The sequence below is a fragment of the Gluconobacter sp. DsW_056 genome, from assembly GCF_002153595.1.
GTDB lineage: Bacteria > Pseudomonadota > Alphaproteobacteria > Acetobacterales > Acetobacteraceae > Gluconobacter > Gluconobacter albidus.
Genome location: NZ_JOPF01000010.1, coordinates 229,189 through 344,148 on the forward strand (window position 1 = coordinate 229,189; position 114,960 = coordinate 344,148).

111 protein-coding genes (2 of these 111 cut by a window edge) are annotated in these 114,960 nt (G+C 57.5%); 41 read left to right on the top strand and 70 right to left on the bottom strand.

What is annotated here, in order from left to right:
• Positions 1-979, bottom strand: the 5' portion of a protein-coding gene (gene hemH, locus HK22_RS10785) for a ferrochelatase (RefSeq protein WP_086649346.1). It extends 53 nt beyond the left edge of the window; the window shows 979 of its 1,032 coding nt (coding positions 1-979); its start codon is at positions 977-979; its stop codon lies beyond the left edge, outside the window.
• Between the two features lie 457 nt (positions 980-1,436).
• Here hemH and HK22_RS10790 point away from each other — a divergent pair, with 457 nt between their 5' ends.
• On the top strand, positions 1,437-1,859 hold the full coding sequence (locus tag HK22_RS10790; protein ID WP_077803485.1) for a host attachment protein: 423 nt from the start codon (positions 1,437-1,439) through the stop codon (positions 1,857-1,859).
• A gap of 78 nt (positions 1,860-1,937) precedes the next feature.
• Here HK22_RS10790 and HK22_RS10795 read toward each other — a convergent pair whose 3' ends face one another.
• The 4 genes from HK22_RS10795 to HK22_RS10810 form a co-directional block, all read right to left on the bottom strand.
• The gene (locus tag HK22_RS10795; RefSeq protein WP_086649238.1) at positions 1,938-2,825 is read right to left on the bottom strand and encodes an N-acetylmuramic acid 6-phosphate etherase; all 888 of its coding nucleotides are present in this window, start codon (positions 2,823-2,825) and stop codon (positions 1,938-1,940) included.
• A complete protein-coding gene (locus tag HK22_RS10800; protein ID WP_062031092.1) occupies positions 2,822-3,889 on the bottom strand; it encodes an aspartate-semialdehyde dehydrogenase in 1,068 nt (355 codons plus the stop codon). Before HK22_RS10800 ends, HK22_RS10795 begins: the two co-directional genes overlap by 4 nt.
• Before the next feature lie 23 nt (positions 3,890-3,912).
• Positions 3,913-4,551, bottom strand: coding sequence for a 2OG-Fe(II) oxygenase (locus tag HK22_RS10805; RefSeq protein WP_086649239.1), 639 nt, complete (start codon positions 4,549-4,551; stop codon positions 3,913-3,915).
• A gap of 80 nt (positions 4,552-4,631) precedes the next feature.
• The gene (locus HK22_RS10810; protein WP_062106711.1) at positions 4,632-4,955 is read right to left on the bottom strand and encodes a hypothetical protein; all 324 of its coding nucleotides are present in this window, start codon (positions 4,953-4,955) and stop codon (positions 4,632-4,634) included.
• A 175-nt stretch (positions 4,956-5,130) separates the two neighbouring features.
• Between HK22_RS10810 and HK22_RS10815 the strand changes: the two genes are divergently transcribed.
• Together HK22_RS10815 and HK22_RS10820 are read left to right on the top strand one after the other, a co-directional pair.
• On the top strand, positions 5,131-6,093 hold the full coding sequence (locus HK22_RS10815; protein WP_086649347.1) for an alpha/beta hydrolase: 963 nt from the start codon (positions 5,131-5,133) through the stop codon (positions 6,091-6,093).
• A gap of 128 nt (positions 6,094-6,221) precedes the next feature.
• Positions 6,222-8,876 carry a 2-oxoglutarate dehydrogenase E1 component gene (locus tag HK22_RS10820; protein WP_086649240.1) on the top strand — a complete coding sequence of 885 codons (2,655 nt, stop codon included), beginning with the start codon at positions 6,222-6,224 and terminating at the stop codon, positions 8,874-8,876.
• 22 nt (positions 8,877-8,898) lie between these two features.
• On the opposite strand, the gene HK22_RS15215 is transcribed toward HK22_RS10820, so the two are convergent.
• The 3 genes from HK22_RS15215 to HK22_RS15115 form a co-directional block, all read right to left on the bottom strand.
• Complete coding sequence (locus tag HK22_RS15215; RefSeq protein WP_167369322.1) at positions 8,899-9,060, bottom strand: hypothetical protein; 162 nt, start codon at positions 9,058-9,060, stop codon at positions 8,899-8,901.
• Between the two features lie 920 nt (positions 9,061-9,980).
• Positions 9,981-10,352 (bottom strand): DUF6876 family protein, encoded by a 372-nt coding sequence (locus HK22_RS10825; RefSeq protein WP_086649241.1) that lies wholly within the window; start codon positions 10,350-10,352, stop codon positions 9,981-9,983.
• Positions 10,349-10,501: a hypothetical protein gene (locus tag HK22_RS15115; RefSeq protein WP_158093558.1), complete on the bottom strand. Its 153-nt coding sequence runs from the start codon at positions 10,499-10,501 to the stop codon at positions 10,349-10,351. The genes HK22_RS10825 and HK22_RS15115 overlap by 4 nt, the downstream gene beginning before the upstream one ends.
• A gap of 407 nt (positions 10,502-10,908) precedes the next feature.
• Between HK22_RS15115 and HK22_RS10830 the strand changes: the two genes are divergently transcribed.
• Complete coding sequence (locus HK22_RS10830) at positions 10,909-11,499, top strand: hypothetical protein (protein WP_086649242.1); 591 nt, start codon at positions 10,909-10,911, stop codon at positions 11,497-11,499.
• Positions 11,500-11,548: 49 nt separating this feature from the next.
• Here HK22_RS10830 and HK22_RS10835 read toward each other — a convergent pair whose 3' ends face one another.
• The 13 genes from HK22_RS10835 to HK22_RS10890 form a co-directional block, all read right to left on the bottom strand.
• Entirely contained in the window at positions 11,549-11,842 is a 294-nt protein-coding gene (locus HK22_RS10835; RefSeq protein WP_233142576.1) for an addiction module antidote protein, read from the bottom strand.
• Positions 11,839-12,132 (bottom strand): type II toxin-antitoxin system RelE/ParE family toxin, encoded by a 294-nt coding sequence (locus tag HK22_RS10840; protein WP_086649243.1) that lies wholly within the window; start codon positions 12,130-12,132, stop codon positions 11,839-11,841. The genes HK22_RS10835 and HK22_RS10840 overlap by 4 nt, the downstream gene beginning before the upstream one ends.
• Positions 12,133-12,195: 63 nt before the next feature.
• Positions 12,196-12,426, bottom strand: a complete 231-nt coding sequence (locus tag HK22_RS10845; protein WP_143412403.1) for a hypothetical protein — start codon at positions 12,424-12,426, stop codon at positions 12,196-12,198.
• A gap of 44 nt (positions 12,427-12,470) precedes the next feature.
• The gene (locus HK22_RS10850) at positions 12,471-12,968 is read right to left on the bottom strand and encodes a hypothetical protein (RefSeq protein ID WP_086649245.1); all 498 of its coding nucleotides are present in this window, start codon (positions 12,966-12,968) and stop codon (positions 12,471-12,473) included.
• A 382-nt stretch (positions 12,969-13,350) separates the two neighbouring features.
• A complete protein-coding gene (locus tag HK22_RS10855; protein WP_086649246.1) occupies positions 13,351-13,779 on the bottom strand; it encodes a hypothetical protein in 429 nt (142 codons plus the stop codon).
• Positions 13,780-13,813: 34 nt separating this feature from the next.
• Positions 13,814-15,832 (bottom strand): hypothetical protein, encoded by a 2,019-nt coding sequence (locus HK22_RS14960; protein ID WP_143412404.1) that lies wholly within the window; start codon positions 15,830-15,832, stop codon positions 13,814-13,816.
• Positions 15,833-15,858: 26 nt separating this feature from the next.
• Positions 15,859-16,416 (bottom strand): putative phage tail protein, encoded by a 558-nt coding sequence (locus HK22_RS10860; RefSeq protein WP_086649247.1) that lies wholly within the window; start codon positions 16,414-16,416, stop codon positions 15,859-15,861.
• 10 nt (positions 16,417-16,426) lie between these two features.
• Positions 16,427-17,521 (bottom strand): baseplate J/gp47 family protein, encoded by a 1,095-nt coding sequence (locus HK22_RS10865; protein ID WP_086649248.1) that lies wholly within the window; start codon positions 17,519-17,521, stop codon positions 16,427-16,429.
• Between the two features lie 8 nt (positions 17,522-17,529).
• Positions 17,530-18,309, bottom strand: a complete 780-nt coding sequence (locus tag HK22_RS10870) for an HK97 family phage prohead protease (protein WP_086649249.1) — start codon at positions 18,307-18,309, stop codon at positions 17,530-17,532.
• The gene (locus HK22_RS10875; protein ID WP_086649250.1) at positions 18,290-19,717 is read right to left on the bottom strand and encodes a phage portal protein; all 1,428 of its coding nucleotides are present in this window, start codon (positions 19,715-19,717) and stop codon (positions 18,290-18,292) included. The genes HK22_RS10870 and HK22_RS10875 overlap by 20 nt, the downstream gene beginning before the upstream one ends.
• Before the next feature lie 215 nt (positions 19,718-19,932).
• A complete protein-coding gene (locus tag HK22_RS10880; RefSeq protein WP_086649251.1) occupies positions 19,933-22,263 on the bottom strand; it encodes a hypothetical protein in 2,331 nt (776 codons plus the stop codon).
• Between the two features lie 101 nt (positions 22,264-22,364).
• Positions 22,365-24,203 carry a terminase large subunit gene (locus HK22_RS10885; RefSeq protein ID WP_086649252.1) on the bottom strand — a complete coding sequence of 613 codons (1,839 nt, stop codon included), beginning with the start codon at positions 24,201-24,203 and terminating at the stop codon, positions 22,365-22,367.
• A complete protein-coding gene (locus HK22_RS10890) occupies positions 24,184-24,543 on the bottom strand; it encodes a hypothetical protein (RefSeq protein WP_086649253.1) in 360 nt (119 codons plus the stop codon). Before HK22_RS10890 ends, HK22_RS10885 begins: the two co-directional genes overlap by 20 nt.
• Before the next feature lie 406 nt (positions 24,544-24,949).
• Here HK22_RS10890 and HK22_RS10895 point away from each other — a divergent pair, with 406 nt between their 5' ends.
• Positions 24,950-25,309: a hypothetical protein gene (locus HK22_RS10895; protein ID WP_086649254.1), complete on the top strand. Its 360-nt coding sequence runs from the start codon at positions 24,950-24,952 to the stop codon at positions 25,307-25,309.
• Between the two features lie 123 nt (positions 25,310-25,432).
• On the opposite strand, the gene HK22_RS10900 is transcribed toward HK22_RS10895, so the two are convergent.
• Together HK22_RS10900 and HK22_RS10905 are read right to left on the bottom strand one after the other, a co-directional pair.
• Positions 25,433-26,275 carry a hypothetical protein gene (locus HK22_RS10900; protein ID WP_086649255.1) on the bottom strand — a complete coding sequence of 281 codons (843 nt, stop codon included), beginning with the start codon at positions 26,273-26,275 and terminating at the stop codon, positions 25,433-25,435.
• Positions 26,272-26,757 (bottom strand): phage GP46 family protein, encoded by a 486-nt coding sequence (locus HK22_RS10905; protein WP_086649256.1) that lies wholly within the window; start codon positions 26,755-26,757, stop codon positions 26,272-26,274. Before HK22_RS10905 ends, HK22_RS10900 begins: the two co-directional genes overlap by 4 nt.
• 270 nt (positions 26,758-27,027) lie before the next feature.
• Between HK22_RS10905 and HK22_RS10910 the strand changes: the two genes are divergently transcribed.
• Entirely contained in the window at positions 27,028-27,462 is a 435-nt protein-coding gene (locus tag HK22_RS10910) for a hypothetical protein (RefSeq protein ID WP_086649257.1), read from the top strand.
• Positions 27,463-27,512: 50 nt separating this feature from the next.
• Here the strand turns inward: HK22_RS10910 and HK22_RS10915 are convergent, their stop codons facing one another.
• The 13 genes from HK22_RS10915 to HK22_RS10975 form a co-directional block, all read right to left on the bottom strand.
• Positions 27,513-27,710 carry a hypothetical protein gene (locus tag HK22_RS10915; protein ID WP_086649258.1) on the bottom strand — a complete coding sequence of 66 codons (198 nt, stop codon included), beginning with the start codon at positions 27,708-27,710 and terminating at the stop codon, positions 27,513-27,515.
• 9 nt (positions 27,711-27,719) lie between these two features.
• Positions 27,720-28,154 (bottom strand): hypothetical protein, encoded by a 435-nt coding sequence (locus HK22_RS10920; protein WP_086649259.1) that lies wholly within the window; start codon positions 28,152-28,154, stop codon positions 27,720-27,722.
• A 240-nt stretch (positions 28,155-28,394) separates the two neighbouring features.
• Positions 28,395-28,982, bottom strand: a complete 588-nt coding sequence (locus HK22_RS10925; RefSeq protein ID WP_086649260.1) for a phage baseplate assembly protein — start codon at positions 28,980-28,982, stop codon at positions 28,395-28,397.
• Between the two features lie 10 nt (positions 28,983-28,992).
• Positions 28,993-30,120 carry a phage baseplate assembly protein gene (locus HK22_RS10930; RefSeq protein WP_086649261.1) on the bottom strand — a complete coding sequence of 376 codons (1,128 nt, stop codon included), beginning with the start codon at positions 30,118-30,120 and terminating at the stop codon, positions 28,993-28,995.
• A 2-nt stretch (positions 30,121-30,122) separates the two neighbouring features.
• Positions 30,123-30,668 (bottom strand): hypothetical protein, encoded by a 546-nt coding sequence (locus HK22_RS10935; RefSeq protein ID WP_086649262.1) that lies wholly within the window; start codon positions 30,666-30,668, stop codon positions 30,123-30,125.
• Complete coding sequence (locus HK22_RS10940) at positions 30,665-31,054, bottom strand: hypothetical protein (protein ID WP_369827255.1); 390 nt, start codon at positions 31,052-31,054, stop codon at positions 30,665-30,667. Before HK22_RS10940 ends, HK22_RS10935 begins: the two co-directional genes overlap by 4 nt.
• Positions 31,055-31,110: 56 nt before the next feature.
• Complete coding sequence (locus HK22_RS10945; protein ID WP_143412405.1) at positions 31,111-32,574, bottom strand: hypothetical protein; 1,464 nt, start codon at positions 32,572-32,574, stop codon at positions 31,111-31,113.
• 102 nt (positions 32,575-32,676) lie between these two features.
• A complete protein-coding gene (locus HK22_RS10950; RefSeq protein WP_143412406.1) occupies positions 32,677-33,042 on the bottom strand; it encodes a phage tail tube protein in 366 nt (121 codons plus the stop codon).
• Between the two features lie 13 nt (positions 33,043-33,055).
• Positions 33,056-34,213, bottom strand: coding sequence for a hypothetical protein (locus HK22_RS10955; RefSeq protein WP_086649265.1), 1,158 nt, complete (start codon positions 34,211-34,213; stop codon positions 33,056-33,058).
• Between the two features lie 62 nt (positions 34,214-34,275).
• Positions 34,276-34,842 (bottom strand): hypothetical protein, encoded by a 567-nt coding sequence (locus HK22_RS10960; RefSeq protein ID WP_086649266.1) that lies wholly within the window; start codon positions 34,840-34,842, stop codon positions 34,276-34,278.
• Complete coding sequence (locus tag HK22_RS10965) at positions 34,839-35,243, bottom strand: hypothetical protein (RefSeq protein WP_086649267.1); 405 nt, start codon at positions 35,241-35,243, stop codon at positions 34,839-34,841. Before HK22_RS10965 ends, HK22_RS10960 begins: the two co-directional genes overlap by 4 nt.
• Positions 35,240-35,623 carry a hypothetical protein gene (locus HK22_RS14965; protein WP_143412407.1) on the bottom strand — a complete coding sequence of 128 codons (384 nt, stop codon included), beginning with the start codon at positions 35,621-35,623 and terminating at the stop codon, positions 35,240-35,242. Before HK22_RS14965 ends, HK22_RS10965 begins: the two co-directional genes overlap by 4 nt.
• A 2-nt stretch (positions 35,624-35,625) precedes the next feature.
• Positions 35,626-36,186 carry a hypothetical protein gene (locus HK22_RS10975; RefSeq protein WP_086649269.1) on the bottom strand — a complete coding sequence of 187 codons (561 nt, stop codon included), beginning with the start codon at positions 36,184-36,186 and terminating at the stop codon, positions 35,626-35,628.
• Between the two features lie 295 nt (positions 36,187-36,481).
• Here HK22_RS10975 and HK22_RS15520 point away from each other — a divergent pair, with 295 nt between their 5' ends.
• Positions 36,482-36,847, top strand: coding sequence for an HNH endonuclease signature motif containing protein (locus tag HK22_RS15520; RefSeq protein ID WP_086649270.1), 366 nt, complete (start codon positions 36,482-36,484; stop codon positions 36,845-36,847).
• Here the strand turns inward: HK22_RS15520 and HK22_RS10985 are convergent.
• The 5 genes from HK22_RS10985 to HK22_RS11000 all read right to left on the bottom strand — a co-directional run bounded on the left by HK22_RS10985 (position 36,833) and on the right by HK22_RS11000 (position 40,224).
• Positions 36,833-37,141, bottom strand: coding sequence for a hypothetical protein (locus tag HK22_RS10985; protein ID WP_143412408.1), 309 nt, complete (start codon positions 37,139-37,141; stop codon positions 36,833-36,835). The two genes, HK22_RS15520 and HK22_RS10985, sit on opposite strands and share 15 nt — an antisense overlap.
• On the bottom strand, positions 37,138-37,665 hold the full coding sequence (locus HK22_RS14970; RefSeq protein WP_143412409.1) for a hypothetical protein: 528 nt from the start codon (positions 37,663-37,665) through the stop codon (positions 37,138-37,140). Before HK22_RS14970 ends, HK22_RS10985 begins: the two co-directional genes overlap by 4 nt.
• Positions 37,666-37,748: 83 nt before the next feature.
• The gene (locus HK22_RS10990; RefSeq protein ID WP_086649272.1) at positions 37,749-38,261 is read right to left on the bottom strand and encodes a lysozyme; all 513 of its coding nucleotides are present in this window, start codon (positions 38,259-38,261) and stop codon (positions 37,749-37,751) included.
• Between the two features lie 212 nt (positions 38,262-38,473).
• A complete protein-coding gene (locus HK22_RS10995) occupies positions 38,474-38,794 on the bottom strand; it encodes a hypothetical protein (RefSeq protein ID WP_086649273.1) in 321 nt (106 codons plus the stop codon).
• Between the two features lie 404 nt (positions 38,795-39,198).
• The gene (locus tag HK22_RS11000; RefSeq protein WP_086649274.1) at positions 39,199-40,224 is read right to left on the bottom strand and encodes a DUF2806 domain-containing protein; all 1,026 of its coding nucleotides are present in this window, start codon (positions 40,222-40,224) and stop codon (positions 39,199-39,201) included.
• Between the two features lie 215 nt (positions 40,225-40,439).
• On the opposite strand from HK22_RS11000, the gene HK22_RS14975 reads away from it, so the two are divergent.
• Positions 40,440-40,892: a hypothetical protein gene (locus tag HK22_RS14975; RefSeq protein WP_143412410.1), complete on the top strand. Its 453-nt coding sequence runs from the start codon at positions 40,440-40,442 to the stop codon at positions 40,890-40,892.
• A gap of 590 nt (positions 40,893-41,482) precedes the next feature.
• Positions 41,483-41,920, top strand: coding sequence for a hypothetical protein (locus HK22_RS11005; RefSeq protein ID WP_143412411.1), 438 nt, complete (start codon positions 41,483-41,485; stop codon positions 41,918-41,920).
• Positions 41,921-41,990: 70 nt separating this feature from the next.
• Here HK22_RS11005 and HK22_RS11010 read toward each other — a convergent pair whose 3' ends face one another.
• From HK22_RS11010 to HK22_RS11025, 4 genes are all read right to left on the bottom strand, one after another.
• Complete coding sequence (locus HK22_RS11010; protein ID WP_086649276.1) at positions 41,991-42,437, bottom strand: hypothetical protein; 447 nt, start codon at positions 42,435-42,437, stop codon at positions 41,991-41,993.
• 581 nt (positions 42,438-43,018) lie between these two features.
• A complete protein-coding gene (locus HK22_RS11015; RefSeq protein WP_086649277.1) occupies positions 43,019-43,699 on the bottom strand; it encodes a hypothetical protein in 681 nt (226 codons plus the stop codon).
• Positions 43,699-44,583, bottom strand: a complete 885-nt coding sequence (locus HK22_RS11020; protein WP_086649278.1) for a hypothetical protein — start codon at positions 44,581-44,583, stop codon at positions 43,699-43,701. The genes HK22_RS11015 and HK22_RS11020 overlap by 1 nt, the downstream gene beginning before the upstream one ends.
• Before the next feature lie 363 nt (positions 44,584-44,946).
• Positions 44,947-46,248, bottom strand: a complete 1,302-nt coding sequence (locus HK22_RS11025) for a tyrosine-type recombinase/integrase (RefSeq protein WP_086649279.1) — start codon at positions 46,246-46,248, stop codon at positions 44,947-44,949.
• Between the two features lie 365 nt (positions 46,249-46,613).
• On the opposite strand from HK22_RS11025, the gene arfB reads away from it, so the two are divergent.
• The gene (gene arfB, locus HK22_RS11030; RefSeq protein WP_062031087.1) at positions 46,614-47,036 is read left to right on the top strand and encodes an alternative ribosome rescue aminoacyl-tRNA hydrolase ArfB; all 423 of its coding nucleotides are present in this window, start codon (positions 46,614-46,616) and stop codon (positions 47,034-47,036) included.
• A 343-nt stretch (positions 47,037-47,379) separates the two neighbouring features.
• On the top strand, positions 47,380-50,022 hold the full coding sequence (locus tag HK22_RS11035; RefSeq protein ID WP_086649280.1) for a TonB-dependent siderophore receptor: 2,643 nt from the start codon (positions 47,380-47,382) through the stop codon (positions 50,020-50,022).
• A gap of 150 nt (positions 50,023-50,172) precedes the next feature.
• Here the strand turns inward: HK22_RS11035 and HK22_RS11040 are convergent, their stop codons facing one another.
• From HK22_RS11040 to gyrA, 3 genes are read right to left on the bottom strand one after another with little or no spacing between them, the layout of a single operon-like run.
• The gene (locus HK22_RS11040; RefSeq protein ID WP_086649281.1) at positions 50,173-50,658 is read right to left on the bottom strand and encodes a peptidylprolyl isomerase; all 486 of its coding nucleotides are present in this window, start codon (positions 50,656-50,658) and stop codon (positions 50,173-50,175) included.
• Between the two features lie 31 nt (positions 50,659-50,689).
• Positions 50,690-51,220, bottom strand: a complete 531-nt coding sequence (coaD, locus tag HK22_RS11045) for a pantetheine-phosphate adenylyltransferase (RefSeq protein ID WP_062031083.1) — start codon at positions 51,218-51,220, stop codon at positions 50,690-50,692.
• Positions 51,201-53,999, bottom strand: a complete 2,799-nt coding sequence (gyrA, locus tag HK22_RS11050) for a DNA gyrase subunit A (protein ID WP_198945535.1) — start codon at positions 53,997-53,999, stop codon at positions 51,201-51,203. Before gyrA ends, coaD begins: the two co-directional genes overlap by 20 nt.
• A gap of 286 nt (positions 54,000-54,285) precedes the next feature.
• Between gyrA and HK22_RS11055 the strand changes: the two genes are divergently transcribed.
• On the top strand, positions 54,286-57,333 hold the full coding sequence (locus HK22_RS11055) for a Hint domain-containing protein (RefSeq protein ID WP_233142578.1): 3,048 nt from the start codon (positions 54,286-54,288) through the stop codon (positions 57,331-57,333).
• Between the two features lie 140 nt (positions 57,334-57,473).
• Here HK22_RS11055 and ssb read toward each other — a convergent pair whose 3' ends face one another.
• Entirely contained in the window at positions 57,474-58,061 is a 588-nt protein-coding gene (gene ssb / locus HK22_RS11060; protein ID WP_086649283.1) for a single-stranded DNA-binding protein, read from the bottom strand.
• Between the two features lie 132 nt (positions 58,062-58,193).
• On the opposite strand from ssb, the gene uvrA reads away from it, so the two are divergent.
• Positions 58,194-61,244 (top strand): excinuclease ABC subunit UvrA, encoded by a 3,051-nt coding sequence (gene uvrA, locus HK22_RS11065; RefSeq protein ID WP_086649284.1) that lies wholly within the window; start codon positions 58,194-58,196, stop codon positions 61,242-61,244.
• 30 nt (positions 61,245-61,274) lie between these two features.
• On the opposite strand, the gene HK22_RS11070 is transcribed toward uvrA, so the two are convergent.
• Positions 61,275-61,715 (bottom strand): hypothetical protein, encoded by a 441-nt coding sequence (locus HK22_RS11070; protein WP_086649285.1) that lies wholly within the window; start codon positions 61,713-61,715, stop codon positions 61,275-61,277.
• 241 nt (positions 61,716-61,956) lie between these two features.
• Between HK22_RS11070 and HK22_RS11075 the strand changes: the two genes are divergently transcribed.
• On the top strand, positions 61,957-62,598 hold the full coding sequence (locus tag HK22_RS11075) for an RNA methyltransferase (protein WP_233142580.1): 642 nt from the start codon (positions 61,957-61,959) through the stop codon (positions 62,596-62,598).
• 45 nt (positions 62,599-62,643) lie between these two features.
• On the opposite strand, the gene HK22_RS11080 is transcribed toward HK22_RS11075, so the two are convergent.
• Entirely contained in the window at positions 62,644-63,585 is a 942-nt protein-coding gene (locus HK22_RS11080; RefSeq protein ID WP_086649286.1) for a rhodanese-related sulfurtransferase, read from the bottom strand.
• A 167-nt stretch (positions 63,586-63,752) separates the two neighbouring features.
• Here HK22_RS11080 and HK22_RS11085 point away from each other — a divergent pair, with 167 nt between their 5' ends.
• From HK22_RS11085 to HK22_RS11100, 4 genes are all read left to right on the top strand, one after another.
• Positions 63,753-64,238 carry a hypothetical protein gene (locus tag HK22_RS11085; protein WP_143412412.1) on the top strand — a complete coding sequence of 162 codons (486 nt, stop codon included), beginning with the start codon at positions 63,753-63,755 and terminating at the stop codon, positions 64,236-64,238.
• Complete coding sequence (locus HK22_RS11090; RefSeq protein ID WP_086649288.1) at positions 64,222-65,463, top strand: hypothetical protein; 1,242 nt, start codon at positions 64,222-64,224, stop codon at positions 65,461-65,463. Before HK22_RS11085 ends, HK22_RS11090 begins: the two co-directional genes overlap by 17 nt.
• A gap of 10 nt (positions 65,464-65,473) precedes the next feature.
• Positions 65,474-66,826, top strand: a complete 1,353-nt coding sequence (gene guaD, locus HK22_RS11095) for a guanine deaminase (RefSeq protein ID WP_198945537.1) — start codon at positions 65,474-65,476, stop codon at positions 66,824-66,826.
• 178 nt (positions 66,827-67,004) lie between these two features.
• On the top strand, positions 67,005-67,982 hold the full coding sequence (locus tag HK22_RS11100; RefSeq protein ID WP_086649289.1) for a DUF3034 family protein: 978 nt from the start codon (positions 67,005-67,007) through the stop codon (positions 67,980-67,982).
• Positions 67,983-68,101: 119 nt separating this feature from the next.
• Here the strand turns inward: HK22_RS11100 and HK22_RS11105 are convergent, their stop codons facing one another.
• From HK22_RS11105 to HK22_RS11125, 5 genes are read right to left on the bottom strand one after another with little or no spacing between them, the layout of a single operon-like run.
• The gene (locus HK22_RS11105; RefSeq protein ID WP_077803499.1) at positions 68,102-69,505 is read right to left on the bottom strand and encodes a nucleobase:cation symporter-2 family protein; all 1,404 of its coding nucleotides are present in this window, start codon (positions 69,503-69,505) and stop codon (positions 68,102-68,104) included.
• 9 nt (positions 69,506-69,514) lie between these two features.
• Positions 69,515-69,847, bottom strand: coding sequence for a hydroxyisourate hydrolase (gene uraH, locus HK22_RS11110; protein WP_086649290.1), 333 nt, complete (start codon positions 69,845-69,847; stop codon positions 69,515-69,517).
• Complete coding sequence (gene uraD, locus HK22_RS11115; RefSeq protein ID WP_086649291.1) at positions 69,844-70,368, bottom strand: 2-oxo-4-hydroxy-4-carboxy-5-ureidoimidazoline decarboxylase; 525 nt, start codon at positions 70,366-70,368, stop codon at positions 69,844-69,846. Before uraD ends, uraH begins: the two co-directional genes overlap by 4 nt.
• Positions 70,365-71,264 (bottom strand): allantoinase PuuE, encoded by a 900-nt coding sequence (gene puuE / locus HK22_RS11120; RefSeq protein WP_086649292.1) that lies wholly within the window; start codon positions 71,262-71,264, stop codon positions 70,365-70,367. Before puuE ends, uraD begins: the two co-directional genes overlap by 4 nt.
• Positions 71,265-71,278: 14 nt before the next feature.
• Positions 71,279-72,739, bottom strand: a complete 1,461-nt coding sequence (locus tag HK22_RS11125) for a SidA/IucD/PvdA family monooxygenase (RefSeq protein WP_198945538.1) — start codon at positions 72,737-72,739, stop codon at positions 71,279-71,281.
• A 174-nt stretch (positions 72,740-72,913) separates the two neighbouring features.
• On the opposite strand from HK22_RS11125, the gene HK22_RS11130 reads away from it, so the two are divergent.
• From HK22_RS11130 to HK22_RS11140, 3 genes are all read left to right on the top strand, one after another.
• Positions 72,914-73,837, top strand: a complete 924-nt coding sequence (locus HK22_RS11130; protein WP_062107798.1) for a LysR family transcriptional regulator — start codon at positions 72,914-72,916, stop codon at positions 73,835-73,837.
• 192 nt (positions 73,838-74,029) lie between these two features.
• A complete protein-coding gene (locus HK22_RS11135; protein WP_062029199.1) occupies positions 74,030-76,384 on the top strand; it encodes a TonB-dependent receptor in 2,355 nt (784 codons plus the stop codon).
• 100 nt (positions 76,385-76,484) lie between these two features.
• On the top strand, positions 76,485-77,015 hold the full coding sequence (locus HK22_RS11140; protein ID WP_086649293.1) for a cupin domain-containing protein: 531 nt from the start codon (positions 76,485-76,487) through the stop codon (positions 77,013-77,015).
• Between the two features lie 3 nt (positions 77,016-77,018).
• On the opposite strand, the gene HK22_RS11145 is transcribed toward HK22_RS11140, so the two are convergent.
• The 3 genes from HK22_RS11145 to HK22_RS11155 form a co-directional block, all read right to left on the bottom strand.
• The gene (locus HK22_RS11145) at positions 77,019-77,405 is read right to left on the bottom strand and encodes a hypothetical protein (protein WP_086649294.1); all 387 of its coding nucleotides are present in this window, start codon (positions 77,403-77,405) and stop codon (positions 77,019-77,021) included.
• A 36-nt stretch (positions 77,406-77,441) separates the two neighbouring features.
• Entirely contained in the window at positions 77,442-79,553 is a 2,112-nt protein-coding gene (locus HK22_RS11150) for a protein-disulfide reductase DsbD (protein WP_086649354.1), read from the bottom strand.
• Between the two features lie 126 nt (positions 79,554-79,679).
• Positions 79,680-80,744 carry an SDR family oxidoreductase gene (locus HK22_RS11155; RefSeq protein WP_086649355.1) on the bottom strand — a complete coding sequence of 355 codons (1,065 nt, stop codon included), beginning with the start codon at positions 80,742-80,744 and terminating at the stop codon, positions 79,680-79,682.
• Positions 80,745-80,895: 151 nt separating this feature from the next.
• On the opposite strand from HK22_RS11155, the gene HK22_RS11160 reads away from it, so the two are divergent.
• The 5 genes from HK22_RS11160 to HK22_RS11180 all read left to right on the top strand — a co-directional run bounded on the left by HK22_RS11160 (position 80,896) and on the right by HK22_RS11180 (position 85,362).
• Entirely contained in the window at positions 80,896-81,285 is a 390-nt protein-coding gene (locus tag HK22_RS11160; protein WP_086649295.1) for a helix-turn-helix domain-containing protein, read from the top strand.
• A 163-nt stretch (positions 81,286-81,448) separates the two neighbouring features.
• Positions 81,449-83,848 carry a mechanosensitive ion channel family protein gene (locus tag HK22_RS11165; protein ID WP_086649296.1) on the top strand — a complete coding sequence of 800 codons (2,400 nt, stop codon included), beginning with the start codon at positions 81,449-81,451 and terminating at the stop codon, positions 83,846-83,848.
• A gap of 222 nt (positions 83,849-84,070) precedes the next feature.
• On the top strand, positions 84,071-84,379 hold the full coding sequence (locus tag HK22_RS11170; protein ID WP_062029207.1) for a hypothetical protein: 309 nt from the start codon (positions 84,071-84,073) through the stop codon (positions 84,377-84,379).
• Positions 84,380-84,394: 15 nt separating this feature from the next.
• Positions 84,395-84,619 (top strand): hypothetical protein, encoded by a 225-nt coding sequence (locus HK22_RS11175; protein ID WP_062029209.1) that lies wholly within the window; start codon positions 84,395-84,397, stop codon positions 84,617-84,619.
• Between the two features lie 2 nt (positions 84,620-84,621).
• Complete coding sequence (locus HK22_RS11180; RefSeq protein WP_086649297.1) at positions 84,622-85,362, top strand: RNase A-like domain-containing protein; 741 nt, start codon at positions 84,622-84,624, stop codon at positions 85,360-85,362.
• Between the two features lie 39 nt (positions 85,363-85,401).
• Here HK22_RS11180 and HK22_RS11185 read toward each other — a convergent pair whose 3' ends face one another.
• Both HK22_RS11185 and HK22_RS11190 read right to left on the bottom strand, forming a co-directional pair.
• Positions 85,402-86,628 (bottom strand): YncE family protein, encoded by a 1,227-nt coding sequence (locus HK22_RS11185; RefSeq protein ID WP_062107781.1) that lies wholly within the window; start codon positions 86,626-86,628, stop codon positions 85,402-85,404.
• The gene (locus tag HK22_RS11190; RefSeq protein ID WP_077803521.1) at positions 86,625-87,482 is read right to left on the bottom strand and encodes a creatininase family protein; all 858 of its coding nucleotides are present in this window, start codon (positions 87,480-87,482) and stop codon (positions 86,625-86,627) included. The genes HK22_RS11185 and HK22_RS11190 overlap by 4 nt, the downstream gene beginning before the upstream one ends.
• A 138-nt stretch (positions 87,483-87,620) precedes the next feature.
• Between HK22_RS11190 and HK22_RS11195 the strand changes: the two genes are divergently transcribed.
• Entirely contained in the window at positions 87,621-88,118 is a 498-nt protein-coding gene (locus HK22_RS11195) for a DUF2721 domain-containing protein (RefSeq protein WP_062029217.1), read from the top strand.
• Between the two features lie 283 nt (positions 88,119-88,401).
• Positions 88,402-88,539, top strand: coding sequence for a hypothetical protein (locus HK22_RS15120; protein ID WP_156474507.1), 138 nt, complete (start codon positions 88,402-88,404; stop codon positions 88,537-88,539).
• Between the two features lie 54 nt (positions 88,540-88,593).
• On the opposite strand, the gene HK22_RS11200 is transcribed toward HK22_RS15120, so the two are convergent.
• Both HK22_RS11200 and pstS read right to left on the bottom strand, forming a co-directional pair.
• A complete protein-coding gene (locus HK22_RS11200; RefSeq protein ID WP_062029219.1) occupies positions 88,594-89,841 on the bottom strand; it encodes a multidrug effflux MFS transporter in 1,248 nt (415 codons plus the stop codon).
• Positions 89,842-89,989: 148 nt separating this feature from the next.
• Complete coding sequence (pstS, locus tag HK22_RS11205; protein ID WP_062029221.1) at positions 89,990-91,018, bottom strand: phosphate ABC transporter substrate-binding protein PstS; 1,029 nt, start codon at positions 91,016-91,018, stop codon at positions 89,990-89,992.
• 331 nt (positions 91,019-91,349) lie between these two features.
• On the opposite strand from pstS, the gene HK22_RS11210 reads away from it, so the two are divergent.
• The 4 genes from HK22_RS11210 (at position 91,350) to HK22_RS11225 (ending at position 97,248) form a co-directional block, all read left to right on the top strand.
• Positions 91,350-93,077, top strand: coding sequence for an OprO/OprP family phosphate-selective porin (locus tag HK22_RS11210; protein WP_086649298.1), 1,728 nt, complete (start codon positions 91,350-91,352; stop codon positions 93,075-93,077).
• Positions 93,078-93,231: 154 nt separating this feature from the next.
• Positions 93,232-93,765 (top strand): heme-binding protein, encoded by a 534-nt coding sequence (locus HK22_RS11215; RefSeq protein ID WP_062029224.1) that lies wholly within the window; start codon positions 93,232-93,234, stop codon positions 93,763-93,765.
• Between the two features lie 161 nt (positions 93,766-93,926).
• Positions 93,927-95,846, top strand: coding sequence for an AsmA-like C-terminal region-containing protein (locus tag HK22_RS11220; RefSeq protein ID WP_086649299.1), 1,920 nt, complete (start codon positions 93,927-93,929; stop codon positions 95,844-95,846).
• A 76-nt stretch (positions 95,847-95,922) separates the two neighbouring features.
• The gene (locus HK22_RS11225) at positions 95,923-97,248 is read left to right on the top strand and encodes a UDP-glucose/GDP-mannose dehydrogenase family protein (protein ID WP_198945539.1); all 1,326 of its coding nucleotides are present in this window, start codon (positions 95,923-95,925) and stop codon (positions 97,246-97,248) included.
• 23 nt (positions 97,249-97,271) lie between these two features.
• Here HK22_RS11225 and HK22_RS11230 read toward each other — a convergent pair whose 3' ends face one another.
• The 5 genes from HK22_RS11230 to pspF all read right to left on the bottom strand — a co-directional run bounded on the left by HK22_RS11230 (position 97,272) and on the right by pspF (position 103,696).
• Complete coding sequence (locus HK22_RS11230) at positions 97,272-98,657, bottom strand: sugar porter family MFS transporter (protein ID WP_167369386.1); 1,386 nt, start codon at positions 98,655-98,657, stop codon at positions 97,272-97,274.
• 233 nt (positions 98,658-98,890) lie between these two features.
• A complete protein-coding gene (gene cysC, locus HK22_RS11235) occupies positions 98,891-100,771 on the bottom strand; it encodes an adenylyl-sulfate kinase (protein ID WP_077803526.1) in 1,881 nt (626 codons plus the stop codon).
• A gap of 2 nt (positions 100,772-100,773) precedes the next feature.
• Entirely contained in the window at positions 100,774-101,568 is a 795-nt protein-coding gene (gene cysD, locus HK22_RS11240; RefSeq protein WP_062029272.1) for a sulfate adenylyltransferase subunit CysD, read from the bottom strand.
• Positions 101,569-101,684: 116 nt separating this feature from the next.
• Positions 101,685-102,365: a phosphoadenylyl-sulfate reductase gene (locus tag HK22_RS11245; protein WP_086649300.1), complete on the bottom strand. Its 681-nt coding sequence runs from the start codon at positions 102,363-102,365 to the stop codon at positions 101,685-101,687.
• Positions 102,366-102,634: 269 nt separating this feature from the next.
• Positions 102,635-103,696 (bottom strand): phage shock protein operon transcriptional activator, encoded by a 1,062-nt coding sequence (gene pspF, locus HK22_RS11250; protein WP_086649301.1) that lies wholly within the window; start codon positions 103,694-103,696, stop codon positions 102,635-102,637.
• 140 nt (positions 103,697-103,836) lie between these two features.
• Between pspF and pspA the strand changes: the two genes are divergently transcribed.
• From pspA to radA, 8 genes are all read left to right on the top strand, one after another.
• On the top strand, positions 103,837-104,520 hold the full coding sequence (gene pspA / locus HK22_RS11255; RefSeq protein WP_062107761.1) for a phage shock protein PspA: 684 nt from the start codon (positions 103,837-103,839) through the stop codon (positions 104,518-104,520).
• A 27-nt stretch (positions 104,521-104,547) separates the two neighbouring features.
• On the top strand, positions 104,548-104,787 hold the full coding sequence (gene pspB / locus HK22_RS11260) for an envelope stress response membrane protein PspB (RefSeq protein ID WP_062029244.1): 240 nt from the start codon (positions 104,548-104,550) through the stop codon (positions 104,785-104,787).
• Entirely contained in the window at positions 104,784-106,094 is a 1,311-nt protein-coding gene (locus HK22_RS11265; RefSeq protein WP_086649302.1) for a hypothetical protein, read from the top strand. The genes pspB and HK22_RS11265 overlap by 4 nt, the downstream gene beginning before the upstream one ends.
• Before the next feature lie 2 nt (positions 106,095-106,096).
• Positions 106,097-107,446: a GIN domain-containing protein gene (locus HK22_RS11270; RefSeq protein WP_086649303.1), complete on the top strand. Its 1,350-nt coding sequence runs from the start codon at positions 106,097-106,099 to the stop codon at positions 107,444-107,446.
• 51 nt (positions 107,447-107,497) lie between these two features.
• On the top strand, positions 107,498-108,283 hold the full coding sequence (locus HK22_RS11275; protein ID WP_062029251.1) for an ABC transporter permease: 786 nt from the start codon (positions 107,498-107,500) through the stop codon (positions 108,281-108,283).
• Positions 108,280-109,107 (top strand): ABC transporter ATP-binding protein, encoded by an 828-nt coding sequence (locus HK22_RS11280; RefSeq protein WP_062029253.1) that lies wholly within the window; start codon positions 108,280-108,282, stop codon positions 109,105-109,107. The genes HK22_RS11275 and HK22_RS11280 overlap by 4 nt, the downstream gene beginning before the upstream one ends.
• Complete coding sequence (locus HK22_RS11285) at positions 109,104-109,310, top strand: hypothetical protein (RefSeq protein WP_062029257.1); 207 nt, start codon at positions 109,104-109,106, stop codon at positions 109,308-109,310. Before HK22_RS11280 ends, HK22_RS11285 begins: the two co-directional genes overlap by 4 nt.
• A 172-nt stretch (positions 109,311-109,482) precedes the next feature.
• Complete coding sequence (radA, locus tag HK22_RS11290; protein ID WP_086649304.1) at positions 109,483-110,883, top strand: DNA repair protein RadA; 1,401 nt, start codon at positions 109,483-109,485, stop codon at positions 110,881-110,883.
• A 9-nt stretch (positions 110,884-110,892) separates the two neighbouring features.
• Here radA and HK22_RS11295 read toward each other — a convergent pair whose 3' ends face one another.
• Entirely contained in the window at positions 110,893-112,563 is a 1,671-nt protein-coding gene (locus HK22_RS11295; RefSeq protein WP_086649305.1) for an alginate export family protein, read from the bottom strand.
• Between the two features lie 99 nt (positions 112,564-112,662).
• Complete coding sequence (locus HK22_RS11300) at positions 112,663-113,250, bottom strand: YigZ family protein (protein WP_086649306.1); 588 nt, start codon at positions 113,248-113,250, stop codon at positions 112,663-112,665.
• An 80-nt stretch (positions 113,251-113,330) separates the two neighbouring features.
• On the opposite strand from HK22_RS11300, the gene HK22_RS11305 reads away from it, so the two are divergent.
• Positions 113,331-114,960, top strand: the 5' portion of a protein-coding gene (locus HK22_RS11305) for an MMPL family transporter (RefSeq protein ID WP_086649307.1). It continues 959 nt past the right edge of the window; 1,630 of the gene's 2,589 nt are visible here — the first part of the coding sequence; it begins with the start codon at positions 113,331-113,333; its stop codon lies off the right edge, out of view.

A 114,960-nucleotide genomic window follows, 5' to 3' on the forward strand; every position in this document is an offset into this window, starting at 1 on the left:
CAATCGCGCCTTTCGAGTCGTTCAGACAGGGCACGAGCGCAAACTCCTCTCCCCCTGCTTCCATGAATTCTTCCCGAAGCTCGTTCCCGATTTCATCCAGCGTTTCGATGCAGTCCGTCATGAAACCAGGCATGATAACGGCAATCTTCGTAATTCCCTGTGACGGAAGGGCTTTGACGAAAGGCGCCGTATAGGGCTGGATCCATTCAAGCGGCCCGAAGCGGGACTGGAACGTCAGGGGCATCTGCGCCTCACTCAGTCCCAGAGCCGTCCGCAGTCCGGCGATCGTCCGCTCACATTCGTCCCGATACGTATCGCCCTTTTCGATGCAGGTTTTGGGAAGACCATGAAACGACGCAACGATCTGCTGCGGCTTGAAGGTCAGTCCCGCCAGCGTATCCTGAACGGACGTTTCAAGCGCGCGGATGAAAGCAGGATGATCCGGAAAAGACGGAACCGTCAGAACGGCGGGCTGGCGTCGCAGACGCATGAGCGCACGGAAAAGCTGGTCGTTGGCCGTGGCGGTCGTGGTTGCGGAATACTGCGGATAAAGCGCAATGCTAACGATCCGGTCGCAGCCCTGATCCATCAGGCTTTCCAGCGCTTTTGCAACGGAAGGGCGGCCATAACGCATTCCCCATTCCACTGGCACGCCATCGGCTTTAAGGCGCGCAGCAAGCCCTTCAGCCTGCCGACGGGTATAGACCCGCAAGGGGGATGCATTCTCGTCCCGATCCCAGATCCGCGCATAATTGGCGCCGCTGGCGAAAGGGCGTTTTGTCAGGATGATGCCCTGTAGAATGGGCTGCCAGATCAGGGGAGGACTCTCGATGACGCGACGGTCAGAGAGAAACTCGCTCAGATATCTTCTGACTGAGAAATAGCCTGTATCGTCAGGCGTACCCAGATTGATCAGAAGAACACCCGTCCTGCCTTCCGGCGGAGGAGTAGTGCGGGGGGTTTTATGTAAGAAAGCCATGGTGCCCTCACTGTGGAACCGGGCACGCATTCAGGTAAAGAGGGAAAACGTCCGGGGATACGCGTCCCTTGCGGGACGCTATCGTCGGTGCCTTACTTTCGCATAGGAAACATCCGGTTTCCGGGTCCCTTGCAGCAAAGTATAGGCGAACACCGCAACAACGGCAGCCATCGGACCAACATACGGCAGAAGAGTATTCGTCAGAGCCATACTTGCCTCCTTTGAGCCTTTGGAAAAGATTTTCCGGTAAGCTCAATTCAGAGATTGGGCACATCTCTTCCGCATTTCAAGAAAAAAATCGGAATTCTTCAAAAAACATTCAAAAAAATGAAATATTCTCCTTTTTTCAATGACTTGATCGAATACGACTCTGCACCACCTTGGCAGACACAGGCAACCATCCCACCTCAGAACTGTTACAGACGCATCGTCCGATTTTGATTAAGGATTTCCAGAGATGGCTACACAGGACCCCGTCATTTACGTTGTCGCTGACGGCGAAAAAGCCCGTTTTCTGCGGCTTGAAGGGTCGCAGCTCCGCACCATCGAAACCTTTGACCTGCACAAGGGGTCCAGCGCGGAAAAAGACGTCTCCTCCATCAAGGCACCGCACGAAAACCCGCACGAACAGCTCAAGGTGCACTTCACCCGCGATCTGGCCGGCCATATCAACAAGGCCGCACAGAGCCGCGACGTCGAAGGCATCCTGCTTGTCGCTCCGGCGCAGGCTTCGCATGAAATCCGCGAGCATCTCGACAAGCCGACCACCAAGAAGCTCTTCAAAACGCTGGTCAAGGATCTGGTCAATACGCCGGATCACGACCTGCTGAAGCATCTCGACCGCCCGGAAACAGGCTGGGCCGAACTCGCTTCCGTCTGATTCCGATCAGATCACGTGAGAGGCCCTCGAATGGCCTCTCACGTGATACGGGGCCTTCTCATCCCGATTGCGCCGCCTTTAAAGTCCGGCGAGCGCCAGATGCAGATGCCCCTGACACCGCTCCAGAAGCGGTTCAATTTCCGCCAGAGCCACACCGTGCCGCAGCAGAACGGCCCGTTTCGTATTTCCCTGCACAAGCCTCAGGGCGTCCCGTGCCTCTTCGGCCGTTCCTCCGGCCAGTTCCATGACCATCCGTTCCGCGCGCGCCTGAAGCTTCTCGTTGCTGATGCGCATGTCCACCATGCGCCCACGATAGACATGCCCCAGACGCGTCATCAGCGCGGTGGAAAACAGGTTCAGCGTGACTTTCTGCGCCGTCCCGGCGGCCATACGCGTCGAGCCCGCCAGAACCTCGGCTCCCGTCGGAATACAGATCCCAAATTCCGCTTCCCGCAGCAGGCGCGACTCCGGATTACCACTCACACCGATCGTCAGGGCTCCGACTTCCCGTCCAAGCTGAACGACCGCACACGTGTAAGGCGTATTGCCGCTCGCCGCGACGCCGATCACCACGTCCTGCGCAGTCGGGTAATAGTCCATCAGATCAAGCCGTGCCTGATCTTCCCGGTCTTCCGCACCTTCCGCCGCCTGTGTCGTCGCCCCTGCCCCACCAGCGAGCAGCAGGACCAGCTTCTCCGGCGCCACACCAAAGGTCGGCGTCAGTTCCACGCCATCCTGCAATCCGATCCGCCCCGACGTCCCGGCCCCCGCATAGACCAGCCGCCCCCCGGCCTGAAGCCTGGGGACAGCCGCCTCAACAGCGCGCTCGATGGACGGCAAGGCTTCACCCACCCGATCCAGAGCCGCCTTCTGCGACGTCAGAAGCCGACCCAGCAGAGCATCGAGCGGCAGGCGCTCGATATCTTCATTGGCCGCGAGAACCGTCTCCGTGCGCGACGCCGTCATTCGGACTCGTCTTCATCCGGAATTTCATTGCGACGGAAAAGCTGGCCGTCCTTCAGAAGTCCCTGCGCGACAATGCTTTCCGCAATCTGGACCGCATTGAGGGCCGCACCCTTGCGCAGATTGTCGGACACACACCACAGCGCCAGACCATTCTCGACAGACGGATCAATCCGCAGGCGGGACACATAAGTCGCATCCTCGCCCACACATTCGATCGGCGTGACGTAACCACCATCCTCGCGCTCGTCCCGCAGAATCACACCCGGCGCCTTGCGCAGCGCCTCGCGTGCCTTCTTCAGATCAACCGGCTTCTCGCATTCAATGCTGATGGCCTCGGAGTGACCGATGAACACCGGGACACGCACACAGGTCGCCAGAACCTTGATGTCCGGGTCCATGATCTTGCGGGTTTCGACAGCCATCTTCCATTCTTCCTTGGTCGCACCGTCGTCCATGAAACGGTCGATATGGGGAATGACGTTGAAGGCAATCTGCTTGGTGAACTGCGCGACCGTCGGCGGATCGTTGACGAAGGTGCCCTTGGTCTGGGCGAACAGCTCGTCCATCCCGTCCTTGCCCGCGCCTGAAACGGCCTGATAGGTCGAGACCACGATGCGCTTGATGCGGAACAGGTCATGCAGCGGCTTGAGCGCCACGAGCATCTGTGCGGTTGAGCAGTTCGGGTTGGCGATGATGCCCCGGCTCGCCTTGCCAATCGCCGCCGCGTTCACTTCCGGCACGATCAGGGGCACGCCCGGCTCCATGCGGAAATGGGACGTGTTGTCGATCACGACGCATCCGGCAGCCGCAGCCTTGGGCGCATAAACGGCCGAAACCGCCCCACCCGGCGAGAACAGCGCAATATCCCAGCCCTTGAAGTCGAACGTCTCGAGATTCTGAACCTTCAGGACCGTCTTGTCCCCAAAGGAAATCTCGCGCCCTGCCGAACGCGGCGAGGCCAGCGCCACAACCTCATCGACCGGAAATTCCCGCTCCGCCAGAATTCGCAGCAGTTCACGCCCCACCGCACCCGTGGCGCCAACAACCGCAACCCGATAACCCATGATCTTTTCCCGTTCCCTGAAAATCAGCCCGAAAAGGGCAGACGCTTTAAAAGCGCCGACAGACGGTGCCGCCGCAGTTCGTAGCGGGCCTTGCGCCCCGTCGCCATATAGTTGAGCTGGATCGCATAGCGCGTTCCGACAAACTGCCGGTGTCCGTGCCAGGTGGCCGGCCCGTTCGGAAACACCAGAAGCGTTCCTTCGGCGGGCGTCACCTCAACATCGAAATCCTCGACATCATCCGGCCCGTTCAGCAGCCGCAGACAGCCATCGCGCGAGGCCCAGTCCTCCCCGCGCGGATTGAGATACAGCAGGATCGTGACGAGCTTGGCCTCGGAATCCCGATGGATCCGCCCGTCTTTTTCCCGCGTGCGGCCGCGGACCGTCAGCATGGTCGGCGCATCCGCCAGATCCAGCCCGAATTTCTCCGCCACCAGGGCCTTGAGCTTCGGCCCCTGCAATTCCGCAATCATGCCCGCAACACGCGGCGTCAGCTTCAGCGCTTCCGGCGGGAAAGAGCCGCCGGATTTCATCTCCGGCAGGTCCGAGACAACCGCCTTCAGATCGTCATTGCCGATGAAATGCGGCACCACCAGATGCGGAAACGGTTTTTCCGCAACCGGCGCGCTCTCGAACGCATCATAATCAAGAGAAATCCTGCTCATGGCGCGGAAGGCTAGACGCGGCCCACGCCGGCGACAAGGCCTATTCCACACATGTGAGACCTGCCTTTTACGAAAGAATATTACCCCCGCAGCGGCTTATGCGCCCTCACCATCCGGCTCGTCGCCAGATAACGGACATATCCTGCCCCCAGACGGTTCGCACCCCCCATACAGACATGAGGCCCCGGCAGGGACGAGATCCGTCCGTCCCACACGGTATGAAGCAGGCGCGGATCCGTCCGGCATTCCAGCGTCCGGTGATCCACTCCCGACTGCCCCGCATCCTCCGCCAGAACGGAATGCGCGGACAGGTTGTCCCGACGCGGCTCCTGCGCTCCCGCCGACAGACCTGTCAACGCAAGACCACTTCCCGTCAGAACTGCAAGAAACAGCAGAGCACGCATCAGCGAAACTCCCATCCAACAAGGCCGGCTCAGGACCGGTCGGTTAACAAGACGACTCTCGGGTATTAAAAGTTGCGGCAACTTTGTGGCGGGACGAACAGATTTTTGCCTTCAAGCCGTCCGACCACTGGGCGTACAGATGGTTTTCCTGCCTCCCCAGTGCAAGGTGACACTCATGAACACCCGGCCCCTCGTCCTCCCTGAACTCCTCCCGCTCCTTGAAGAGATCCCCACCGTCGATCTCTCGCCCGACTCCCTCCCCGCCTTCCGCGACGGGCTGGAACAGGCCGCCGGACAGTCTTTCCTTCAGGCCGAAGACTATCCCGTCATCCTTGAACGGCTGACCATTCCCGCCACGGACACCGCGCCCGCCATCTGCCTCCTGAGCGTCCGCCCTCGCAAGGACGCCGCTGCCCCACGCCCGGTCCTCCTGCACCTGCATGGCGGCGGTTATTTCGCTGGCCAGCCCGAGCTCACCGCCACCCAGCTCTGCCAGTTCGCTCAGGATCTGGACTGCGTGGTCCTCTCCCCGGATTACCGCCTCACCCCCGAACATCCCTTTCCGGCGGCCATCGAGGATGCCTACACGACGCTCTGCTGGATCACGCGCAACGCCGATACACTGGGGATTGATGCCGCCCGCATCGGCCTCACCGGCGAAAGCGCAGGCGGCGGCCTTGCCGCTGGGCTGGCTCTCCTGACCCGGGACCGCGAAGGCCCGACCCTCTTGTTCCAGAATCTCGTCTACCCCGTGCTCGACGACCGCACGACGACAGGTCAGCCCGACGCCTCCCCGGTCGGGGGCGAGTTCCTGTGGACCCGCACCAGCAACACCTTCATGTGGGCGGCCCTCCTCAATCCCGTAGCGCCCGGCGCGGCGGACGTCTCGCCCTACGCCGCACCCGCCCGCGCCACGGACCTGTCCGGTCTTCCCCCCGTCTATCTGTCCGTCGGCGCCCTGGACCTGTTTCTGGACGAAGACCTCGCCTACGCGCAGCGCCTGATCCATCAGGGCGTTTCGGTAGAACTGGAAATCGTGCCCGGCGCCTGCCATATCTTCGACCAGACAGACACCCCGGTCGCCACCCGCTCCATCGCACGCCGTATCGACGCCATGAAACGCGGCTTCGGTCTCTGAACAGGCAGAACGCGAAACAAACGGAAATTGGCCCTGTTCGGCCAATCCGTTAGAGTGCACGACCAAAAGACACGCCCCCTGCTCCCTGGTACAGGTCACAGGAGCCGGGGACACAGGAGAACGAGTTCATGGGCGACCATCGCGATGACCGGGACGCCATCAACGGCGAAAACACCGTCTATCTGGCGGAGCTGCACGCACGCTGGCAGCATGACCCGGCCTCCGTGGACACGGCCTTCGCCTCCCTGTTCGAAACCCTTGGCTCTGACCGCCTGCCCGCGGAAACAACAGAGCAGACCGACGCCAGCGCCGAGAGCCTGAAATTCGCCTATCGCCTGCGCGGACATGCCATCGCAAAGCTGGACCCGCTCGGCCTGGCACCCGTTCCCGACATTGCCGAACTGAACCCGCCCGGAGCCGACCGGGACCTGATCGCCCGCCTGCGCCGTGCCTATTGCGGCACCACGGCCGCCGAGTTCATGCATCTTCAAGGCCCCGCCCAGCGCCAGTGGTGGATCGACCGTCTGGAGACGCCGGTTCCCGGCCCGTCGCTGGACCAGAAGCGTCTCCTCCTCGCCCTGACCCGCGCCGAAGCTTTCGAGCAGTTCTGCCAGAAGCGCTTCATGGGCATGCGCCGCTTTGGCCTTGAAGGCGGTGAGAGCGTCATCGTCGCCCTGCGTACCCTGATCGATGCTGCCGCACAGGACGACGTGCGTTCCGTCTCACTCGGCATGCCCCATCGCGGACGCCTGAACGTGATGGCTAACATCCTGCGCAAGCCGTTTGCCGCTATTTTCAGCGAATTCGCGGGGGCATCCTTCAAGCCTGACACCATTCAGGGCTCGGGCGATGTGAAATACCATCTCGGCACCGCCACAACGCTCGAACATGCGGGCCACACTGTCCGTATCTCGCTCCTGCCCAACCCCTCTCATCTGGAAGCGGTGGACCCCGTCGTGCTCGGCCGCGTCCGCGCCGACCAGGATCGCGAAAAGGACCACGACCGCCAGCACCATCTGGGCATTCTCGTCCACGGCGACGCCGCCTTTGCCGGTCAGGGCGTCGTGTACGAAACCCTCAGCCTCTCGAAGCTGGAAGGCTACCGGACGGGCGGCACGGTCCACGTCATCATCAACAACCAGATCGGCTTCACCACCGTCCAGTCCGACGCCCATTCCGGCATCCACAACACCGACATCGCCAAATCCGTTCAGGCCCCGATCCTGCACGTCAATGGCGACGATCCCGAAGCCGTCTCCCGCTGTGCTTTTCTGGCGCATGAATGGCGCCGCACCTTCCAGTCCGACATCGTGCTGGACGTGGTCTGCTATCGCCGTCACGGCCATAATGAAGCCGACGAACCCGCCTTCACGCAGCCCGCGATGGTCCACGCCATCCAGTCCCGTCCCACGACGCGCAGTCTTTACGCCCGGCATCTGGTTCGCACTGGCGTCATGTCCGAAGCCGAGGTCGAGGAGATGTGGAACCACTTCCAGAGCCGCCTGGAAGAGCAGTTCGAAACCTCCAAGACCTATCGCCCCAACAGCACGGACTGGCTCGACGGCCCCGAAGACCCGACACGCCTGCAGGACGAGCAGGACCGCATCCAGCCCATGACCGGCGTACCGCTCCGGCGTCTACGCGACGTCGGGGACGCCATCGGCACGATTCCGGAAGGCTTGGCCGTTCATCCGCGTCTGGCCCGCCAGATCACGGCGCGCGGCAAGGCGGTGGCCGATGGCGGCCCGCTCGACTGGGCGACCGCCGAGGCTCTCGCTTTCGGCACCCTGTCCATGGACGGCCATCCCGTCCGCCTGTCCGGACAGGACAGCCGCCGCGGCACGTTCAGCCAGCGTCACGCCGTGCTGTTCGATCAGAACACAGGCCGCGAAGACACGCCCCTGACCCATATTGCCCCCCATCAGGCCCCGCTGAACATCTGGAACTCACCACTCTCGGAATATGCCGTTCTCGGCTTCGAATACGGTTATTCCCTTGGAAATCCCGAAGCTCTGGTTCTATGGGAAGCGCAGTTCGGCGATTTCACCAACGGCGCACAGATTATCCTCGACCAGTTCATCGCCTCGGGCGAAACCAAATGGCTGCGGACGTCCGGCCTGACCCTGCTTCTGCCGCACGGCTATGAAGGTGGTGGCCCGGAACATTCTTCCGCCCGCCCCGAGCGCATTCTTCAGCTCTGCGCCGAAAACAACATGCGCGTGTGCAACATCACGACACCCGCAAACTACTTCCACGCCCTGCGCCGCCAGATCGCGCGCCGCTGCCGCAAGCCGCTGGTCGTTTTCACGCCCAAATCCCTGCTCCGGAACAAGGATGCGGTGTCCATGCTGGACGAGATGGGGCCACACACCCGTTTCCAGCCCGCCATCGCAGACCCGGCCAAGGAAGAGGGCGCACGCCGCATTATCCTATGCACCGGCAAGGTCTATTACGATCTGATCGCCGAACGCGCGCGCCAGAACCGTGACGACGTCGCCATCATCCGCCTGGAACAGCTCTATCCGTTCCCGCATCATGCACTCATGGAGCAGCTCGCCCGCCATCCGGACGCAGAACAGGTCCTGTGGTGTCAGGAAGAGCCGCTCAATAACGGGGCGTGGATTTTCGTGGACCGTCGCATCGAACGCGCCCTGCGCGCCTGCGGACATCGGGTCCAGCGCCCGGACTATGCAGGCCGCGACAGTGCCGCTTCCCCCGCAACCGGACTACCGGGCGTCCATGCCGCCCAGCAGGAAAAACTGGTTCAGGACGCCCTGTCCTGAACCGCCCCGAAAAGGGGAAAACTCAGGTCGGGCCGCCCTGATAGCCATAGCTGCTGCGGCCCGCGCCTACATTGCCATAACCGTCACCACGGAACTGCCGCGACCCCTGCCCGCCATAATCCGGCCCACACGCCGCCAGCGCCGCCAGAAGTCCAAGCGCTATCCCAATCCGAACCCGCGTCATCAGCATTTTCCTTGCATGTCAGCCTGTTACGACATCATAAGCCGCAAAATCCCGACAGACCACCAGTGGATCGCCACCGGTCGCAACTACATCTGCTCTTTTCAGGGGAAATGGTGAACCGGCTGGGACTCGAACCCAGGACCATTCGATTAAAAGTTAAATAAAGCACAGGATTTATCGCAGTTTTGTGCGGCTCTTTGGATATGCTTTGTTAGCAGTTTGCTCCGACCGAAAAGTGTAATGGTCGGAGCAAGTACGCTTTACGGATTCACGACAGCACCACAGTTGTCGCAAATAATATCACCGTCAACATTCGTGAAAGGCCCAGATAGATCCAATGTCACTCGATCAAGTCTGCCCTTATTGAATATAGGATTCTCGTTTTCTTCAAAACGTCCTCTGCCTTCTGCTCCACATTTGCACTGCAATGGAGAAGTATATGTCTCACGTCTGCCCATGGATCTTCTCCACTGAGGATCTAAAATACGATCTCGTCATTTTATATGAAAATATTGGTGAACCGGCTGGGACTCGAACCCAGGACCATTCGATTACATACCACTTCGGTTTTCACCGCCCCCGCTTGGGGTTCGTGGTCTGGACTTTATCTTCACCATAGGCCGGAGCCGTTAGGTGGACCCTGTCAAGTCTCTACACCTTCCATCTCGCGATGGCTTGGCTCGGTATTGGCACGATCTAGAAGATCAGAGCGTTCACCGAGTTTAAGGTCTTTTCAACAGCCAGTTTCCCGACTGAGCTCCCATTGAAAGTCGAATGCTCTACCAACTGAGCTACCGGTTCCAACCAATGCCGCCCCTATACACAGGGTCAGACTCCTGTGCAACCCCTCGTATCGTTCACATCATAGGCTTTTTGCCTATGGAAAAGCCCCGAGTTTAAGGTCTCGAGGCCTCTGCCGGTCAGTATTCCGTATTGAGCATCAACACAATATGCTCGCCATCATTGACCCGATAGAGCCTAATCTCCTTCACGGCCAGATCAGTGTAGAGGATCTTCTGGCTTGTAAGTGCGACGGGCTCTCCACCGTCTTTGCCTCCTTCCGTGCATGTCGCTGTTGCCGTGTTGTCGTCATGCTTTCGGATTGTCCAAAACTGCATTTCCTCGGCTTTGACCTTCGGGTTGAGCTGGTGGCTTTCGATCAGGTCAATGATCCACGCGCCTCCGTTATCTGCGACGTACTTTGCTCCATCTGTCAGGAGTAACCCGGTTGGTAAGCGCCACCATGTCGCTGTGCCGGTGAACTGCTGGAGATCGGATTGTGTGAAGCTCATGCAATGTTGTCCTCAAGGATAATGATCTCTTGAAGGTCGGACAGTTCGCGCTTGCGTTCCTCGTACTCCCACGGAGTGAGGAATAGTTCCTCGCTATGAACGATGGAATCATCTGCGGGGGAAAGTGTTTCGAGGACTGCGTAAAGCATAAACTGGGCTCCTTCCCTTAGTTTATGCGTTCTTTTTGGTGTAGTTCCTATCGAAGACTTTGGTATTTCTGGTTAATGATCGGTTGACTGTAGGTAAAAACGAAGTTCACATTTCCCTCTAATCCGCATGGATGCGCCGGAAACAAGTGTAAAAATACTGGATTATTTAACTATTATTATTTTTAGATTATCTAAACTCAATCAGTATAAAATAATCATATAAAACTGAGTGGTCTCCCGGATATCCAATAATCAAGATTTTTTACACTGAAATCTGACGAACATTCGCAACCAATGGCTAGAATATGAATCCGTGGCCCAAAAATAACCAGAAGTGTAAGAAATCGTACCTGTTTAATGACATGCCGGATATTCGAAGTGTAATATATTGGAATAAGGAGAAATATATGTCTTACATTATAACGAATCTCGTAGACGGATCATTATTCTTTGGGGTCGATGATACTTCATTGGAGCGCCATTCTTGCATCCACGACAAGCTGGGAACGGATATCCGAACCTATGGTATTGAAAACTTCGATTATCAGTTGTTGGGTGAACCGATGGCGTTGATCGAGATGAAGCATCTCTTTCAAGGTGGGGCTTTCGGTGATGTCTCGAACTACATGGGATGGACCGCAAAACCATACTTTCAGAGTGTCACCGCCATGAGGTCAGGGAACAAGATCAACATTCATATCACTACCGCAGGGGTCGAATATGCTGATCTAAGCGGAACTCTTCTGAGTGATAAGGTCCGTTGGTTCAAAGAATATAATCGAGCAAGCAGAAGAGGCTCATCAACAAGAGACTTCCGCACCATGCTTCGTGATAGTGCGTCCGAAGAGATTGCGCTTGTGGTTAACGGTCGGTGGCATAAGAAGGCAATCGACTTACCTGATAATGTTGGGGCCGCTGTTAATGGCGACGATCTTACATTTCATTACGGTGACGAGGTCTTCTACCTGAATCGCACTGATGACGGCCTGTGGGTTTAAGTCACAAAAAAAGCGCCGAAGCGCCTTTGTCTACTTGCTCTTTTGGAGGTCAGGCAGTCGTGTGAAACGTGGCCTGTATCCCAAGTGCTCTCATGATGCCCATGAGGCTAGACAGACTCGGGTTCCCCTTATCGGAGAGAGCCTTGTAGAGCGCCGGTCGGCTGATACCTGCCTTATTGGCTGTCTCGGACATTCCTCGTGCTTTAGCGATGACGGAGAGCGCATGAGTGATTGCCGGGATATCCCCGTCTTCCCATGCCATGTTGAGCAGTTCCTCTTGAACGAGAGGGTCCTGTGCCGCTTCCACACTGTTAAAGGTCTGTAGCTCTGAAACCTTCATCATTCCTCTAACTCCTGCGCCATCTGCTTCGCTGTTTCGATGTCCTTGCTTTGTGTCTTCTTAGTGCCTCCGCCGAGAACCACGACAAGGACCGCACCGCGCTGCACAAAGTATATCCTGTAACCCGGCCCATAATGTATGCGGCTTTCGGAAACACCCATTCCGCAAGCCTTAACATCGCCAAATGAGCCGCCTTCCATCTGGATCAATCGGGCTCTGATTTTAGCAGCCCCGCGGCTGTCCTTCAGTCCGTTAAGCCACCGTACAAAAAGAGGGCTTAGTTTGATTTCCATGTGTAAACTTTAGTAGACAGTTGGGGTTGCGTCAACCGAAAAGGAGGGAGGCGGATGGGAAGGCTAGTCGCCTTCCTCGACCTCAAACACCACCACGTCATCTTCGATCCGGTGCTCAACTTCTCCGCTGAGTAACTTGTGCGCTGCATCCTCGGGAATGCCGTAAGCCTTCGCGAGTACCTGTCGCATACCGGCACGGTCTTCCTCGAACGCGTATCCGTTCTTCGCCCAGGCGATTATCCCCGGCGTGTAGGCTGCTGCACTCGATCCGAGGCTGTAGGTCTTCTTTGCCATGTCCCACCTCACAAAAAAGGGGAGCAGTGCTCCCCGGTTGTTCCTCAGTGACCGCGACCAGTGCGGGCCTGTGCGCCTGTGCGGGGTGTTTCCGGCTTTGCAGCTACGACCTCTTCCTCTTTGCGCTTGCGTTCGCTTGTCGCCAGTAGGGGCTTATCAAGTTCCCCGGCCTTCGCTGCCACGATCAGCAGTTCAAGCACGGCTTTGACATCATCCAACTTGGGACCGGTTTTGATCACGCTGCCTGCGTCGGAAAGCTGGATCTTCTTGCTGCCGTAACGCGGTTCAACGCTGTAGCCCTTCGGACCCTTTGTCCACCACGTCGCAAACCGAACGGCCTTCTCAAACTTGCTCGTCTCGCCTGTTGCCTCATCCTTCTCACGACGCTCGCGCATCAGCTTGAAGGGCTTGTTCTCGACCTCTGCCTGTAGTGCCTGCAACTGCACTTCGACGCCTTCAACGAACCGCTTGCGGACGTGCGGCGCTCTGTCATGTTCTGCGTCTACTGTTGCAACAAAGGTCAGCTTGCTAAGTGCGGTCATTGTAAGTGTTCTCTGCTTTTTGGCTTTGCGTTATTGCTTGCCTACATCAATAACTTACGTTCGATACCTTTAAGCGTCTTCCGAAAAGACAGCCTTTTCTTCCGCTCTTTGGCATTGACGCAGAAAAGAAAAGACAAACCGAAAAGATATTCTTGTTAGGTGTTGTCCTGCTCTTGCAAGAGTGTAGTGTGCTACTTGAGGGAAGCCAGAGGTATTGGATTAGCCGCCCCGATCCTCTGAACAAGCGATAACGAGCCCCTGAGAGCCCCGTAGAGGCCGGTCTAGGTCTTCTCACTACACATTGTAGCCCAACTGCGGTCAGGCGCTGTACGGGGCTCTATCGCGGGAACCATGAAAATAGGGGCCGGAGCCCCTATTTGTCTTATGCAGTTGGTGCGCTTGGTAGCGTCGTTGACGTTGTATCTGTTCCGTTTGCGATTGCTATCAGCGCCTTTTGATAATCAATCCAAGGCTGCGTTGGTGCTTCTCCGAGGTAGACGAAGTTATTCTGCACATATGTTCTCGCACTCGCCAGGGCGATAGTGGCTTGATCAGCAAGGGGAGGGACATAAGCGGGTGCCGTATAATCCACGATAACACCCTTGTTGACACCTTTTCCGATTGGACTGCGGAATGTTGGATCATTCCACTGTTCTTCTGTCACCGGTATCATGTCCGCTGCATCGGGTACGTTATCTAATGAAGACATATCCGCCGTATCGTACCATCCCGTTATAATAGTAGGTTGTGTAGCGGTTGTGTCATAAGACGCATAATATTGCGCTGGATAATCAGCTGTTGTTTTTGTCATATCGTATTCCTTAATTGTTTTGCATGTTTAATTATTATTTTCCGCCAAATGCGATTACCGATATGTCGCATGAACCACCACCATTGATATGTAGATAAAAACCATTGTTTTGAAGTGAATAAGGGTGGACGTTGGTATCTTGGTCATCAATGCACTGAACAATTACGGCCTGAATGCTTCCAAACGTCTGCGGAAATGTAACAAAAGCCCTTTCGCCTACGCCGCCAACATTAAATGCCTGTATTTTCGTGTTCCAAGCTGCATTAAAAACGCGGGAATCACTTGTAGCAAAATCACTATTATAAGTATTTTCACCTACAAAATTAGAACTTGTCCAATTAGTAGTTGCTAAACCAAGTGAATTAACCCAGTTAGTTGTTGCGAAACCTTGCGAATTTTTCCAGTTTTCTGTTGCTACGTTTTGTCCTTGTTGCTGTAATGTTGCTACAACATTTGTAGTTCCGTTATAAGAACCAATGGTATTGGTATATAATGTATTTCCTGTACCAACACGTATATCACTATTGCTTACAACTGCATTACAATTAAAATCACCACCAGAAAGAAATGATACTGATCCATCAGCATTGAATACATTATAATGGTCTGAACCATTGTTTGTATGGATTACAACGTCACCATTATTTGAATCTTGATAGATTGAAGAAGTCCCGCCATTGTTAAAACCTATTCCATTTTTAACATTTACCGCAGCAAATGTAGGTGAAGAACTTGATCTAACATCTTGGTTTATATTGTTGTCCCAAGTTCCATTAGCAACAAAATTGTTTGTAACCCATGATGTTGTGGAAACCATGTTAGAATTTTCACCGGAAGATGGATTGTTTGATCTAATGTAAGAGTTAACAATCAGCGGAATACTTGAATAGACAGCAGGTTGGTTTCCATCACTTTGTGACCAGTACCAGTTACAGTTATTTGAATTATCCCATATCGATATATGTCCGCCATTTTCAAATGTAATTTTACTTCCGCTGCTATTCTGACCAATTGACTGACCATTTATCGCTATATCACCAGTCATTGTTCCGCCGGATTTAGCTAGATAGTTATTGTTGGTCCATGATTGTGTTGCGCCAATAGCAAAACCGTTTGATGTGGCAAATCCGATATTATCAGATGCGTGATTATATCCGATTTCACTTATTGGATATGTATTTCCATCTGAATATGTTGTTATATAAGACTTTTCATTAACCCAATCTTGTGTTGCTATTCCCTTTGTTGTTCCATCAGCAAGGTTTAGCTGAACGGTCTGTGAACTTGGGGTATAGTGAATTCCAGTTGCAGCCGTATCACCACCACCCATTGAACTGGTTCCAGATACATATCCTTTATTATTAACCCAATCAGTGGTTGCTGAATAAGCTACTTGACCATCATTATATGTGATTTGTGGAAAGCTGGATGATGTGTTCCAGACAATTCCAGTGATGCGTGAACTAGATGAATCTGGTGTTGATTGAATAAATTGTTTTGCATCAATATCAGCAACACTATAATAAAATGCCCAAATTCCGTCATACGCAGCACCAAGCTGGTTTATTTGTGTATTAAATCCTATTTGTGAAATACCTTTTGTTTCGTCGTTTTCTTCTTGGAAAACGATTTTTCCCATAGGTGAAGCATCGATCTGAATCAGTACGCCTGAAGCATCAGAAGCCCATCCCATGAAGACCTTGTTAGCACCCATCGCGGCACCACCGCCCTGCTGAACAGGTGTGAAACCTACTGCTGCCTTCATGGCCTTCTGGTCGACATAGTCTACTGTCGCAATCTGGTTAGCCACTGTGCCGTCAGGGTTAACGGTAAGCGGAACACCGGATAGATTCGGACTGTTGATCGGCGCAAAATGGCCGACGAGTGAGTCATAGACTTGTGTAGTCTGTGCTGGATCGTTCGCTAATGTATTGCCGAAGCCGGTAACTAGCTTGCCCATTTCTCCGACAATGGTGTTCATATCATCTTTGGTGATGAGAGATCCGTCTTGTCCTATTTCTGGCTTGGGCTCGATATAAGTCTTACTAAACATAATTGATAACCTCTAATTTTCTATTATTAGTCATTATTTAGAGGTTGGTAGACAAAGTAGCATTTCACCCATGCGGGTAGAATATCAGACATCGACTGCTCTAATGGTGCTAAGTCTTCTTGGTTTTCAGATATGAAGGTTACTGCGAACATTTCCGAGATATCGTTCATCGTCGCGCAAGCATCGCCGCAACGATATATCCCGGTGATGATTGGCCCATATTCTTTAACTCGGATGCTATACCCGCTGCCGTTCGCATAATTGATATAGAAGTTCGGGTTTGTGCTGCCCGTCATCGTTAGCTGCGCGATGATGTTCGCTCTGTCCTGAGCGTCATTGCCAGTGCTCTTAAGCTCAAGGGCAGATAGCCATTCCGGTATAGTATATTTCATTGTGGTCGGGACGAAGTCGTCAGCCACGTCGCAGATATCATTATCGAAGTCGGCAAAAGAGTTCGCCATGAACTTGAGATAGCTGTCGATGAGTGATCCCGGTTCATGGGTCCATGCAAGGCCCTGCGGCTGCATTGCTGAAAATGTCAGGTAGTAGTCGTCTTGGGTGTTTGGTTTTCTTATGACGCCCATTCATGTCTCCTTATTGGTAGGTTACCGTTCCTAGTGTTGGAATCTGACCCGTGGTCAGTGTGATGGATTCAGTCGGTGACGTGAGAACAAACCCGGATGTGTTTGGTACTGCTTCAATGACCTGCACCAGTTGTGTCGTGGTGATCGTCGTTCCTAATGGCGAGCCGTATAGGTTGAAGAACAATGTCAGCGCGTCATTGACGGCTTGCTGTGTTGCTGCGGTAGCTGCGGTCATGCCCGAGATTGTTAGATCAATCGGTGAAGCTATCGGGCTACAGAGAACCATGATCTCGGTGACAGGTCTGTTCGGCCACATACCGTCGGCAGCGGTCAGGAGATCACCAGTCGCATGAGGCCAACGAGTTTCCTTTGACGCTGTTCCGTTCGAACCCTGCGGGAAGCCTTTGAACTCGTTGCTTCTGTCACCCATGATGTAGACAACAACCACTCCGCCTTGCAGCGGGATTTCGGAACACCACGCTTGAACCACGCCATTGACCGACAGAGCCCAGTTGACGTGATCGTTGGCAGAGCCGCCAACAAACCTGTTCGACAGTGCGCTAAGGACACGCGGGCGGTAAGTTTCGTCATCTTCTGCGGCAGAACCACTGGTAATCGCTGAAACTGCTACGACTGCTCGATCGACACCGATGAGAGAGCCTATCTGCACGGCAAGCGAAGTTCCTGCTGCCGTGTTGCCGCTCGCACCAAGTGACGTGCAGGTGATAGACTGCACCTGGCCAATCGTAGTCGCGATGTCAGTCGTGTATGTCGTTCCGTCACCGCGCATCAGGATCGTGCCAGCGGGTACGCTTGCGCCCGGAGTGCCTGTGAGGGTTACAGTTCCAGTCGCATAAGAAGGGGTCTTTCTCGTGACACCTGCGACCTGCCCCCATCCGTCAAGGTAAGGGCCTGTCGCTGTAGATGGGCATGACTGCTTCTCGATGTTCGCCAAGTAGCCGTAGCCGTATGATAGCCCCTTGGCGCTCATCTTGATAAGGGAACGAAAACCAGAAACCGGAGATAGCTGCGTGCCAGTGTCGTTGACGAACTGCTGAGTGCCCTTATCTCGTAGAGACGTGTAGGTAGGTACTGCAAAAGCCATACATCACCTTACGAATAACGAGAGAGAACAATGCGACGCTCGCGAGACTTGCGACGGGATTCACATGCCTTCTGCTTCAACTCCTCGTCTTCTGTCTCTGCGCTCTTTTCATCTTCGATGATCTCTTCGATGGCATCGACTATAGCTTCGGACTCACCTGCATTCTCGATTTCTTCGTCGATATCCTTTTCGATATCCTCGCACTTTTCTTCAACGCTCTTGCTCATATTCACTCCTTCAATAGATTTTTCGTATGTGGGTCTTTCGATAATCAATGCTGTTTGGTTTGCCGGGACAGCGACGACACTGAACTCATACAGTTCGGACTTGATGACCGTTGCTCCGCCGAAGTCGTTATGATCGAACTCGGTCGGTCTTACCGTTAGAGACACGGCCCCAAGGGTTCCGTTTGCTAACTGCTTGCGGACACAAGCTGCTAGATCCCCGATATACGGCGTGTCGGCATCTTCGAACTTCACCTTACCTAGAAGCCCGTTTGGAATGCGGATCAGTTCAATGCACTTCCCAATCGGGGGGAGGGACATATCGTGGTTCCAGAGGACAACCGGAACTCGCAAGAAGCCCTCGATATCAATGCCCTCTGGCAAGATGATGTCCTGCTGTCTGTCACGGACATTGCTCGTGATGTTGAATGTTGCTGTTCCATCATCACTTATCGAAATCGCGGTATCGAACGCCGCCGATACGAAGGGCTCATTAATCTCGCTAAGGTCTTTAGAGATAATGCTCTTGGAAAATGTCTTTATATCAATCAGTTTGCGCGTCATCGGCTTTCTTCCTAACTTTCTTGGTTGCTGGGCTCTCCTTTGTCTGTTGTGTCATCGGAAGCTGAGAAACTTCGCTGTTATCCCCCAGAGTCCCGGTATTAAGTGGTCGAGTGAATATGTCGCCTTCTGGGCCTGCGCCCGGCATACCAAGTTCCTCGCGTGCTTCGTTCGGGTTGAATATTGACGAGTTAATACCTGTCTGGAACATATCTACCATGTCCTTGCGACTTGGCGTGAACATGCTGTCGAAATTGAACTCGATTCTGTAATTTTCCCGCTCGCTCTCCAATAAGAGCTTGTTGTTGAACTGTTCAGCGAGTGGGGCGGTGTAAGCCTTCAGGGTTTCGTTGACGTATCTGAGGTTCTGCTCTTCAGTCGTCGCAGAAGCATCCTTGTCTTCGAAGCCACCTTTGCCCGGTGGGATACGGAGTATTCTGTACACCTGACGGCAGAGCAGTTCCGTGATCGCCGTATAATCCATGTCGATTGGCTTGGAGTTCTGAAACTCGTGAATATCGAACTCGCCTGCAATGAACCCGAAACCACCGGTGTTCTGAACGCCAGTTAGGGTATTAGTCAGGTGAGCCCCCATCTCGTCCCACTTGTCTGGCGTCATAGCCTTCTTCGAAATGACGAGACCCTGTGCGGAGATGCTGTTGCGGAACATCAAGCCCTGAGAATACTGCACGGCAGCGCATAGAGAGATCAGTTCGGTATTAGCGGTAAGCGGACTAAGGAAATCCTCGCTGTCTACCGATAGCTTGATACCAGTGAGCTTGATGATATCCGTTTCGCCTACGCGACGTGATCTGTTTCCCGATGATCTCTGCGGACCAAAACCGATATCCAGCGATCCAAAATATGGACTGTAGACATCGTAGAACAGGCCCATTTTCGAGGGGTCAGAAGGTATGCGCGGTCTTGCTTGTCTTGATAGGCCGATCAACTGGCATGGCCTACCATTATGGCGAGCAATGACGGCATACGATGAGCCCTGCATAAGGTAATTCGTGATGAAGTTTTTTATGAATGGGTTTTTTGTCTCGCGAGGGTTTGGATTTCTCAGTACCGAGTTAGCTGGATGGCTTGTGTCGATTTCCCATCCGCCCTTTGAACTTCTCTTCTTTACGACGATGTCCAAGCCAGCAATGTCTTCAGAGATGATACTTACCCCGTTCTGAACCGGAGGAACCTGAATCATCGTGGTAGGATCTACCAGAACCCCAGATGAAGCAGTCGTACCGGAGCCGGGAACGAGTGACGTTATCGAAGGGCCCAATAAGGTACCGGCGTTCGAATCGGAGCCTTTGCTTAGGGATTTCAATTCCTTACGTCGTTGTTCCGTGTAATGGCGTCCAGATGTGTCTATCCCTTCCGAGCCTCCCTTCCTAAATAGTCTCTCAAACATTATGTGACCTCAAATAATTTCAATGTATTATTACTTATGCGCTCCATATTATCTTGAATATTACTGCTGAAACCGTAATCAAAGTTACCAATATCAAGGCTAAATTTACGGAAATGCCCTTAATACGCAGATAGAAGTAGGATCGGGAGAAAGAGAAAGCATGGTCTCTCACAATCCCGATCAAGCTATGGAGCAGGTGTTCACTAAGCCCCATCTTAGGCAAGCTGCCCGGTAGTAGCTGGCACCACTCTTGCTAGAACTCTTAGGCCATCGTTGCTCGATGTATTCACCTTCATTCCTGTCGGTGCATTCTCGAACGTGACGACTATCTGCGCTCCTGAATCTCCGTTGCTGGTATTCTTTGCCAACATGGTGTTCGTCGTCTGTGGGTTTACCGGTCGAACTGGTGAGACTGCCTGTGGAGCAGTTGTGCCGTTATAGGCGTACCTGTCACCGTTCTGGTTGGCCTGAATACGGCTTGCATATTCAGTACCCGCAGTACCGAAGGCATCATGTCCGACCCTTCCTGTGCTGATCCATCTTGCTGCTGCGCCCGCGCCCTGATTGTGAGCGTATCCCAAAGCCTCGATTTTCTGTTCTGACGACATTCCTCTGTAGCCCGCAGATATGCGGCTCAACGTCTGGTCATTGAGCTTCATGTACTGGGTCATGTAACGCTCCTGCATTGCAGGATTCTTCTGAAAGGCTGTCAGGTCAGGCATGTCTTCGTGAAGTGAGCGAGCGACATCAGATATGGCCTCTTTACCCATCTGGTACTTGCCGATGAACCTGTTACTCGAACCGCCTCGGATATCGTATCGACCCTGAGACTCAATCGAAGCAATCGCATCTTTGGCGTGCTGAATCTGTACGTTGGAGAATGAGGTTATCGAACTGTTAGAAGCCGCCGCATTGGCATCCTGTGTCCCGGAGACAGAAGCGGTGTTCTCGCTTGCGGTCAGATTATTCGAAGCCACCGCAGATGTAGCTTGTTTAGATGCCGCGCTGTCAGCGAACCTTTGCTTCTCTTTCGATAGGTTCGAGTTGAAGTCGTTCGTAACAGGTGCGACAGCCTTCTTGGCTACCGATATCTCGGTCTTAACGAAATCGACTTCCTTTGTCGCAACCCATCCGAGTGCCTTGCCAATCTTGCTTCCGGCGACCCAGTTATATGCCGCTTTGACCTTATCCATGACGGGAGAGACGTAACTCCATCCGCTATCGAACGCAGACTTAATCCCATCCCACATATTCGTCATGATCTCGGACAGAGTATTGGCTAGGGGTTCAATCACTTTCTTCGCAGACGAGAAGCCGTCTTTGATCGTGTCCCATGTGGCATCAAAGTAGGGGCCGACTTTGTCCCAGTGCTCATAGAGTTCGTAAGCCGCTGCTCCCAAGGCTGCGACTGCTGCGACAGCGATACCAACTGGGCCAGCTATCGCGACGAGGGCAGGACCAAGAGTTGTCGCAGACGAGACAAGGCCGACGATTGCAGTTCCGGCGGTCATGAAACTCGACACAATACCAGCGGTGAAGCTGGCAATCTTGATAGCTACGAGCCCTTCAAGAACGAGCTTTACCGTGTTGAGGCTTGGAATCCATTCTCTGACCCTGTCGCCTACCTCACTCCAGTTGACGCTCCTGATCCAATTCGAGAACTTTTCGCCCTGGGCCTTTACCTCTGCGAGTGCCTGATTGACCGCATCACTGCTCGATAACCACGAGGCAAAGTCTTGAAGTAGTGGCTGGATAGCAGGTGCGAGTGCGCTGGCGATTGCGTCAGTCACGCCCTTTGTGGCCAGCTTAACGTCTGTGAAAGAACCATAGAGCTTGGTAGCATTTTCGATTGATTGTTGACCAAGCGCATTCGTTCTTAGAAGGGCCGCTGCTCGATCTTGTTCGGCGTCTACGGCCTCATGTGTCTTGCCAATCAAGCTATCCTGAATACCCAGTGCTTGGGCCAGAACTCTCAACTGGGCTGCACTGGCTCCGCTGGCTTTCTTGTTGGCTAGGAAATCTAGGGATTTGTCCTGTCGTGTCTTCGCGCTGTCATTCGCGTTGATTCCTGCCATCACACTGGCGTTCATCTCTTCCGGCGACAACATACCGGCGCGCATCTTTAACTGTAGGTCTTGGGCGGCCTGTCTGGTCTTCGTCAGGCCATCAGGTCCAATGCCAAGCAGGTCGCCGGCGCCTTGAAGGTTTCTTATTTGCGTTCCCGCTAGACCGAGAGAGTTGGACATCTGCGTGATATGAATACCCATATCGGCAAAGCTCTTGGACAATGCCATGACCCCACCGACGCTAGCGATACCGGTAATTGCACTGAGGCCGGGTAATACGCTGGCGACTGAAATCTTAACTCTGCCGATTGACTTCGATACGTCATCGAAACCTGATAGCTTTTTGAAATCCCTGAACTGCTTCTGTAACGCTCGTGTAGGCGCTTGTGCTGCCCGGATCTGAGAGTTGATCTGTTTTAATACCTTCGTCGCGTTATCAACTACGCCGACCGAGATTTGATATGAACCATTTTGCGCCATCTAATATCATCCGCCCTAAATCAATAATGCAGTTATTTAGAGGGGTGGGCTTGGGCGTACCGTCTCATGACCCGAGTAAGGCATGAGACGATAAGAGGTGATTAACTGTCGGCTTTAGGCTTAGGGCTGAAAAACATCGGCTCGTCATCTTCGTTATTTTTCACGGAGAACAGGCAATTCAATACGGCATCGACACCGTCGATTTTGTTGTCTGGTGCCTTCTTTTCTTTCTCCAGTGAGAGCAATCCCTTCTTACCTTCAAACATGACGCAGTTTCGTATGTTCCACGACATGATTGGATTGTTGTGGAAGAACTTAGCCGTCACGAGCTTCTCTTCTAGCTTGATGATCGGTTCCGTAAGATAGATCGAAACCTGCTTGATGAAGAATACGCTTCGGCCTTCATTCGAGAGGACTTCACCAGTTTCACGACCCAGTGCTTCGTCAAAGTTGATGCTCTCGCAGTTATGCTGCTCGTCTAGGCTACGAATATGATCCTTGATCATATCGTATGAAATAGCTTCTTCACCGCACTCGATAAGATGTCCATCATCACGCCATTGCTGGTAAAGATTCCTACTGTCATTCTCGATGGTGTTCTTCGGCAGGAAGTAATAGGGGAACGCATAGATATTCCCCGAAATCTCACGGTCGCACTTCACGAGAACGACAGCGGTCATGTCACCGACGCGAGCCATATCGACGCCGATTGTTGCGATACCGGGGACATCATCTGGGCGCAGATCGGGCTTGTATGTGGACTGAACCTTAGAGGGGTCCATCCATTGCGTAGCCGCATTGAGCCAAAGGTTCAGGCGCTTCGGCATATATTCGATATATGAGGTCTTCAGAACCCTTGCTTCTTTGGCTTCATCTAAGACCTTCTCCCGGTTGATAGCTGAGTGCCATGCGGGATTGGCTTTCTCTAACGTGGCTTCTTCGAAGGGCGCGTCGTCGATATCGGCTGACCATACCACACAGAAGAAAGAGCGCATGGTGACTTCGCCGTTCAGGACACATTCGCAGAACTTGCGTCGTGAATAACCGAATGAGTCGAGGTTTAACCCGGCTGTCGTGATGGCGATCATCAGCGTATTAGCCGACTTGGCTGCACCCGAATTGAGGACGTTCCACACCTTCTCATCAACGGCATGAAGCTCGTCAACAATGCCAAGATAGACGTTCTTACCATCGAAGGCTTTCGTATCCCTCGATAGCGATTTGAACTCCCCGAGACCAAACTTATTACGGCACTGAATGCTGTACGCTTTGCGCTTGATGCCTAGAGCATCCATAAGCCGCTTATTGCCCAGAACATGCTCTTCGACTGCCTTATAGACCGCCTGTGCCTGTTCTCTCGTCGTAGCTGCACAATAGACCTTCGGGCCATAACGGCCATCGCATGACAGCATGTAGAGCACGAGGATCGAAACCATGAACGACTTGCCGTTTCCACGCGGTACGTCGATGTGAGCCGTTCGGACTATTCGATGCCCAGTAGCCTTATTTTTCCACCCGAATATCTGGGCCAATAGCCATAGCTGCCACGGCTCCAGGACGAATGGCTTGCCGCCGAACGTATCGTCGCCTTCGAGGTGTTTGAACTTGAGAGCAAAGCGCCTGATCTTCTCGGTAGCGAAGGGATCGAAATACTCTTCGGAGAAGGGGTCTCGTGCTGCCTTGAGGTATTCGAGAGAGCGCCAGCAAGCCAAATAGGCCAGACGCCCGACCTTGATTTTACCAAAGACGACATCCCGAGCGTATTGGAACTGCTCTTGTTGGAATGCCAGTAGCTTGGATTCATCAATGATCTCCTCTTCGGCATCCGCAAGAAGGACCGCCTCAAGGGCCTCAAGGAACTGTTCAGCTTGTTCCTTGGAGCCCGTGATGTGAAATGCGAAATCCTTTAGCTCGTCTTCATTAAATGCTGTTGAGGTCATCAAGTAGGCCCTCGTCAGCTTCTGGTTCTTCTCCCTTTGTGAGCGTCTTGTAATCGAGTGAGGTCAGGCCGAACTTTGCGAGGCCAGCGGCGATGCTTCGCTCTACGTTCCTCAAAAGATTGAATGCCGGGTTGCTGAACATGCGACCCGTTGAAGGGTTAGTCGATACGAGCGGACTTCCATCAAGTATTGAGACGAGCTCATCGGACTGGGCTATCTGCACAGCAAGCTGCGCGACGGCTATCGCGTAACTGTCGCGGTAGTCAGGGATGTTGGCAATCAAGTTATTAAATATATCTTCTCTCTCGGCGTTGCCTCTGATTGATATTGGGTAAGACATTATCAGTCTCCTTTAATTTTTTCGGATACCGATATTTAATGAAACAGAATACCTGCTCTGAATTTTTGAGTTTAGAGTTTGCAGAAACTGGTTTTGCACGCGGAAAGGGGAAGGTGCGCTTGTCATTCGACCATCCAAAAACATTTAGGCACGCTATATAGTGCTGTGACCGTGCTCGTCGTCGTGACCAGTCAAAGGAAAACCCCTGAGAGCCCCTGAGAGCGTCAGCGAGGGGGTTCTAGGTGTTCTCGTGTGCAAGTGTGCCGGGAAGGGTTTATTCGCATGTACGGGCTTCTATGACGCTCTCAGATGAGCATGAGTCGAGACATTCGCGTTGAATGTAACAGGAGCGGCTGTTATCAAGGATGCAGTAGAGTCGACAAGGAATAGAATAGTGCAAAGAAATATGATGCGTTTCAATAGACTGGTACGCGAAGTAGATGGCGAGTTAATCGTTCGGGCGCTCAAGAAGGTTCTGGTGTTGAAAACAGACGGTCCTTGGGAATTGAATGCTGACCTAGATGGACAGGCGGCTAAGGATCTCAAAAGTTTTTTGAATGTCGCTTTCTCTCAAAGAATGATTGAGGGGAACGAGATGGAGAGCTTGATGGAGCGCTCTATTGCTGAGTTGCTCAACGAAAGGCTCGATGAAGAGACCAAAGGATGTGATAGGTACGAAACCTTCATCATCGATCGCGATAGCCAGCCAGCTTATGATAAGGCTGCGGGGCTGGCTCAAGTCATATTCAATGACTTTTTTCGTTAAGTCGCCAAGTTATCGCTGATCCTTCCAACCATTGCGGTTGTCACTTTGTTGGTGATCGCTTTGGTTGAATGGCGACGTTCGTGTGCTGCCTTAGCAATCCTCATTGTGGTCATGTGTTCTCCTTTATATCTGTGTCAGTTTGGTCTCTAGGGTCGCTAGGTTCTCCTGCTGATTAGTTATTTGTTTATCCGCTACTGCGTTGATGATGCCGGTGGTGGATAGGTTTGTTGTGTCGATTGTGCCCTTCACGATATCACTGACGCTGTTGTCCTGTAGGTATCTGCCGAGGGTCCAGCCACTACCCAGCATGTCGTCGATACCCGAGAGACTTGCGATCTTGATTGCACCGCCAGTAACCAATGAGGGCAAAGTGCTTTTGATGCCGCTCGTGAATGATGATGCGACGCCTGCAATGCTGGATATCTTTTGTCCCAAACTTGCAGAGGTCAGGGACATGGACTGTGTGTAGGCATCTGCAACAACACCGAAGCCAGTTCCGCTCATTGTCTGGGATACGACGCTGCTGACGAGAGAGAGCCCGATACCCGAAACGGCGGTCCCGGACTTGTTGCCGATGAATGTTCCGCGAATATAGATGTTCTCTCGGTCCTCGACGCTGTTCGTGACTTCGAGGTTCTTCAAGACACCATCGAAGTTCCCTCTGTCTGGGTGCTTGAGCGTAATCAGGCTCGGCTTAGCGAGCAGTTTCTCGATATGGTCTCGCATCGAAAAGGGAGAGTCAGAGAGCAGTAGGTCGATTGCCAGGCCAATCATTCCGCCGGTCGAAACCGGGATAATGCCTTCAAAATTGCAGACGAAGGGGTTGTTGCCCACGGCCTGAAAGATCGTCGGCGCGTCAGTGACAAAGTTCTGGATTACCCAGTTGGTGGAAGCGGGCTGTTCGACAAGGCGTAAGGTGTCGACGTTTATTCCACCGAGATAAAATCTGCCGGTTACTGCGGTCATTGTGGACCTCCTATGCTACCAGACTGTTGCTCTGATATCGGGCTAGGCGACCACATATATTTGTATTGTTCAGTCTGGTTTGGTTGTGTGACCGTTATGGTAATGCGGCAATCCGAACTCGTGATCATCGAGACAGTGATATCTATGTCCTCTGCGATCTTTTCTTCTATGAGCCATTGCAGAGCATCCTTGCAGATACCGGATACTAAGTTGGTATAATCATCTGTTGTTTGGGTTGGGATATACCAAAGGGTCCATAACAAGCTGCCCATTTCATAGACGCTGGAATCATCATTGCCCCACCAGCCTCGTTTGTCGTCTGTGCGGGTCCATGTGTCCGGGGCTCGTTTGTCGGTGAATAGTGATATGATAACTGCGCTTTCGAGCGAGCCCGTAGTCGCGATGCTGTTTGTCGTTGGATCGACAAACCAGTCCAGCCTGTCGTTATCTGTGTCAATTTTCCATGCTAGATCGCCTGTCATGAGAACTCCAATATCGTTGCTTTATGTTGGATATTTAGCGCGGTTGATATTGAGTTCTATATTTTATATCTTTAGGGTGGACTTAATCATAGTGAACCGGAATAGTACAACATGAATGGAAATACCCCGCCCGGTAGTACTCTACCCGTTAGTACCCCGCCCGCTAGTACTCTACCCGCTATTACTCTACCCGCTAGTACCCCATCGAGTAGCGTTATAGATGGAGTATTTAAATCCATAAAGTTCGCAATTCTATTGGTATGCGGTAGTATGGTTCTCTATGCTCTTATTGTATGTTCTATTCCAGATAAACTAAAAGCCCTGATGGCCGCTCTATCGGGGTATTTGGCTTGGCGTAAGGTTATGGAGATATCCGGTAAGGGCCGCAATAATACAGCGGCATCTATAGAAGTTGGTTTTGTTGTTCTCATTTTTATTGCCTATGCTCTATTCTCGCATGATAATTGGCGAGGCCTATGGTTGGCTTCCGTTATTATTGGCGGTGTATTTTTGATCTCGATGGTGGCGACAATTTATATTGCATCTCGTGCGGGAGTAGCTGAGTCAGGTAAGAGCGATTACAAATTAATAGATTTCGCAGCATTAATGGTTTCGTTCAATAGTTTCATGACTTTATCCACCACCGTGTTCGGGCCTATGCTTTTGAAATTGCTTCCAATGCTTTTAGGATTTTTTGGGCATTAGAGGAAGAAAATGGCATGGCTCATTCCGCCATGCCATTTTGATCGTCTTTCTTAGTTGGTTGCTTTGTCTGCTGCCTGATCGACGTTAGCAGATGCCTGATCAGCGAGTGTGTCTGCCGAAGACATCTGAGAGTCAGTCGGACCGGTCGAACTCTTGTTGGCGTCAACAAGCTGCTCAACAAGCGTGATGAGTGTCGGGATATTGGCTCCGAGGACACCGAGGATTTTTAGAATGGTAGCTACGTTCATGGTCTCACCTTAGTTTGAGTTAGCATCGACTGCGGCAGTCGTGTTTGTTGCTGTTGCGGAAAGTGTTGGGTCGCTAGATGTGACAGTGATGTTCTTCGCATTCAGATATGCGACGAATGAATCAATGGCTGTGGTCGCAAGGGTCAAAGAGGTATCTGTAATACTCTGACCAGCTTCGACCTTTGTTCTTACTGCGACGATAGCTGTATGTGCCTGATCGTTGTAGAACTTGATCTGCTTCACGACCTCTGGATCGGGGGTTCCGAATGAGCCGCTTTCGTACTGGACGGCTATGTTGGCTGCCTCGGTATAAAGTGATTCAACGGTGAAATAGGTTTTCTTCTGTGTTACGACTGTGTTTGTGCAACCGGCGAGGAATGAAGCACTCAATGCGAGTGATAGAACCATTGTCACGCCAAAAAGTCTGTTTTTAAGTGAAGACATTTTGCCTCCTTTTTAAATGGGTTAATAACTGTACTATTTAGAGGCATGAAGATGATTTAGTGCCTTAACTCTTATAAGTAACTTGTGATGGCGAGGTTTTTCTGTTCTCCTTTTCCTCGTCATCATCTCCATAGTGTTCTCCTTAAGGTAAACCCCGGAAGTTTTAACTTCCGGGGTTTCGTTGTCTCGGCCATTTCTGCAATGTCTTTGGCTATTATTCCGAATAGGCAATCACCTGAATTATTGCGGACCAGCAGTCATCGAGCCCTTACCGTTTTCAAGGTGTTCATGGCTCTCTAGTGAGATGGAACCGGCTTTGACATCGCCAGTGGCCGTGATTGTTCCGCTAACCTTTACGTCAGCCGATATATCAATTTCGTTGCCCGTGATGGTCATGATCGTCTTGTCACCGACTTGCAGGAGTATCTTTTCCTTGCAGTCGACGATGACCGCTCCGTTGCTCAGATATACCTTCTGGCCGATGTTGTCGTAGATCTGTGTCTCGCCCGGTTTCATGTTCTTCGGGTGGAACCGGACATCAAAAATATGGCTGATGAACTTGTTCTGGTTGTTGCCATACGGGCTGTTCGTCATTGCCGTAGCACCAGCTAGATGTGCGGATGAGAAGCCGTACATACCTGCAACGGTAATGTCGTTGTGAACCTCTCCGACTGTCCCATAACTGTTGACCTGTGTGGTGTGCTGATTGCCAGCCGTCTTCGCATCAGTTGTCAGAACTGCTCCCTTCGATGCGTTAAGGAACCTGCTGCTCAACTGGTTTAACTGGTCTTCTAACTGGCAAATTCGTTTGTGTAGGCGCTGATCCATCGCTTCTCCCTTAGTTGTCCGTGTTGCTTGTGCTGATGTTTTGTTCCGCCGAGGCGCCAGCAATAACGATTGGCTCCGGGGTGAAACCGAGAGGGTGCATGAGGCTCAAAAGTGTGGTCTCGCCCTCTGACCGGCTGTACCGATACGTCACGTCCGATATTAGCCAAGTGTCTTTGATCGACAGTTTCGGGAGGTCAATCTGAACCATTTGCTCGACATCCCATATCTGTCCCGCTGCGTAGGCATGACCAGAAACCGTGACCTCTAATGTCCGTGAGCGAGCCCATGTCCTATTGCGGGTCCAGTCGGCTAGTCTCTGAGAATAATCACCGGAGGCGTTCATCGTAGCGTTGATGATCAGCCTCTCTCGGGATGGGTCTTTCTTGAGTATCTCGTCATCTTGGGCGAGGCCGAATGTCATGGATGAGAAATTGTCATTCCCCAGGGCGACAGGCTGCAAGACGACGCGATAGGTGGCGAAGCGTTCACTGTCGTCTTCAACAAGGCTCATATCCAAAATTGGGGCGTTGTTGTCTAATCTGGCTACCGGTCTGGCACTGGGATCGACCTTGCTTATGATGAGATCGCCTTGTGGGCTGTCATAAACTAAGACGCCTTCGTAACTGGCGGCTCTTGATATGACAGGCCAGACGTTTTCGCCGGGATTAAGATTGAAGCCGACCAGTGACTGTTCCGAAGTGTCGCCTCTCTTGTCGATGATATCGCCTTGAATGTTTAGCGGGCTGATCATCTGGCTTATAAGGTCAATAAGGCTGTTCGCCGTTACGTTGTAGCCATTGTTCTTCGCATTGCAGTCGAAGATATTTCTGATGATCGAACGCCCCGAAATCACAACCTCAAGCGAGTTCGAGTTGAGGCGACGTGGCTTTCTTTCGACAACCCCACGATGGATAATCTGCTTGTGCGACCAGATCGTTACCGTATCGAGTGTCTGGATCAGATCGACGGCTGATGTCTTTCCGTCTGGGAGTTTCAGGATGAGGGCAATCGAATAATTGCTCGGGATGGTTTCGATTGAACGTGTGACCTGAACCCCTTCGATGTTCTCAATTCTGTATGAGCCGATGAGAACATGGATGCCGTCATCTTGCGGTGTGTAGTTTGCTGATGCCGCCATGATTATCTGCTCAAGATTTCTATGTCAGTGGCTTCGATGAAGAACGGGTTCACTGGATCATTGCGAATGATGATCTCTTCGTCCCTCGAACCATCGCCATAAAGTTTCTGGGCAAGGGCGCAGGGGCATGTGGCCTTTTTGAGCTCCAATGTCAGCAGTTCGGGTAAGCCGGTGCACCTCTGACGGACATCGTTCTCGATGCTGGACAGAAGGTTATCGAAATACATGAATACGTCGATTTCGTTGCTGGAACTGGAATACTCTATCTCTGCGTCGAACAAGGGAGACATCGAAGCCAGAAAGGACAGACCGTCTTGTCTTGATGTGAACGCAACCTGTGTGGAGACAACACCGATCCGAACCAGTGCCAGTCTTCGGACTACGGCAGCGGATACGGCGTCACTGGTTGCGTCGATGGACTGCGTGGTTGCGTTGTATCCTCCCAGACCCACAATATCTTTGAGTATTCTCACTTGAGTTTTTGCATCGGTTACAAGGTTATCGATTGTATCCAGAATGCTCGAAAAATTATCGGGCGTAATAGTCATCTTAATCCTTTCTCTAGTTCGGCCACGGTCAATACCCGAAGGCCGTTCTTTAATGCCCAGTCTCGGTATGTGGTCTTCGACGATTTAGAGATTGTCTTGGTCTCATCGTAGAACACCATTACGATATCGAGTTCCGGGTTCTGCTTCTTGACTGCCCTGATCTTCGACCGATCTTGTGACCTGAAATAGCCTTTGGTTTCGATTATCGTCTTCGATCCATCTGCGTTGTAATGGACCCAATCAGGCGTGTAAGTTGATGTGGTAACATAAGGAATCTTGATTGCTTCATATTGGTATGAAGTTCCTAGAATCTTATCGACTTTATCTTCGAACTTGTTTCGTGTCTTGCTCATGTCATTATTTAGAGAGCGCGACATTTCAGACATAAAGAAACCCGATCTTGTGACCGGGCTCCTCTATCGTTGTAGTTATTTGTTTGTTCTTAGGAAGTTTTCTTACCAAGGCCAGGAACACTAGCAACAACACCTGATGGTGTCTGCTCTGTGAACGTCGAAGAGTTATCAACCACATCACATGCACCGTTGAACTCAATACGGGTTAGGCAAACGTCGCGTGTCAGAGCAGTTTCGAAGGAGTCATAAAGTCTCCATGCTCTGCTGTTCTGCTGGATTAGGTTGGTGGTTGTACCGCCGTTCGTGATCGTACCAGCATCGAAGGTATCGAATGCGTAGAAGTTACCGTTAGCAACCCAGTACTCGTTCTCGGAGAACATATAAGCCGGAGCGACTGTGTTGGTTGTCACTGCGCTACCTGTCTTATCCGATGTCTCGTTGGTGGATAGGTTCGAACTGGAAAGGAACTTCACGCCGAATAGACCATTAGCGATGATGTTCGCATAAACGAAGTTACCTGTGATCGAAGCGCGTGCCTCGATAACACCGCGTAGAATCTCTGGTATTACGCAATACTGCTGAGAATAGTCACCAGCGTTTCTCTTCTTAGCTGCTGCATTCGAGATTGCAGAAGCGAACTTCTGAATCCAAACGACGGATGTTGCTTCGTCTTCTGCGGTCAGTGCCGAGAAGTCAACTTCGATAATGTTCTGCGTCTGCTTCGCGTAGCCCTTCGCACCAGTAGGAACTGTTGGGTCAGAACCGTCACTGTTGAGGATAATTGATTCCTTAACCAGCTTGTAACGTGACTGCATTTCATTAACGATCATGTCTTCAAGAACATCACCAGAGAATGCCAGCGCCTGACGGGTGGAAGTGATGATGGAACCATAATACTTACCGACCTTAGCGATAACGTCGGTGCCGATATCACTGACGGAGATCAAGCCGTTTTCACTGTTGAATGAACCAGTCGAACCTGTGACCATACGCGGAGCGATGAAGTTGTTGTTCACCATCTCGACGTTACGGGTAAAGGCGTCTGTGACAATGTTCTTGTTCAATAGCGAAATCAAGAGGCTCTTGTCGTAGTTAGGAGCCTGAAGTGTTAGACCATCTGTCGTGAGGGTAGATGCCTTACTGATCGTCTCAAAGTCTCTTGAACCGAATGACTTCTGATAGATTGCCTGTGCCTGACGTGCAGTTTCAGGACGTGTCTTGAGTTCCTGTAAGTAGATTGCACGAGCCATCATCTTGAGTGGGTTAGAGTCGGCGCGGTTGTTAATGCCCTTGGAAATACCAAATGACTTAGATACGCTTGCAGATACTTCTTCGTCGTCACTGTCGGCTTCATCAGCATCCTTGGACTTTTCTGCTTCAATATCCTCGGCAGCCTTTGATCTCTTTGCCTTAGTCATTTCGGACTTAATGGCATCTTCGGTCTCGTCGAACTCTTTCTCCAGTTCGTCGGTCGACTCGCCGTCGCTCTCTGCCTTCTGAATGCTCTTGTGCAATACTGTTAGGCGAGTTTTTAGCTCTTCGGCTTTCGCCAAATGTTCATATGATCTCATATTTTCCCTTCAATGGAAGTTATTAAAATGTACTTCTGTATTTAATAAAGTTGGCGACGAGGTCTTAAGCCGCCGCCAAAATAATTAGGACTCAATCATCTGGCTGAACGAAAGTTCTAGTTCAGACTGTACTTCATCGACCGACAAGTCGTATGGCTTGTCGAATGTGCATTCTAGGAATGTGAAAGTACGACCATCCATTGTCGTTAGCTCAACGGTGAAGTCGTCTTCGTCGAGAAGATCGGTTGCACTTGTTCCCGCTACCCACTGAACAGTGAGGGACAGCTTACCGAAGGTGTAAGTGACCTTCGCGTATGGGCTTAGACCCTGCATTGTCGGGATACGCTCGCGGTTCTTACCGGAAGGCGTGATCTTGATTGTGCCAGGCATTACGTTCTGCTGGATACCTGCAATACTGCTAGATGCCAGACCTGCGTCAAATATACTCATGCGTCACCTCAAATTAAGAAGTTGTTAAAGTTGCGCCGATATCAATAGCGCGAAGTGTTTTGGTGAGGCGTAGCGGTAGATATACGGATACCTTTCCGTCACCTTCATAAACTACTACCATTTCTTTAGAGAATGTCTTGATATTCTGAACAACTAGCTCGTTTTGTAGCTGGTTGTAGATTGCAATACATGCGCTGTCGATGGTGCTCAATGTGACCGCAGTAGAACCAGCCGGAATTGCCGTGGACGTATCGGTGATGATTTTCTTTGCTACTGCGAAGAAATCGTTATTGAGGATCTGCGTGAAGGTCTGTCCCGCGTATGCGAGCTTATTCAGCGTTTCGATATCTCTGTACGAAGTGTCTGCTGTTCCTGTTGCGTTCGTCTGATATGTCGTGCGACCACGCTCAATCGTTGACTCACCGCCATTATCCTGACGAACAATCGCGAAGCCATTGTTGAACAGGGTATTTCTGTCAGTTCTCGAAAACATCTGTGAATTGCTGACAGGTGCGAGACCAACGGCTAGAGCCTGAATACCAGCAGTTGGATCACTAGCCGACTGAACGATAACTTCGTTAGCTAGGAGACCGGAACGGGTAGCGATGGACTGAACCAATGGCTCCGAAAGGTCATACTTCGGAAGAGCAAACACCACGTTATAGGCGGAGTTAAGCGACTTACCGAGGGTAACAAGGTTCTCAACGGTGTCTTCGACAGCCGAAATCGCGTAGTTGTAATCTTCCTGTAGGTACTTCCATGAAGGCGCGACTACTGCGTCGATGGCCTGAACCACGCCAGCCTGACTGGCGTAAGAATGAACGAGCCAATAATCAAGGTCGATTACGGAGTTCAGTGCCTTAGTGACATCGGCTGCGCTATTGGATTCAGCGGCTACGAAATAGACCGTGATGCCGTTGTTAGCGACGCCCTGATACATCTCGTAGATGTCAGAACTTACACCTGCGAGGGTCTTTAGCGCGTCATCGGATACGACGAGGGTTAGCTTGTTGATCGAACCGGACGGGTTCTCCGAGCCGTTCGTTGATAGCGTCCCGAGCAACAGGATAACCTTATCGACAGTTACGTCGTTGTTTCCGGCACTGTAGAAGTTCAGTTTCGCACCCGGAATGTTATCTGTTGAAGGAACACCAATAGTAATGGTTGCCATTATAATTCCCTTCTTAAATGGTTATTTTCCTTCTGTTATTTAATGAGAGATGACCGTCAGATTTAGGTTGTCTGGTCAACATCAGTGGTAATTTTGATATCAAATGTTGGTTCGATAGCTTTTAGGTCTTCTAGCGTGCCGGAATAGTGGTCCTGATCACTCAAGAGTACGTCGATATAGTATTCTAGCTTGTAGCTATATCGGGCATTGTCGATGATATATGGCTCGCCGTTACTGTAGAGTATCGGAAAGCCGTTCAATCGACCTTCACCCGTTCTTGCCCCCAAGACGGCCCAGTGTGCCGCTGCAATGTAATTCTTCTCCGCGTCATCTGTCTGGTTAAGCCCTGTGAGTTCAGCGGACATCGGCAGGACAATGACGACGAAATACGAGATACGAACCGGCTGGCTGACAGCGTTCATAATCTTGGTCGGGCTAGCCGTCTGGGTGCCAGGTGTCACATAGATCGCGGGTAGCTGCTTCTGATCCACGATCTCTTGAGTGAGTATCCGCTGCAATGACCCGGTTCCGCCCACCGTCTTGAATACAGGTGTTTCACCGTTTGGGCCGACTAGCTGGTGTATGCGCTTAATGAGGTCGGTAATCTGTGGGTATTGAAGTTGGTTCATGGGTTCACCTTGATTGTTATGCCTATTGCGTCTGCGATCCTCTTCTCGATTTCAGGGGCCATCTCTTCCAGCACTCGTGAGAGATAGGGTCTGGCCTCGACCCTTGCCCCGTTCCAAAGGTTTGCTCCGGCTTCCAGCGCAAGTGCTTGCCTTGCCGTGTCGACGATCTTCACGGAGTTTTTCGTCACCTTAACCCTGATCTGTTTCGCCAATGTGCCGGTGAGGCTGTTAGGTACGTCTCCGGGTTTTGAGGGCTTATGAGGCGTGTTGGCACCGGAAAGGATTAGCTGCTGAGTACGGCGCTGGATCTCGCGGCCTATTATGCTCAATTCACTTTTCAGGCGGCTTTCGTTGAGGACCAAGACGCCCGGATTGTCGACGATCAGTTGAATGCTGCTCATGATTGAGCCTCGCGCAGTTCAGAAAGTTGAACAGTCATGAAGGCGTTCTGACCTTCATCGAATATCACTTCGTTGATCTGGAAAGACTGGGTGAGAGTTTTGTCGTCATCAATGGGATCGAACAGCGTTCTTGTTCCGATAAGGCTGTAATCGAGATCTCTTCGCGCCCATGTTTTGAATGTGTGGGTGAAGCCTCGATCTGCTACCTGTACTCCCGCTATCGTGACGTAAGGAGTGACATTGGCAAGAGCGCCATCTGCTACGAACACGACAGTCTCTACATTGGTGTCGCGGCCGGTATCTGGATCGTTGACGACCTCTCGTTTTGAGAAGGTTATTTCGACATTCGACTGTTGCAGGTCTTTTCTCGTTACGGCCATGCTTACCACCTGCTACCGAACGAGACTCTCTGATGATTTCTGATGATCGACTGGACCATCGGAGAATCAATGTCCATCGTCATTGATCCGCCAGAATACATCATGTTTTTGACTATCTCGATGATGCCCATCTGGATATCCATCGGAACCGTCTCTGGGCTGTCAGCGATACCACCAGTGAAGTTGACCGTTATCGAAGAGAATAGGGCCATCTCGTCGTAGATATCTTGGTTCCAAGAGAGCTGGAAACGTGCCGGTTTGGAGTTGAGATCAGTGAAATAATCGACGTTCTCTACCAATGTCTGATCGGCTTGTGCGGGCCTCGACATCACCATGCTATCAAGACTGGTTGCTCTTCCGGGTAGGTTGATCCATTGCCCAGTGAGGAATGAGTTACCGCCGAAGGACATCGTCGGCATCATCAAGGCTTTGAAGTAGTGGTTAAAGTTTTCATTCGGTGTTCTGGCGATTGTCCATTTCACTGGTGCGCTGACGAGGAGTTCACCGATAACGCCTTCGATATACTGGGTGGCCATCTCTGCATAACTCTGCATGAGAGCCATTCGTGATGGGTCTTGTAGTGAGCAAGCCTTTCGCATCAATAGCGGATCGACCGGGCACTTCGTCGGGGTGACTTGGCGATAGGTATACATGAATCACCTCACTTCGACAGAAGGTCAGAATCATCACGTTCGCTGGCTACGAACTCCGCATCTCCGTCCTCGATGAGTTTCTCACCGATGAACTTGCGAACACTCTTTGTCTGGCCTTCAATGAGCTTTGGATTCAGAGTCTTTAGTATCTTAACAATCATGATTTCACCTTAAATAGTAATAATCATACTTATTAAGGTTCATAATGAAGAAAGTCAGACAGCTAAAACGAGTGTCAGTCCCAACATTGAAGAAGAAGGTAGAGACTGCTCCTGTTTACGATAATAGATGGCGGAAGGTTTCTCGCGAATACCGAGACCGACATACCTATTGTGTGAAATGTTGGGAGAAGGGGGTACTCACTACAGAGGCTACCTCGGTCCTTCACGTCGATCATATCATACCTGTTAAGGACCGACCGGACCTCCAGTATGACGAGAGCAATTTTATGTGTCTGTGCATCAACTGCCATACCGAAAAGACACTAGCCGAGAACCCACAATGCCTTGGTGGCCAAAAAGAAAGCCGATGGTTTTTTGATCCACCGGCTTCTGGTTCACGCAAAGGCTAACTTGAAGGCTATCGCATCACTGGGATGATGGAACCAAAGAGTTTCACCGAACTCTGCTCTTGCTGATAGCCAGACGATATCCCGGTCAGGTGACAGTCTGTCGTAGGTCAGATCAGACATATATCTGATCCTGAGGCCTTTGATCTTACACCACGAGACTGCCTGTTCCATCGTCTCTAGGCTTGCCAGTTTGGGTTTCGGGAATATGACGTGATAGAGACCATCCAATAGGTCGATGTTCTGCTGCTCGATATCTAGGGCATCGAAGCCATCCGGTAACTGCTGGTGTATCATGCTGATGCCTTTGGCTTGCGGCCCTGTTTGCTGCGACCTGTCAGGCCCATCGCTTCTTCGAAAGTGAGGCCGAGGTTCTTCTTCTCGCATGTCGTCTTCCACGAGTAGATCGCGAACAGATCTGACCATTCCTTCCAAGTCTTTGTGCAGCCCTGATAGGTGTAAGGTGTTTTGCTAATCTGTGTGCCGGATCGTCGGCTAGGTCTCTTATTCGCGGATTGCTCTTTGCTGGTAGCCCAACGGCAGTTATCAGGACGGTAGCCTGCCCCGTTATCTATGCGATCCAGCGAGTAATGACGTGACGGCTTGCAGCCCATATCGCAGAGGAAATGCGAGAAGCCATATTGCGGGTCTAGCCATTCCTTACAGACGGTGATCCCTCTTGCGCCGTAATCCTGATATCGGACCATCTTCGGATTTGTGCAGCGATGTTTCATGGCGTGCCATGTATTGTATTCAGTCTTATGCTGAGTAATTAATGAAGTTCCCTTGAATATATCTCTTTTATTCATATTATATGACATTACCAGTCTCCTAAAATATAATTGCTCTGGTTTTATGTTGCGCTATTTTACTTATTGGAGGCGGCTATTCATTATATGCGTACTTAAATAGGCTTGACTATTCCTGTGAGAAATAGCTTGCGCTCTGCCTGTCTTCTTCGGGTTAACCCCAGAACTGATTTTCCATTGGATTTATTCCACGCCAGTATTTCATCGGCGGCTTGCTTGGGTAGGCCGAAGTTGACCAGCTTCAATAACGTGGAGTGTTCGCCATTCTTGAGCCACACGAAGCCGTCTCGAACCCCCGGACGACCGGGACCAATGTTGAACACGAATGACGTGAGGGCATCGAATTCGCCCTGGCTCAGTTCTCTGGTGACGTTCGCCCTAACGATAGCAGAGGCAAAGCTCGCATCTCGGGCCAGTAGTTCGTGTGCCTGTTGTGGGCTAATCACCATGCCGGGTTTCACATCCGAGCCGGTGTGGCCGTATCCAATCGTGAGTATACCGGCGATATCTTTATAGGCTTTGAGGCTTAGACCTTCGAAGCGTTGAATGAGCGTCAAGCCATCGTTCGAGATTGTCTTATCTGCGTTCGGGAGAGGGGCTGATTCCATCTATTCCTTTCAGATGAGGCCATAGACGGTCGAGCAGCCCATACTTGTTGAAGGGAATGTCTATGGCCTCATTTCTACTTATTCGTTCTTTCGGTCCTGCTCCGCCACGAACTCATTCCATTCAAGGAGTTCTCTGACCGGCATGTTCCAGATACCGAGGGGATCGTTGGGATGAACCCGCGTCCAGTTGAGCCTCATTGCGAGGCTGCGTGTCACTCGTTCCCGGTTTCGTCTGATGTCCCGGTTGCTTCTTCCCCAGATTGCTCTGGTGCTACCGTCAAAAAACGAAAGGCATCCACAAGAACCCAGCGCCATAGGCTCTTAACTGCAAGTGCGGTCTCGCCGCTGCACTGGACCACAAGATCAACCATGAACTCGGTTGATTTGCCGGGTAGTAGTTCCCCGTCTGATCCGGTCTTACCCTTGATAGCCGCTTCCCACTGAACTGTGCTTGGGAGTTCGACAGTGATGCTATCGAGTGTTCTCTTGTTCACCGTGACGGGCTTAAAATTGATGGTCTTTTCGTAATCCATGCTTTGTCTCCTTGGACATTGGTTTCTTCTGCTCTTACTTATTGTTTTGAATATTTTTTAAGACGCAGATTGGACTACAGTCGAAGTGACAATTCAGACGCTACTGCACGGCGCTCTGAGAGCGCCGTGCAGTAGCGTCGAGGTTCTGTGGGGTATCCAACATAGCTAAGGAGGGTATGAGGCGTTGTAGCGCGAAATATGATGCCCACACGAAAGCTGGAAAATCCGAATGGGGCTTTTTAGAGCACAATATTGTATGAATAACGATGTCTTCATGTATCGGCTGTTCATATAATCCTTAACGGATCTATAAACGGAGGCTTTGGTGCTTTATTTTTTGACTACTATTGAGATTCATCTGACCTTTGTTTCCCAAACTAGGAGGTTATGATGAGATTTGGTGTTTATTTTCTATCCCAAGAGGACATTGGATTATTCTCGTATTGTACGTTGTTTCCGAGTTTGTGTAGTATCTTATGGATAGAGTATCCTGAGATAGAAATATTTTCTTTCAGTACCGCTTCTAACTTAGAGATTTTGTTAGGATTGCTTTGTGGTTTATCAATGATTTTTATAAGTTCTAAACCTGTATCAGTAAGGGGTATTGCGGCTATCTCTACATTTTCCTTTATTTTATTCTCGTTTGTTTTTATTATTACAATAAAATCGTCAACTATTAAATGTGCCGGGGCATCAGATTTTTGTTGTATTACTGCTGTAAGGCGGGAGCTAATGCCGTTGATTAGTCCCGCATTTTCTAGTCGTAAGAGATCTGAGAAGTGTTCAGACTTATATTCATTTGGAAAATAAATCGCATTCCCTATGGCAAATGACGAGATTTCAACAAAACTCGCCGCAGTTTTCTGATCAATCTCAGACAAAAGTCGTAAGGTTGGTAAAGAAAAGCGGCCCGGGTGTCTCACTTCGCCGGAAAGAATACGGCCCCAAAGCTGTCGGGTGCGTTCTGAGGTGGCTTTTTCTGCGTATGATGAGAAGAAGTTGAGCCAGTCTTCATCCAAGGCCTCACTTGTATCGGAGCTATCTGTATGTTTTTCTCCAATATCTTTGAGAGCTTCTTCCGCTACAGCTTCTTTGTTTTCCTGCTTGCGGTAAGCATCGCCCATCGTTTCAACGATGGCGCGCTCCATCAAATCGGGATCACCAGATATTGTCTTCGCCATATCTGGAGCAAGCAGCTCAAGAACGTGCTTTTGAACTTCTGACTTATTGCTTTCTCTCTTGATGTCGTCATCGACATCTGCGTTTTCTTTTTTGTCTTCTTGATCCCATTTGCGGGTAAGTCTACCCGTTAAGCGGTCAACGCCTTGCCCACACCGACTTTTCACTCCATCTGGTATCATGCGCCAGATTGCTGGAAGGTTTTGCCCGCTAATGGCACCCAATAAGAAAGCACCAAGATCAGTCGCCATATCTAACTCTCCGAGAAAACATTGTTTTCAAGCGGAGAGCGAAGTTCTAACTAGGGCGCTACTCCGTGATTGAAGATAGGTTTACTCGAATAATGAACCCTAGCCAAGTTTGCGGATGCGATAATAACCCGAGACCCTGTGTTATATGGCGTGTGTCAGGTTTTTGGGCGGGGGGTTCTCGCGCGTTAACCGCTTGTCTCGGGTGAGGATAGCCGATGAAGTGTAATCAGAGAGACTTCAAAAATCATATCACGAACTTTGTTGGCACGAGCATCTTATGCGGAGCAACATTCGCCTATGGGGCTGGCGTTAAGGTACCCACGAATGTTTATGTTTTTGGACCGGTAATCCGATGTGCGCAGGTTATCGAGGTCGATAGAAAGCCTGATGAAAATGATGGTCGGCGGCTTCAGATTGATAGTTACGTTGGAGGATTGCTCACTGGCTTAAACTATGGGCAAGTCAGTTGGGCGATGGTTACGCGAAAATCCGATGCTCCTATCAACGTTACTATCGGTGAGAAGTCGTCCTACGAATGGCGTAAGAGTTGGATTCATACCTATTGCATAGAGCATCCAGACGAGCATCTCGCTGATGCTGCTGTTCAACTCTGGCAGTTCATGCGCGATCATCATGTAGGAGAAGTGGGAGTAGATTCTAGTCAGTGAGCGTCATAGAATGCCGTCTCTCTGGGGTAGCATACATGGGCTGGAGGTCTTGCGCCGCACTGTACGGGGCTCTTAAATAATAGAAAACCCGGCTCGTTGGCCGGGTTTTCTATGTCCATCTTACTCTGCGACTAAGATGGGCCACGCACGCAAGCCATACGCTTTCGCGTAGAGCTTATCGCCGGTGATAGGGCATGTACGCCAAGGGCGAAACACATACCGATAACCGGTTGGTGCGGGCGGAAAGGATTTTTTAGACATCCTCGTGCTCCCACTGGGGTGGTGTGAGGCATTGAGCAATACATAGGAATGTCGTAACGTAGCGGCGTTCAAACACACTGCGCTGGATTATCCGGTGCATCTGGCAGCCATGCCTAACATAGTGGCTGCCCCGCAAAACGAGATAGGCCTGCTTTCGACTGGTACTCGAGGGCAGGCCTGTTTCGTTTTTAAGGCCGAGATCAGATGTCTCATACTCCCGGATTGATTGCAAGCCTTCATATTCGCGGATTAAGATTTTTATTTGTTCCCGTATTTGTAGGTGCTATTGCTTTTTGTGGAGTGCGTTTGGCGCTTCAAAGGGGGTAAGTATGGCTGAAAATCCGCTTGTGATAGCGATGGAGAATATTGCAAATCGAAGAAGAAAGCTTCAAGCTGAAATGGCTGAGTTGGATAAGATGCTATACGATTTATCTAAGTATAGTGAAGTTTCCATAGAAACTATTTTCAAATATCTTGATGATATATATAATAACGAAGTCGATGACACGCCATCTGATGGATTACAAAGGATTAGTGAAAAAGAACTAGAATCTTTTGTTATACATTTTATTCAAATGAATGGCCCTATGGATGTTGATAGCATACTGCATTTACTAAGGGTGCATGGTTATGATGCTGGTGGGGCTGACAAAAGAAAAAATCTAAATACTAGATTGTGGAGGATAACTAAAGAAAATAATCCTATAAACAAAAGAGAGGATGGATTCTACATAGTAAACATGCCTAATGGAAGTGGGATGATGTGATATATAAAATATCATTTAGAACAAAAAACAAGTAAGTCGATAGTTTATGGGGTATCCTATTTCATGTTTATTATTTGATTTTGTAGGAACCCCTTTTACGTCCCTTCATCGCTGCTGCACGATTAGCCTTGCGTTCTTCACTCCAAGGGGCCTTAGGTCTGCGAAGTTTCGCCTTAGCTTTTTCGGTCTTCTTCTCACCTTGCTTCAAGCGGCAATCCCTCTTGGATTCTTCTGCTGATCTGATCCATGCCGTTTGCATGTTCATAGGCGCGCCTGTTCTCACGTAAAGAGGTTTCCATGTGAGGCAGTAATCCAGTTTGATTGTCTGGTTAGTTCCGTGTGCGACGGCATGAAGAACTGCGTTGTTGAGATGAATGAGGGCATCAACGTTCTTGACCCAGAGCTTCTTGTAATCTTCGAAGGTAAGATCGAAATGAATGTTCATTTTGCGCTGGTATGCTTGTGCGAATTGAAACTTTTTCTTCAAAAGCTTAACTGTGTTTTCATGTAAAATCATTGGTTAGTCCTCTCTAAATGCGCAGAACCCCTGATGAGGGGACCAACCACGGGCTCATCAGGGGTTCATTTAGAAAGAAGGTTTTGTGAACTACGTCTGATGAGAACCAATGCGCGATGGCATTGGTTGGTCCCATCAGCTTTTGTTCTTATATCTATTTATACTTTGGGGCTTCTTTAGGTGTCATTATTCAGGGGCGTCCCGGTTTACCTGCGCTCAGCGCGAGCAAATTCTTAGCCTTACGGAGCGCAGAGCGTAGCGAGCGCCCGGAGGGCTAAGACAACAAGTACAGGACTGGCGAGCTAGAGCGAGCAATGACGCCGTAGGCATCCGGTGACTCAGGTCGTAAGACCGAAAACCCGGATGACGCGACGCGTCTTTGAGCAAAGCGAAAAGACGCGGGCGTCAAGCCCGGTTTAGATTTTTCGTTATTCATCTGGGGGTGTTTACTGGACTCTGTTACTACTTACAGTAGTAATAGTGTCTATTAAATATCTCTAGATGAGTACCGACGGCTCTCCTTATATAAGTTGTTGTGCAACATATGAATAAGATCGTGACAAGTGGTCACGAGCTCTCATTCAGTCGTTTGATCTCAGCTTGGCTAACCACCCTCTAAGGTCGAGCAGTAGACCTAGATCCTGCGTTGGAGGTTTCTCATATACATTAAGGTAATCCTCCACGATTCCGATGAAAGTCCTGTTCAGGATCTCTTTTTCAGATTCTCCTGAACCAGTAAGCTCATAATCGCTTTTTCTGACCATCACGGGAACATGAAGAGTTGCCTCTATCTCGCCTTCCCTAGGTTCTCGGAAGAATAACTGCTCCTGCGCTGTCATTTCTTCCCAGATACCTTGAGCATCTTCGAGGACCGTCTCGTGCTTGCGAACAAGATCCTTTTCATCGCTCACGCGCTTTAGGTGACTGGCAGAGGTCCTGGCTACCGTGCTCCCTCGGCTGCGGCCCCTCGACCTCTTCTTCTTGGCGAAAAACGCCACTGTATCTGACACCTTCCGAAAGTACGTCTCAGCTTCGCCAGAAAGATCAGGATACAACGTTCGGGCGTGATGCCGATCTCTTCTATCCTGCTCATATCTGTCCCGCTCGGCAGTCATCTTCTGCTCATCGAGGACACCCAGTTTGACGAACGTTTCCCACTTAACTGTGTGTTCTTCGGTATAACGAAGCGCATGTAGGCAGTTATAGACAGGAACAAGGGCAGCAATGCTGCCCTCCTCCTTCGTTACATACGGATTGCCCATTACGCGGCTCCTTTCAGAGTTACCTCCGCTGGAGTGGGTTCCCCCTCTACTATTGTTAGTGGAGGCTGCTTTTCCTCTTCCGGGGGACAAGTATTCGTGGCCTCAACGGCTTTGAGAGCCATAGACATTGCAGCAGACAACTCTCCGAGAATGCGAAACTTGCCCCCGACATTCAAGCCGTAAACCACCACGAGCGTATCTGAGGTCAGAGACCCAATCGGCTTTTCAGGCAAGGTTTTGGCCTTACGTTTGAGGTCGTCGGCTCGTTTGATTTTCCGCATCTCGACGGACGGGTTATTGATATCCCTCTCCGCCTTTCTGATCCCCACAAGACCTTTCGGATAAGCCTTGTCGTTACTATCGGTCTCGTTGAAGTCACGGATGAAATCAGCCGCCTTATCAGCCTCGACGTCGTACCGATCAAGATATGCGAGCACCGACGCATTCTTGTCGTGGCTCGGGTTTCGAATAAACTTAGGATATTTCCCAATTACCGGATAGTTGATCAGTTTATCCGCATCGAAACGACCGAAATACATTCGGATGACCGGGAGCCACTTGTTTTGGTTTTCGGCCGGCGCAGCAAGCCCATGTGTCGCGTAAAGCATATTACGCTCTGCGCTCGACATCTCGAACAGTTTGCATCCGAGTGCATAAGCATTCGCAATCTGGCTAATCAACCGATCACGCGCCCGCTCTTCTTCTGCGTAGCAGCGAGCCGCAAACTCTTTACCTTTGAGATAAAGAGATTTGGTCTCTTCATCGAGTGTGAGCTTTGCCATCGACAGAATGCTATTGAGGCTACCGAGTGCCATTTCCGTCTCAACTTCGAGGGATTTTGCAGACACAACAATGGTATCCGCACGCAGATTTACTTTAGCCATTACGGCCTCCTTGCTTATATGTGAAAAATACTTGGCTTAGAACCAAGATCAGACGTTGTTCCGTGCTGATATCATTGTAGATGACACAATAAAGGTGGCCATAAAAGGACTTTTTACTTCCTTTCCACTGGTCTATAGAAATGCTCAATCGAATGAAAACGGCCAAAATCCGGGACAAACCGAACCAAAACTTTTTTGCTTTGCTATCCTGTTTAGCAAAGGAAAGCAGGGGCTATGGCGCGGTAATGCCCTCAGATCATCACTCGCTGGAGATCGGTGACCGCGAGTAGCAGGGAAGCCGGACATAGAAAAAGCCCAGTGAGTGACGTTCGCTGGGCTTGGATAACGCTACTGCTCTGGTGCTTAATCTTTGAGGGTAAACTCGATCTTCGGCTCTCTGCTCGAATGCTCGGTAAAATCTATGTTCGTTGAAGCAGGCCGGAGTTTGTCGGCGTGCTGTTCGACTGCTCGATGTGCGTACCATTCCTCGATCATCTTCACGCTTGTCCCGGCATTGCGCGCGATGAGATGAATGTCGGCACCCTCATTGAGCATCCGAGTGATGTAGTAGTGACGGAATGAATACGAGGTGCGTCGATGACCTCTGTAATCGGTTCGCAAACCACATTCAGTGAGAGCTTCAACGATCTGGTCATTGAATGTCTTCACACGACTGCCATCGACGTGCCGCCACACATACGACGTCTTTTCCATCGGAAGACCGCGAGCAACTTGTAGGAGATAAAGCGTGTTGAGAAAGAACCCGACGTTGTGCCAAGGCACTAATGTTCGACCTTCTTTCCCTTTGCCATAAACCTGTATGCCAAACTTGTCGGCAGAATGCTCCTTGGGCTCAAGGAAGTTTATGCCTTTGAAATCGCACCAGCGTAATCGCTGGCATTCCGTTGGACGCATTCCTGAACCACGCATTGTCTCGACATATACGGCGAGCATATAAGCTTCGTAGTATTTCTTCTCATCGCCGTTCGATCTCGTGACACCATTGAGCAGGTGATTGATCAATGCCGTCATCTCATCTTCGGTGAAACTTGGACGGGCGTTGATTGATACCTTTGTCTTCTCGAACTCGGGAATGCGATTGATGTAGCCCTCATTGAGACAAAACTTAAGAAACTTGCGGAGAACGATCTCTTCTGCATGTCGGGTCGATTCAGATGGTATCTTACGAGTCGGCGGTCTTCTTACACTTTTGCCGTCCCGCTCATACTCGACATATTTGACATCGCGTCCTGGGCCATCAATCCAATAGGTCTCGCGCCATCTTTGAAACTTCGCAATAGTCCGGCTCGTGATAGATTCGGGCTTATCTTCTCCCCAGAAACCAACGATGTAACGTGTTAGGGCTGTCTTCTCTGGATTCGTTAGCTTTCCGACGGCTAACCAATCCGCAGCAATCCCACGGACGCTTTTCGTCTTTACCGCCAGCCCCTGCTCTGCCCGTATCAAGCACTCGTGATAAAAACGCGAGGCAAGTGCATAGGCATGATTGTGATCGTCGGTACCGAGGCTCTTACGCTGCTGGCCTTTGCCTTTGATGGAGAATCGAACGAGCCAGTTTTTGGTATTTGACTGCTGATACAGTGTGAAGGGTTGCTTAGGCTGACGTGCTAATGGTCGGCTGTCTTTGCTGCTACTTTGCTTCATCGCGCTTAACCCCTTGAGTTTGCTTAACCCAGAAAGCGTTAAAGAATGCTTTGCTAGGGCTTTGCTAAGCGTGCTGTCAGTTCCCAAAAAGGACAACCACAAGCAAAATCAAGCACTTATAGGATTTGATATTTTCTAGGAGAGAGGGAGAACCTATTAAAAGTCGAATGCTCTACCAACTGAGCTACCGGTTCATCCGCACGCTGGCTACCCCACAACCCATAAGGGCGTCAACCTCACAGCCGCGAAAAACAGGTCCAACATTTCTCCAGACATGGCTTCTCCCCGCAAAAGAGGCTATGGGCGCCCCACGTTCTACCTCCACATCCCAGACGCCGCTTTTCAGCCCGGAAAGGAAGAAACAGATGCCAATCCAGATTCTTCCCGGTCTCGCACTCGAAGACGACGAACTGAAGGTGACCTATATTCTGGCGTCAGGTCCCGGCGGGCAGAACGTCAACAAGGTGGCGACGGCCGCCCAGCTCCGCTTCGACGCCGCACGATCTCCCGCCCTGCCAGACCGGATCAGAACCCGCCTGATCGAACTGGCTGGCAGCCGGGCCACGCAGAATGGTGAAATCATCATCACCGCCCGTCGCTTCCGGACACAGCAGCGTAACCGCGAAGACGCCATCGAACGTCTGGCAGAACTGATCCGGAAAGCCGCCCATCGTCCGGCGTTCCGCGTCGCCACACGCCCCGGAAAGGCCGCCAGACAGCGACGTCTGGATGGGAAGTCCCACCGGGCAGGCATCAAACGCAACCGGACAGTGCGTCTGGACGACTGATCTGAATGATCGACAGCGCCCATTACCGAACAGGAACGGCCGCAGCTTTCTTATGCCCGCCAACCATATCCGATACGATCAAATAACATAAAACAGAGCTGGCAAACCGCCTTTCTCACACACAGTGAAACAAACAAAACTATATTTCTCCGAAAAGTACCTACCAGAAATTTCATTCCCCTAATCCGGACCGTAAAACCTCTTTGTTGCCAACCTGCAACAGGAAGAAAAACTGTTTCAGAAATCGTTTTTGCTACTTTCATGTAACGAGTTTTTATCATTACTCTCCTGAACCCCCCTCTGAACCCAAGGGCGGTGTCTTATGGAGGTACAAAGAGTAATAATGAAATCCCGGCACCGCATCTCCCTGCTTGTAACAACAGCCGTTTCCGTCATCCCGTGTATGTCCGCTCTTGCCGCGACAACAACCACTCACCCTGTCCGTCATCACACTGCCCGGACCGGCAGCAGCACTCACGCAACCGCACACCCCGCCAGCGCTCCAGTCGCGAAGACGGCGACTGCCGCACCGCGCAAGAAAAAGACCGAAGTCAACTTCGCGGGTGAAGCCGAGACGATCAACGTCACCACAGGCACCCACGCGACGAACCGCAAGGCCCGCGAAAGCACGTCCCCCGTCACCGTGGTCTCTGCCGCGACGCTCCGCCGCTCCGGCATGCTGAACCTCTCGGACGCCCTGACCCGGACCTATGCTTCCATCAACGTGGTGGCGATGGGCGCGGATTCTGCGGCCCTGACATCTTCCATCCAGATGCGCGGTCTCGGCCCGAACGAAGTGCTGGTTCTGGTGGACGGCAAGCGCCGCCACAACACCGCAAACATCACAGCCGACGCGGGTCCGCAGTTCGGCTCCACCGGCGCCGATCTGAACACGATCCCCGCAAATGCCATCGACCACATCGAAGTGCTGGAAGACGGCGCGGCCGCGATGTACGGCTCGGACGCGATTGCCGGTGTGGTGAACATCATCACCAAAAAGCAGGCCCACGGCATGCAGACCACCGTGCAGACCGGCGCAAACGCCTATAACGGCGACGGCTGGCAGTACAAGGTCGGCGCTGATGGCGGTGTGAAATGGGGCAGTGACGGCTACCTGCACCTCAGCGGCGAAGTCTATCACACGGATCACATGGTCGTCGGCGCAAAGGATCACCGCCTGATCGGAAGCTGGCCCACCAACGCCACCACAACGGGCTACTATAACGGTATTGTTCCGAATGCGATGAACGTGCCGACCAATTCCAACAAGATCATGAGCACGCCGGAAGAAACCCGCGAAAGCCTCGCCATCGACTTTGGCAAGACCATCACCGAAGGCGTGAATTTCTACGGCCTCATCACCTATATGCACCGCCACGGCGAAGCATATGAAAACTACCGCACGCCCGTCATCGCGCCCAGCATGTATCCGGCGGGCTTCTCCCCGCTCGAAACGTCGGAAGAAAACGACTACGCCGCCACGCTGGGCCTCAAGGGAGACAACTTCCTGGGCTTCGACTGGGATCTGAGCACCACATACGGCGCCGATGGCAACAAGATTGGCAACAAGAACACCGCCAATACCGGCATGCTCGCCAGCACGTGCTCAACCGACCCGAGCTCGTCCTATTATTCGACCGATGGCTGCGGCTGGTCCCCCAATACAACGCGTGCCGAAACCTATCGCATGGCACAGTGGACCAACAATCTGGACTTCCGCCGTCACTTCAATATCGCCAACGTCGTTCCCATGACGCTGGCCTTCGGTGGCGAACACCGCCTCGAAACCTATGAAATCAAGGCAGGCACCCCGCCCTCCTATGAACTGGGCGGCACGCAGGGCTATGCCGGCCTCGGCCCCAACAGCGCCGGCAACTGGAGCCGTGACATCTGGGCCGCCTATGTCGATGGCGACTTCCACCCGCTCCCGCACTGGGATCTCGATTTCGCAGGACGATTCGAGCACTACACGGATGTCGGCAACACGGAAAACGGCAAGGTCTCGACCCGCTATGACGTGAGCAAGCGCATTGCGATCCGTGGCACGATCAGCACCGGCTTCCGCGCACCGACGCTGGCCGAACAGCACTACAGCGCCATGAACGTGGACCCGACCGGCGCCTCCGGTCTGCTGCCCGTCAACTCAACGGCCGCCCGCATTCTCGGCGCCAGCGCCCTGAAGCCGGAACGCTCCGTCAGCGCCAGCGGTGGCATCGTCCTGGAGCCCGTGAAGAACTTCCACGTCGAAGCAGACGTGTATCAGATCAATCTGCGTGACCGGATCGTAGGCGGTGGTACCGTCAATGGTCAGCCCGCCGTCGATGCCATCGAAGCCATGGGATACTCCCTGCCTCTGAACAGCATCACGCTCGACAACGTCTCCGCCTATTACATGACCAACGGCGCCAGCACCCGCACGCAGGGTCTCGACATCAAGGCGGACTACATGTTCCGCTTCCACAATGCTGGCAACCTCAACCTCAGCATGGCGCTGGACCTGAACCGGACGCGTCTGCACCACAACGGAACGGACACCAACGGCAATCCACTGCTGAACGCGCAGAACATCGGCTACATCACGACCGCCTATCCGCGCAGCAAGATCATCCTGAACGCGTTTTATACGATCGGGAAATGGGACCTCAACGTGCGTCAGACCCGCTACGGCGAGACCACGGACATGCTGACCTACTCTGACTGGACGGACAAGACGCTCACCTGCCCGAGCGGCGGCAAGCTGGCCTATTCCAACAGCTGTTTTGCGCAGTTCAAGAATACGCCGCGCTGGCTGACTGATATCGAAGTCGGCTACCGCTTCAACAGCCACTGGCATCTGGCGCTCGGTGCGAACAACGTCTTCAACGTCCGCCCCCGTCGCGTTCCGCAGATCAACAACTCCCGCGGCGCCCAGATCTACGACCAGTTCTCGCTGCAGGTCCCCATCACCGGCGGTTACTATTACGGCCGGATCAACGCCAGCTTCTGACACCCTCCCTCAGATCCCTCCACAGGAAAGGCGCCCCGTTACAGGGCGCCTTTTTCTTTATGAAACGGAGCTGACGCTGTCAGGAAAACCCAACAAAAAAGCCGGCGCATCACTGCACCGGCTTTTCTGAAATCCGCTTTTCGGCAAGATTCAGGCTTCGACATATGCCTTGACGATGATGTCGGGGTCCTTGACCACGCCACCCGCGCCGGAACCGCGCTTGAGCTGGTCCACATATTCCATGCCTTCAGTCACCTGACCGACGATCGTGTACTGACCGTTCAGATGCGGGCTGGCAGCGAACATGATGAAGAACTGGCTGTTGGCGGAGTTCGGGGCCATCGTGCGGGCCATGCCAACCGTGCCACGCTCGAACTTGGCGGCATTCGTGAACTCGGCCTTGAGATCCGGATAGGAGCTGCCGCTCGTGCCGGTTCCCGTCGGATCGCCGCCCTGCGCCATGAAGCCTTCGATCACACGATGGAACTTCACGCCATCATAAAACCCCTCGCTGGCCAGCAGCTTGAGGCGCTCGGCAGCCAGAGGCGCCAGATCGGGGCGCAGCTCGATGACCACCTTGCCAGTCTTGAGCTCGAAAACCAGCTTGTTGCCGTCGGGCACTGCAGTATCGGACATCTTGGAACCTTCCAGAAATCGTTGAAGGTTCCTATGTCGGCCCTCGGCCCAGTTTCGACAAGACGATATGTGCAACATCTTCGCTGACGAAGGGTGAAATATCTCCCCCCAACCGCGCGATTTCCTTCACGATACGGCTGGCCGTGCTGCGATGTTCTTCGGAAGAGAGCAGGAAAACCGTCTCGATTTCCGGGGCCAGACGACGCAATGCGCCAGAAAGCTGACTCTCATAATCGAAGTCGCCCCCGGACCGAAGGCCGCGCACAACCGTGCCCGCGCCCGCCTGACGCACAGCATCCACCAGAAGCGTATCGAAGCCAACAACCTCGATCCGCTCCCCATGCGGCAGTTTGTCCACCTCATGCCGTAGAGCCGAGAGTCGCGCCTCCAGATCCAGAAGCGGCTGCTTGCCTTCATTGACCGCCACCCCGACCAGCAGCCGGTCGAACAGCGCAGAGGCCCGATGGATGATGTCCAGATGCCCGAACGTGACCGGATCGAACGTGCCGGGATAAAACCCGACACGCGGATCCGTCCGCGCCTCAGGCGTCAGGTGCAGCATCATCACCTGCGGCGGGAGCTTCAGAGACCACAGTCTCGTCGGCATCGCCCTCTTCCGTGTCATCTTCCAGAACCGGGAAGACGCAGATGACGGTTTCGCTGTCATTCAGGCGGAACAGCGTCACACCGCTGGCCTGACGCGCCATGACACGGACCTGCGAGACCGGCAGACGGATCAGACGCCCCGTATCCGTAACCAGCATGACGTCCGTGCCATCAAGCGTCGGCAGCGTGCCCACCACTTCCTTGCCGCGACGATTCGCGGAGAAGGTCATATTGGTGATGCCCTGACCGCCACGGCCAGACACGCGGTAATCATAGGCCGAAGAACGACGGCCATAGCCGCCATCGGTAACGGTCAGGAGGATTTCCTCCTGCTGTTCCAGCTCCTCGAAGCGCTCCTGCGTCAGATCGCCGGTGATTTCGACGGTTTCCTCGTCACCAGACACCGTCTCGTCTTCGGAACTGTCGTCCAGGGCCGCATTTTCGGCACGACGCTTGGCATTGGCCATCCGCAGATAGGCCGAACGCTCTTCGACGCTGGCATCCACATGGTTGAGGATGCACAGCGAAATTACCGCATCCCCGTCACCCAGACGGATGCCACGCACGCCCGTGCTGCCACGGCCGGCAAACACGCGCAGCGTCTCGTCCGTGATCTGGAAGCGGATGCAGCGCGCGTTCTTCGTCGCCAGGAACACATCCTGACCTTCCCGACACGTGGCCACACCGATGAGGGAATCCCCCTCGTCGAGCTTCATGGCGATCAGGCCAGAGGCACGGATATTGCGGAAATCGCTCAGACGGTTCCGGCGCACATTGCCGCTGGCCGTCGCGAAAGCGAGGTGCAGGTCGTCCCACAGCTCCTCATCCTGCGGCAGCGGCAGAACCGCCGTGATGGAATCCGTTCCCAGTTCCGGCAGCAGGTTGACCAGCGCCCGGCCCTTGGCGGTCGGCGCGGCTTCCGGCAGATGCCAGACCTTCATCCGGTAGGCCTTGCCACCAGACGAGAAGAACATCACCCACTGATGCGTATGCGCGTTGAAGCTGCGGATGATCACGTCATCGCCGCGACGCCCCGAAGCCGTCCGACCACGACCACCCCGGTTCTGCGACCGGAAAACTTCCAGCGGGGTCCGCTTGATGAAGCCGTCGCGCGTGATGGTCACGACCATCTGCCCCGGCTCGATCAGACTTTCATCCGTCTGGTCGCCGAGCGCATCGGAAATTTCCGTCGCACGCGGGGTCGCAACTTCCGCACGGGCCGCCAGAAGCTCCTCGCGCATGACTTCCATCCGGCGCGGGCGGCTCTCGATGATCTGGAGCAGTTCGCCGATCTTGACGGCGACGTCCCCCAGCTCTCCCTGGATCTTCTCGCGCTCAAGGCCCGTCAGGCGCTGCAGGCGCAGCTCAAGAATGCCGCGTGCCTGCGCTTCCGTCAGACGGACCTTGCCATTGATGATGACATTGCCTTCGTCGTGGATCAGCTCGAGCAGCGGAATAACTTCAGACGCATCCCACTCACGCGCCATCAGCGATTCACGCGCCGTTGCAGCATCCGGGGCCGCACGGATCAGCGCAATGACCTCGTCGATATTCGCAACAGCCAGAACGAGACCGACCAGCAGATGCCCGCGGTCACGCGCCTTGTTCAGATCGAACCGGGCACGGCGCAGGATGACTTCCTCACGGAAGCGCAGGAAGGCTTCCAGAATGTCCTTCAGCCCCATCGTCCGCGGCTTGCCATCGTCCAGCGCCAGCATGTTGGCACTGAAGGACGTCTGAAGCTGCGTGAAACGGTAGAGCTGGTTCAGAACCACGTCCGGCGTCGCATCGCGCTTGAGCTCGATGACGACACGCATTCCCGACCGGTCGGACTCGTCGCGGATGTCGGAAATGCCTTCGATTTCCTTGGCCCGGACCAGATCCGCGATCTTTTCCTGCAACGTGGCCTTGTTCACCTGATACGGGATCTCGGTGATGATGATGGCCTGACGGTCCTTGCGGATTTCCTCGATCTCGGCACGTGCCCGCACCGGAATGGACCCGCGACCCGTCTCATAGGCACGGCGGATGCCGCTGCGCCCCATGATGATGCTGCCCGTCGGAAAATCCGGCCCCGGGATGATCTGCATCAGCTCGTCGAGTTCGATGTCCGGGTTGGCAATCATCGCCAGCGTGGCGTCAATCACCTCACCCGGATTATGCGGCGGAATATTGGTCGCCATGCCCACGGCAATACCGGCCGCGCCATTGACAAGCAGGTTCGGGAAGACCGCCGGCAGAACCTTCGGCTCGTTCTCGCTCTCGTCATAGTTCGGCTGGAAATCGACAGTGTCGCGGTCGATATCGTCCAGCAGGAAGGACGACGCCTTGGCCAGACGGGCCTCGGTGTAACGCATGGCGGCCGGGCTATCGCCATCGACCGATCCGAAATTGCCCTGGCCGTCGATCAGCTTGACGCGCATCGACCAGTGCTGCGCCATCCGGACCATGGCGTCATAAATCGAGCTGTCACCATGCGGATGGTATTTACCCATCACGTCACCAACCGCACGCGCGGACTTGCGATAGGGCTTGTCGGCCGTGAAGCCGCTTTCGCGCATGGCATAGAGAATACGGCGATGAACCGGCTTCAGACCATCCCGCACATCCGGCAGTGCACGCGATACGATCACGGACATCGCATAAGCCAGATAGGAGGAGCGCATTTCCTCCTCGATCGTCACAGGAAGACGGCCGGAAGGGGTCAGATCAGTCGGCTCGGTCAGCTCGGTCAAGACAGGTCACCACACTAGAATTCGGTTTTCCCAGCATACCGCATGCGTCGCCATCACGCCACACCCGGCACTCAGGGGCGGCACTCCAGAACGCATTGACGTCGTTCCGGGTCTGCTTTGCGCAAGCCTTGCAAAAAAGGCATCCACACAAAAAAATGACAAAATTGTTCGAAAGTGCGACAGCTATTTACACCTTATTAACTTGCGAACAGTAATTGAACACGTTAGCAATTCTCAAACACACTCCGGCGAGTCCGTGCCGGAAATTTTTCGGAAAGATCTGATCATGGCCGATACGACCACCGACGACATCACGCCCGCCGGCAGTGACAACGCCAGCTACAACACTGGCGAAACCAGCTTTCACGAGCACGACTATTCCTGGCGCTGGGTTGGCCCCGCAACGGGCGGTGACTGGACCGATCCCAGCAACTGGGTCCTGACGGATGCCGGTCAGCCGGTTGATACGTCCTCCGACGCGTTCAGCGGCACCCCCATCCCGCAGAGCGAGCAGAATGCTGACGTCAACGTCGGCTATTACGGCAACACCACGCCAAACGTCGTCGTGTCCAATGCCGTCCTCTACAACCAGATCCGCAGCCTCAGCGTCTGGCAGAACAGCACCCTGAAGATCACCGCACAGGGTGGAAACGGCAACGTTTTCTCAAGCGCCGGTCTGCAGAACAACGGCACCGTCATCATCGACACCCCGTCCAAGGTCGAACTCGGCGGCGTGACATCGGGCGACGGCACCCTGACGATCCTGAACAACAACGGCAATGTGACATTTGACGACGCGCAGCTGAACAACGGCACGCTCAACCTCGTCAACTCGACCCTCGGCACTCTTGCAACGCCCATCAGCGTTTCCGGCGGCACGATCAACCTTCAGCAGAACAGCACGCTCATTGCGAACCTGTACGGCGAAGGCTCCACGATCAACGTCGACCCGGCAACCGTCAATACGCTGTATGTCAACGACCGCTTCTCCAACAGCAGTGGCTCCGTCCAGAACACCGTCATCAACGGCGTTTCCGAGAACACCCATTTCGGCATCCTGAGTGGCTCCTCCAAGCCGGTCTCCGCCACGTATGAAGCCAACACCGACGGCTCCTACACGCTGACGATCACTCTCGATAACGGCCACGCCATCACCTACCCGACGGTCAACGTCGCAGACGGCTATACGCCTGCTGCACAGGCCACGATCGTCCAGGACGGCTCGAACGGCTGGCTCATCGAAGACGCTGGCACCGCAACGGCTCCGGCCTCGTATGTCACCAGCGACCTGCACCAGCAGCTTGCCGCAACGGCAGCCGCAGCGGCTGCAGCCGGTGGCGACACGTCGCAGTACAGCAGCAACTCCGTCAGCTACCACACCCATGACAACACATGGCGCTGGACCGGCTCCGCGACGGGTGGCGACTGGTACGATCCGAAGAACTGGACGCTGTATGACGGTGTCGGCAATGTCGTTGACACGTCCGGCAATTCCTTCAGCGGCAACGCCGTTCCGCAGAGCGAGCAGAATGCTGACGTCAACGTCGGCTATTACGGCAACACCACGCCGAACGTCGTCGTCGCCAACGCGCCGTCCTACAACCAGATCCGCAGCCTCAGCGTCTGGCAGAACAGCACGCTGGAAATCACCGCACAGGCCGACAGCACCTATAGCGGCTACGTCTTCACGACGGCGGGTTTCGAAAACAGCGGCACGATCCTGATCAACACCGCAGGCCGGGTCGAGCTTGGTGGCATCTCCGCCAACCGTGACGGTGGCGTCCTCACCATCATGAACAACGACAACAACGTCGTGTTCGATACAAACAACGTCAACAACGCCGGCACGATCAACCTGATCAACGCCACGCTTGGCGCTGCCACCAATCCGCTGTCGGTGTCGGGCGGTACGCTCAACCTGTCGCAGGACAGCAGCCTGTTCCTGTCTCCGGGCGAAAACATCAACACCATCAATGTTGATCCGAACACGGTCAACACGGTGTACGTCCAGGCCAATGGCCTGCTGCACACCGACTCGCCGAATGCCCAGGGCGTCGTGATCAACGGCGTGTCCTCCAATACGCATTTCGGCATCTCCGGTGTGTCCTCCGCGCCGACGGCTGCCACCTACACGCCGAACACCGACGGGTCCTACACGCTTCAGGTCACGCTGGCTGACGGCCGCCTGCTAACCTTCGGCAACATCCATACGGCAGACGGCTTCGTCCCCGCCGCCAATGCGTCCATCGTTCAGGACGGCAGCAATGGCTGGGTCGTAGAAGACAACGGCAACGCCCCCTGCTTCCTCGCAGGCAGCATGATCCGCACGCCGGAAGGCGATGTGGCTGTCGAAACCCTGCGCCTCGGCAGCACGGTTCTGGCATTCGTGAACGGCGAAACCGTCGAGCGTACCGTCACCTGGGCCGGCCGCTCTCACATGATCGCCAAGGCTGGTCTGGCCGATGCGGAAGCCGGTTACCCGGTCCGCATCATGCAGGGCGCACTCGCCAAAGGCGTGCCTTACAAAGACATGCTGGTCACGCCGGAACACTGCCTGTTCATCAATGGCGGTTTCATTCCGGCCCGTATGCTCGTGAATGGCCGCTCGGTGGTCTATGACCGCACCATCGCCGTCTATGACTACTTCCATGTAGAAACGGCCGAACACTCGGTCATCATGGCAGACGGCATGCTGACGGAAAGCTACCTCGACACCGGCAACCGCCAGTCCTTCCGTCAGGACGGCAGCGTCGTTTCGCTGGGTGGCCGCGCGCGCAACTGGAATGACGACGCAGCAGCCCCGCTGTCCGTCAGCCGGGACGTGGTCGAGCCGATCTTCCGCGAAATCGAAGCCCGCGCCATCGCAGCAGGCCTCGAGAACACGGTTGCCGCTCCGGCCCTGACCGAAGACGCCGGCCTGTACCTCGTCGCCAGCACGGGCCAGACCATCCATCAGGTCCGCAGCGCCAACGGCCGCACAATGTTCATGATCCCGTCCGACGTGACAGGCGTTCGCATCGTGTCCCGCACATCCAGCCCGAGCGAAACGGTCGGACCGTTCGTCGACGACCGTCGCCAGCTCGGCGTTCTGGTGGGTGAAGTCACGCTGTTCGACTCGGGCAACACGATCCGCATCGACCAGCACCTGACGGACGCAGACCTCAGCGGCTGGGATGTTCAGGAAAACACCCCTGTCCGCTGGACGAACGGCAACGCCATGCTGCCCCTGACGGCCCGTCAGCCGAACAGCCTCGGTATGCTCGCCATCCAGATCCTGGCCGCAGGCCCCTATCTGGTGACGACGTCTGCAGAAGAAACAGCTCTGACGGCCTGAAGCCAGTCAGTCTGAAACGGCAAAAAGCCTCATCCTTCCGGGGATGGGGCTTTTTTCCTGTCTGCATCATATAAAAAAGCCCCCGAATGCTTGGGCATCCGGGGGCTTTTTACATCCGCGAACCGAAATCCGCCCTGAACTCAGAACGGGATTTCATCGTCCAGGTCGTTGTCCGGCGGGGCGTCCCAGCCACCGTTGCTGCCACCCGAACGACCGCCGCCAGAAGCCCCGCCGGCATTTCCACGGGAACCGCCGCCAAAGCCGCCGCCCGAACCGCCAGCGGAGCCGCCACGGCTTCCTCCCCCGAAGCCACCACCATTGCCGCCGCCATAGCCGCCACCGGTGTCAAAACCGCCATCATCGCCGCCACCGCTGCGATTGCTGTCGATCAGCACCAGATCACCCCGGAAGCGGTCGATCACGACTTCGGTCGTATATTTCTCCTGGCCGGACTGGTCGGTCCATTTGCGGGTGCGAAGTTCGCCCTCGATATAGACCTTGCGCCCCTTGCGCAGGAACCGCTCGGCAACATCAGCCGTCCGCTCGTTGAAGATCACCACGCGATGCCACTCGGTGCGCTCCTTGCGCTCGCCGGACTGACGATCGTTCCAGGTGTCCGACGTCGCAACGGTCAGGTTGACGATCTTAGACCCCGACTGCGTGTTGCGGACTTCCGGGTCCTTGCCCAGATTCCCGACCAGAATCACCTTGTTGACGCTGCCTGCCATTCCCGTCCCAACCAATTTTCTCGAATTGTTCTTTTCATACGTGCGTAAGTTCCCATCTAATGGGGAACAATCCAACGCCATTCAAGCGCGTTCGATCTCACAACTGCCTTTTCTCCACATTCCGGGGTCTCCGTGAGCTTTCCAGACAATCATTCGATCCGCGTCCGTGGGGCCCGCGCCCATAATCTCAAGAACATCGACGCCACGATCCCGCGGGATTCCCTGACGATCATCACGGGCCTCTCAGGCTCCGGAAAATCCTCGCTGGCTTTCGACACGATCTATGCCGAAGGCCAGCGACGCTATGTGGAGAGCCTGTCCGCCTATGCCCGCCAGTTCCTTGAACTGATGGGCAAGCCGGATGTGGACTCCATCGAAGGCCTCTCCCCGGCCATCTCGATCGAACAGAAAACCACGTCCAAGAACCCGCGCTCGACCGTGGGCACGATCACGGAAATTCACGACTACATGCGCCTGCTCTGGGCGCGCGTGGGCATCCCCTATTCCCCCGCGACCGGCCTGCCGATCGAGGCGCAGACCGTCAGCCAGATGGTTGACCGCATCATGGCCATGCCCGACGGCATGCGCCTGATGCTGCTGGCCCCCGTCGTGCGGGATCGCAAGGGCGACTGCAAGCGCGAACTCGCCGAACTGACGCGCAAGGGCTTCACCCGCGTGAAAATCGACGGCGAACTGTACGAAATCGCCGAGGCCCCTGAGCTGAACCGCAAGACGCGCCACACCGTCGAAGTCGTCGTGGACCGGATTGTCGTCAAGGAAGGTCTCGAATCCCGCCTCGCCGACAGCTTCGAGACCGCCCTCGAACTCTCGGACGGCCTGGCCTATGCCGAGGAAGTCAAACGTGCAGGCGAGAAGGAAGCCCCGGCGCATGTCGTCTTCTCGTCTCGCTTCGCCTGCCCCGTCTCCGGCTTCACAATCGAGGAGATCGAGCCGCGCCTGTTTTCCTTCAACGCCCCGATGGGCGCCTGCCCGGTTTGTGACGGTATCGGCACCGAAACCCATTTTGACGAAAACCTGATTGTCCCGGATGACAGCCTGACGCTGGCCGAAGGCGCCATCGCCCCCTGGAAGGGTGCGAGCACGGACTGGTATGACCAGACGCTCGCCGCCCTCGCCCGCCATTGCGGCGATGACATGAACACGCCCTGGTCCGACCTCCAGCCCGCTACGCGTGACCTCATCATCAACGGTTCGAAAGAGCCGATCGACATTCCCTATACCGATGGCGGGAAGGTCCATATCGTCACCAAACCGTTCGAAGGCGTGCTGAAGAACCTGCGCCGCCGCATGGCCCAGACGGACAGCATGTGGGTGCGCGAAGAACTGTCGCGCTATCAGTCCGAAAAACCCTGCCATGCCTGCCACGGCGCACGCCTCAAACCCGAGGCGCTGTGCGTGAAGGTCAAGGACCTCAACATCGCCGAAGCCTCGGACATGCCGATCCGCAAGGCGCTCGACTGGTTCTCCACCGTGGAAGCGACCCTCACGCCCCAGCGCGCCGAAATCGCCCGTCGTATCCTGCGCGAAATCACCGACCGTCTGCACTTCCTCGACGATGTCGGGCTGGACTACCTCACCCTCTCGCGCGGCTCCGCAACCCTGTCGGGTGGTGAAAGCCAGCGCATCCGTCTGGCATCGCAGATCGGTTCGGGCCTGACGGGCGTTCTGTATGTGCTGGACGAGCCTTCAATCGGTCTGCACCAGCGCGACAACGAACGCCTGCTCGGCACGCTCGAACGCCTCAAGCGCCTCGGCAACACCGTCATCGTCGTCGAACATGACGAAGACGCCATCCGCGCCGCCGACTACCTGATCGACATGGGACCGGGTGCAGGCAAACTCGGCGGCGAAGTCATTGCCGTCGGCACCCCGGCAGAGGTCGCCAAAAACCCCAACAGCATCACCGGCGCCTATCTGTCAGGCCGCAAGGTCATTCCCGTTCCGACCGAACGCCGCAAGCCCAGCGGCATGCTGACCCTGCACGGCGCACGCGGGAACAACCTCAAGGATCTGACGGTCGATTTCCCGCTCGGCACCTTCATCGCCGTCACGGGTGTTTCGGGTGGCGGCAAATCCACGCTGGTCATCGACACGCTGTATAAGGCGCTGTCCCGCCAGCTCATGAAATCGAGCCAGACGCCGCTCCCCTATGACCGTCTGGAGGGCGTGGACAATCTCGACAAGATCATCGAGATCGACCAATCCCCGATCGGCCGGACCCCGCGCTCCAACCCCGCAACCTATACGGACCTGTTCGCCCCGATCCGCGACTGGTTCGCCGAACTCCCCGAATCCAAAGCGCGTGGTTACAAGCCGGGCCGCTTCTCCTTCAACGTGAAGGGCGGTCGCTGCGAAGCCTGTCAGGGCGACGGTGTTCTCAAAATCGAGATGCACTTCCTGCCGGACGTGTACGTGACCTGCGACACCTGCAAAGGCGCGCGCTACAACCGCGAAACGCTGGAAGTGAAGTTCCGCGGAAAATCCATCGCCGACGTGCTGGCCATGACCGTGGACGAGGCCCTGCCGTTCTTTCAGGCCGCCCCCAAGATCCGCGACCGTCTCGCCATCCTGCAACAGGTCGGGCTGGGCTATGTCGCCCTCGGCCAGCAGGCCACCACGCTTTCGGGCGGTGAGGCCCAGCGCGTCAAGCTGTCAAAGGAACTGGCCAAACGCGCCACCGGCCGCACGGTCTATATCCTTGATGAACCCACAACCGGCCTGCACACCGAAGACGTCCGCAAGCTGCTTGAAGTGCTGCACACCCTCGTCGATCAGGGCAACACGGTTCTGGTGATCGAGCACAATCTGGAAGTCATCAAGACGGCCGACTGGCTGATTGATATCGGCCCCGAAGGCGGAGACGGCGGCGGTCAGGTCGTCGCAGCCGGAACGCCGGAAGACATCGCTGCCTGCAAAACCAGCCATACCGGCCGCTTCCTCGCCCCGCTTCTGGACGCACCGGGCGCAAGACAGCCGCGCAAAGTCACGGCCACCAAGATCACACAGGCCATGCTCGCCGCCAGCCTGCCGCCCCCAAAAGCCGAACGCACAGCCGCGAAAAAGGCAAAGGCAGCCAAAGACAAGGCCGCCGAAAAAGCTCCCGAAAAGAAACCCAGAGGCCGTCCCGCCGGGTCCCACAACAAAACCAAAACCAAAACCTGAACCCGGTCGGATCGCCGGCCCCATGCATCGTCACTGGCGATGATGATGCTTGGGTTGGGGTTGGCACGACAGGAGGTTGATACCGGCCGTATCTTCAAAACGGTCCGGATGCGCCGTGAGAGGCATGGACACGACATCGTCCCTCCGATGGTCGGCATAGACGAAAATCATATAGTAAGACTGGGGCCCGATCCGAGGATCACCATTAAACATCTCGTCCCACTCCAGCAGATCACGCCGCAATGGCGATCCGACGCCGCTGCTCTGTGTCCAGACCGCCGACTTGCAGATCGAGGCACGCTCGACGCGCACGATCAGCCGTCCGTTGAGCGATGCCTTTCCATCAAGCTCCTCGTTGAGCACAATGTTGAGGTTATGGGTCAACTCCTCCAACGTTTCCGGCCTGGCGCCCGCGAATGCAGTGCCGCTGATAAAGACGGTAAAAATCAGGCTGAGAACAACGCGGATCATTGAAATTGGCCTTTAGGAAATAGCATGGCCTCGTCTTGCCGTCGCTTGAACAGGCCACCCCGCCGGATCACATAACAAGACCAAAGCCTGAACCGGGCCGTATCTTTCAAAGTACACTAAAAAGACGACAGATCATGATATATGGCCTTCCATTACTGGAGGACCATGCATCATGATCCGGGCTTTGGACACCAACCGACATCGTCGCTAGATATGGTGCCCGTACGGTGGGGGCTTGAGTGTGACGATCGAACGCAAACAGACAGATAAATCACGCGCCCGGAAAAGAGCGGATGCGATACGAGACTTCCGGTGCAAAAACCTTATCGTTGTCATCGAAGACCCGGAAAACCCACGAAATATAGGAACCGTCATCCGGAACGTGAACGCTTTCGGCGCAGAAAAAGTGTACGTCATTGACCCTCGTGGAGTTCTCTCGGACGACTGGAATGAGTTGCGTACCGAACCAAAACTCTCGAAGCTATCGGTTTCCGCCGTCAAATGGACATTCGTAAAACGCTTCGGCAGCACAGAAGAGTGTCTTGCACATTTGGAAAAAAACCACTTCGTCTCGATTGTTACATCACCCCATCGACAAGGCATGTCCAATATTTTGTTGGACGAAGGCGATTTTACCGAACATGCCAAGCTGGCAGTTTGGTTCGGAAGTGAAACAAGAGGAATTAGCGACCTCGCCGCCCAACGAAGCCGACAATGCGTCTCCATTCCCATGTTTGGAATGATCGAAAGTCTCAATCTGGGCACGAGTTCCGGGATTGTTTTGTACGAGATAACAAAACAGCGTCGACAATATCAATCCCGCAACAGGCTCCGCACTTCTCGGGAAAATCCTACTCCCGCTTTGCTCGTCGGGGAAAGCTAGAAGCCCTTTCAGCGAGAGTATCTTCGCTCCCCCGCCCATCCACACTTACTTCTGGCGAACCCCCAGATGCCCGGCCCGCCGCGCCTGAGCCAGCGCTTCCTGACGCTCACGTTCGGCATAGCGATGGCGCTGCTCTTCCGTGCGTTCGTTATGGCAATGCGGGCACGACACACCCTGCACGAACAGCGGCGAGCCCTTGTCATGCGCGTTCAGCGGCCGACGGCAGGCATGGCAGACATCATGCGTCCCGATCTCCAGCCCGTGCTTCACAGAAACACGCTGGTCAAACACGAAGCACTCGCCTTCCCACAGGCTTTCTTCTTCCGGAACGGTCTCCAGATATTTCAGAATCCCGCCCTTGAGATGATAGACCTCGTCCACACCCTCCGCCCGCGCAAAGGAGGTTGATTTTTCGCAGCGGATACCGCCCGTGCAGAACATGGCAATCTTCGGCAAACGGCCTTCCGCTTCCAGTTCCTGCCGCCGTTTGCGAAACCATTCAGGAAATTCGCGGAAGGATTTCGTTTTGGGGTCTTCCGCGCCTTTGAACGTCCCAATCGCCACTTCATAATCGTTGCGCGTATCAATCAGGATCGTATCGGGATCGGAAATCAGCGCGTTCCAGTCTTCTGGCGCTACATACCGCCCCACGCCCTGAAGCGGGTCGATATCCGGCTCACCCATCGTGACGATTTCCTTTTTCAGCCGCACCTTCATGCGGCGAAACGGCAGTTCAGGCGCGCGGGAGTCCTTGCTTTCCAGGTCCGCACAGCCCGGAAGCGCGCGGATATGCGCCATCACGCGCTCCATACCCTCGTCCGTCCCGGCAATCGTGCCGTTGATCCCTTCGCGCGCCAGAAGCAGAATCCCCCTGATCCCCTCACGCTCGCACAATTCCAGCAACGGCTCCCGCAATGCGGCAGGGTCTGCGAACGGCGTGAAATGATACAGCGCGACAATACGGATCGGCTCGAGACTATCGGACATGGGGTAGGGATCCGGCGACCGGGACCGCAGACACAGCCGCGATCGGATGAAAGAGACAGCCCCGGAAATATCAGGGCCAAAGCCGGGATGCCAGCCCGAAAGGCCGCATGGACAGGCTGCTGCCCGGATGGCAGACAGGGGACCTCCCGAACGGCCAGAGCAGACTGATGAAGATACCCGATGCCCTGCATCAGAGCCTCACGCTTCTGAAGACCCATGCCTTTGTACTCGGGATAAGCCTCTCACTTCTTCTGACGCTGGCCCTCTGCCATGCCTGGACGGCACACAGAACCTTCAGTCCGGACAGTTTCACCTCCGCAGACGACCCCTCCATGAAAGCCCGCGTGGAGACCTGTCACATCACCCCGAAATTCATCTCCGTGTCCGGATGGGTCCTGTCAGATCTCTGGCCCGGCCCCAAAGCCTCTTTTGTCCTCACGGCCGGAGACGGAGCGCAGGAAGTGTCCATTCCCTACAGGCTTCAGGAGCGACCCGATATCGCACACCCCACCCATACGGACGGCAATGCGTTTCACAACCGGTACGGCTTCACCGCCATCGCCCGCATTCCGGCCGGGATAACGCCACATATCCATCTGAACATCATCGCAGGACACACGCTCTACAGGATGTCGCATGTCTGCCGCTCTTAAGACGACGCTCCTGCGCAACGGCGCCTTCATCGCCTTCCTCCTGATCGCGACTTTCTGGATCGGCGCCCACATCAACCAGTCGATTTTCATCGACAACGACATGTTCCGCCACGCCCTCGATCACCGAAGCCTGCTGTCCTTCCTGCACATGCGCTACATGACATGGTCCGGCCGGGTCGTCATCGAGGCCGCACTGGCTGAAACCATCCGCTATGCGCTCTTCTGGAAACTCCTCATCCCGTTCTGCGCGGTTCTTCTGGCCTATGCCATCTGGTCCTGCACCCTGCGGTCATCCCTGAAACCCGCTTTCGGAATCCCGCTCGTCATGGGGCTCTTCCTGCTCCTCCCGCACGAGGTCACGGAAGAGTCCGTTTACTGGCTCTCAGGCTTCTACAATTACCTGCTCCCGGTCTCCTTCGCCTTTTTCTCGATCAGCGTGTTTCTGCGGCAGAATGAGGCAGGAAACACGATGCGTTTCCTGTCGCTTGCAGCCCTGCCCATCGGCTGCTCGATCGAACAGTCCTCCCTGCTCCTGCTGTTCTGCACAGTTATTTCCACAGCTCTGTCCGCCCTGAGCCGCCGAACGGTTTCTCTTTACAGCGCCCTCTATCTGACGCTCGCCGCCATCTTCTCGGCCATCGTCCTCGCCGCTCCTGGAAACGGGCACCGCTATGTCGCGGAAATCGGCAACTGGCTGCCGGAATTCCCCCAATACGACACCCTTCAAAAACTCTCCCTCGCCCTCGACCGCATCCACCGCACCAGCATCAGCCCGGACAACCACATCCTTCTCGCAGCCCTTGGGCTGTCCCTCTGCTTTCTGGCGTTCGTCAAACAGAACCGGGGCTTTCAGGATATGGCCGCCATGGGCGTGATGCTGCTGGGTCTCCTGCTCATGCTTCCCACACACCTGCTCGGGGCCCTGCGCTGCGACCGGTTCCTCTATGATCTGAACTGGGTCTCTCTCAACACCTATGTCGCGTTTTTCCTCACGCTGTGCCTGTTCGTCTCGATCCTGTGGTGCGCCCTGTCCCTGAAAAACGCCGCCACCCTCCTGTCCTTCCTGACCGGAGGGTTCATCATCACGATCCTGACGGGCCTGTCCCCCACAATCTACGCTTCCAGCCATCGCATCCTCCTCGTGCTGGACCTGACGCTGCTCCTCTATACCTGCGGCCTGATCCACACCCTCCTGACGCAGACACAGGCGCGTTTCCTGCGATAAAGTATTTTCCATGACCCAGAGCAGCACTTCCCACGCCAGTTCCCACACCATTTCCCACCGGGCCATCCGCGGCCCCTTTCTGACCTTCCATGCCGATCCCTTCACCACCGATCCCATGGACGCCCTGCATCACGAGCCCGATGGCCTGATCCTGACTGAAAACGGCTGCATCACCGCTGCCGGTCCCTGGGACATCCTGCGCGACACCATCCCCGCCGGAACGCCCCTCGATCATTATCCCGACATGCTGATCTCCGCAGGCATGATCGACACCCATGTCCATTACCCGCAGCTCCCGGTCATCGCCTCCTACGGCGAACAGCTTCTGCAATGGCTGGAAAACTACGTCTTCCCCGCCGAAGCCCGCTACGCCGACATCACCTATGCCCGCACTGTTGCCCGGCAGTTCCTGAACGAACTTCTGCGCGTCGGCACCACGACGGCCGCCGTGTACTGCACGGTCCACCCCCAGTCCGTGGATGCCTTCTTCGAGGAATCCGAGCGCCTCAATACCTGCATGATCGCAGGCAAGGTCCTGATGGACCGCAACGCCCCGGAAAACCTGCGCGACACTGCCCAGCGCGGCTACGACCAGTCTGCGGACCTCATCGCGCGGTGGCACAATCGCGGACGCCAGCTCTACGCCGTCACCCCCCGCTTCGCCCCCACCAGCACCCCCGAACAGCTCGATCTCGCAGGCGCCCTTCTCGCCACAAAGCCCGACCTGTTCATGCAGACGCATCTGCTCGAAAACCGCTCCGAAATCGCCTGGGTCCGCGAACTTTTCACCGATCGCAGCTCCTATCTGGACGTGTACGACAAGGCCGGTCTCCTGCGCCCCCGCGCCATCCTCGCCCACGCCGTCCATGCCGAAGAAGCCGATTTCCAGCGCTGTCACGACACCGGCTGCTCCATCGCGCACTGTCCCGGCTCAAACCAGTTCCTCGGCAGCGGCTCCTTTCCGCTTTTTGAAGCCCTCAAACCCGAACGCCGCGTGCGCGTCGGCATCGGCAGCGACATCGGCGCCGGGCCGTCCCTGTCGCTGCTTCAGGTCCTGTCCGACGCCTACAAGGTCGCGCAGGGGCTCCAGACGAAACTCCATCCCGCGCAGGGGCTCTGGCTCGCCACGGCGGGAGGCGCACAGTCCCTCGGCCTTCAGGACAGGATCGGCAGCATCCGGCCCGGTCTCTACGCCGATCTCTGCGTCTTCGATCCCGCCGCCACGCCTCTGGGGCGGATCCGCGCGCAGACAGCCGAAACCCTCGCCGACCGCCTGTTCGCCCTCACCATGCTGGGCGACGACCGCAGCATCGCCGCAACCTATGTCGCCGGGGAACTCCGTCACCAGCGCAGCGCACCCTGATACCAGGGGCGCACACAGCGCGAAAACAGCCATGCCATCTTTTGACACTGAATTTTTTCAAAATTGCGGGGCTATCTTAATTATTTGTCAGTATTTCCACAGTCATACTGAAGGCAGTATTTAACCTGCGAGAATACTCCTGGCTCACCCTCGGGCTCGCGATCTAAAAGCAGGACCCATGCACCGTTCTTCTTCCTCCGCGCAGGCTTTCCGTTCCCTGATGTCCCTGACCGCGGTCCTGTCCCTCACCCCCCTCATCCCCGCGCACAAAGCACATGCCGCAGACGACACTGCCAATGCTCCGCAGGTCACCCTGGGCAATGACGGCAACAGCAAGTCCATGTTCCGCACGCTCTTCGACGGACAGCGCGCCATCGGCACTGGCGGCATGACGTCTCTTGAAGGCTCAAGCGGCGGCGGCCTCGCAAGCTGGGCCACCATCAGCGGGTATGGCAGCGACAAGAGCGCAGGCATGGCCTTTCACTACAGCTATGTGAACCTCACCAATTACTGGGACCAGAACGTCGGTGCCTCGATCGGTCTTTTCGACCGCGTCGAGCTTTCCTACACCCATAATTTCTTCCAGACCCGTGCCACAGGCGCCAAACTCGGCATCGGCAACGGCTACCAGTTCGACCTCGACGTCGCAGGCGCAAAGATCCGCCTTTTCGGCCATGTCGCTGACAACACCCTGATCCCGCAGGTCGCCGTCGGCGCCATGTACAAGCATGACAGCGACGGCCGCATCATTCACATGGTCGGCTCAAAACACACCGACGGCGCAGACGCCTATCTCGCCGTCACCAAACTGTTTCCCAAAGTGGGCATCCTGATCGACACCACCGTCCGCTTCACCAAGGGCAACCAGTGGGGCATCATCGGCTTCGGCGGCGACCTCGACAACAGCTACCACCCGCAGTTCGAAGGCTCTCTCGGCTATCTGCCGCCCTTCCTGCCCGGCCTCATCGTCGGCGTGGAATACCGCACCAAGCCCCGTAACCAGCGCTTCACCGACGAAAGCAACTGGTTTGACGTCTACACCAGCTATTTCATCAACAAGCACCTGAACATCACGCTCGCCTACGTGTCACTTGGCACGATCGCAACGTTCAAAAACCAGACGGGCTTTTATTTTTCTGCCCAGACCGGTTTCTGACTGGGCGTTCCGGGCGCTGCCCGGACCCGGCAGGGATCTCGATCCCTGCACCCTGATTACATGAATCGGTGTCCAGAGGCCCCCGGCCTTTGGCGGGTTTCAGGGCAGAGCCCTGAGCCTCACCCTTCCCTAATACGCTCGTCAATCAGCGCTTCACGCGGAACATCCGTCGCATGCGTTGCCTCATGAATAGTCCGCTTCACATTGAAAATCAGATGCAGTGAAATCGCCGACAACGATCCAAGCGTAATCCCGCTTCCAAAGACGATCTTCGCCCACATCGGAAACGTATCAGAGATATGCGGCTGCGCTGTCGCGAGCATACTCAGCCCGATGCTGGTACCCACGATAATCACATTGCTCTGCCGGTTGAAATCAACCCGCGAGAGCGTCTGCACACCGACCACAGCCACGGTTGCGAACATCGCCAGCGCAGCACCACCCAGAACCGGCAGTGGCACCGCAGCCACCAGCGCGCCCAGACGCGGCAGGCAGCCGAGCAGCATCATGATGACCGCCGCCGCCGCCACGACCCAGCGGCTCTTCACCGCCGTCATCCGCACCAGCCCGACATTTTCGGCAAAGCACGTATAGGGAAACGAGTTGAGTACGCCACCGAGCATGGTCGCGATTCCATCGGCCCGAAGTGTGCGGGCGATGTCCTCGGACGTGATCGGCTTGTCGACGATTTCACCCGTCGCATAGACGTTGCCGATCGTCTCGATCATGGAAATCGTCATGACGATCACCATCGACAGGATCGAGACCGGATGAAACGTCGGCATCCCGAAATAGAAGGGATGCGTGATGGACAGAAGCGGCGCGGACGACACCTCCCCGAAATTCGCATCGCCCAGTATCCAGGCCACCAGCGTTCCCAGAACCAGTCCGATCAGCACGGCAATCGTGGCAATAAACCCGCGAAACAGCCGCTGGATCACCAGAATGGACGCCAGCGTCCCCAGCCCGTACCAGATGCTCCGCAACGGAACATGGTCCTGCATCACGGACGGACTGGCCCCCGAGACAATATCATTCGCCGCCACCGGCAACAGCGCCAGACCGATGATGAGAATGATGGACCCCGTCACGACGGGCGGGAAAAACCGCACCAGCCCGGCGAAATGCCGCGCCATCAGCAACGTCACGAACCCCGCCACGATGACCGACCCGTAAATGGACAACAGCCCCGGCGTCCCGCCGCCCACGGCAGAGCCAATGGCAATCATCGGCCCCACGGCAGTAAACGTCACACCCTGCAACAGCGGCAGCCGAACCCCGACCGGGCCAAACCCCACCGCCTGAAGCAGCGACGCAATCCCGCAGGTGAACAGATCCGCGTCAATCAGATGGATCAGCGTCTCGCGCGGCAGATGCAGCGCCCCCGCCACAAGGATCGGGACAATGACCGCCGCCGAATAGAACGCCAGCACATGCTGCAACCCATAGGCCCCAAGCCGCCAGACCGGCAGTTTCTCGTCAACGGGATGCAGACCGGTCATCGCGGCGTTCTCGGCAGTCATGAAAAGCCCTCAGCTTCCGCGATAGGTGGAATATCCGAACGGCGCCGCCAGAAGGGGCACATGCGCATGGGCCTCCGCCGCCAGCCCGAACACGATCGGCACCACATCCAGAAACGGCGGATCAGACAGAACCTGCCCCCCTTTGCGGAAGTAATCGCCAATCCGGAATTCCAGACAATACGTCCCTTTCGAAACTGCAACATCCCGCAGCTCCGGGCAACGCCCGTCCGCATTCGTCTGGCCTTCAAACAGAACCCGATCCCCCTGTAACAGACGCAGGCTCACACCCGCGGCAGGCTTGCCGGACACCGTATCGAGAACATGCGTGGACAGAGAACTCATGCCGTCACCAGATCTTTCAGACGAAGCCCTGCAATCGCATCAATCTGCGTCAGCACCTCGGTCAGTTCCTGTTCGGGAGTGCCAGCCAGACGGCGCTCCATTTCATCCATAATCACGGTTTTCGCCGCTTTTCCGGGTGCAGCGACCTTGCGCACGCAGATCACGAACGGCATGGAAAACCGCGCGCGATACGCGTCGTTCAGCCCCCGGAAACGCTCATATTCCACAGGCGTCAGACGATCCAGCCCGGCCGAAGCCTGTTCAGAGGCGGAATGTTCCGTTAGATCCGGATCAATCCCGGCGCGATGTCCAAGCTCTGGATGCGCCCGTACCAGCGCAAGCTGTGCTTCCGCGCCCGCAGAGCGCACAACCTGCGCAAACGCGGACAGCATCGCATCCACATCCGCAAAAGGCCGCGCCTTCAACGCCCCTTCCGCCACCCAGGGCGAATGTTCGTAAAGCCCACCGAACTGCGCAACAAACGCCTCGGCTGACAGCGCATTGACGTCCGAAATCTTCATGCCGGATGCACAGACTGCCAGTGCCGCGCGATATCCAGCCGCGTCGCCACCCAGACATCCTCGTGTTTACGGATATGCTCCAGAAATTTCAGCAGCCCCAGCGCCCGCGCTGGCTTGCCCGCCAGACGGCAATGCAGCCCGATCGACATCATCCGTCCGCCCTCGCGATACAGCATGTCAAACGCATCGCGCAGATAGGTGAAGAACTGCTCGCCTTCCGTAAACCCGTTCAGCGCGGCAAACTTCATGTCGTTCGCATCGAGCGTATACGGCACGATCAACTGCGCCCGGCCATGGGTGCGGTCGTAATACGGCAGGTCATCCGCATAGGAATCGGCGTCATAAACAAACCCGCCTTCCTCCGCGACCAGACGCGCCGTGTTCGGGCTCGTACGCCCCTGATACCAGCCCAGAGGCCGCTCCCCCGTCACTTCGGTATGCAGCGCAATCGCCTCGCGGATATGCGCCCGTTCCACGTCCTCGGGGAAATCCTGATAATCAATCCAGCGCAGACCGTGGGACGCAATTTCCCAGCCGCTCTCCTTCATGGCCGCCACCGCATCCGGATTACGGGCCAGCGCCTTCGCCACACCAAACACCGTCACCGGCATCCCGGCGTCATCGAACAGACGCCGCAGCCGCCAGAACCCGGCCCGGCTGCCATATTCGTACAGGCTCTCCATCTGCGCACAGCGCGCCCCGATAATGGATTTCGTGCCCACCATTTCGGACAGGAATGCTTCGGACCCCGCATCCCCATGCAGCACCGAATTCTCCGCCCCTTCCTCGTAATTGATGACGAACTGCACGGCGATACGCGCGCCATTCGGCCATTTCGGATCAGGCGGCGTGCGGCCATAGCCGATCATGTCCCGCGGGTAGCTGTCCTGCGTCATGGGCGTTTCCCTTATCAAAGCACCGGCGGATCGAGACTGACGAGTTCTTCCGTGTCATAGGCCAGCAGGCTCGCCAGATGCCTGTCGCCGTCCTCCACGAACAGATCGCGCGCAATGCCCCGCGCCAGCTTCTCCACGCCAAAACGCATCCCGCTGATGGACGCGCCCGAAAGCCCCATGCTCGGCATGGCCCCGAACGTGAAATTGTAGATCGCCGCCAGCATCGGCGTCTTCGGATCGGACGCATCTTTCGGCAGGAACTGGAACCGCGCGCCCAGATACGGATGGCTCCCCAGAAGCGCACTGTCTTCCCCGGCCGGTGGCGTGAAATGATCGCGCCACAACAGAACCGAAGAAGCGAAATCCCGCGTTTCCGGACGCTGCGACAGGTCGATCGTGAACCCCGTCCCGATGATCAGGAAATCAAAGCGCATCTCGCCCTGCGGCGTCGTCACCACGATCTCCTCGCCATCCATCCGCGTCGCCGTCCAGGGCGTCCCGGGATGGAAAGCAAAATTCTCATGACGGCGGCAGCGCCAGAACGTGTCCTGCGGGGGTGGCTGGTTCAGGCTGTAAATCTGCCGCATGAAACGCCAGCGCGTCAGGTCCGGCAGTTCCGAAAAATGCGCCAGAAAGCCCGCATTTTCCATCCAGCGATACGGATTGATGGCCGGGATCTTCGCCCGACGCAGGCACAGATCCACCCGACCCGCGCCCTTTTCCAGCGCCGTCGCCGCATTGTCGAACGCGGAGGCCCCGGCCCCCAGAACACCAATCCGCTTGCCCTTCAGGGCTTCAAAATAAATGTCTTCATGCGTATGGGCATAAACGGATTTCGGCAGCGTCTCGGAAATGAAGGACGGCACATGCCACGTCCCCCCGCCTTCAATGCCCGTCGCCAGAACCATCCGCCGCGCCAGACGCACCGTCTCCTGACCGGCCGCATTGCGGAATGTCAGCCGCAGCAGCCCGTTGTCCCAGCCGACATGCACCAGTTCCTGATCGTTCACGACCGGGATGTCGAGCGTCTGCCGCACCCAGTCCAGATAGGCCTGCCAGTCATGGCGGGAAATCTTGTCCAGATCCTCCCAGGCCTTCGCGCCATACCGCGCCTCGAACCAGGATTGGGGCGTAAGGCTGGGAATACCCAGATCCGGCCCCGTGACATGCCGGGGCGTGCGCAGCGTGATCATGCGTGCAAACGTCACCCACGGACCTTCGCCGCCTTTCGCCGCTTTTTCAAAGACCTGCACATTGGTCACACCCTGCCGCCGCAGCCCGAAGCATGATGTGATGCCCCCCTGCCCCGCACCGATAATCGCCACATCCAGAACCGCTTCCCCGTCCCGGTCCTGCGTCAGGCTCCAGTTGCCCGTCGCATAGCGGATTTTCGCCAGATCCTCCCGCACACGCCCTGAAAGCGCGGCCAAAGCCTCCATAGCCGGAGCATCGACGGAAGAAACGGTGGATGTCATGTGGTCAAACCCCAAAGAACCGGCACGGACAGGGCAGTCTCCGGAGCGTGCCGGAGCGTCTTTCCGTAGCAAAAACGACAGGTCACCTGTCGGCCGGGATAGTTTCACACCGCCTCAAGGTCGTATACTCCATAAAAACGCTCCTCCCGTTCGCAAAAAGAGAGCAGTTCATCCATGCCTGTCTTCTCACGCTTCCTGCGCTACTTCCTCGCCGTCGCCCAGCACGGCTCCATCCGCCGCGCCTCCGAACATCTGCGCATCGCCGCCTCCGCCATCGACCGGCAGATCCTTCAGGGCGAGGAATCCCTCGGCACGCCGCTGTTCGAGCGTCTGCCCACCGGCCTGCGCCTGACGGCAACCGGCGAACTGCTTTATGCGCACGGCAAACAGTGGTCGCGGGACCTGACCAATATGTGCGTCCAGATCGAAGACATGCGCGGCCTGCGTCGGGGACAGGTGGATATCGCAGTCCCCGACGCCCTGACCCGCGGCTTCCTGCCCCGCCTGCTCCGCGCCATGCGCACGACCCATCCCGGCATTACCATCTGCACGCATGTCCTCGACAACAGCCGCATCCAGAACACCCTGATCGGCGGTTCGGTCGATCTCGCTCTGCTGCTCAACCCGACCCATGCCCGCGGCCTTCTGGTCCGTGCGCACAAGGACTTTCCGCTCGGCTTCGTCTGCCTGCCGAACCATCCCGTCGCCGAGCGCAAAAACGCCCGTTTCAGTCTGGCGATGAATTATCCCATGATCATGCCCGAGCCCCCGCTCGCCCTGCACCGCCAGATCGAAATTCTTCAGATCGACAGCAATCTCGACATTCACGCCGCCGCATCCTCCGACAATATCCAGATGATCAAGTCTCTGGTCCGCGAAGGCATCGGCCTCGGAATCCTCAGCGCGCTCGACGTCATGGAAGAGGTCACGCGCGGTGAACTGGCTTTCATTCCGATTTCCAACCACGACCTCGCGCCCCTGACGCTGGCCCTGTGCGTGGACCATTCCCGGCAGCTTTCCGGCGCCGCCCGACTGGTGATTTCCGAACTCGAAAAAGAGTTCCTCTCCCCCGCCACACAGCCCCACCCCGCGTCCTGATTTCCAGCCCCGAAAAACCGCGTCATACGGGAGACATAGACTGTCACATTTTTGCACCAACCTAAAAACGGCAATGCCCCGGTCTGCATTTTATCTTTGATGGAGATAGGCCATCCGTTTTACATCCACGTTTCGAATAAATACCGTTTCCAAAGTGAACCTTTCTTTCCAACAGACCAGGAGCCCGGCAGCATGAAAGACAACCATCAGTCCCGCGGCTCCGGATCACGTTCTGGCTCACTGGGCTACAGGCGTCAGCTCCTTGCGGTCACCTGCCTTGCCGGCAGCGTGCTCGCCGCCTTCGCAACGCCAGCCCGCGCCGCACAGCCCTCGAAACACCACACGCCGCGCCATCAGACCTCCAGCCGCAATACTCCAAAAACGGCCCGGACACCCTCGCGCGCAACCGCAGCGCCCCGCGCCCACGCCCTTGATGCCTCGGCTGCCGAAACGGTCTCCGTCACGTCCTCGCGCCGCGCCCTGAACGGCGGTGGTGGTATGATGCGCGTCGAAACCGCCCCCCACGCCGTGCAGACCGTCACCAAGGAATTCATCGACATGCGCGCGCCGACCAGCACGGCGCTCGACCTGATCCAGAACCTGCCGAGCCTCAATGTCACGACGCCGGATTCGTCAGGCATGGAAGGCGGACAGATCCAGTCCCGCGGCCTGACGGATCTCGACATGGGCCTTCTGGTGGACGGCGCCCCGGCAGCGGCGGCAAAATATCTGAGCGAAAACGTCGATTCCGAAAATGTCGAGAGCGTCAGCGTCACGCCCGGCTCCTCGGCGACGGATCTGCCCGTCATGTCCGCCGCCGGTGGCGTCATGAACGAGGAAACACGCACCCCTTCGCAAAAGCGCGGCGGCCTGATCGACTTCTCTTACGGCACCAACAACCTGTCGCGCGAGTTCCTGCGCCTCGAATCCGGCGAAATCGGCCATAGCGGCGTACGCGGCTATTTCTCGTTTTCCAACACCCATGCCCGCTCATGGATGGGTGCCGGAACCAACCAGCGCAAACACATTGATTTCGGCCTCCAGAAAGACTGGCATAACGGCTCCAACGCCAAGTTCTTCCTCTCCTGGAACTCCGCCGACTTCATCATCGACAACTACCCCACCTCTGACCAGTTCTTCCGCTACAAGCACACCGGACAGGGCTACGGCCGCACGGACGATCGCAAGAGCAACAACTACTGGGGCAACAACAACGATCACTGGAACCAGATCTTCATCTCGGCTCCGGTCCATATCGCGCTGCCCTCACGCCTGTCGCTCGACATCCACCCCTATTTCAGCTTCGGACAGGGCTGGGACGCGTCTCCGGGCGGCACCACGACCGATGCCACCGGTGCCACGCGCGGCCTGACGAACTACTTCCTGCAGAACGAATACCGCTCGGTCGGTACGGTCGCGAAACTCAACTGGGAAATCGACCGCCACAACACGTTCTCGGTCGGCTACTGGTATGAAAACACCCAGACGATCCAGTCCTACCCCACCAGCTACCAGATGGCGGACGGCAACGCACCAAGCCCCAACTGGGCCGCGTACCAGATTTCCGCCGGCGACAAACAGACGGCCGGTTACGAAATCCAGTCCCTGTTCGTGCATGACACGGCCAAGTATTTCAATGACCACCTGACGGTGGACGCCGGGTTCAAGTTCGTCATGACGAACATCTGGAACAAGGACTATTACGGCCGTCAGGAAGCGAACCGCACAGCACCGCTGCCGCAGCTTTCGATCGGCTACCGCATTGATAACCACAGCCAGGTCTACCTGAACGTGGAAGGCGACTACCGCCAGCCCAGCGCAGTCGACCTCGGCTGGCTCTACACCAGCGTCGCGATCCCCAAGAACCAGTATTCCATCAAGGAAGAACTCGGCTACCGCTATCACGACGACCACATCATCGCGGATGTCGCATTCTTCAACTACAACGTCACGAACCGCATCGTGGACCAGTATGTGGGCATGAACAGCTACAAGCCGTTCAATATCGGCAGCCAGCAGATGCGCGGCTTCGACGTCATGGTCGCCGCACGCCCGATCCACGGCTTCAGCCCCTACGCCTCCGTCGAATACCTGCACGCCTCACAGGACAGCAACGTCTTCGATCCGTATCTGAACACGATGCTGCACTCCAAGGGCACGCAGGCCGTCATGGCCCCACATGTCATCGCGAATTTCGGGCTGACCTACACCTACAAGGGCTTCTTCGCGAATGGCTCGGTCCACTATACCGGCCCGCAATCCGTCAGCATCGCGGGCGACCAGCGCATTCCGGGCTACGTCACCGACACGCTCTCGATGGGCTATCACTTCAAGCCCTTCATGTTCGCGCAGTCCCCAACCTTCCGCCTGAACTTCACCAACCTCACCGGCTCCATCGTCCGCACCGGCGCCATGGGCGCGGTCTACAGCGCCCGGGACCCCAGCACGGTCCACAGCGGCAATCTGGCGCCCTATACCGGCTACGGAAACTCCTTCATGGTCTCCCCGCGCTTCACCATGACCGGAACGGTCTCCACCGCCTTCTGACGGGAAGGGGCGGGGAGCACTCCCTGCCCCAAAACCACGTCTCCTCCGCTGCGTTCCCGCAACACGGCCCCACATCCCTGTGGAACGGAGGAGACCCCCAATGCCCTTTGGCATGATTTCCAGAAAACAGTCCGCCAGTTCGGCCCTGCTTCTCGGCGCAGCGCTTACGCTCTTTTCGGTCGCCCACGCCGCCCCCATCCCGACCGAAACCCCGCAGGACAACCCCGGCGTAACGATCATTGAGGGTTCGGAGGCCGTCATCTGGCAGCCCGCGCCTCCCATGTTCCCGCACGGAACGAAAATCGCCATCCTGACCGGCGACACCACAAAACCCGGCCCTTTTACGCTGCGCGTCATGATGCCCGCCGGATCGTTCATCCCGCCCCACACCCATAATCTGGACGAAATGCTGACCGTCATCAGCGGCAATATCCAGCATTTCGTGGGACAGAACATCGCCACCACGCAGCGGCGCGCGCTCGGACCGGGTGGCTTTGTCCATCTGCCGGTCAACGTACCCCATGCCATCAAGGCGGGAAGCCAGGGCGCCGTGCTTCAGGTTTCAGGAACGGGGCCGTTCAGCATGGCCTACGTCAACCCGCAGGACGACCCGCGCAACACGGGGCGCTAAGCCCTATCGCGGCAACAACGGCGAGGACGTGGCATAGGCCTCGCCAAACCGCGATGTATTGGTGCCTGTGACGGGATCATGATCCAGATCCCGCCCAAATTTCAGATGAGCCGTCATACCCTTCCAAAGGGTGACCCGGCTCTCCGTATGACCGTCTTCAAAATAACGGGTCACGATCGGGGAGTCGAAAAAAACCGGTAGCGTCCGGCGATGTCCCATGACGCGAATTTCTTCGCCCGTCCCTGAACCTGCCGCGCCCTGCGTCCCGAACAGGTTTCCCGGCAGGATCTTCACGGCATTGAACGGATTTGTCGGGGGAATCTGCGCCACACCAAGGACAGGCATCAGCGCAGTCAAAAACAGTCCCGGAAGAAACACCCATGCTTTCATGACCATTCCTCCCGAGCCTGTCTCATTTCCCTGACATCATTTCCCGATCGTCGAGAGCACGATGCCCGGCGTCAGGATCTGTGGCAGCACAACCCCATCCTGATGAGGGGCATAATAGATATAGAACGGCACACCATCGCGCCCATGCGCCTTGAGGAACGCACCGATCGCCGCATTGCGGTTTGTCCAGTCCCCCTTGAGGAACACGATCTTTTGGTCCCGGAACGCCTGCTGAACGGATGGCACATCCAGCGCCACACGCTCATTGACCATGCAGGTGATGCACCATGACGCCGTCATGTCGATGAACACCGGCTTGCCCTGCGCCCGAAGCTCGGCCAGACGCGCCTCCGAGAACGGCTCGATCCCGGCCTCCGAAGCGCCCGTAACCACAGGAGCAGGCGCGGCCCGCAGCCCCTGCGCCAGCGCGGCCCCACAAACCACAACACACAGCACAGCCACGATCCGGCAGAACGCCACCGTCCCACGGCCGCCCTCCAGCATGGACCGACGCTGCCCAACACCATAAATCCAGCCCGCAAACCCCAGAAGCACAACGCCCCCGGCCGTCAGCGCCACAAACGTCACGCCCCGCTGGATTGCCGCCACCCAGAGCAGCCATACACAGGTCGCAAACAGCGGAAACGCCAGAACCTGCTTGAGAATACCCATCCAGGCCCCCGGCTTCGGCATCCGCGATGCCACACCCGGAACACCGGCCACGAGAATATACGGAAATGCCAGCCCCAGCCCCATCGACAGGAAGACCAGAACTCCCATCACCGGCGGCCCACCCAGAGCCCCGGCAATGGCAACACCCATGAACGGCGCCGTGCAGGGCGTCGCCACAATAACCGCCAGCAGGCCCGTCATCATGTCCCCGCTCCGACCGCCGCCCGTCTGCACCTGACCCAGACGCCCGGCGCTAACTTCAAACACACCCAGCAGGTTCAGCCCCATCAGGAACAGCAGCCAGCATACGCCGACCACAAATCCCGGCGACTGGAACTGAAAGCCCCAGCCTGCCGCAGACCCGGCCAGACGCAGCCCGATCATGACAATGCCCAGCGCCGCGAACGCTCCCGTCACGCCCAGCGTGTAGAACAGCGCGCTCTGAAGCTGCGCGCCCCGTCCAGCACCGCCCATTTTCGCCAGAGACAGCGCCTTCATCGCCAGAACCGGAAACACACACGGCATCAGGTTCAGGATCAGCCCGCCCACAAATGCAAAGAGCAGAACCCGCAGCCAACCCGCGCCCGTCGGCACGTCCGAAGCCGGTGCCGCATCCGCCTGCACAGGAGCCGCAGCAGACGCCCCCCCAACCGGGCGCGCCTCGATCTGCAACGGGCTTTCCTGCCCCGCCGCATCCTTGAGCACGACCACGCCCACAAGCGTCTTGTCCCGATGCGCCGATTTCAGGAATTTCAGCCCGAGCGTCAGTTGCCCGTCCGAAACATGCAGCGGCTGTTCCGCGACCTGATCAATCACGCCCCCATCCTGCGGCAGGAACCACGCCTGCGACACGGACGCCGCAGACAGCCCCTTGCCCGAAAGCGTCAGCACGCCGCCCGCAGAACCATTGGCCGCCGACACGCTGGCCGCAAACGGCGACGCCACCGGCGTTGCAGCTTCCGCCTTGCGGAACAGGTCCGCCTGCGCCCCGCCTTCCGGCACATCACCGGTCGAAGCCGGCAGCGTCAGTGTGAAATCACCGCTCTCGGGAATGCAGACCTGCGCACAGACAAGCCATTCCGCATGGGCATGCAGCGTCGTCCCGCCGGAACCCTTGAGAACCAGATCCTCCGGCAGCGTCACCTCATTGACATAGGCATAGGACATGAGGCCGCCCTCACTGATCCGCACCGGCACTGGCCAGTGGATCACGCCCCCCTTGCCCGTCGCCCCGCCATCAGCTGTCACATCCAGCGTCGGCGTGTCCCCGGCATCGCCCGGATTGATCCAGTACGTATGCCAGCCCGGCTTGAGCTGAAGCCGGAGCCCGACCCGAAGATGCTGGTCCGGCCCGACCGCATCGCGATCCGTGACAAGCGTCGCGGTATCGTTCGCGGACGCAACCGGCGCACTTTCCGCCGCCCGCGCGGACACGGATCCCAGACCCAGAACCCCTGCCAGGAGCAGGGCCGACATGCTGAACATTCGATGCAAGACAGGCTCATTCCACGTTTTCAGAAGACAGCCTTCACCATATCACTGACTGAAACGAAAAGCAGGACCCTTCCGGTCGTGAAACCGAAAGGCCCTGCAAACCCCGTGTTACGGAATCAGCTTCTCAGCCCGCAGCCGCGTGAACAGATCGGTGAAAGAGTCCGGCGTGTACTGATATCCCGCAAACCCCGCGAGGCGGCTTTTGCTGATATCCGTCACACATTCGACCGGCCGCCCCAGATCCGCATCCGTATGCCAGGCCGAAGCCAGCCGTTCGATCCGGCTTTCCGCAAGCCCGTATTCTGCGGCAATCCGTTCCCAGAGCGCCGCATCCCCCGCAAGCGTCTCTTCAAGGGACGTCGCATGGCCGGGATACGCCGCCGCCTCGATTCCGAACCACTCCGCAAGGCGCGGCCAGAGCCATTTCCAGCGGAACACGTCACCGTTCACGATATTGAACGCTTGATTGCGTCCCCCCGCCTCGGTCGAGGCCCAGAAAAGCTGCCGCGCCAGTTGCCGCGCATCGGTCAGATCCGTCAGACCGTTCCACTGCACGGGAGATCCCGGAAACACGAAAGGCCGTCCTGTCTCGCGGCAGATCGTCGCATAGACCGCCAGCGTGCTGCCCATGTTCATCGCATTGCCAACCGCATAGCCGATCACCGTATGCGGACGATGCACACTCCACGAAAACCCGTGTCGTGCGGCGGCTTCATAAAGCGCGTCTTCCTGATCGTAATAGAAATTCGGCAGATCCAGCCGGGGTGCGTCTTCGCGGAACGGCGTCACCGGCGGCTCGCCGGACGCATAGGATTCGAACGGACCAAGATAATGCTTCATGCCCGTCGTCAGCGCCGCATGAACCAGAAGTCCCGGCTCCGGCAGAGCGGCGAACACATTGCGGATCATCGCGGAATTAACGCGGCAGTTCTCTTCTTCCGTCTCCTGACGCAGCCAGGAGCAGAAAAACACATGGCTCGGCCGCAGATCCCGCAGCGCATGGGTCAGCGCTGGCAGATCCAGAAGATCGGCCTCAACCGGCAGCACGCCCGCCATGTCATGACGCGGCCTGCGCGCCAGACCATGCACGGTCCAGCCTTCGGCCACGAGACGCGCCGCAATGTTCTGGCCAACAATACCGGTCGCCCCGACAACCAGTGCGGTCCGGGCCAGTGCTACTCCAGACGGCACCATGGCAGGAACAGAAGATGTCATGGGATTTTTCCTTTGCAGAAAACAGGGTCTGTTCCACATCTGGAAGACCATCCGCATTTCCGCCAGACGGCACCTTTTCGTGCCCTGGTGACCAGAAGGTGCCCACTCCATGACCCCGCCGCTGCCCGAACACTACCGTCAGGCGCCTTTTGCCGAAGACTGCGCGCCCCGCCGGATCCTGAGGCTTTTCAGCGGAAAATGGACCACCATGATCCTGCACACGCTGCATCTTCTGGGCGGCACGGCACGTCCCGGAAAGCTCCAGCGCAGCATCCCCGGCCTGTCGAAAAAAATGATGACCCAGACCCTGCGCGAGCTCGAAACGCAGGGCCTCATCAGCCGCAACGTCCGGCAGATCATGCCACCCCATGTCGATTACAGCCTGACGGATCTGGGTCAGACCTTCGTGGAACCCGTGGAGCTTCTCTATCACTGGGCCATCAGAAACGCCGAGGCTCTCGACCGGCTGATGCCCGACGACATGCCCCTGTCCGAATAAAACACCCGCAGGAAGAGGGTAGGACAGGGCTGCCACCCTGTGCCATGTTCGCACACAACAACCGCCCTCGGCGGACCACCCGGCGCAGGCCTCACATCCCGCCCCAGACACCGTAATTCCACCGCGTAACATCCCCGCGTAACATCAAGGACCCAACAGAGCGATGCCGTCGATCCCCCGTCCCGAGCCGTCCGCCTCACCCCACCCGCGAACCGGACGCGCCGTCCTCGGCCTCTGCCTCTTTCTGCTCCTCGGCCTTCTGACGCCCCTCCTGCCGGCAAAAGCCGCCGACAGCGCCCATCCCCTCAGCCAGCAGGAAGCGCAGCAACTCCTCAACGTCCTGAACAATCCCAAGGAACGGGACGCCTTCACCCACACCCTTGACCTGATGGCCCGCGGCCTTCCGGTCGCAGCTCCCGCAGCAGCTCCTGCCGCAGCCCCCGCGAAAGCCGCCCCTGCCAAAACCGTCGCCGACGTCCCACCCGACATCCACACCGGCCTGAGCAGCATCCGCCTGCAGGCGCTGGGCTATCTGCACAACTTCCTCGGCCTGTTCAGCGACCTCGGCATTGTCGGTCACTGGGCCCACACGACCCTCGCTTCAGCCGATACCCGCACCACAATCCTTCACGCCTTCGCAGGCGGCCTCGTGGTCATGCTCTGTGGCGTGGCCCTGGAGCGGATTGTCGCCCTGAGCCTGCACAAGCCGCTGGTCCAGCTGACCCAGAACGCCGAAAACCGGGAGCAGCGCAACACCCTCGCGGACGAAGACGCCGCCGCCCATGACCCCATCGTCGACGGCTCCAGCGAAGCCCGCGCCGCCGACCAGCGGCGTCAGGTCGAAACCCTGCGCTTCCTGTCCCGCGTTCCTTACGCGCTGGGGCATTTCGCCCTGAAGGCCATCCCGGTTCTCGTCTTTCTGGCCGTCGCCTATCTGGCCGTTCTTGTCCTCCCCTGGAGCGCCAAGACCGACAACGTCATCATGACGCTCGCCAACTGCTACGCCGCCGCCCGGATTCTCTATCTTTTCGTCGAAACCGGATTCGCGCCCCGCTCCCCCACGATCCGTCTCCTGCCCGCCACTGACGCTACAGCCTTCCTGCTGACCCGCTGGTGGAACGTGCTGGTCGCAGCCCCCGCCATCATTTTCTGCCTCTCCACACTGGGCAGCCAGTTCAATCTCTCCCCCCGTGGAACGGATGCCATGATCCGCGGCGTGGTGCTGATCGAACACATCCTGATCGCCGTCTTCATCTGGCGGATCCGGCACCTCGTCAGCCGCGCCCTCCAGCCCCGCGCCGTCCCCGACACCGCGATGTGGACCTTCATCGTCGCCGTCACGCGCCTGTGGTGGGTGCCGGCCATGTTCCTCGACGCCTCCCTCTGGATCGTCTGGGCCGCCCATCTTCCGGGAGGCTATCGCTGGATTCTCGACACCACCGGCATCACGATCGGCATTCTCGTCGCCTCCCGCCTGATCGCCGTACTCGCCTACGGCCTTCAGGACCGCTTCTTCCGCATCAATCCCGTCCTGACCGAACGCTTCCCCGACATTCAGAAACGCGCCGACCGCTATTACCCCTTCGCCCGTCGCATCCTGACCGGCGCCATTCTCTTCCTGACCCTGATCGCCATGACCGAAGCCTGGGGCCTGCCCACGTTCGGCTTCTTCATGAAAAACGCCGTCGGCCGACACCTGCTCGACGCCGTCCTGACCATGCTCGTCGCCCTGAGCATCGCGGTCACGATCTGGGAAATCATCAACGCCTTCCTCAGCCAGCAGCTCACCCGTTTCGAGACTTCGGACCAGCTCTCCCGCGCCACCCGCCTCCGCACGGTCCTGCCCATCATCCGCACCGTCCTGCTGGCCATCATCATCATCATCGTCGCCGTCACGACGCTCTCGCAGATCGGCATCAACGTCACTCCGCTGCTCACCGGTGCAGGCATCATGGGTGCCGCCATCGCCTTCGGTTCGCAGAGCTTGGTCAAGGACTTCATCACGGGCTTCTTCATGCTCGTCGAAGACGCCATCCAGGTCGGTGACTGGGTCACGACCGGCGGCGTTTCGGGAACGGTGGAAAACCTCTCGATCCGCACCGTGAAGGTCCGCGACATCAACGGCGACCTTCACATCATCCCGTTCTCGTCCGTCTCCTCGATCGCCAACACCGCCCGCGGCTACAACCAGGTCATCGTCAAACAGCAGCTCGACCTGTCCGAAGACCTGCCACGCGTGACAGCCATCATGACAAAAACCCTCAAGGACATGCGAGACGACGCCGTCTTCGGCCCCATGATCCTGTCGGACTATAACGATCTGGGCGTGGATAACAGCGACAGCGGCGGCGCCACCCTCCTCGGCAGCTTCCGCACGGCACCGATGATGAAATGGAAGGTCAAGCGCGAGTTCTACCGCCGCATCACCAACCAGCTCGCCGCCGCCAGCATCAAGTTCTACACCGGCACGTCCTACTTCACGACGCCCCCCGGCAACGCCATGCGCATCACCACGGACGCCCCGCTGCCCATCCCGGCCAACGACGCTCCCAACCAGACCTGATCCGGAACCGGCTCCTGACCCGGGAGCCGGTTTTCCACGACCGGACACCTCAATTCTTAATCATTTAAATAAAGTCTTGCATTGCCGTGCGGACAGGCTCATTCTGCCCCCACATTATCGAGAACCCTCCTCCCGGTTCCCCGCAGACGATTTCCCGGCCCGATCCTCCCGCGGCCCCGCATCGCCCGCCGATCGGCGAGGATCATGCCAAGGAATCCAGCGATGTCTCTTGTCCTGGTCTCACCAGAGCCGTCAGCCCCCGATCAGACGCCCCTCACGGCCGCCTCCGAAACCCCCATGGACCGGCCCGATCCCGCCGCTCTCGCCGAAAAGAACCGTCAGGAAGAGCAGGTTCTGAAAAAGCGCTTCATCGGCATGGTCCTTGGCCTCGTCTTCGCGCATGTCTATGTCGCACTTGCGCTGGCCTACTCCTACATGGACAACCACAACCACCTGCACACCTGCTGGCTGCCGCTGTTCGGCGCCTTCATCTGCGGGATGATCTTCGTCTTCCACGTCTCGATCTCGTAAGCCGGAGAGACACCCATGACCCGCACAATCCGCCACGCCTGGCTGCAGCCCTTCCTGTCCACGACATTGTGGACCCTCGTCCTGATCGACATCGCCGTGATGACCTATCTGGAAAATCAGGATTTCTTCAAGGATTATGCCGGCTGGGCCTGGCCCTCCGTCCTGATCACCGGAATCATCGGCTATTTCATCGGCCCCGCAATCGACCGCATGTTCACCAGAAAATCCCCGAGCCAATAAGAATGACCATCCCATCAGACCTGCCGGATCGGGAATGTCGCCGCCTCTTTCCACAACTGGCCAGCTACGGCGCCGGTCCGTTCGGGGAGGATGTCGACACATTCGGCGAAACCCTGATGGACGTTATTCAGGACGTGACGGAGACCCGGACTTTCCTCACCCGGGGCGCCGCCATCCGCGAACTCGGAACCCTGCTGGCCTGCAACGATACCGATCTGGCCCGGGTCACCCGGGCTCTGATCGCTTTCGATCCGGTCGCCCGGTTCAATGACCAGACTACCTGGCTCCCGGAACATTCGGCCCCGTTTCCCAGCCTCCGCGATTTCTGGACAGCCCTGTTAAAGAGCCTCGAAATCGGACCTCCTCCCTGGCCGGACACTTCAGACCGCCAGCTCGGAGGATGCGTTATGGAGCGGCATATCGCCCTGACAGACGCCGACATCGAAGAGCGATTTACCTACGAAAAACTCCGGTCTGTTTCTTTCTTCCACACAAAGGAAGACGCAGAGCGTGCCATCCTCCAGACGCTTCAGAGCAATGGGAATTCAATCGACGCATGGCATGCCGAAGCACCTGACGGCATGCGCGAGAGCTTCGAGCAGGATTTTCCCGAAGGCGTCGGCATCGTCATCACGGAGCAGGATCGCCGCCCGTCACCCGGCAAAACACTGTCCGTCACCCTGACCAAGCGCGAACTCCGCGGAATGGCCTATTACATCGAGACCATCAGGATCTACGCCTGACAAAAAAAGGGGGAGCAGACCACTCCCCCTTTTCAGATCTTACCGCAGAATGCCCGTATGCCCGACGCTGTAGCGTCCCGGCTGCGGCCAGACCGTCAGGCCATGCGGCTCAGCACCCACCGGAATCTTGCGCATCGCCCCCGTATCGGTGTCGATCGCATAGACCACATCGTCGAACCGGCCCGAAAGCCAGAGCAGCTTGCCGTCCGCGCTGACATTGCCCATGTCCGGGCTGCCACCACCGGGGATCATCCAGGTCTTGATGACCTTGTCCGTCGCAAAGTCGATGATCGACACACCACCCGGCCCGTGCTTGGGGCCATGGATGCGGTGTGAGCCGCGGTTGGCGACATACATCACCTTGCCGTCGCGGCTCGGATACAGGCCATGCGTGCCGATGCCCGTCGGAATGAAGCCGGTTTCCTTGAAGGAATCCCCATCCACAACGAACACACCATCCGCCATCATGTCCGCGACATAGAACTTGTGACCATCCGGCGCCGTCAGAATGTCCTGCGGCATCCCGCCTTTGGACAGCTTCAGCATCCCGATCATTTTCAGGTTCACCGTATCGACCTTGGCGACATAACCGCCGAACTCGCAGGTGAAGATCGCGTATTTCCCGTCAATGGAGAAATCAGCGTGATTGACGCCCTTGCATTCCGGCGTCTCGACCGAGCCCTTCAGCTCCATCGTATGCGGATCGCGGAAGTCCAGACGCTTGTGAGCCTCGGCCACCGTAATCGCGTATCGGCCGTCCGGCGTGAAATACATGTTGTACGGATCATCCACGGCAATGGACGGGCCCGGCTTGGCCGTCGCCGGATTGATCGGCGTGAGCGACCCGTCCGGACGGCCTTCGCTGTTATTCGTCACCCACAGCGTCCGCAGGTCCCAGGACGGCACCACATGCTGCGGCGAATGCCCGACCGGGAACGTATCCACAACCTGAAAAGACGCCGGATCAATAACGGAAACGCTGTCCCCGCGCAGGTTTGGCACATAAACGCGCGCCGGGTCCTGCGCGATCGCCGGCGAAATATGGGACGGGGTCGTCTCGCTGTAGATGTTCTTCGGATCAATCACCGGCGGCATACCCGGAATCGTCTGGATGCCGGACGCCGCAACGGGGGCCGAAGCAGCGACCGGCGCGGACGCATCGGCCGGAACCGGCACCATCGGCGCACTCGGGGAATATTCCTGCGCATGGGCCGCGGCAGCTCCCAGCAGCGTCATCGCCACCAGAAGAGGAGTCTTGAATGTCATGGATGGCTCCTTTGAAAAGACTGGATTGCCGCAACCGCGGTCCGGATCTGCATGTCCGTGCCGATCCTGCCGAGTTCGGCCGATGCCCGCCGCGGATCGCCACCATAGACGCCCTCGGCCACACCCGGTTTCGAAGCCTTGCGCAACGCATCCTGACGCACAAGCGACGGATCGACCGCCAGCATCAGCGACGTATCGCTCAGCTCCGCATGAAGCCCCACTTCCGCGCCATAACCCTGCGCACGCAAGGCATCGGCATATTGATGGGGCACGACTTCATAATAATCGCGCACATAAAGCACGGCGGCCTGACCCTTCCAGGCCCGGTTCAGCTCCTGCGCCACCTGCGCCATGAAAGACTGGTACCCGCCGTGATCGCCCAGAAGCACGATGCGCCGGAAACCCTGAACGCGGAAACTCTCCGCAGCGCCCTTGAGCAGCCCTTCGAACACGGCAGGCGGCACGGAAATCGTGCCCGGAAACTTCATGTGAGACGTGCGCGGGCTTGTCGAGCCTTCCGGCACATAGGCCACAACAGGCGCCACCAGCGTATGCCCGGCCTGAACCGCAATCGTATCCGCCAGAACCTCAGCCCGCACATTATGCTTGCCGACCGCAATATAAGGCCCGCTCTGCTCGGTCCCGCCGACAGGGATAATGACGGTATCGGTCCCCGCCTTCACATCCTGCGCCACCTCGGTCCAGCTCCGGCACGCAAACTCGGCCTGAAGCGCAAGCCCGGTGCAGTGCGCGCCCCCCCCGGCCACACCCTGCGCCTGTGCGAAACCCGCAGACAGCCCGATCCCCGCACAGAACAGGGCAGAACGACACGACAGGCGAAGCAGGTTGAACATCAGGGCCGGAACACCTCTGGCAATGGCTGCCCTTCCCTACCCCATCTTCCCCTTCCTGTTCCAGAGGCGGCGTTTCCAAAGCGGCCCTTTCAGAACACGCCGGTCTTTTCGCAAACGCATCATGCAGTATAAGACATCATGCCTTTTCCGATTTCCTACGATCCCGATCCTGTCGACAGCGCCGCCCACCTGATCCAGGTCGCGCTCACGCCCGTTTTCATGCTCTCCGGCATTGGCACCCTCATCAACGTCTTCAACACCCGGCTGGCCCGCGTCACGGACCACCTTGAAGACGTCCGCAAGAAACTCGGCACCCCGAAAACGGACGACACCCCCGTCGATCCCATCGACACGCCCGCCCGCCTGCGCAACCAGCAGGCCCGCCTGCACCGTCGGGTCTTCGTTCTGGACGCCGCGATTCTCCTGAACGGGATCGGCGGCGCCTCAACCTGCGGCGCGGCCATGGCGCTGTTCGTAGGCTCCCTGCGCGATGCTTCGACCTCGGCATGGCTGCTGGCGTTTTTTGGCATAGCTCTCGCCTGCACCGTCGGATCGCTCATGTTCTTCCTCGCCGACACCCTCCTGAGCTGGCACGGACTGCGCCACGACAGCGATCTGAGCCTCGACGCGGAATAAGCCGTCACGCAATTTTATTTCAAAAACCACCGGGAATGGTACTGTTTCCCGAAAGAAATCCGGGCAACACCCCGGATCTCGCATCACTTTATTCGCGCTGAAATAATCGCGAATTCGTAACAAAATCACTCCCTCCGCAAAAAAGGCGAAAGTTTAAAAAGCATTTATGCAGGAAATGCAGGTCTGACCCTGCATCTGTATTTGTTGCTTCTGACACCGATTCTGGAGTTTCTCCCGCTGCACGCCGCAAAACGGCACATAGAACCACACGGAGATTTTCCAGATGACGTCCATGACCCTGATCCACCTGATCGGCCTTCCCACCAGCCTTCTCGCACAGTTCTCGATGGTTGCCTTCGTTCCGATGATCGGCGCCCTGATGATCGCTACGGTTGCTGCTGACCGCGTTTCCGAGAGCTGATCACAGTCTTCTCGGGACAAGCCCGGCCTCGCGCCGGGCGTCCCGCTCCGGCTCTTATTGCCGGACAGACAGATAGGATTGCGGATCCAGCCGGCGGCGCCACAGATCGCACAGCCAGCAGAAGCTGATCCCCACCAGCATTCCGACCGATGTCGACCCGACCCAGTGCGTCGGCAGAAACGACATCATCACGCCCGCCAGACCAGCGATCGTCCAGTTCATCGTTCCCATCAGCGCCGAAGCCGCGCCCGCCTGATGCCCATGATGCGTCAGCGCCAGAATGCCCGCATTCGGTCCGATGAACCCCAGCGAAAATGTCGTGCACCAGATCAGCGCACACAAAATCCACGGATTCTGCGGCCCCGCAAATCCGCTCAGACACACCACCACCGCCAGCGCACAGAACAGCAGAACCGCCAGCATCGCTGTCTCCATCACCCGCGTGAACAGGAAACGGTTCGCCAGCTTCGCATTCACCTGCGAACCAATGATGAAGCCGATCCCGTTCAGCCCGAAGAAAATGGCGAACAGATGCGGCGAGAAGTGCAGAATGTTCTCAAACAGCGCCGGCGCATTCGACAGATAGGCAAACATCGTGAAGGTCGCAAAACTCACGACCATCACCGCAGAACAGAACAGTGGCTCGCGCAGCAGATCCCGGTAACGCGCCACCATCCCGCTGACCGGCAACGCAAAACGCCGGTCCAGGGGCAATGTCTCGGGCAGCAGAAACAACGTGCAGAAGAACATCACGACGCCGAAAACGACATTCGCCCAGAAAATCAGCCGCCAGCTTCCCCAGTCCAGCAGAAAACTCCCGATCGACGGCGCCAGCAGAGGCCCCAGACCAAAAATCAGCATCAGCTGCGACATAAGCTTCACACCCGCCGAGCCGGTCGCGACATCGCGCACCATGGCCCGCGGCGCCACGGAACTGATCGCACCGCCCAGAGCCGCCACAAAGCGCAGTGCGCAGAACATGTGAAAACTGGTCGTCAGCGCCAGCCCGACCGAGGCAAGGGCATACACCACAAGTCCGCACATCAGCGGCAGCTTGCGCCCGTACCGGTCGCAGAGCGGCCCAAGCGTGAACTGCCCGATCGCCAGCCCCGCCAGCCACGCCGTCAGCGTCAGCTGCGCGGATCCCGCCCCATGCCCCAGATCATGCTCCAGCGCCGGAAACGCCGGAAGATACATATCCGTCGAAACAGGCCCCAGAATAAAGACCATACCGATCAGCACCCGGGTCAGGCCATTCATCCCCTGTGGGGACGTCTGTTCGGAAAGCGACGTAACGGACACGCAGGCACCATGACTAAACAGAGCGGAAAACAGAAAACGGGCCTCTCCCGCACAGGAGAAGCCCGTTCCATACTCAACGCCTTTTTATCCTGACTGACCAGCCCTGAAATTCAGGCCCGGCCCGTCATTACGGATACAGACGCAGGACTTACTTCGGCCAGTTGGCCAGAATGTCCGTCTTCACACTCTGCGGCAGACCGACATAGTCAAGGCGGGCATTGTCCGCATCGCCATGCTGGAAACCCCAGGTAAAGAAGTCACGGACGGCCTTGCCGGACTCTTTCTGAACCGCGTCAACCGGCACCAGAACGAACGTCGCCGTCACGATCGGCCAGGAAGACGCGCCATCCGTGTCCAGCAGGTTCACGGCATAATGATCGGCATGAACCCAGTCGGCAGCCTTGGCAGCTTCCGTGAAGCTGGCCAGCGTCGGCGTTACGAAAGCACCGCTGTGGTTCTTCATGCTGGCAATGTTCAGATGGTTCTGCGCGGCATAGGAATACTCGACATAACCAATGCCACCCTCCGTCTGACGCACCATGGCGGCAATGCCGTCATTGCCGCGCGCACCCGAACCGCCGGGCCAGGCGATGGACGTGCCGGCACCGAGCTTCTGCTTCCAGGTCGGAGAAACCTGCGACAGATAGGACGTGAACACGAAGCTCGTGCCAGAACCATCGGCGCGGTGGATCGGAGCCACATCCGTATCCGGCAGCTTCAGACCCGGGTTCAGGGCCTTGATGCGGTCGTCATCCCAGGTCGTGATCTCACCGTCATACAGCGCGGCCAGCGTCGGACCATCGAGACGGAGCTGGCCCGGAGCCAGACCCGGCACGTTCGCCACAACCACGATGCCGCTCATGACGGTCGGGAACTGGTACAGCTTTTCCTTGGCCAGACGCTCGCCATTCATCGGCTTATCGGACGCACCGAAATCAACCGTACGGGCGATGACCTGATCCTGACCGGCGCTGGACCCCACGCTCTGGTAGTTCACGGAAATACCAGCCTGGCTCTTGGCGGCCGTGCCCCATGCACCATAGATCGGTGCGGCGAAGCTGGATCCTGCGCCAGTGATGTCCGCAGCCTGCGCCGACGACACGAACGGGGTCATGGCAACAGTGCCAAGGGCCGTGGCGACGAGAAGACCGAATAGCGGAGCTCTGCTCTTGATCATGGGAATCCCTTATGGGGCGTGAAAACTGCCCCTTAGTAACGCTGGCGCGGATACAGAAACAGTGGGACCTGCGTGATAGTTTCATGACAGCCTCCGCACACCTCCAAGTGCCGAAATGTCACACCCCTCCCTTCGCACGCCCCCTGCGCCCGTCCCTTACGCAACAAAACTGACATACGAAATCCGGAACTCCCTGTTTTCCGGGGCTTTTCGCCTTTTGTGTCATCAAACTGTCACGTCCCCGTCATGAAACCTTCCCATTATTTCAAAATGCGAATCAGATACCTGAACTGCGGAACACACGCCCTCCCCAGAAGGACGCACCGCAGCAATGGCTTTTTCTTTCCGTCGGACCACGGCTCTCCCCAAGGCCCTTTTGGCCACAACGACCCTGGTTTCCCTCCTCCCGCTTTGTGGCCACGCCCGGGCCGCCGACCAGATGCAGATCATGGAACGGCAGATCCAGGCCATGCAGGCCCAGCTCACCAGCATGAAAAAAGAACATGCTGAAGAAGTGAAGCGCGCCCGCGCCGTTCTGGCCCACCAGCGGGAAGAAGCCGAAAACAACCCCTACGCCCAGCGTGGACGCTATATTGGACAGCCGCGTACGGCCGCACAGCCTCTGATCAGCGTTCGCCCGGCCAAGCCCGGCGCCGATGATGGTCGTCCGCCGTCAGACCGCGCAGACGTCTCCTCCTGGGCCGACTTCCAGCGCGCCACCGCGCAGGACGAAGAAGTCAGCGTCGGCGGCATCAAGGTCGGCTTCCCGGGCGGTCGCCCGACGATCCAGTCCTCGGACGGCGCGTATGCTCTCTCGATCGGCCTTGCCTATCATGAAGACTTCGGCGGCTTCTTCAATTCCGGACCTCGCGGCAACGACACCCGTGGTGCTTTCAACAGCTTCACCACCAACCAGCGCCGTCTGCGTATTCCGTTCATGTTCCGCTACAAGAACTGGGTCGCAGCCGTCACGCCTGATTTCGGTGCCAACCATAACGACGGCTATGTCGGCCTCTATGAAGGCAACCTGAACTACACCGGCTTCCGCAACACCATCCTGACGGTCGGCTATTTCCAGCCCCGCGTGACGGAAGAGGACGCCGAAAGCTCCAACGACTTCATGACACTGGAACGTCCCAGCATCACGGATATGGTCCGTAACATCGCAGCGGGTGATGCCCGCTTCGTGGTCGGCGGCCTGCATTACGAGAAGCGCTGGTGGGTTGCCGGTTACTTCACCGGCCAGGAATGGGGTCACCGCAACGCCTCTGACATGAGCTCCACCTATTACGGTGGTGGCAGCGGAGCCACAATCGACAGCCAGACGGGCGGAATGCTCCGCGCTGCCGGCCGTCCTATCGCAACCAAGGATGTGGATCTTCACGTCGGTGTATCGGCGATTGCAGCCTTCCGCCTGGCCTGCAACACCGGAGCCAACGCCAATTACTGCTCCCGCACGACGTCCTTTGGGCAGCGTCCGGAATTTGACGTTGGTGAAGCCAGCCTCGTAGCAACGGGCTCAATCACCAAGGCTGCCCAGGTCTGGGCAGCAGGTCCGGAACTCGGGTTCCGCTGGGACCGCCTCCTCGTAAAGGGTGAATACTATCACGTTGGCGTTCAGCGTTCGCAGGCCAACCTGCCCGCGTTCAACTTCCAGGGCTGGTATGGTGCCGCTGCCTACACGATTTTCGGCAAGCCCCGTATGTATAACATCAAGGAAGGCGCTTTCGGTGCACCTGGTGTCGGTGCTGATCAGGAATTCAATCCTGCGCTCAACCACTGGGGTGCCCTCGAAGCCGTGGCCCAGTACAGCGGCCTGGACCTGAACAGCAACATCAATGCCGCAACGGCCGGGATCACAAGCCAGAACGGCGTCAGCTACGTCCGGGGCGGCATGCAGAATGTCTATACCGGCGGCCTGAACTGGTACCCGAACCGCCATTTCCGCTTCATGGTGGACTACAGCCACTTCGTCACGTCTCGTAGCGTAGCCTCTGCCACCAACGTTTCCGGTCGCTCTGGCAACTCCTTCGCAGCCCGTATCCAGGCCGCGTTCTAAAAAAGACCCGTTTCCCTCTCCCGGACCCCGGTCCGGGAGAGACCCCCAGCCAACACCCCCCAGCAAACACCATTGCGTGCACCCCCGCATTCCCGATTGCGACCCACGCCCCGCAGACAGCATGCTTCCCGTTCCACAACGAGAGAACCGGCTGATGCTCCCCAACGCAAAAACCGTCCTGCCCGCAGCAGCGCTCATCGCAGCCCTTCTGAGCCCCACCGCACGCGCGCAAACGCCTTCCCATATCGTCACGAGCCAGAAACTCGACTGGGAAACCGCCGCCGCCCTCGCCGCCGAAGCCGTCCGTATCTGCGCCGCACAGGGCTATTCCGTCACCGCCACCGTCGTGGACACGACCGGCCATGAACAGGCTGTCGTCAAAGGCGATACGGTCCCCCTGCAATCGCTCTCCGTCTCCTACCGCAAAGCCTACACGGCCTATGCCTACGGTCTGGCCTTCAATAAAAACACAACCAGCGAACTGATCGCCGCAGGCGTCACCGGCCCCGCAAACGGCGCCCTGAACACCATCCCCGAAGTCCTGTTCGTCCCCGGCGGCGTCACCCTGCGCAGCAGCACCAGCCATACCATTCTCGGCGGTCTGGGCGTCTCCGGCGCACCCGGCGGCGACAAGGACGAAGCCTGCGCCCTGCACGCCGTCGAAAAATTCCGCAATTCCCTCCAGTAACGCTGCGGCATTTATTTCAATCAAAAAACCACGGTCTTTTTATTGCGGCAGAGTTTTTGGAAATATTCCGTGTATCCTCCAGCCTGTACCGTGGAGTTTCCCTTTACAGAACTTCCCGGTATTGTCCGGCCTCATTGAATACGTCCTGAAAGACTGTCCTCTTGCTGCGCTGGTTTCTGGTTTCCCTCCTGTCCCTTACCGTCCTCCTTCTGGCCCTGTTCGGCGCAGGATGGATCTGGATCGACCACCGGGACCTCGCCGCCTTCGCCACGCCACGGCTGGAGAAAAAGCTCGGCCGCACCGTCCATATCGGCGCCCTGCACGTCCATCCGGGCGCATGGCTGACCATCGACGCCGACGACATCTCCGTCGCCAACATCGCCAGCGGCACCCGCCCGCAGATGATGACGCTCGGCCATCTCGGCGCACAGATCCGCCTGACCTCCCTGATCTGGGGACCGCCAGAAGCCCGCAATATCGTCATCTCCAAGTTCTCCGGCCTGTTCGAGCGCACCCCGGCCCATCTGCCCAACTGGCGCTTCGGCCCCCACCAGGACGAACCCCGCGCCCCCCTCACCCCCGAGGAACAGGCCAAAGCCGACACGCCCCCCGATCTGGGCAATGCGCCGGGCCTGCGTAACGCCACGATCCTCGACAGCGACGTCACCTACCGCTCGGCCAATGGCGCGTCCTACAGAACCACGCTTGAAAAGGTCACGTTCGCCTCCACGAGCGACAGCAGCCCGTTCACCATGACCCTAACCGGGGCCTATAACGACACCCCCGTCAGCATTTCCGCGGAAATGGAGCCCATCAACGACCTCCGCAAAACGCCCGCCCGCCCCTACGCCACCACGGCCCATGTCACCTCCGGCGACATGACCTCGGACTTCACGGGCACCCTGACGGACCCGGTGAATTTCGAAGGCGTGGAAGGCCACACCACTGTCACCACGCCCACCTCCGACACCCTGTTCAGCGTCGCCGGGATCAAAGGCGACCACGCCCCCGTCAAACTGACCCTGTCCGGCGATTTCAGCCATTCCGGCGATGACTGGCACTTCACCAAAGCGCACGGCACCATCCAGACCAGCACGATGGAAAGCGGCGACTTCACCCTGATCGAAGGCAGCCACGGCAAAGCCGATGACGTCACGGCCAAAACCGGCTTCGGACGCCTCGACATCAACGGCCTGATGCCCATTCTCGCCCCATCCGGCGCAAAGGGCAGCAAAAAAGGCCCCTCTACGCTCCACGCTGACCTTCTGCTCATCACGCCTCCCGATCCGGACCCGCTGGTCCATTTCGAGCTGACCGCCCGCCAGCTGATCTACAACACCCTCGATTTCTCAAATCTCAGGATCCAGAGCGCCCAGACACCCAACCGGATCGAAATTCCCCTCCTGCGGCTGGACTATATCGGCGCGTCGCTCAGTGCCGATGGCCGGATCGAAGCGGACGGCACATCCTCCCGCGTCTCTGCCGACGTCGCCCTGACACATGGCGACATCGACCGCCTGCGCCGCGTGGCCGGTCTGGCCCCCGTTCCGGTCAAGGGCAGCCTGAACTTCCGCATCACCGCCAGCTCCAAGAACGTCCATACCCTCAACGAAGCCATCAGCCGCGCCGACATGACCGCCGCCGTCAGTATGGAAAAAGGCGAAATCGCAAAGGAAATCGTCGAGGCCGCCTCAATGGACCTGCGCCTGCTGTTCCGGCACGCCAAGGGTGTGACCCCCATCACCTGCCTGCTCGGTGTCCTTCAGATGCATCAGGGCATCGGCACCGTCATTCCGCTCCGCCTGCGAACAGGTGCCGGGACGATCGCCGCCAAGGCGAATTTCGACCTCCGCCGCAAATGGTTCGATCTCGTCTTCGCCAGCCGCCCCTTCTCAACGAGCTTCTTCGCGCTCGATGTACCGGTGCGCGTCAGCGGCCCCTTCGACGCCCCGACCCTCTCCCTCGCCAAATGGTCGAAAGTCGGACGCGACATGCTCGCGGACTCCAACGCGGTCACGAACCTCCCCCCCGCCCTTCAGGGTTTCGCGGCCTCAAACGCCTGTGCCCGCCCCACGCGCTAGGCGGTGGGTCCCCGGGATTTGCACCCCATCCTGCCCCCGGCTATGCACGTCGGACCGTAAAGGAGAGGGTCCAGAGATGCGTATTGCAATGGTCGGTGGCGGATATGTCGGTCTCGTCTCGGGCGCCTGCTTCGCCGAGTTCGGAGCGGACGTCGCCATCGTGGAGCGGGACCCGAAAAAGCTCGCGGCCCTCCATGACGGGCGCATCCCCATCTACGAACCCGGACTGGACGCCCTCGTCAGCAGCAACGTCGCCTCCGGCCGCCTGACCTTCGGAGACGACCTCGGCGCGGCCATGAGCAACGCCGATGCCGTGTTCATCGCGGTCGGCACCCCTACCCGACGCGGCGACGGCCACGCCGATCTGACCTATGTCTATGCGGCCGCCGAAGAAATCGCGCGCGCCGCCCGGACGGACCTTCTGGTCGTCACCAAATCGACCGTCCCCGTCGGCACGGGTCGCGAAGTCGCCCGCATCCTGCGCCAGACCCGCCCGGACCTGACCTTCGACGTGGCCTCGAACCCCGAATTCCTGCGCGAAGGCAACGCGATCGACGATTTCATGCGCCCGGACCGCGTCATCGTCGGCATCGACCGCTCCGGCCCGGATGGCGGCAGCCGCGCGCAGAGCCTGATCGAACAGCTCTACCGACCACTCACGGCCATTCAGGCCCCGATCGTCCTGACGGATCTGGAAACGGCGGAACTGACCAAATACGCCGCCAACGCCTTCCTCGCGATGAAAGTCACCTTCATCAACGAAATGGCCGATCTGTGCGAAAAAGTTGGTGGCAACATCCATGACGTCGCCCGCGGCATGGGCCTCGACCAGCGGATCGGCAGCCGCTTCCTCAGCCCCGGACCAGGCTATGGCGGCTCCTGCTTCCCCAAGGACACCCGCGCCCTGACCGCCATCGCCCAAGATGCCGGCGCCCCCACACAACTGGTAGAAGCCACGGTCGCGATCAACGAAGCCCGCAAGACCGGGATGGCCGAGCGCATCATCACACAGGCGGGCGGAACCCTTGAAGGCAAAACGGTCGGCATTCTCGGGCTGACCTTCAAACCCGATACGGACGACATGCGCGAAGCCGCGTCCCTGCCCATCCTCGGCCGCCTGCACGACGCGGGGGCAACCCTTCAGGTCTTCGACCCCGAAGGCATGGATGCCGCCCGCCCGCTCCTGCCGGATGGCGTGCGCTACTGCGAAGACGCCCTGTCAGCCGCGCAGGACGCCGATGTCGTGGTCGTCCTGACGGAATGGAACATGTTCCGCGCGCTCGACCCCCTCCGCCTGCGTGACGCGATGCGCGGCAACGCCATCGCGGATCTGCGGAATATCTGGAGTCCCGACCTCATGCGCGAGGCCGGATTCAGTTACCAGTCCATCGGCCGTCCCTGAAGGAACGGCCTTAGGAACCTGCCTTAGCGGGCCTGAGCTTCAGCCCGGGCCGCCGCGCGATCCACCGGCGCAAACGTCCCGTTCTTCAGACGCCGCTCGAGTTCCTCAAGCGACTGCCCCTTGGTCTCGGGCACATAGCGCAGCACGAACCAGAACGCGAAGGCATTGACGGCGGCAAACAGCCAGAACGTCCATCCCGCTCCCAGAATCTGCACCAGAGAGAGCGTCGTCAGTGAAATCACCAGATCCGCCCCCCAGTGCCCACCAGCCACAAGGCTCATGCCCTTGCTGCGGCACGACAGCGGATAGACTTCCGCGCCCACCAGCCAGATCGCAACCGACAGACTGCCCGTATTGAAAATGGTGTAAGCCATCACGGCAGCCACCGTGATCCATGCCCCGACACCACCCGTCAGATGCATCGCAAACGCCGTCCCCAGAACGACCAGCGCCACCACAGCTCCCGGCAGCAGACGCAGCAGCAGCGTGCGCCGTCCCCAGTTATCAACGGCCCAGCCGCCAAACACCGTCGCAAACACCATGCCCACACCCACGGCCACGGATGTCAGCAGCGCCGAATCCTGACCAAAACCCGCATCGGCAAAAATGGTCGGCGCGTAATACATGACGGCATTGATGCCCGTGAACTGGCACAGCAGCGCAATGCCCACCGAAGCCATCAGCGCAGGCCGCACCCACGGCTTTGCCAGCTCGGACCAGGGAGCCTGCACATCATGGTTCTCAAGAATACCGTCCAGTTCACGGTCCGCAATCTCGTCAGTTGCCCGCACGCGCCGCAACACCATCCGTGCCTCTTCGGGCTGACCATTCAGAGCCAGCCAGCGCGGACTGTTGGGCAGAAACGCCATGCCCAGAAACAGGATCAGCGCAGGAAGCATCCCGATCCCGAACATCAGACGCCAGCTCGAATCCCGCAGGAGATAGCCGGTGATGAAGGAAATCGTCACACCGGACACCACCGCAAGCTGAAAGCCCACGACAAGGCGACCACGACGCTCGGGAGGAGAGATTTCAGCAATATAGATCGGCACGATCTGCGACGCACCGCCAATCGCCAGCCCCAGAATAAGGCGCGCAATGATCAGAACAGCCACGCTGTGGGCCGAGGCCACAATGATCGTTCCCACAAGGAAGAGCGCCGCCGCAATCATCACCGTCCGCCGGCGCCCGAGCCGGTCGGAAATACCACCCGCCACCAGACACCCGATCAGAGCACCCAGAATAATGGCCGACGTCACAACTTCCGCACCAAGCGTATCAAGGTGAAACTCGTTGCGAAGCTGGAGCAGCGCTGAGGAAATGATGCCGGTATCATACCCGAACAGCAGCCCGCCCGTTGCCGAAATCGTCGCAATGAAATTTGTCAGAGCATTTCCGCTCAACCTCATGGACCCGTTCCTGCCCTGCATCATAAAACCTTCCGCCGCGAAGCCGCAGACCGTTATTGTGTAGCCAATCCGTCCTCTTTAACGCTCCATCTCGAGGAAGTAACATCACAAAAGTGATGGTTTTCGTTTTTTGCGTGAAATTTTTCGTGTCCACGCCTCCTGCCCCACGCATGAAAAAACCCCCTTCCCGGATGGAAAGGGGGCCTGATGTCACGTCCGCAGGAAACGGCGCCTTACGGCTGTACAATCCGCAGGATGAACGCCGTCAGGGTGTTGACGGCATCGTGCTCCGGGCGATCCGCGGCCAGACGCAGCTCCGGCGACACCGGCGCCTCGTAAGGAGCAGAAACACCCGTAAACTCCGGGATTTTCCCCGAACGCGCCGCCGCATACAGTCCCTTGGGGTCCCGTTTTTCGCAGGTCTCAAGCGGTGTATCGACGAAGACTTCATGGAAGTTCTCGCCCACGATCTGCCGCGCCTGCGCCCGGTCCGCCTCAAGCGGAGACACCAGCGCCACGATCACGACCTGCCCGCTTTCGGCCAGAATTTTCGCCACATGCGCCGCACGACGGATATTTTCCCGGCGGTCTTCCGGCGAGAACCCAAGATCGCTGCACAGCCCGGCCCGCAGCGTGTCCCCATCCAGAACGGTCGCGTTGATCACCTGTTCCGAAAGCGCCAGCTCTGCCGCCCGTGCCACCGTGCTCTTGCCAGACCCCGGCAGCCCCGTCAGCCAGAACACACCGCTCTTGTGGCCCCGCGTCTGGACCTGACGGGCCGCAGACACACGGCTGGCCGTCGGATGAATGGCATGTTCGCCGTCCGCCAGTTCAGCCGGACCAATCAGCGGCGCGCCACCAACGATGCGCTGGTAACGATCCACCAGAACACCACGTCCGTCACCAAAGCCCGGCGCAAACGGATCGAACAGCACGGCATGGGAAGCAGCCAGCGTGATTTCCGCAAACCCGTCCGGCGGCACGCTGTCGCCCTCACGCAGGGTCAGGTCTTCCAGATCGACCACGGCGTCGATGGACGCCACCGTCACGTCATGCTCGGCCGTCGTCAGACGCAGCGTAAAGCTCTCGCCCACCCGCAGCGGTTCACCCCGCAGCCAGAACAGACGCGTGCGAATCCGGGCCGAACGCTCAGGCGCCCCAGCCTTGTCATCCGCCGGGAACAGCAGATCGCCCCGATCCGGAACCAGATCCGGCTCCAGACGCAGCGCGATGGACTCGCCCGCACCCGCAACCGGAAGTTCCGGCGCGTGCCAGCGGCAGACTTCCGCCACAGTCGCAACCTGCCCCTGCGCCCCGATGGCCAGACGGTCGCCCGCCCGCACCGTGCCGCGCTCGATCCGCCCCGCCACATAGCGCACGCCATCAAAACGATAGACATCCTGCACCGGCATCCGGAACGGCAGTGCCGCACGCGAAGCCGGGGGCGGCACATTGGCCAGCGCCTCCACCAGCGTCGGCCCCTTGTACCAGAGCGAACGCTCGGAACGGCTGGCGATGTTGTCACCGTCGCGGGCGGAGGCCGGAACAACAGCCTCAACCTCGATTTCCAGACGGCCCAGAAGCTGACGCACGTCGGACTCGACCTTGACGATCTTCGCTTCGTCGAATTCCAACAGGTCGGACTTGTTGAGCAGCACGATCACATGACGAATGCCGATCAGACGCAGCAGCATCGCATGACGCCGCGTTTGCTCCTGCGCGCCTTCCTTGGCATCGACAACCAGCACGGCAGCCTCGGCATCGGCGGCCCCGGTAATCATGTTGCGCAGGAACTGGCGATGGCCTGGCGCATCGACGATCACGAATTCCCGCGATCCCAGACGGAACGGAATCCGCGTGGAATCAACCGTCACGCCCTGGTCACGCTCGATCTGAAGGGAATCGAGCAGGAAGCTCCACTCCACCGCCAGCCCACGCTTGCGGCTGCTCTCGACGATCTGCGCCAGCTTGCCGTCCTGAAGACTGTCGGTGTCATACAGCAGACGCCCGATCAGCGAGGATTTGCCATGATCGACATGCCCGACAATGACGATGGGCGTCGCAGCAGCACGATGGGTCTCGGAATAATGTCCGGTCACGATATTGTCGCCCATTGTCACAGATACCCCGCCACACGCAGACGCTCGAACACGTCCTCGGATTCATGATCCATCGCACGCCCAGCACGTTCGGAGGTGCGGCTGGTTTCCAGTTCGGCAATCACTTCCGCCACGGTGGACGCATTGCTCTCGATCGGACTGGTGATGTCCTGATCGCCCAGCGAGCGGTACCGCTTGCCGTCCTTTGCGAAATACAGATCCACCAGCGGGATGTTCTCGCGCTCGATGTAGCGCCAGATGTCGATCTCCCGCCAGGACAGCAGCGGATGGACGCGGATGTGCATGCCGTCTTCATACGGCGTCGCATACTGGTCCCAGAACTCGGGCGGCTGGTTACGCACGTCCCAGCGATGCCCGGCACCGCGCGGGCTGAACACGCGTTCCTTCGCCCGCGTCGCCTGTTCGTCACGACGAATACCCGCAATGACGCCACGCAGCTTGTGCTTCTCGATCATCGCGGCCAGACCGGCCGTCTTGCGCGCGGCAGACCGGGCGGCAGGGGGAAGCGACGGGTCGATTTCCTCAACCGGCGGGCAGTAGCCCAGCAGCAGGTCGAGATCCCATTTCTTCGTATATTCGTCGCGGAACGCATACATTTCCGGGAATTTCTTCTCGGTATCAACATGCATGACCGGGAACGGCACGCGCCCCATGAACGCCTTGCGCGCCAGCCACACCATCACGTTGCTGTCCTTGCCCAGAGACCACAGCAGGGACAGGGGCTTCAGCTTGCGATAGGCCTCGCGCAGGATGAAAATGCTCTGGGCCTCAAGCTGGTCCAGATCATCCATGATACGCGGCTGTGCCAAAGAAGGAGCCAAAGAAGGGGCCTGAGAGGCAGCAGCCCCTGGGGTGGTGGACTGATCCCGGGACAGGATCGGTGTCTGCGTCATTATCCGCTCCGTAGTCATGCCGGCCTGTGAATGCCACATTCCGTCTTGGCCAGACCGGCCCACCGGCCCGCCCGTCCATCTTCACCATCCTTGACCGCCCTTGTGCATGGAGCACAACCGATCGAGGTGTAACCTTTTGCAACCAGTGGATGCCGCGGCAGATCCCGGCGCTGCATCTGCGCCTCGATCTGCGCCGGGCCCCATCCCGCCAGCGGGTTGAGCTTCACGCTGCCATCAGGCTGCGGGTCCAGAATCGGCAACGCCGTGCGCGTTGCGGACTGGCTGCGCTTGCGCCCCGTAATCCAGACATCGAATTCCGGCAGCACCAGATCCAGCGGCTCAACCTTGCGCAACGCACAGCATGCATCCGGGTCGAACGCAGCCAACTGGTCCTGCGGATCACGGTCATGCAACGCTTTAAGCGTGGGCGAGAGGGTCCGCACATCAGACAGGCCCAGACTTCGCACCAGACGATCGCGATACTCCAGCGTCTCAGGAAAATGCCGCTTCGTATCCAGAAAAAACACAGGAACAGACGGATCGACCTGCGCCACCAGATCCAGCAGAACCGCCGACTCCGCCCCGAAAGACGACACAACAGCAACCCGCCCCCGCAGCAGCGTCAGCGTCTCCTGCAAGATCCGGTCTTCCGGGATCTGCCGAAGATGATCCAGTTCCGTCCGTGAAAGAGACATGTGCCGCACCTGCCTGTGTCCAGATCAGTCCGACCGCTCAGGCGGCCTGCCCAGAGACATAGGCGCACATCATCCAAAAATAAACTATTTTGTTTGATATAACTTTTTTGTTTCGTCTTAATCATTCATCATAAAAAATGGCTCGAAATCACACTAAGTGGCCCTGAACGCCATTTTCAAAAATGAGAAAACCTATCCCCTCCCTCAAAATCCGCTCACGCGCTTCATCTGGCACGGTTCATGCATCAGAGGGTTTCATGGACACGCCCTCACTCCTTCACGCCAAGCGCCTTCCGCGCCTCCTTGTCGGCCAGACCATGCAGCCGCAGATGATGGCGGAACTGGTAGTAGGTCAGACCAAGCAGTTCCGCCGCGCGCCGCTGGCTGAACTGCGCCTCGCGCAACGCAGCCTCCAGCAGACTGCGCTCATGCATTCTGACATCCGCCTCGAAATCGCGCGGGAATGCCAGCGCATCTCCCCCAGCCGGAGCAGCCGGGGGCGCCGCCGTCACCATTCGCTGAACCTGCGCGTCCTTCCAGTCCGGCACAACGAACGGGTCCAGCACGATCTCGTCCAGCGCCTTTTCCGGCCGGTCCATCCTGTAAACGCTGCGTTCCACCACATTGCGCAACTCGCGGACGTTGCCGGGCCAGTCATAGGCCTGCAACCGCTCCAGCGCCCGCTCCGTGAACCCCGCGAACACCTTCCGCCCCAGCTCCGCGCTCATGCGGGTGGCGAAATGCCCGGCCAGAAGGGAAATATCTTCCGGGCGCGCCCGCAGCGGCGGAATGTTCACAACATCAAAGGCCAGCCGGTCCAGCAGATCCGCCCGAAACCGCCCCTCCCGCGCCATGGCGGGCAGATCCGCATTGGTCGCACCGATCAGCCGCACATCCACCCGGATGGTCTCGCTGCCACCCACACGCTCGAAGCTGCCGTATTCAATCACCCGCAGCAGTTTTTCCTGCACGGCCTGAGACGCGGTGCCGATCTCATCCAGAAACATCGTGCCCCCGTCCGCCCGCTCAAAGCGCGACAGACGCCGCTTCTGCGCGCCGGTGAAGGCCCCCGCTTCATGGCCGAACAGTTCGCTGTCCAGAAGCGCCTCGGGCAGGGCCGCGCAGTTGAGCTTCACCAGCGGCCGGTCCCACCGGTCCGACAGCAGGGCCAGACGCGCCGCCACCAGTTCCTTGCCGGTCCCGCGCTCTCCGATCACCAGAACCGGACGCCGCAGGGGCGCCAGACGGGAGACCTGATCCAGCATCCCCAGAAATGCCGGAGCCCGCCCGATCGGGGTCGGCACCTCGTCCATATCGGTGCTTCTCGCCATTTTATGGTCTCTCACGCCCCCGTTCAGGTCTTCAGTTCATAACACCCTCAAAACAGCACCGCTGACAAGGCTCGCTGACAAGGCATCGCTGACAAGGACAGGCATTCTGTCCTAAGTCTTCACCAAGGAAGGAAAGCATCATGGGTATTTTCTCTCGCCTCGCCGATATCGTGAACTCCAATCTGAATGCGATTCTCGCCAATGCCGAGGACCCGCAGAAAATGATCCGCCTGGTCATTCAGGAAATGGAAGACACGCTGGTCGAGGTCCGCAGTCAGGCCGTCCGCACGATCGCCGAGCGCAAGCAGCTCGAACGCCGCGTGCGCACCATGATGCACGAAGAAGACGAATGGCACCGCAAGGCAAGCCTCGCCATCGAACGTGACCGCGACGATCTCGCCCGCGCAGCCCTCGCCGCCCGCCACAGCGTGGAACAGTCGCGCGAGGCGCTGGAACAGCAGATCGCCCAGATCTCGGACGGGCTGGACCAGCAGAACGACGACATCTCCAAGCTTCAGGCCAAGATCGCCGATGCCAAATCCCGCGAAAAGGCGCTCTCCATCCGCGCCCGCACCGCACAGGGCCGCCTGAAAACCCGCGAAAAACTCTACGACACACGCATCGACGACACACTCAACCGCTTCGATCAGGTGGAACGCGCTCTTGATGAGCTCGAAGGCAAGGCGGAGGCGTATGATCTGGGTCGCCGCACCGGACACCCGACGCTTCAGGAAGAACTCGCGGCGCTGGAAACCGATGCCGTCGTGGAAAACGAGTTCGAAGCCCTCAAGCGCCGTATGGCCGAGAAGAAAAACGCAGGCTGAGAAAAGGCTGACCGAAAGGCCCAAGGCATGAATTCGTCCATCTTCCCCTTCCTTGTTCCCATCACGGCCATTATCTGCTGGTCCGTCGTCAGCATGGCCAAACACGCCAACGGTGCGACGAAAGGCGCGGCCCAGCAGGACCCCATGCTTCAGGCCGCCCTGACACAGGCCGAAGCCCATGCTACGCGTCTGGAAGAAAGGATCGACCAGCTCGAACGCATCCTCGACGAGGATATCCCGGGCTGGAGAGCAAGGAACGCACGATGACACGCCGCCCCGTCCTCTTTTCCGGCGCCCCCTTTTCCGGCCGCCGTCCGGCACTCGTGGCCCTGCTGGCAGGCACGGTCGCGCTGTCGCCCGCAGCCCACGCCGCCCGGATGACCCTGTCCGGAGAGGATCTGGACCTGTCCATCCCCTGCACCGGACAGGTCAGGGTCGTGGTCGATCCCGGCATGAAGGACGGGGCAACGCTTGATTCGAGCAGCCTCGCACAGGTCTCCATGCATACCGGCAAGGAAGAAGCGCAAAGCCGCATCTCCATCGCCACAAAGTCCTGCGCCCCCAGCGGAAAGCTGACAATCAGTATCTCCCCCAGCACCGGCCTGACAATCCACGACAGCCACGACACGCATTTCGTCATCGCCGGCAAGCTCGCCTCCCTGGACGCCAGCCTCGATTCCGCCACCATGGACATCGAAAACACCCAGTCCCTCGACCTGGACATGCAGGGCGCCTCCAGTGTCCACATCCACTCCCTCGAACGCGCAGCCCAGATCGTGGCCTCCGGCACTTCGACGCTGACGGCTGACACGGCGCAGCTCGCAGCGCTTTCGGTGCAGTTGACGCAGAATGCGGGCATGACGCTCTCGGGGGGCAGCATCGACGCCCTGACGCTGATTACGGCCGATCAGGCCAGCGCCACCATTCTGGCTCACGCCACGGTGGCGACGGTCGCGGCCAACGGAACGGGCGACGTCAATATTGAAGCGGTCACGGGCCCGATGGTCCGTTCGGGCAAAGGCACCGTCCGTGTCGGTGCGGAGAACGGCGTGATCTATCGCCCCACACCGGCGCCGCCTGCTGCTGTGACCGCACCTCCTCCCCCAGCAGCCCCCCAGCCGTCCCTTCCGGTCCAGATGCCGCCCGCCAGCGCGGCCACGACTGCTCCGGCACCTGGGGCTTCGGCTGTTCCAGCGCCTGTGGTGCAATCGCCTGTGGCTCAGACACCTCAGGCTCAGACACCTCAGACTCCGGCCGTTCAGGCCCCTGCTGCGTCATCCGCAGTTCCGGCTCCGGCGCCCGCCGCATCGTCCTCCGCGCCTGAAAGCCCCGTCACCCCGCAGGCACCAAGCGTCGCGGCCCCCTCAAAAAACGCCGCGTCGAATTCCCAGCAGACGGCGCAAGCGCCTGCGCTCCCTCCCGTCACAAGCGCGCCCGTCCAGTCCGTTCCACAGGCAACGCTTCCCACCCCCACAACCGGTCCCGCGCCTAACGCAGCAGCCCCCGGAACGGGAACCGCCGCTGCGCCTTCGACGACCGGAAAGAGCGCTCAGAACGGCGCACAGGGAGAATAGGGATGCGCCATCATCTCCACGCGCGCCTGGCCCTGGTTGCGCTTCTGAGCTGCGGGGCCGCCCCCGCACCGCCAGCGCCTCCTCCGGCACCTCCCTCACCTCCAGCTCCCCCCTCCTACGACGCTTCCTCGACGAGCAGTCCCGGCACGCTCATGATCCCGGCGACATGTCTTGAAACCCTCTCCATCGTGAGCGGTCCGGACGCGCATATCGTTTCCGGCAGCGGCAGTCTGAAGAAACACGGGGAGCGCCTGACCTTCACGACTACCCCACAGGACTGCGCGGCTCAGGACAGTGCGGTCGTCATGATCCCGGCCCGGACCAGTCTCGACATCCAGTCCTCCCATGGCCACACGACGCTCTATCGCATCACTGGCGTCAACGGTGACGTCACGGCGGAAAACGGACACGGCGATCTCGACATTGATCAGGCCAGCGGGCTGAACCTGACGATGACAGGCCCTGGAAACGTCTCGGTCAGACGGGTGACAGGACGGCTGACCGTGCAAAGCCTGTCCAGCGGCGACCTGCGTATCGACGACCTCGCAACCTCAAGCGCCAGCATCACGGCCATGTCTTCGGGCGATATCCGGGTCGGACGGGGGAGCGCGGATGTTCTGACGGTCCGGGATTATGGCTCGGCCGATATTGCGCTGAACGCCACGGCCCGTGATGCGGATCTGACCCTTCTCGGCAGTGGCGACATCACGCTTCAGAAGGTGAGCGAAACGCTGAAGAAGCGCCCTATCGGCTCAGGAACGCTCTCCGTGCAGGAGACAGCCGGTGCGCGGATCACGACTGTGACCACGCCAGACGGTTCCGCCATCCTGTCCGATGCGACGCGCAAGGTTCTGGACCGTCTCGATATCCATCTGGACGTACCAGAGGTCAATTTCGGCACCACGCCCTCTGTCGCTCATCATTCCAGCGGTCATGGCGTGATTGGCCTGCTGCTGAAAATCTTTCTCGTTATCTGGGCCGTGCGCCTTTTCCGACGCTATCGCCGGACGGGCGTTCTGCCGTTCCGGGGCACGCTGGACAAGGCCGCCGCGGGATATGCAGAGGGCGTACGGAGCTGGTCACGGCACCGCACGGCCTGGCAGGAAACGCCTGCCGCCAGCGCGACAGCAGTGGTCAGGGATGCGGTGCTCGGTTTCCGGCGTCAGCAGCCCGAAGCAGCGGATGATTTCTCCCGCTCTGTCCCGCCGGGTCATCCGCTGGCCCGGCTTCAGGATCGGCTGGCGCGCATGGACCGCAGGCTCGGCCTGCTCGAGCGCTGCGTCACATCGCCCGATTTCAGTCTGGAGCGGCAGTTCCGGGATCTGGAACGGACCGACGGACGGCGCGCCTGAATGGAGGACGAAACTTTGACGTCCGGATGCAGGCAGGGTAGGGGCTGAAGGGTGAATGCCGTTCTTGACCCCATAGCGGCCCTTGGCCGCGCCGCTCTCGGCCTTATCAAGCAGGCAGGTGCTCTGGCCCTGTTCGCGCTGGAGGCTCTGTCGCATCTGGTGCGACCACCCTTTTACTGGCGTATTTTCTTCTCCAGCCTGATCGAAACGGGGTTCTTCTCCCTGCCCGTCGTGGCCCTCACCGCCCTGTTTTCGGGGGCCGTGATCGCGCTTCAATCCTATGTGGGCTTCGGACAGTATCATGTGCAGAGCGCGATTGCCGGGATCGTCGTCCTCGCCGTGACCCGCGAGCTTGGCCCGGTTCTGGCCGGGCTGATGGTCGCCGGACGCGTGGGCGCGGCCATGTCGGCCCAGATCGGCACCATGCGCGTGACCGACCAGATCGACGCGCTCACCACGCTGTCCACCGATCCGATGAAATATCTCGTGACGCCGCGCCTTCTGGCTGGGACGCTCGCGCTACCCTGTCTTGTGCTGGTGGCGGATATTCTGGGCGTGATGGGCGGTTTCACAGTCTCGGTGGCCAAGCTCGGCTTCTCGCCCTCGACCTACATTACCGCCACGCTGGACTCGCTGAAGACGATGGATGTGGTCGTCGGCCTCGTCAAAGCGGCGGTGTTCGGATTTCTGATCGCACTGCTAGGCTGCTACAACGGCTATAACAGCCGGGGTGGCGCAGAGGGCGTGGGCTCGGCTACGACAGCCGCCGTCGTCGGCGCGTCCATCCTGCTGCTGCTGTTCGATTATCTCCTGACGGATCTGTTCTTCTCACAATGAGCACTCCCCCCGTAAGCACTTCCCCGGGCGCTCCCTTGGGCACTCCGAAGATCCGCATCCGGGGCCTGCACAAGGCTTTCGGCTCCAAGATCGTGCTCGATGGCGTGGACCTCGATGTCGAAGCCGGGACCTCCATGGTCATCATTGGCGGTTCCGGCTCTGGCAAGTCCGTCCTGCTGCGCTGCATTCTCGGTCTGATCGAACCCGATGCCGGAACGATCGAGATCGACGGTGAAAACCTGCTGACGGCTTCGCGCTCCCGGCAGGACGCCCTGCGCCGGCAGATCGGGATGCTGTTCCAGAACGCTGCCCTGTTCGACAGCATGAGCGTCGGCGAGAACGTGGCTTTCGGCATCCGCGCCAAACATTCCGACCGCAACGGCGCCACACCGTCCCGCGCGCAGGCCCTGCAAATGGCCGGGGACCTGCTCAAACAGGTCGGGCTGGACCCGTCCGTCGGCGATCTGAGCCCATCCGAACTTTCAGGCGGCATGCAAAAGCGTGTTGGTCTGGCGCGCGCGATCGCAGGCAATCCCAACATCATGTTCTTCGACGAACCCACGACCGGTCTGGACCCGATCATGGGCGCCGTCATCGACGGGCTGATCGTAGACTGCGTACAGAAGCTCGGTTCCACCGCCATTGCCATCACCCATGACATGGCCTCAGCCCAGCGGATCGGGAACCGTGCGGCCATGCTCTATCGCGGACAGCTGATCTGGCAGGGGGACGCCTCCGAGCTCATGAATTCCGGCAATGCCATGGTCGATCAGTTCACCCATGGCCGACGCGAAGGCCCCATCACCATGGAGCTGCGCAAATGAGCCTTCTGCCCCGTTTCCCGAAAACCGATCCTATCGTCTGGAAGCGCATCGGGCTGAGCTATCTGATCGCCCTGCCACTCCTGTTCATCATGTTCCGCCATCAGCCGGCCCATCCGAACATGGTGCTTCAGCTTCTCGGTTTTCTGCTGATTATCGTGGTCTCGCGGCTTCTGGCGCGTCTGATTCTGCGGACGCGGGAGTAGGGATTCCGGGCTCTGCCCGGGCCCGGCAGGGATCTTGATCCCTGCACCCTGATTCTAAAGGTTTCCAAAGATCGCGACCTTTGGTGGGGTCCGGGGCAAAGCCCCGGCTGGATCAACGGCCAAGCACTTCCTATATACTGGGTTTGTTCCCCTCAAATCGAAGAGACCAGCCTTGGCCAAAAAGCCGACCACCCGTTACGTCTGCCAGAACTGTGGCGCCACCTATCCGAAATGGAACGGGAAGTGCGAAGCCTGCGGCGAATGGAACACGCTGGTTGAGGAAACTCCCGAACCGACGGCCCGCAAGACCGGCAAGCTGAGTTCAGGGCGTTTGCAGACCGTCCGGCTGGATGGCGAAACACGCCCGCCCCCGCGCATCACGACCAGCATTGCCGAACTGGACCGCGTTCTGGGCGGAGGCCTTGTCCCGGCGTCCGTCGTGCTGGTCGGCGGTGATCCGGGCATCGGCAAATCCACGCTCATGCTTCAGACGACCTGTGCCTTGGCGCGGTCGGGACACCGCGTCCTGTATGTTTCGGGCGAAGAATCGGTGGACCAGATCCGCATCCGCGCCCAGCGGCTGGGTCTGGACCGCGACCCCAAAATGCTGGACTCGCTGGACCTTGCGGCCTCCATCAATGTCGGCGAAATCGTGGGTTCGCTGGAGCAGGACCGGGCGCATACGGTCGTGGTCATCGATTCCATCCAGACGATGTGGCTGGAAAGCGTGGAAAGCTCGCCGGGGTCCGTCTCACAGGTGCGGGCGAGTGCGTTTGAACTGATCCGGCTGGCCAAGACGCTCGGTTTTGCGCTGATCCTGATCGGGCATGTCACGAAGGAGGGCTCCCTCGCCGGGCCGCGCGTTCTGGAACACATGGTCGATGCGGTCATGTATTTCGAAGGTGACCGTGGACATCAGTTCCGCATCCTGCGTGCAGCCAAGAACCGCTTTGGCGCGACCGACGAAATCGGCGTTTTCGCCATGACCGATATCGGCCTGACCGAAGTGCCCAACCCCTCCGCGCTGTTCCTTGCGGAGCGGCGCGGCAATATCGCGGGCTCGGCCGTTTTTGCCGGACTGGAGGGGACACGCCCGGTCCTGCTGGAAATTCAGGCGCTGCTGTCTCCCAAGGCCGGCGATGGTGCGCCGCGCCGCGCGGTCGTGGGCTGGGACACATCGCGGCTGAATATGCTGCTGGCGGTGCTGGATTCGCGCTGTGGCCTCAAGCTTGCGAATATGGACGTCTATCTGAACATCGCAGGCGGCCTGCGGGTGAACGAGCCAGCCGCCGACATGGCAGTAGCCGCGGCCCTTGTGTCCGCCGCTACGGGCCATCCGACTTCCCCCAATGCCGCCTATTTCGGGGAGGTCGGCCTTTCAGGCGAAATCCGGCAGGTCAGCCAGGCCGATCTGCGCCTGAAGGAAGTCGCCAAGCTGGGCTTCGGGGAAGCCATCCTGCCCCGGCGCGTCTCGGCAGCCTCCGCTCGGGTCAAGCCGCCCGCAGGCCTGAAACTGCGCGAAATCGGACATCTGACGGATCTGGTCGGGCTGTTTTCCGACAAGGACAAATAACAGAAACCCTCAGAAGCGGAAAACGACATTGGACTGAGCGTAGCTTCCGCTTTTGCCCCCCGCCGCATGCAGCCCGTTCGAGGCCATGAACCGCGCGCCATAGATCTGCCAGGTCAGGTGCCGGTTGAGCTGGAGCTTGAGGGACGCCTGCGGCACCACGCCAATATAGCCGCCGTGATAGGTTTTCGAGAATGTGTATGGGCCGGAGGAGTTCCAGATCGCGCCATCCGCGTTCTCCCGCCACATGAACGGCACCTTGAACTGGATGCTCGCAAAGCCTTTCCACGGAGTGACGCTCAGGACCGGCGAGAGGCTGACGAGGTTGGACGGCTGGATATAGGTCGTGGTGTCCAGATAGTTCGTCTGCGGGTTGAAGGGCGCCATATAGGTCCGGACCGGACCGTCCGCACCGTTCGCGCCACCGGAATACAGATCCGCCTGAACGCCGATGAAAGGATGCAGTGGCGAAGGCGTATGCCGGTATCCCACGATTGTATTGACCGAATAAGCCTGCACGTCGCTCTTTTTCGCGCTGCCGGATTTCTGGAACGTCCCGTCCTGATAGAGGCCGCCGAACGAATATTCGAAGGACGCGGCGGTGCCGTACCAGCGAAAGCCGACATTCCCGCGTGAGGACGTGCCTTTCAGGGCGCCGGACGCAAGAGGGACGACGGACAGGCTGCCGCCATAACGGTATCCATAATAGAAAATATCCAGAAACGAATGGACCGTCTCGCCGCCGATCGAGAACTGCGGCACGAGAGCCGTGATGTCCCCGCCATAAAGGCGCGTGTTGTAATCTTCCGTATCGTGGAACATCAGGGTCGCGTCGGTTTTGGTCTGGACGAAATCGAACGCATCCACGCGGATATTGGGCCAGATCGCATAGATCCGTCCGCCGTTCCACGATAGCGGGACGTTGGGCGTTTCGCGGTTGTACAGGACGTAAGACGGTGCATCGAGGAACTGCTGACGGCCAAACATGAAGCCGGTCTGCGCACCCGCAAGCTTGCCCTTGAACTCGATGAAGGCCTGCTGAAGGTCCAGCCGCTTGCGATAGGTCGTGTTGTAGCCGAAGCCTTTCCAGCCCCCGGCATCTGCATTGATGAGCTGCCCGAACAGCCGGACGTGTTCGCCCAAATGCAGGTCCGCGCCATAGAGGTTCCGCACGCCGAAACGGCCGGAATTGCTGCCGCCCTTCTTTCCCAGAAAGGGCGTCTCCTCGTACCAGTTGCGCAGGCGCGTTTCGCCCGAGAACGAGAGCCAGATGGTTTTCGCATCGTTCAGGGCGATGAATTTGAGCGGATCAAACAGATCATCCCGGCGCTTTTTATCGCGCAGGAAGCTCCAGTCTTCCGCCCAGGGGGCCACACCGTAACGACCGACCGGCCCAAAGCCTGCTGACTCGCCGTTGCCATAACTGAATGCCCCCCACGGACCCTGCCGTCCCTGCGGCGCATGGTTCTGGCTGGCCACGACACGACGCGGTTGTCCCACGACACCGGCATGGGGATAGTTCTGGATGGGGGGACGTTCCGTGGAGGAAACGTGGATCCATTCTTCCGAATTTGCAGTCGGGACAGTGGACGGATCGGCTGCTGCTGCCAGTCTGGAGGTGCAGATTCCAAGCGCCATCATAGCCAGAAGGGACCGGTTCCGATATGAATGATGACGTGACATGCCCTGAGAACTCCAGACGGGGTTCGCAGAACATTATGCAGACCTGAAAAAACATCAATCCTGATGGTTTTAAATAAAATGTACCATTTTGTTTAGTTTTTAATCTTGTCGGGTAATGTCCATCTGTCCCCGCGTCAGATCCCGCAGCCAGTCCGTGATGGCATCCGCTTCTTCCACCGGTACGGCCAGCGTCATCCAAGCGCCTGCGGCATCGAAGTCGCATTCGGTCCGGCTCGCACGCCAGCTTTCGATCTTGGACTCCACCATCGCATAGCTGGAAAACGGGCAGTGAAAGCGTAAAGGCACGGTTTCGATCCGCTCGATCCGCTCCGCCTCACGCAGACAGGCCGAAGCCGCGCCGCCATAAGCCCGCACGAGCCCCCCGGCCCCAAGCTGCACGCCACCATACCAGCGCGTGACGACGATCATGACATTGTCGAAATCCTGCCCTTCAATGGCGGACAGGATAGGTCGCCCGGCCGTGCCGCCGGGTTCGCCGTCATCGCTGCACCGGAAACGCTGACCGGTTTTGAAGGCCCAGCAGTTATGGGTTGCGTCCAGCACGGCGACGTCGCGAAAGAAGGCCATGGCAGCGGCTTCGTCTTCCACATGGGCAGCGGAAGCCCGGAAAACGCTGTTGCGAATCACACTTTCATAGGTCGCGGGGCCGGGAAGAGTCCATGTCATGGCTTTCCTTCTGCATCAGGATCGCCGAAATGTCAGGATGGGGTAGGGAAACGCTGCCCGTTCTGTTAAGGGTAGCCCCCATGTTTTCGGATCTGACCGGTCGGCTGAATGCCGTCTGCGCGCGTCGTGCGCCCCTTGTTCTGGCGCTGTTCGCACTGCTCTGTGCCGCCAGCGTTGCCCTGAGTGTCACACGCATCAGTGTGACCACTGACACGAGCAAAATGTTTGCCAACAGTCTGCCGTGGAAAAAGCGGAGCATGGAGCTGACGCGCCTGTTCCCTCAGGACAGCAACCAGCTCGTCGCCATCCTCGACAGCCGCATCCCCGAACAGGGGCGCCTGGCCGCACGGCAGCTTGCGGCCACGCTTTCGCAGGACCATACGCATTTCAAGACGGTCAGCCTTCCCGGCGATAACCCTTTCTATAACAGTCACGGTTTCCTGTTCCTCGACACGAAGGATCTGGAGCCGCTGCTGGATTCGATCGTCTCCGCCCAGCCCTTCCTCGGCACGCTCGCCGCCGATCCGTCTGCACGCGGCCTGTTCGGCGCGCTGGGCCTGATCGGTGAGGGCATCAAGGCCGGTCAGGGCATCCCCAGCGGCTTTAACGGCGCTCTGGACGGCTTCGCAACCTCCCTGACACAGGCTGCGGACGGTCATCCGCAGGACATGTCCTGGCAGAATCTGCTGATCGGCAAGCTGGCGGAACTGGGCTCACGCTACGAGTTCGTCGTCACGCAGCCCAAGCTGGATTACAGCTCCTTCCAGCCCGGCGAAGGTGCCACGACCGCCATGCGTCAGGCGATCAACAACCTTGAATTCGTGAAGACGAAGCAGGCCACCGGCATCATCACGGGCGAGGTGAAGCTGTCGGATGAGGAGTTCTCCACTGTCGCACATGGCATGGTGCTGGGGCTCATCATTTCACTGGTTCTGGTCGCGGTGTGGCTGATCCTTGCAGTCCACTCCCCGCGCGTCATTCTTCCGATCCTGCTGACCCTCATCAGCGGCCTGCTGCTGACGACCGGCTTTGCCGCTCTGGCGGTGGGTGAGCTGAATCTGATCTCGGTGGCCTTCGCCATCCTGTTCGTCGGCATCGCGGTCGATTTCGCCATCCAGTACACCGTGCGTCTGCGCGGGCAACGGAACGCGGACGGATCATATCCTTCCCTGCATGATGCCATCGTCCTGACGGGTCAGGAAAGCGGCGCGCAGATCCTTGTCGCAGCCCTCGCCACGGCGGCAGGCTTCCTCGCTTTCTATCCCACGAGCTTCATTGGCGTGGCGCAGCTCGGGCTGATCGCGGGCTTCGGCATGCTGATCGCCTTTTTCTGCACCATGACGCTTCTGCCGGCCCTGCTGTCCGTCTTTCGTGCGAAGCTGGGCAGCGGAGAGCCGGGCTTTGCCTTCATGGCGCCCGCCGATGCGTTCCTGCGGCACAAGCGCCGCAAGGTCGTCGGCATTTTCGCCCTTCTGGGAATCGTGGGGCTGGCCCTCATGCCGCTCCTGAAGTTCGACGCCGACCCGCTGCACACCAAGGACCCCAACACCGAAGGCATGCGGGCGCTGCATCTGCTGGAAGCCAATCCGCTCACGACGCCCTACAGCGCGCAGGTTCTGACCCCGAACCTGACGGACGCGGCGAAAGAGGCTGCGGAATTCTCGAAGCTCCCCAGCGTGCATGACGTGCTGTGGCTTGGCGCGCTGGTCC

Coding starts and splice junctions, on each gene's coding strand:
- HK22_RS10815 (WP_086649347.1), top strand. CDS start 5,131: ATGAACACCCGGCCCCTCGTCCTCCCTGAACTCCTCCCGCTCCTTGAA.
- HK22_RS10995 (WP_086649273.1), bottom strand. CDS start 38,794: ATGGATTACGAAAAGACCATCAATTTTAAGCCCGTCACGGTGAACAAG.
- HK22_RS11165 (WP_086649296.1), top strand. CDS start 81,449: ATGCCGTCGATCCCCCGTCCCGAGCCGTCCGCCTCACCCCACCCGCGA.
- HK22_RS10975 (WP_086649269.1), bottom strand. CDS start 36,186: ATGGCTCTCATGCAGAGTTATGCAGAGATGGCCACCCAGTATATCGAA.
- HK22_RS10850 (WP_086649245.1), bottom strand. CDS start 12,968: ATGACCGCACTTAGCAAGCTGACCTTTGTTGCAACAGTAGACGCAGAA.
- uraD (WP_086649291.1), bottom strand. CDS start 70,368: ATGAAGATTTCGGACGTCAATGCGCTGTCAGCCGAGGCGTTTGTTGCG.
- HK22_RS11000 (WP_086649274.1), bottom strand. CDS start 40,224: ATGGCGACTGATCTTGGTGCTTTCTTATTGGGTGCCATTAGCGGGCAA.
- HK22_RS10835 (WP_233142576.1), bottom strand. CDS start 11,842: ATGATGAAGGTTTCAGAGCTACAGACCTTTAACAGTGTGGAAGCGGCA.
- HK22_RS11180 (WP_086649297.1), top strand. CDS start 84,622: ATGACCATCCCATCAGACCTGCCGGATCGGGAATGTCGCCGCCTCTTT.
- HK22_RS11040 (WP_086649281.1), bottom strand. CDS start 50,658: ATGTCCGATACTGCAGTGCCCGACGGCAACAAGCTGGTTTTCGAGCTC.
- HK22_RS11130 (WP_062107798.1), top strand. CDS start 72,914: ATGCCTGTCTTCTCACGCTTCCTGCGCTACTTCCTCGCCGTCGCCCAG.
- HK22_RS11010 (WP_086649276.1), bottom strand. CDS start 42,437: ATGATTTTACATGAAAACACAGTTAAGCTTTTGAAGAAAAAGTTTCAA.
- HK22_RS11035 (WP_086649280.1), top strand. CDS start 47,380: ATGAAATCCCGGCACCGCATCTCCCTGCTTGTAACAACAGCCGTTTCC.
- HK22_RS11245 (WP_086649300.1), bottom strand. CDS start 102,365: ATGTCTCTTTCACGGACGGAACTGGATCATCTTCGGCAGATCCCGGAA.
- HK22_RS10960 (WP_086649266.1), bottom strand. CDS start 34,842: ATGAACCAACTTCAATACCCACAGATTACCGACCTCATTAAGCGCATA.
- HK22_RS11280 (WP_062029253.1), top strand. CDS start 108,280: ATGAGCACTCCCCCCGTAAGCACTTCCCCGGGCGCTCCCTTGGGCACT.
- HK22_RS11300 (WP_086649306.1), bottom strand. CDS start 113,250: ATGACATGGACTCTTCCCGGCCCCGCGACCTATGAAAGTGTGATTCGC.
- HK22_RS11125 (WP_198945538.1), bottom strand. CDS start 72,739: ATGACATCCACCGTTTCTTCCGTCGATGCTCCGGCTATGGAGGCTTTG.
- HK22_RS10800 (WP_062031092.1), bottom strand. CDS start 3,889: ATGGGTTATCGGGTTGCGGTTGTTGGCGCCACGGGTGCGGTGGGGCGT.
- HK22_RS10805 (WP_086649239.1), bottom strand. CDS start 4,551: ATGAGCAGGATTTCTCTTGATTATGATGCGTTCGAGAGCGCGCCGGTT.
- HK22_RS11020 (WP_086649278.1), bottom strand. CDS start 44,583: ATGGCTAAAGTAAATCTGCGTGCGGATACCATTGTTGTGTCTGCAAAA.
- HK22_RS11090 (WP_086649288.1), top strand. CDS start 64,222: ATGTCTGCCGCTCTTAAGACGACGCTCCTGCGCAACGGCGCCTTCATC.
- HK22_RS10880 (WP_086649251.1), bottom strand. CDS start 22,263: ATGGCGCAAAATGGTTCATATCAAATCTCGGTCGGCGTAGTTGATAAC.
- HK22_RS10925 (WP_086649260.1), bottom strand. CDS start 28,982: ATGGATCAGCGCCTACACAAACGAATTTGCCAGTTAGAAGACCAGTTA.
- guaD (WP_198945537.1), top strand. CDS start 65,474: ATGACCCAGAGCAGCACTTCCCACGCCAGTTCCCACACCATTTCCCAC.
- HK22_RS10900 (WP_086649255.1), bottom strand. CDS start 26,275: ATGACCGCAGTAACCGGCAGATTTTATCTCGGTGGAATAAACGTCGAC.
- HK22_RS10990 (WP_086649272.1), bottom strand. CDS start 38,261: ATGGAATCAGCCCCTCTCCCGAACGCAGATAAGACAATCTCGAACGAT.
- HK22_RS10870 (WP_086649249.1), bottom strand. CDS start 18,309: ATGACGCGCAAACTGATTGATATAAAGACATTTTCCAAGAGCATTATC.
- HK22_RS10885 (WP_086649252.1), bottom strand. CDS start 24,203: ATGACCTCAACAGCATTTAATGAAGACGAGCTAAAGGATTTCGCATTT.
- HK22_RS11175 (WP_062029209.1), top strand. CDS start 84,395: ATGACCCGCACAATCCGCCACGCCTGGCTGCAGCCCTTCCTGTCCACG.
- HK22_RS10920 (WP_086649259.1), bottom strand. CDS start 28,154: ATGTCTTCACTTAAAAACAGACTTTTTGGCGTGACAATGGTTCTATCA.
- HK22_RS10825 (WP_086649241.1), bottom strand. CDS start 10,352: ATGAGCTTCACACAATCCGATCTCCAGCAGTTCACCGGCACAGCGACA.
- HK22_RS11140 (WP_086649293.1), top strand. CDS start 76,485: ATGCCCTTTGGCATGATTTCCAGAAAACAGTCCGCCAGTTCGGCCCTG.
- puuE (WP_086649292.1), bottom strand. CDS start 71,264: ATGACGCAGGACAGCTACCCGCGGGACATGATCGGCTATGGCCGCACG.
- HK22_RS15215 (WP_167369322.1), bottom strand. CDS start 9,060: ATGACGCGGGTTCGGATTGGGATAGCGCTTGGACTTCTGGCGGCGCTG.
- HK22_RS10810 (WP_062106711.1), bottom strand. CDS start 4,955: ATGCGTGCTCTGCTGTTTCTTGCAGTTCTGACGGGAAGTGGTCTTGCG.
- HK22_RS10930 (WP_086649261.1), bottom strand. CDS start 30,120: ATGGCGGCATCAGCAAACTACACACCGCAAGATGACGGCATCCATGTT.
- HK22_RS10845 (WP_143412403.1), bottom strand. CDS start 12,426: ATGGCAAAGAAGACCTACAGCCTCGGATCGAGTGCAGCAGCCTACACG.
- cysD (WP_062029272.1), bottom strand. CDS start 101,568: ATGGATGATCTGGACCAGCTTGAGGCCCAGAGCATTTTCATCCTGCGC.
- HK22_RS10840 (WP_086649243.1), bottom strand. CDS start 12,132: ATGGAAATCAAACTAAGCCCTCTTTTTGTACGGTGGCTTAACGGACTG.
- HK22_RS10865 (WP_086649248.1), bottom strand. CDS start 17,521: ATGGCTTTTGCAGTACCTACCTACACGTCTCTACGAGATAAGGGCACT.
- HK22_RS11015 (WP_086649277.1), bottom strand. CDS start 43,699: ATGGGCAATCCGTATGTAACGAAGGAGGAGGGCAGCATTGCTGCCCTT.
- HK22_RS10965 (WP_086649267.1), bottom strand. CDS start 35,243: ATGAGCAGCATTCAACTGATCGTCGACAATCCGGGCGTCTTGGTCCTC.
- pstS (WP_062029221.1), bottom strand. CDS start 91,018: ATGATCAAGAGCAGAGCTCCGCTATTCGGTCTTCTCGTCGCCACGGCC.
- HK22_RS11105 (WP_077803499.1), bottom strand. CDS start 69,505: ATGACTGCCGAGAACGCCGCGATGACCGGTCTGCATCCCGTTGACGAG.
- HK22_RS15115 (WP_158093558.1), bottom strand. CDS start 10,501: ATGCTTTACGCAGTCCTCGAAACACTTTCCCCCGCAGATGATTCCATC.
- HK22_RS10790 (WP_077803485.1), top strand. CDS start 1,437: ATGGCTACACAGGACCCCGTCATTTACGTTGTCGCTGACGGCGAAAAA.
- HK22_RS14975 (WP_143412410.1), top strand. CDS start 40,440: ATGAAGTGTAATCAGAGAGACTTCAAAAATCATATCACGAACTTTGTT.
- HK22_RS11055 (WP_233142578.1), top strand. CDS start 54,286: ATGGCCGATACGACCACCGACGACATCACGCCCGCCGGCAGTGACAAC.
- HK22_RS15520 (WP_086649270.1), top strand. CDS start 36,482: ATGAAGAAAGTCAGACAGCTAAAACGAGTGTCAGTCCCAACATTGAAG.
- HK22_RS10860 (WP_086649247.1), bottom strand. CDS start 16,416: ATGGGCGTCATAAGAAAACCAAACACCCAAGACGACTACTACCTGACA.
- HK22_RS11085 (WP_143412412.1), top strand. CDS start 63,753: ATGAAGATACCCGATGCCCTGCATCAGAGCCTCACGCTTCTGAAGACC.
- uraH (WP_086649290.1), bottom strand. CDS start 69,847: ATGAGTTCTCTGTCCACGCATGTTCTCGATACGGTGTCCGGCAAGCCT.
- HK22_RS11070 (WP_086649285.1), bottom strand. CDS start 61,715: ATGATCCGCGTTGTTCTCAGCCTGATTTTTACCGTCTTTATCAGCGGC.
- HK22_RS11210 (WP_086649298.1), top strand. CDS start 91,350: ATGGCTTTTTCTTTCCGTCGGACCACGGCTCTCCCCAAGGCCCTTTTG.
- HK22_RS11100 (WP_086649289.1), top strand. CDS start 67,005: ATGCACCGTTCTTCTTCCTCCGCGCAGGCTTTCCGTTCCCTGATGTCC.
- HK22_RS10955 (WP_086649265.1), bottom strand. CDS start 34,213: ATGGCAACCATTACTATTGGTGTTCCTTCAACAGATAACATTCCGGGT.
- HK22_RS10940 (WP_369827255.1), bottom strand. CDS start 31,054: ATGTCTGAAATGTCGCGCTCTCTAAATAATGACATGAGCAAGACACGA.
- pspB (WP_062029244.1), top strand. CDS start 104,548: ATGAATTCGTCCATCTTCCCCTTCCTTGTTCCCATCACGGCCATTATC.
- HK22_RS10890 (WP_086649253.1), bottom strand. CDS start 24,543: ATGTCTTACCCAATATCAATCAGAGGCAACGCCGAGAGAGAAGATATA.
- HK22_RS10875 (WP_086649250.1), bottom strand. CDS start 19,717: ATGTTTGAGAGACTATTTAGGAAGGGAGGCTCGGAAGGGATAGACACA.
- arfB (WP_062031087.1), top strand. CDS start 46,614: ATGCCAATCCAGATTCTTCCCGGTCTCGCACTCGAAGACGACGAACTG.
- pspA (WP_062107761.1), top strand. CDS start 103,837: ATGGGTATTTTCTCTCGCCTCGCCGATATCGTGAACTCCAATCTGAAT.
- HK22_RS11135 (WP_062029199.1), top strand. CDS start 74,030: ATGAAAGACAACCATCAGTCCCGCGGCTCCGGATCACGTTCTGGCTCA.
- HK22_RS11145 (WP_086649294.1), bottom strand. CDS start 77,405: ATGAAAGCATGGGTGTTTCTTCCGGGACTGTTTTTGACTGCGCTGATG.
- HK22_RS10910 (WP_086649257.1), top strand. CDS start 27,028: ATGGTTCTCTATGCTCTTATTGTATGTTCTATTCCAGATAAACTAAAA.
- HK22_RS10985 (WP_143412408.1), bottom strand. CDS start 37,141: ATGATACACCAGCAGTTACCGGATGGCTTCGATGCCCTAGATATCGAG.
- HK22_RS15120 (WP_156474507.1), top strand. CDS start 88,402: ATGACGTCCATGACCCTGATCCACCTGATCGGCCTTCCCACCAGCCTT.
- HK22_RS14970 (WP_143412409.1), bottom strand. CDS start 37,665: ATGTCATATAATATGAATAAAAGAGATATATTCAAGGGAACTTCATTA.
- HK22_RS11270 (WP_086649303.1), top strand. CDS start 106,097: ATGCGCCATCATCTCCACGCGCGCCTGGCCCTGGTTGCGCTTCTGAGC.
- HK22_RS10855 (WP_086649246.1), bottom strand. CDS start 13,779: ATGACAAAAACAACAGCTGATTATCCAGCGCAATATTATGCGTCTTAT.
- HK22_RS11295 (WP_086649305.1), bottom strand. CDS start 112,563: ATGTCACGTCATCATTCATATCGGAACCGGTCCCTTCTGGCTATGATG.
- HK22_RS11190 (WP_077803521.1), bottom strand. CDS start 87,482: ATGTTCAACCTGCTTCGCCTGTCGTGTCGTTCTGCCCTGTTCTGTGCG.
- cysC (WP_077803526.1), bottom strand. CDS start 100,771: ATGGGCGACAATATCGTGACCGGACATTATTCCGAGACCCATCGTGCT.
- HK22_RS11160 (WP_086649295.1), top strand. CDS start 80,896: ATGACCCCGCCGCTGCCCGAACACTACCGTCAGGCGCCTTTTGCCGAA.
- pspF (WP_086649301.1), bottom strand. CDS start 103,696: ATGGCGAGAAGCACCGATATGGACGAGGTGCCGACCCCGATCGGGCGG.
- HK22_RS11230 (WP_167369386.1), bottom strand. CDS start 98,657: ATGAGGTTGAGCGGAAATGCTCTGACAAATTTCATTGCGACGATTTCG.
- HK22_RS11195 (WP_062029217.1), top strand. CDS start 87,621: ATGCCTTTTCCGATTTCCTACGATCCCGATCCTGTCGACAGCGCCGCC.
- HK22_RS11265 (WP_086649302.1), top strand. CDS start 104,784: ATGACACGCCGCCCCGTCCTCTTTTCCGGCGCCCCCTTTTCCGGCCGC.
- HK22_RS14965 (WP_143412407.1), bottom strand. CDS start 35,623: ATGGCCGTAACGAGAAAAGACCTGCAACAGTCGAATGTCGAAATAACC.
- HK22_RS10915 (WP_086649258.1), bottom strand. CDS start 27,710: ATGAACGTAGCTACCATTCTAAAAATCCTCGGTGTCCTCGGAGCCAAT.
- HK22_RS10935 (WP_086649262.1), bottom strand. CDS start 30,668: ATGACTATTACGCCCGATAATTTTTCGAGCATTCTGGATACAATCGAT.
- HK22_RS11225 (WP_198945539.1), top strand. CDS start 95,923: ATGCGTATTGCAATGGTCGGTGGCGGATATGTCGGTCTCGTCTCGGGC.
- HK22_RS14960 (WP_143412404.1), bottom strand. CDS start 15,832: ATGTTTAGTAAGACTTATATCGAGCCCAAGCCAGAAATAGGACAAGAC.
- HK22_RS11170 (WP_062029207.1), top strand. CDS start 84,071: ATGTCTCTTGTCCTGGTCTCACCAGAGCCGTCAGCCCCCGATCAGACG.
- HK22_RS11185 (WP_062107781.1), bottom strand. CDS start 86,628: ATGACATTCAAGACTCCTCTTCTGGTGGCGATGACGCTGCTGGGAGCT.
- HK22_RS10905 (WP_086649256.1), bottom strand. CDS start 26,757: ATGACAGGCGATCTAGCATGGAAAATTGACACAGATAACGACAGGCTG.
- HK22_RS10795 (WP_086649238.1), bottom strand. CDS start 2,825: ATGACGGCGTCGCGCACGGAGACGGTTCTCGCGGCCAATGAAGATATC.
- ssb (WP_086649283.1), bottom strand. CDS start 58,061: ATGGCAGGCAGCGTCAACAAGGTGATTCTGGTCGGGAATCTGGGCAAG.
- HK22_RS11215 (WP_062029224.1), top strand. CDS start 93,232: ATGCTCCCCAACGCAAAAACCGTCCTGCCCGCAGCAGCGCTCATCGCA.
- HK22_RS11005 (WP_143412411.1), top strand. CDS start 41,483: ATGGCTGAAAATCCGCTTGTGATAGCGATGGAGAATATTGCAAATCGA.
- HK22_RS10950 (WP_143412406.1), bottom strand. CDS start 33,042: ATGAGTATATTTGACGCAGGTCTGGCATCTAGCAGTATTGCAGGTATC.
- HK22_RS11025 (WP_086649279.1), bottom strand. CDS start 46,248: ATGAAGCAAAGTAGCAGCAAAGACAGCCGACCATTAGCACGTCAGCCT.
- coaD (WP_062031083.1), bottom strand. CDS start 51,220: ATGCTGCACCTGACGCCTGAGGCGCGGACGGATCCGCGTGTCGGGTTT.
- HK22_RS11285 (WP_062029257.1), top strand. CDS start 109,104: ATGAGCCTTCTGCCCCGTTTCCCGAAAACCGATCCTATCGTCTGGAAG.
- HK22_RS11080 (WP_086649286.1), bottom strand. CDS start 63,585: ATGTCCGATAGTCTCGAGCCGATCCGTATTGTCGCGCTGTATCATTTC.
- HK22_RS10830 (WP_086649242.1), top strand. CDS start 10,909: ATGTCTTACATTATAACGAATCTCGTAGACGGATCATTATTCTTTGGG.
- HK22_RS10820 (WP_086649240.1), top strand. CDS start 6,222: ATGGGCGACCATCGCGATGACCGGGACGCCATCAACGGCGAAAACACC.
- HK22_RS11150 (WP_086649354.1), bottom strand. CDS start 79,553: ATGTCGGCCCTGCTCCTGGCAGGGGTTCTGGGTCTGGGATCCGTGTCC.
- HK22_RS10895 (WP_086649254.1), top strand. CDS start 24,950: ATGATGCGTTTCAATAGACTGGTACGCGAAGTAGATGGCGAGTTAATC.